This window comes from Streptomyces sp. SLBN-31 (assembly GCF_006715395.1).
Classification (GTDB): domain Bacteria; phylum Actinomycetota; class Actinomycetes; order Streptomycetales; family Streptomycetaceae; genus Streptomyces.
In genome coordinates this window covers 852,308-964,013 of sequence record NZ_VFNC01000003.1, presented here as the reverse complement: position 1 = coordinate 964,013, position 111,706 = coordinate 852,308, and the positions used below count along the sequence as shown (strand labels likewise).

General features: G+C 71.8%; 106 protein-coding genes, 1 tRNA gene and 6 pseudogenes (2 of these 113 cut by a window edge). 56 read left to right on the top strand and 57 right to left on the bottom strand.

Going from position 1 to position 111,706, the window contains the following annotated elements; genetic code table 11:
• A protein-coding gene (locus FBY22_RS42100) for a diacylglycerol kinase family protein (protein WP_142153986.1) crosses the window boundary here: on the top strand, positions 1-605 show its 3' portion. Its footprint begins 241 nt before the window's first position; only the last 605 of its 846 coding nucleotides appear in the window; the start codon falls outside the window, past its left edge; it ends in the stop codon at positions 603-605.
• An 80-nt stretch (positions 606-685) separates the two neighbouring features.
• Here the strand turns inward: FBY22_RS42100 and FBY22_RS42095 are convergent, their stop codons facing one another.
• Positions 686-1,174 (bottom strand): GbsR/MarR family transcriptional regulator, encoded by a 489-nt coding sequence (locus tag FBY22_RS42095; protein ID WP_142153984.1) that lies wholly within the window; start codon positions 1,172-1,174, stop codon positions 686-688.
• 74 nt (positions 1,175-1,248) lie between these two features.
• Between FBY22_RS42095 and FBY22_RS42090 the strand changes: the two genes are divergently transcribed.
• Genes FBY22_RS42090 through FBY22_RS42080 form a run of 3 tightly spaced genes read left to right on the top strand, consistent with a single transcriptional unit; the run spans position 1,249 to position 3,988 of the window.
• Positions 1,249-2,148 (top strand): ABC transporter ATP-binding protein, encoded by a 900-nt coding sequence (locus FBY22_RS42090; protein WP_142153982.1) that lies wholly within the window; start codon positions 1,249-1,251, stop codon positions 2,146-2,148.
• Positions 2,145-3,713: an ABC transporter permease gene (locus tag FBY22_RS42085; RefSeq protein ID WP_142153980.1), complete on the top strand. Its 1,569-nt coding sequence runs from the start codon at positions 2,145-2,147 to the stop codon at positions 3,711-3,713. Before FBY22_RS42090 ends, FBY22_RS42085 begins: the two co-directional genes overlap by 4 nt.
• Positions 3,714-3,751: 38 nt before the next feature.
• The gene (locus tag FBY22_RS42080; RefSeq protein ID WP_142153978.1) at positions 3,752-3,988 is read left to right on the top strand and encodes a hypothetical protein; all 237 of its coding nucleotides are present in this window, start codon (positions 3,752-3,754) and stop codon (positions 3,986-3,988) included.
• Positions 3,989-4,006: 18 nt separating this feature from the next.
• Here the strand turns inward: FBY22_RS42080 and FBY22_RS42075 are convergent.
• The 3 genes and pseudogenes from FBY22_RS42075 to FBY22_RS42065 all read right to left on the bottom strand — a co-directional run bounded on the left by FBY22_RS42075 (position 4,007) and on the right by FBY22_RS42065 (position 6,679).
• Positions 4,007-4,605, bottom strand: a pseudogene (locus tag FBY22_RS42075) (Uma2 family endonuclease).
• Between the two features lie 71 nt (positions 4,606-4,676).
• Positions 4,677-5,882 carry a cytochrome P450 gene (locus FBY22_RS42070; RefSeq protein WP_142153976.1) on the bottom strand — a complete coding sequence of 402 codons (1,206 nt, stop codon included), beginning with the start codon at positions 5,880-5,882 and terminating at the stop codon, positions 4,677-4,679.
• A gap of 86 nt (positions 5,883-5,968) precedes the next feature.
• Positions 5,969-6,679 carry a TetR/AcrR family transcriptional regulator gene (locus FBY22_RS42065; protein WP_142153974.1) on the bottom strand — a complete coding sequence of 237 codons (711 nt, stop codon included), beginning with the start codon at positions 6,677-6,679 and terminating at the stop codon, positions 5,969-5,971.
• Positions 6,680-6,776: 97 nt separating this feature from the next.
• On the opposite strand from FBY22_RS42065, the gene FBY22_RS42060 reads away from it, so the two are divergent.
• Positions 6,777-7,211: an SRPBCC domain-containing protein gene (locus FBY22_RS42060; protein ID WP_142153972.1), complete on the top strand. Its 435-nt coding sequence runs from the start codon at positions 6,777-6,779 to the stop codon at positions 7,209-7,211.
• Here the strand turns inward: FBY22_RS42060 and FBY22_RS42055 are convergent.
• From FBY22_RS42055 to FBY22_RS41980, 16 genes and pseudogenes are all read right to left on the bottom strand, one after another.
• A complete protein-coding gene (locus tag FBY22_RS42055; RefSeq protein WP_142153970.1) occupies positions 7,208-7,873 on the bottom strand; it encodes a response regulator transcription factor in 666 nt (221 codons plus the stop codon). The two genes, FBY22_RS42060 and FBY22_RS42055, sit on opposite strands and share 4 nt — an antisense overlap.
• Positions 7,870-9,252, bottom strand: a complete 1,383-nt coding sequence (locus tag FBY22_RS42050) for a sensor histidine kinase (RefSeq protein WP_399212873.1) — start codon at positions 9,250-9,252, stop codon at positions 7,870-7,872. Before FBY22_RS42050 ends, FBY22_RS42055 begins: the two co-directional genes overlap by 4 nt.
• Positions 9,253-9,353: 101 nt before the next feature.
• Positions 9,354-10,028: a response regulator transcription factor gene (locus tag FBY22_RS42045; protein WP_142153968.1), complete on the bottom strand. Its 675-nt coding sequence runs from the start codon at positions 10,026-10,028 to the stop codon at positions 9,354-9,356.
• Complete coding sequence (locus FBY22_RS42040; RefSeq protein WP_142153966.1) at positions 10,025-11,410, bottom strand: sensor histidine kinase; 1,386 nt, start codon at positions 11,408-11,410, stop codon at positions 10,025-10,027. The genes FBY22_RS42045 and FBY22_RS42040 overlap by 4 nt, the downstream gene beginning before the upstream one ends.
• Entirely contained in the window at positions 11,403-12,617 is a 1,215-nt protein-coding gene (locus FBY22_RS42035; protein ID WP_142153964.1) for an acyltransferase, read from the bottom strand. Before FBY22_RS42035 ends, FBY22_RS42040 begins: the two co-directional genes overlap by 8 nt.
• Positions 12,610-13,680 (bottom strand): alpha/beta hydrolase, encoded by a 1,071-nt coding sequence (locus FBY22_RS42030; protein ID WP_142153962.1) that lies wholly within the window; start codon positions 13,678-13,680, stop codon positions 12,610-12,612. Before FBY22_RS42030 ends, FBY22_RS42035 begins: the two co-directional genes overlap by 8 nt.
• 173 nt (positions 13,681-13,853) lie before the next feature.
• Positions 13,854-14,753 carry an alpha/beta hydrolase gene (locus tag FBY22_RS42025; protein WP_142153960.1) on the bottom strand — a complete coding sequence of 300 codons (900 nt, stop codon included), beginning with the start codon at positions 14,751-14,753 and terminating at the stop codon, positions 13,854-13,856.
• Between the two features lie 213 nt (positions 14,754-14,966).
• Entirely contained in the window at positions 14,967-16,154 is a 1,188-nt protein-coding gene (kynU, locus tag FBY22_RS42020) for a kynureninase (RefSeq protein ID WP_142153958.1), read from the bottom strand.
• Positions 16,147-16,986 carry a tryptophan 2,3-dioxygenase family protein gene (locus tag FBY22_RS42015; protein ID WP_142153956.1) on the bottom strand — a complete coding sequence of 280 codons (840 nt, stop codon included), beginning with the start codon at positions 16,984-16,986 and terminating at the stop codon, positions 16,147-16,149. Before FBY22_RS42015 ends, kynU begins: the two co-directional genes overlap by 8 nt.
• Positions 16,987-17,135: 149 nt before the next feature.
• Positions 17,136-17,549 (bottom strand): DUF3151 domain-containing protein, encoded by a 414-nt coding sequence (locus tag FBY22_RS42010; RefSeq protein ID WP_058924140.1) that lies wholly within the window; start codon positions 17,547-17,549, stop codon positions 17,136-17,138.
• Between the two features lie 82 nt (positions 17,550-17,631).
• Positions 17,632-19,098 carry an MFS transporter gene (locus FBY22_RS42005; protein ID WP_142153954.1) on the bottom strand — a complete coding sequence of 489 codons (1,467 nt, stop codon included), beginning with the start codon at positions 19,096-19,098 and terminating at the stop codon, positions 17,632-17,634.
• 70 nt (positions 19,099-19,168) lie between these two features.
• Positions 19,169-20,191 (bottom strand): class II fructose-bisphosphate aldolase, encoded by a 1,023-nt coding sequence (gene fbaA / locus FBY22_RS42000; RefSeq protein WP_142153952.1) that lies wholly within the window; start codon positions 20,189-20,191, stop codon positions 19,169-19,171.
• 153 nt (positions 20,192-20,344) lie between these two features.
• A complete protein-coding gene (gene pyrE / locus FBY22_RS41995; RefSeq protein ID WP_142153950.1) occupies positions 20,345-20,893 on the bottom strand; it encodes an orotate phosphoribosyltransferase in 549 nt (182 codons plus the stop codon).
• Positions 20,894-20,903: 10 nt separating this feature from the next.
• Positions 20,904-21,692: an aldose 1-epimerase gene (locus FBY22_RS41990; RefSeq protein ID WP_142153948.1), complete on the bottom strand. Its 789-nt coding sequence runs from the start codon at positions 21,690-21,692 to the stop codon at positions 20,904-20,906.
• A gap of 44 nt (positions 21,693-21,736) precedes the next feature.
• Positions 21,737-22,633: an SRPBCC domain-containing protein gene (locus tag FBY22_RS41985; protein WP_142153946.1), complete on the bottom strand. Its 897-nt coding sequence runs from the start codon at positions 22,631-22,633 to the stop codon at positions 21,737-21,739.
• Positions 22,634-22,738: 105 nt separating this feature from the next.
• A pseudogene (locus tag FBY22_RS41980) lies at positions 22,739-23,087 on the bottom strand (response regulator transcription factor); the annotation flags it as partial.
• Positions 23,088-23,123: 36 nt separating this feature from the next.
• Between FBY22_RS41980 and FBY22_RS41975 the strand changes: the two are divergent.
• Positions 23,124-23,462, top strand: coding sequence for a peptidoglycan-binding protein (locus FBY22_RS41975; protein WP_142153944.1), 339 nt, complete (start codon positions 23,124-23,126; stop codon positions 23,460-23,462).
• 92 nt (positions 23,463-23,554) lie between these two features.
• On the opposite strand, the gene FBY22_RS41970 is transcribed toward FBY22_RS41975, so the two are convergent.
• The 4 genes from FBY22_RS41970 to FBY22_RS41955 all read right to left on the bottom strand — a co-directional run bounded on the left by FBY22_RS41970 (position 23,555) and on the right by FBY22_RS41955 (position 27,593).
• Entirely contained in the window at positions 23,555-25,198 is a 1,644-nt protein-coding gene (locus FBY22_RS41970) for a polyamine aminopropyltransferase (RefSeq protein ID WP_142153942.1), read from the bottom strand.
• A gap of 63 nt (positions 25,199-25,261) precedes the next feature.
• A complete protein-coding gene (locus FBY22_RS41965) occupies positions 25,262-25,804 on the bottom strand; it encodes a DUF2617 family protein (protein WP_142153940.1) in 543 nt (180 codons plus the stop codon).
• A gap of 360 nt (positions 25,805-26,164) precedes the next feature.
• A complete protein-coding gene (locus FBY22_RS41960; RefSeq protein ID WP_142153938.1) occupies positions 26,165-26,461 on the bottom strand; it encodes a hypothetical protein in 297 nt (98 codons plus the stop codon).
• A 178-nt stretch (positions 26,462-26,639) separates the two neighbouring features.
• Positions 26,640-27,593, bottom strand: a complete 954-nt coding sequence (locus FBY22_RS41955; RefSeq protein WP_313905488.1) for a site-specific integrase — start codon at positions 27,591-27,593, stop codon at positions 26,640-26,642.
• Between the two features lie 277 nt (positions 27,594-27,870).
• Between FBY22_RS41955 and FBY22_RS41950 the strand changes: the two genes are divergently transcribed.
• From FBY22_RS41950 to FBY22_RS41925, 6 genes are all read left to right on the top strand, one after another.
• Positions 27,871-28,347, top strand: a complete 477-nt coding sequence (locus FBY22_RS41950) for a hypothetical protein (RefSeq protein WP_142153936.1) — start codon at positions 27,871-27,873, stop codon at positions 28,345-28,347.
• Positions 28,323-28,658 (top strand): hypothetical protein, encoded by a 336-nt coding sequence (locus FBY22_RS41945; RefSeq protein WP_142153934.1) that lies wholly within the window; start codon positions 28,323-28,325, stop codon positions 28,656-28,658. Before FBY22_RS41950 ends, FBY22_RS41945 begins: the two co-directional genes overlap by 25 nt.
• A gap of 686 nt (positions 28,659-29,344) precedes the next feature.
• Entirely contained in the window at positions 29,345-29,836 is a 492-nt protein-coding gene (locus FBY22_RS41940; RefSeq protein WP_142153932.1) for a nitroreductase/quinone reductase family protein, read from the top strand.
• A gap of 10 nt (positions 29,837-29,846) precedes the next feature.
• Entirely contained in the window at positions 29,847-30,080 is a 234-nt protein-coding gene (locus FBY22_RS41935) for a cold-shock protein (protein WP_142153930.1), read from the top strand.
• Between the two features lie 24 nt (positions 30,081-30,104).
• Entirely contained in the window at positions 30,105-31,292 is a 1,188-nt protein-coding gene (locus tag FBY22_RS41930) for a pyridoxal phosphate-dependent aminotransferase (protein WP_142153928.1), read from the top strand.
• 94 nt (positions 31,293-31,386) lie between these two features.
• Positions 31,387-32,580 carry a hypothetical protein gene (locus FBY22_RS41925; RefSeq protein WP_174267430.1) on the top strand — a complete coding sequence of 398 codons (1,194 nt, stop codon included), beginning with the start codon at positions 31,387-31,389 and terminating at the stop codon, positions 32,578-32,580.
• Positions 32,581-32,599: 19 nt separating this feature from the next.
• Here FBY22_RS41925 and FBY22_RS41920 read toward each other — a convergent pair whose 3' ends face one another.
• A complete protein-coding gene (locus tag FBY22_RS41920) occupies positions 32,600-33,133 on the bottom strand; it encodes a YbjN domain-containing protein (RefSeq protein ID WP_058924150.1) in 534 nt (177 codons plus the stop codon).
• 148 nt (positions 33,134-33,281) lie between these two features.
• Here FBY22_RS41920 and FBY22_RS45625 point away from each other — a divergent pair, with 148 nt between their 5' ends.
• Positions 33,282-33,404, top strand: a complete 123-nt coding sequence (locus FBY22_RS45625; RefSeq protein WP_260845388.1) for a hypothetical protein — start codon at positions 33,282-33,284, stop codon at positions 33,402-33,404.
• 55 nt (positions 33,405-33,459) lie between these two features.
• Here FBY22_RS45625 and clpB read toward each other — a convergent pair whose 3' ends face one another.
• On the bottom strand, positions 33,460-36,057 hold the full coding sequence (gene clpB, locus FBY22_RS41915; RefSeq protein WP_142153926.1) for an ATP-dependent chaperone ClpB: 2,598 nt from the start codon (positions 36,055-36,057) through the stop codon (positions 33,460-33,462).
• A gap of 104 nt (positions 36,058-36,161) precedes the next feature.
• Between clpB and FBY22_RS41910 the strand changes: the two genes are divergently transcribed.
• Complete coding sequence (locus FBY22_RS41910; protein WP_142153924.1) at positions 36,162-36,575, top strand: pyridoxamine 5'-phosphate oxidase family protein; 414 nt, start codon at positions 36,162-36,164, stop codon at positions 36,573-36,575.
• A gap of 163 nt (positions 36,576-36,738) precedes the next feature.
• Here the strand turns inward: FBY22_RS41910 and FBY22_RS41905 are convergent, their stop codons facing one another.
• Both FBY22_RS41905 and FBY22_RS41900 read right to left on the bottom strand, forming a co-directional pair.
• Positions 36,739-37,035, bottom strand: coding sequence for a (2Fe-2S)-binding protein (locus FBY22_RS41905; RefSeq protein ID WP_174267460.1), 297 nt, complete (start codon positions 37,033-37,035; stop codon positions 36,739-36,741).
• 43 nt (positions 37,036-37,078) lie between these two features.
• Positions 37,079-37,273 (bottom strand): hypothetical protein, encoded by a 195-nt coding sequence (locus FBY22_RS41900; RefSeq protein WP_142153920.1) that lies wholly within the window; start codon positions 37,271-37,273, stop codon positions 37,079-37,081.
• A gap of 104 nt (positions 37,274-37,377) precedes the next feature.
• Here FBY22_RS41900 and FBY22_RS41895 point away from each other — a divergent pair, with 104 nt between their 5' ends.
• Entirely contained in the window at positions 37,378-38,391 is a 1,014-nt protein-coding gene (locus tag FBY22_RS41895) for a helix-turn-helix transcriptional regulator (RefSeq protein ID WP_142153918.1), read from the top strand.
• 31 nt (positions 38,392-38,422) lie between these two features.
• Here the strand turns inward: FBY22_RS41895 and FBY22_RS41890 are convergent, their stop codons facing one another.
• The gene (locus FBY22_RS41890) at positions 38,423-39,463 is read right to left on the bottom strand and encodes a helix-turn-helix transcriptional regulator (RefSeq protein WP_142153916.1); all 1,041 of its coding nucleotides are present in this window, start codon (positions 39,461-39,463) and stop codon (positions 38,423-38,425) included.
• 255 nt (positions 39,464-39,718) lie between these two features.
• On the bottom strand, positions 39,719-40,837 hold the full coding sequence (locus tag FBY22_RS41885; RefSeq protein ID WP_260845387.1) for a sugar ABC transporter substrate-binding protein: 1,119 nt from the start codon (positions 40,835-40,837) through the stop codon (positions 39,719-39,721).
• A 294-nt stretch (positions 40,838-41,131) separates the two neighbouring features.
• Here FBY22_RS41885 and FBY22_RS41880 point away from each other — a divergent pair, with 294 nt between their 5' ends.
• Positions 41,132-42,775 carry a fibronectin type III domain-containing protein gene (locus FBY22_RS41880; protein WP_142153914.1) on the top strand — a complete coding sequence of 548 codons (1,644 nt, stop codon included), beginning with the start codon at positions 41,132-41,134 and terminating at the stop codon, positions 42,773-42,775.
• A gap of 67 nt (positions 42,776-42,842) precedes the next feature.
• On the opposite strand, the gene FBY22_RS41875 is transcribed toward FBY22_RS41880, so the two are convergent.
• From FBY22_RS41875 to FBY22_RS41855, 5 genes are all read right to left on the bottom strand, one after another.
• Positions 42,843-43,289, bottom strand: coding sequence for a heat shock protein transcriptional repressor HspR (locus FBY22_RS41875; protein WP_142153912.1), 447 nt, complete (start codon positions 43,287-43,289; stop codon positions 42,843-42,845).
• 5 nt (positions 43,290-43,294) lie between these two features.
• Positions 43,295-44,476, bottom strand: coding sequence for a molecular chaperone DnaJ (gene dnaJ, locus FBY22_RS41870; protein WP_142153910.1), 1,182 nt, complete (start codon positions 44,474-44,476; stop codon positions 43,295-43,297).
• A 42-nt stretch (positions 44,477-44,518) separates the two neighbouring features.
• Complete coding sequence (gene grpE / locus FBY22_RS41865; RefSeq protein WP_142153908.1) at positions 44,519-45,175, bottom strand: nucleotide exchange factor GrpE; 657 nt, start codon at positions 45,173-45,175, stop codon at positions 44,519-44,521.
• The gene (gene dnaK / locus FBY22_RS41860) at positions 45,172-47,016 is read right to left on the bottom strand and encodes a molecular chaperone DnaK (protein ID WP_142153906.1); all 1,845 of its coding nucleotides are present in this window, start codon (positions 47,014-47,016) and stop codon (positions 45,172-45,174) included. Before dnaK ends, grpE begins: the two co-directional genes overlap by 4 nt.
• 94 nt (positions 47,017-47,110) lie before the next feature.
• Entirely contained in the window at positions 47,111-48,130 is a 1,020-nt protein-coding gene (locus tag FBY22_RS41855) for an MraY family glycosyltransferase (RefSeq protein ID WP_142153904.1), read from the bottom strand.
• A 216-nt stretch (positions 48,131-48,346) separates the two neighbouring features.
• On the opposite strand from FBY22_RS41855, the gene FBY22_RS41850 reads away from it, so the two are divergent.
• The 3 genes from FBY22_RS41850 to FBY22_RS41840 all read left to right on the top strand — a co-directional run bounded on the left by FBY22_RS41850 (position 48,347) and on the right by FBY22_RS41840 (position 52,069).
• Positions 48,347-50,629 (top strand): (Fe-S)-binding protein, encoded by a 2,283-nt coding sequence (locus tag FBY22_RS41850; protein WP_142153902.1) that lies wholly within the window; start codon positions 48,347-48,349, stop codon positions 50,627-50,629.
• Between the two features lie 316 nt (positions 50,630-50,945).
• Entirely contained in the window at positions 50,946-51,608 is a 663-nt protein-coding gene (locus tag FBY22_RS41845) for a hypothetical protein (RefSeq protein ID WP_142153900.1), read from the top strand.
• Positions 51,596-52,069: a hypothetical protein gene (locus FBY22_RS41840; RefSeq protein WP_142153898.1), complete on the top strand. Its 474-nt coding sequence runs from the start codon at positions 51,596-51,598 to the stop codon at positions 52,067-52,069. Before FBY22_RS41845 ends, FBY22_RS41840 begins: the two co-directional genes overlap by 13 nt.
• Before the next feature lie 351 nt (positions 52,070-52,420).
• Here FBY22_RS41840 and FBY22_RS41835 read toward each other — a convergent pair whose 3' ends face one another.
• From FBY22_RS41835 to FBY22_RS41825, 3 genes and pseudogenes are all read right to left on the bottom strand, one after another.
• Positions 52,421-52,750 carry an antibiotic biosynthesis monooxygenase gene (locus FBY22_RS41835; RefSeq protein ID WP_142153896.1) on the bottom strand — a complete coding sequence of 110 codons (330 nt, stop codon included), beginning with the start codon at positions 52,748-52,750 and terminating at the stop codon, positions 52,421-52,423.
• 81 nt (positions 52,751-52,831) lie between these two features.
• Positions 52,832-52,951 (bottom strand): annotated as a pseudogene (locus FBY22_RS41830) (antibiotic biosynthesis monooxygenase); the annotation flags it as partial.
• A 29-nt stretch (positions 52,952-52,980) separates the two neighbouring features.
• Positions 52,981-53,409, bottom strand: a complete 429-nt coding sequence (locus FBY22_RS41825) for a VOC family protein (protein ID WP_142153894.1) — start codon at positions 53,407-53,409, stop codon at positions 52,981-52,983.
• 95 nt (positions 53,410-53,504) lie between these two features.
• Here FBY22_RS41825 and FBY22_RS41820 point away from each other — a divergent pair, with 95 nt between their 5' ends.
• The 4 genes from FBY22_RS41820 (at position 53,505) to FBY22_RS41805 (ending at position 57,881) form a co-directional block, all read left to right on the top strand.
• Positions 53,505-54,797: a VCBS repeat-containing protein gene (locus FBY22_RS41820; protein ID WP_260845386.1), complete on the top strand. Its 1,293-nt coding sequence runs from the start codon at positions 53,505-53,507 to the stop codon at positions 54,795-54,797.
• A gap of 173 nt (positions 54,798-54,970) precedes the next feature.
• Positions 54,971-56,416, top strand: coding sequence for an FG-GAP-like repeat-containing protein (locus FBY22_RS41815; RefSeq protein ID WP_142153892.1), 1,446 nt, complete (start codon positions 54,971-54,973; stop codon positions 56,414-56,416).
• Positions 56,417-56,493: 77 nt separating this feature from the next.
• Positions 56,494-57,486, top strand: a complete 993-nt coding sequence (locus tag FBY22_RS41810) for a YIP1 family protein (protein WP_142153890.1) — start codon at positions 56,494-56,496, stop codon at positions 57,484-57,486.
• A gap of 173 nt (positions 57,487-57,659) precedes the next feature.
• Positions 57,660-57,881, top strand: a complete 222-nt coding sequence (locus tag FBY22_RS41805; protein WP_142153888.1) for a hypothetical protein — start codon at positions 57,660-57,662, stop codon at positions 57,879-57,881.
• Positions 57,882-58,293: 412 nt separating this feature from the next.
• Here FBY22_RS41805 and FBY22_RS41800 read toward each other — a convergent pair.
• Positions 58,294-58,804 (bottom strand): annotated as a pseudogene (locus FBY22_RS41800) (phosphoribosyltransferase).
• A gap of 4 nt (positions 58,805-58,808) precedes the next feature.
• Positions 58,809-59,384 (bottom strand): dCTP deaminase, encoded by a 576-nt coding sequence (dcd, locus tag FBY22_RS41795; protein ID WP_142153886.1) that lies wholly within the window; start codon positions 59,382-59,384, stop codon positions 58,809-58,811.
• Positions 59,385-59,893: 509 nt separating this feature from the next.
• Here dcd and FBY22_RS41790 point away from each other — a divergent pair.
• A tRNA-Gly gene (locus FBY22_RS41790) sits at positions 59,894-59,967 on the top strand.
• Between the two features lie 105 nt (positions 59,968-60,072).
• Here FBY22_RS41790 and FBY22_RS41785 read toward each other — a convergent pair.
• Positions 60,073-62,061, bottom strand: coding sequence for an Ig-like domain repeat protein (locus FBY22_RS41785; protein WP_313905487.1), 1,989 nt, complete (start codon positions 62,059-62,061; stop codon positions 60,073-60,075).
• Positions 62,062-62,175: 114 nt separating this feature from the next.
• The gene (locus tag FBY22_RS41780) at positions 62,176-62,952 is read right to left on the bottom strand and encodes a calcium-binding protein (RefSeq protein ID WP_142153882.1); all 777 of its coding nucleotides are present in this window, start codon (positions 62,950-62,952) and stop codon (positions 62,176-62,178) included.
• Positions 62,953-63,321: 369 nt separating this feature from the next.
• On the opposite strand from FBY22_RS41780, the gene FBY22_RS41775 reads away from it, so the two are divergent.
• Positions 63,322-64,506, top strand: a complete 1,185-nt coding sequence (locus FBY22_RS41775) for a type III polyketide synthase (protein ID WP_142153880.1) — start codon at positions 63,322-63,324, stop codon at positions 64,504-64,506.
• Positions 64,507-64,711: 205 nt separating this feature from the next.
• Here FBY22_RS41775 and FBY22_RS41770 read toward each other — a convergent pair whose 3' ends face one another.
• From FBY22_RS41770 to FBY22_RS41760, 3 genes are all read right to left on the bottom strand, one after another.
• Positions 64,712-66,874 (bottom strand): SpoIIE family protein phosphatase, encoded by a 2,163-nt coding sequence (locus tag FBY22_RS41770; RefSeq protein WP_142153878.1) that lies wholly within the window; start codon positions 66,872-66,874, stop codon positions 64,712-64,714.
• 290 nt (positions 66,875-67,164) lie between these two features.
• The gene (locus FBY22_RS41765; RefSeq protein ID WP_174267429.1) at positions 67,165-67,635 is read right to left on the bottom strand and encodes a VOC family protein; all 471 of its coding nucleotides are present in this window, start codon (positions 67,633-67,635) and stop codon (positions 67,165-67,167) included.
• Positions 67,636-67,760: 125 nt separating this feature from the next.
• Complete coding sequence (locus tag FBY22_RS41760; protein ID WP_142153876.1) at positions 67,761-68,234, bottom strand: hypothetical protein; 474 nt, start codon at positions 68,232-68,234, stop codon at positions 67,761-67,763.
• Between the two features lie 364 nt (positions 68,235-68,598).
• On the opposite strand from FBY22_RS41760, the gene FBY22_RS41755 reads away from it, so the two are divergent.
• From FBY22_RS41755 to FBY22_RS41740, 4 genes are all read left to right on the top strand, one after another.
• A complete protein-coding gene (locus FBY22_RS41755) occupies positions 68,599-68,979 on the top strand; it encodes a MerR family transcriptional regulator (protein WP_142153874.1) in 381 nt (126 codons plus the stop codon).
• Positions 68,980-69,210: 231 nt separating this feature from the next.
• Complete coding sequence (locus FBY22_RS41750; RefSeq protein WP_007383480.1) at positions 69,211-69,414, top strand: cold-shock protein; 204 nt, start codon at positions 69,211-69,213, stop codon at positions 69,412-69,414.
• Positions 69,415-69,589: 175 nt separating this feature from the next.
• Positions 69,590-71,080 (top strand): DEAD/DEAH box helicase, encoded by a 1,491-nt coding sequence (locus tag FBY22_RS41745; RefSeq protein WP_142153872.1) that lies wholly within the window; start codon positions 69,590-69,592, stop codon positions 71,078-71,080.
• 65 nt (positions 71,081-71,145) lie between these two features.
• The gene (locus FBY22_RS41740; RefSeq protein ID WP_142153870.1) at positions 71,146-71,433 is read left to right on the top strand and encodes an SCO5918 family protein; all 288 of its coding nucleotides are present in this window, start codon (positions 71,146-71,148) and stop codon (positions 71,431-71,433) included.
• A gap of 186 nt (positions 71,434-71,619) precedes the next feature.
• On the opposite strand, the gene FBY22_RS41735 is transcribed toward FBY22_RS41740, so the two are convergent.
• Positions 71,620-72,399, bottom strand: a complete 780-nt coding sequence (locus tag FBY22_RS41735; protein ID WP_260845385.1) for a polysaccharide deacetylase family protein — start codon at positions 72,397-72,399, stop codon at positions 71,620-71,622.
• Positions 72,400-72,601: 202 nt separating this feature from the next.
• On the opposite strand from FBY22_RS41735, the gene FBY22_RS41730 reads away from it, so the two are divergent.
• A complete protein-coding gene (locus FBY22_RS41730) occupies positions 72,602-72,988 on the top strand; it encodes a hypothetical protein (RefSeq protein WP_142153869.1) in 387 nt (128 codons plus the stop codon).
• A gap of 121 nt (positions 72,989-73,109) precedes the next feature.
• Here the strand turns inward: FBY22_RS41730 and FBY22_RS41725 are convergent, their stop codons facing one another.
• Entirely contained in the window at positions 73,110-73,826 is a 717-nt protein-coding gene (locus FBY22_RS41725) for a DUF4232 domain-containing protein (protein ID WP_142153867.1), read from the bottom strand.
• A 214-nt stretch (positions 73,827-74,040) separates the two neighbouring features.
• On the opposite strand from FBY22_RS41725, the gene FBY22_RS41720 reads away from it, so the two are divergent.
• On the top strand, positions 74,041-75,462 hold the full coding sequence (locus FBY22_RS41720; protein WP_260845384.1) for a helix-turn-helix transcriptional regulator: 1,422 nt from the start codon (positions 74,041-74,043) through the stop codon (positions 75,460-75,462).
• Between the two features lie 73 nt (positions 75,463-75,535).
• Positions 75,536-77,221, top strand: a pseudogene (locus FBY22_RS41715) (family 78 glycoside hydrolase catalytic domain); the annotation flags it as partial.
• A gap of 8 nt (positions 77,222-77,229) precedes the next feature.
• Here the strand turns inward: FBY22_RS41715 and FBY22_RS41710 are convergent.
• The gene (locus FBY22_RS41710; protein WP_399212995.1) at positions 77,230-78,489 is read right to left on the bottom strand and encodes an MFS transporter; all 1,260 of its coding nucleotides are present in this window, start codon (positions 78,487-78,489) and stop codon (positions 77,230-77,232) included.
• Positions 78,490-79,028: 539 nt separating this feature from the next.
• On the opposite strand from FBY22_RS41710, the gene FBY22_RS41705 reads away from it, so the two are divergent.
• The 11 genes and pseudogenes from FBY22_RS41705 (at position 79,029) to FBY22_RS41650 (ending at position 90,908) form a co-directional block, all read left to right on the top strand.
• Positions 79,029-79,997 carry an NAD-dependent epimerase/dehydratase family protein gene (locus tag FBY22_RS41705; protein ID WP_142153862.1) on the top strand — a complete coding sequence of 323 codons (969 nt, stop codon included), beginning with the start codon at positions 79,029-79,031 and terminating at the stop codon, positions 79,995-79,997.
• 41 nt (positions 79,998-80,038) lie between these two features.
• Entirely contained in the window at positions 80,039-81,673 is a 1,635-nt protein-coding gene (locus FBY22_RS41700) for a carbamoyltransferase C-terminal domain-containing protein (protein ID WP_142153860.1), read from the top strand.
• Positions 81,670-82,770, top strand: coding sequence for a glycosyltransferase family 2 protein (locus FBY22_RS41695; protein ID WP_142153858.1), 1,101 nt, complete (start codon positions 81,670-81,672; stop codon positions 82,768-82,770). Before FBY22_RS41700 ends, FBY22_RS41695 begins: the two co-directional genes overlap by 4 nt.
• A gap of 124 nt (positions 82,771-82,894) precedes the next feature.
• The gene (locus FBY22_RS41690) at positions 82,895-83,437 is read left to right on the top strand and encodes an HAD-IIIA family hydrolase (RefSeq protein ID WP_142153856.1); all 543 of its coding nucleotides are present in this window, start codon (positions 82,895-82,897) and stop codon (positions 83,435-83,437) included.
• Positions 83,434-84,441, top strand: coding sequence for a glycosyltransferase family 9 protein (locus tag FBY22_RS41685; protein WP_142153854.1), 1,008 nt, complete (start codon positions 83,434-83,436; stop codon positions 84,439-84,441). The genes FBY22_RS41690 and FBY22_RS41685 overlap by 4 nt, the downstream gene beginning before the upstream one ends.
• Positions 84,438-85,400 carry a glycosyltransferase gene (locus tag FBY22_RS41680; RefSeq protein WP_142153852.1) on the top strand — a complete coding sequence of 321 codons (963 nt, stop codon included), beginning with the start codon at positions 84,438-84,440 and terminating at the stop codon, positions 85,398-85,400. Before FBY22_RS41685 ends, FBY22_RS41680 begins: the two co-directional genes overlap by 4 nt.
• Positions 85,397-86,632 (top strand): glycosyltransferase, encoded by a 1,236-nt coding sequence (locus tag FBY22_RS41675; RefSeq protein WP_142153850.1) that lies wholly within the window; start codon positions 85,397-85,399, stop codon positions 86,630-86,632. Before FBY22_RS41680 ends, FBY22_RS41675 begins: the two co-directional genes overlap by 4 nt.
• Entirely contained in the window at positions 86,629-87,252 is a 624-nt protein-coding gene (locus FBY22_RS41670; RefSeq protein WP_142153849.1) for an SIS domain-containing protein, read from the top strand. The genes FBY22_RS41675 and FBY22_RS41670 overlap by 4 nt, the downstream gene beginning before the upstream one ends.
• A 481-nt stretch (positions 87,253-87,733) precedes the next feature.
• The gene (gene rfaE2, locus FBY22_RS46155; protein ID WP_399212993.1) at positions 87,734-89,017 is read left to right on the top strand and encodes a D-glycero-beta-D-manno-heptose 1-phosphate adenylyltransferase; all 1,284 of its coding nucleotides are present in this window, start codon (positions 87,734-87,736) and stop codon (positions 89,015-89,017) included.
• Positions 89,014-90,025: pseudogene (locus FBY22_RS41655) on the top strand (glycosyltransferase family 9 protein). The gene rfaE2 and the pseudogene FBY22_RS41655 overlap by 4 nt, the downstream one beginning before the upstream one ends.
• Positions 90,003-90,908 (top strand): glycosyltransferase family 2 protein, encoded by a 906-nt coding sequence (locus tag FBY22_RS41650; protein ID WP_142153847.1) that lies wholly within the window; start codon positions 90,003-90,005, stop codon positions 90,906-90,908. The pseudogene FBY22_RS41655 and the gene FBY22_RS41650 overlap by 23 nt, the downstream one beginning before the upstream one ends.
• Before the next feature lie 33 nt (positions 90,909-90,941).
• Here FBY22_RS41650 and FBY22_RS41645 read toward each other — a convergent pair whose 3' ends face one another.
• Together FBY22_RS41645 and FBY22_RS41640 are read right to left on the bottom strand one after the other, a co-directional pair.
• A complete protein-coding gene (locus tag FBY22_RS41645; RefSeq protein WP_142153845.1) occupies positions 90,942-91,679 on the bottom strand; it encodes a GAF domain-containing protein in 738 nt (245 codons plus the stop codon).
• 51 nt (positions 91,680-91,730) lie between these two features.
• Positions 91,731-92,495, bottom strand: a complete 765-nt coding sequence (locus tag FBY22_RS41640; protein WP_142153843.1) for a GAF and ANTAR domain-containing protein — start codon at positions 92,493-92,495, stop codon at positions 91,731-91,733.
• A 184-nt stretch (positions 92,496-92,679) separates the two neighbouring features.
• On the opposite strand from FBY22_RS41640, the gene FBY22_RS41635 reads away from it, so the two are divergent.
• The 9 genes from FBY22_RS41635 (at position 92,680) to FBY22_RS41595 (ending at position 100,923) form a co-directional block, all read left to right on the top strand.
• Positions 92,680-93,066, top strand: a complete 387-nt coding sequence (locus FBY22_RS41635; protein ID WP_260845383.1) for a hypothetical protein — start codon at positions 92,680-92,682, stop codon at positions 93,064-93,066.
• Positions 93,067-93,484: 418 nt separating this feature from the next.
• The gene (locus FBY22_RS41630; protein WP_260845382.1) at positions 93,485-94,207 is read left to right on the top strand and encodes a response regulator transcription factor; all 723 of its coding nucleotides are present in this window, start codon (positions 93,485-93,487) and stop codon (positions 94,205-94,207) included.
• Positions 94,204-95,571 carry a HAMP domain-containing sensor histidine kinase gene (locus FBY22_RS41625; protein ID WP_142153841.1) on the top strand — a complete coding sequence of 456 codons (1,368 nt, stop codon included), beginning with the start codon at positions 94,204-94,206 and terminating at the stop codon, positions 95,569-95,571. The genes FBY22_RS41630 and FBY22_RS41625 overlap by 4 nt, the downstream gene beginning before the upstream one ends.
• A 102-nt stretch (positions 95,572-95,673) precedes the next feature.
• Positions 95,674-96,084 carry a hypothetical protein gene (locus tag FBY22_RS41620; protein WP_142153839.1) on the top strand — a complete coding sequence of 137 codons (411 nt, stop codon included), beginning with the start codon at positions 95,674-95,676 and terminating at the stop codon, positions 96,082-96,084.
• Entirely contained in the window at positions 96,081-97,055 is a 975-nt protein-coding gene (locus FBY22_RS41615; protein ID WP_142153837.1) for an FAD:protein FMN transferase, read from the top strand. Before FBY22_RS41620 ends, FBY22_RS41615 begins: the two co-directional genes overlap by 4 nt.
• Positions 97,052-97,741: a ferric reductase-like transmembrane domain-containing protein gene (locus tag FBY22_RS41610; RefSeq protein WP_142153835.1), complete on the top strand. Its 690-nt coding sequence runs from the start codon at positions 97,052-97,054 to the stop codon at positions 97,739-97,741. The genes FBY22_RS41615 and FBY22_RS41610 overlap by 4 nt, the downstream gene beginning before the upstream one ends.
• A gap of 133 nt (positions 97,742-97,874) precedes the next feature.
• Complete coding sequence (locus FBY22_RS41605; protein WP_142153833.1) at positions 97,875-99,191, top strand: NADH-ubiquinone oxidoreductase-F iron-sulfur binding region domain-containing protein; 1,317 nt, start codon at positions 97,875-97,877, stop codon at positions 99,189-99,191.
• Positions 99,188-99,400, top strand: a complete 213-nt coding sequence (locus FBY22_RS41600; protein ID WP_142153831.1) for a ferredoxin — start codon at positions 99,188-99,190, stop codon at positions 99,398-99,400. Before FBY22_RS41605 ends, FBY22_RS41600 begins: the two co-directional genes overlap by 4 nt.
• Before the next feature lie 170 nt (positions 99,401-99,570).
• Positions 99,571-100,923: a S8 family serine peptidase gene (locus FBY22_RS41595; protein WP_142153829.1), complete on the top strand. Its 1,353-nt coding sequence runs from the start codon at positions 99,571-99,573 to the stop codon at positions 100,921-100,923.
• Between the two features lie 53 nt (positions 100,924-100,976).
• On the opposite strand, the gene FBY22_RS41590 is transcribed toward FBY22_RS41595, so the two are convergent.
• Positions 100,977-102,053, bottom strand: coding sequence for an alpha/beta fold hydrolase (locus FBY22_RS41590; protein WP_142153827.1), 1,077 nt, complete (start codon positions 102,051-102,053; stop codon positions 100,977-100,979).
• A 160-nt stretch (positions 102,054-102,213) separates the two neighbouring features.
• On the opposite strand from FBY22_RS41590, the gene FBY22_RS41585 reads away from it, so the two are divergent.
• Together FBY22_RS41585 and FBY22_RS41580 are read left to right on the top strand one after the other, a co-directional pair.
• The gene (locus FBY22_RS41585; RefSeq protein WP_142153825.1) at positions 102,214-102,510 is read left to right on the top strand and encodes a zinc-ribbon domain-containing protein; all 297 of its coding nucleotides are present in this window, start codon (positions 102,214-102,216) and stop codon (positions 102,508-102,510) included.
• 18 nt (positions 102,511-102,528) lie between these two features.
• Entirely contained in the window at positions 102,529-103,359 is an 831-nt protein-coding gene (locus FBY22_RS41580; protein WP_142153823.1) for an SAM-dependent methyltransferase, read from the top strand.
• 53 nt (positions 103,360-103,412) lie between these two features.
• On the opposite strand, the gene FBY22_RS41575 is transcribed toward FBY22_RS41580, so the two are convergent.
• Together FBY22_RS41575 and FBY22_RS41570 are read right to left on the bottom strand one after the other, a co-directional pair.
• Positions 103,413-104,549: a sugar ABC transporter substrate-binding protein gene (locus tag FBY22_RS41575; RefSeq protein WP_142153821.1), complete on the bottom strand. Its 1,137-nt coding sequence runs from the start codon at positions 104,547-104,549 to the stop codon at positions 103,413-103,415.
• Positions 104,550-104,722: 173 nt separating this feature from the next.
• Positions 104,723-106,282, bottom strand: coding sequence for an alpha/beta hydrolase (locus FBY22_RS41570; protein ID WP_142153818.1), 1,560 nt, complete (start codon positions 106,280-106,282; stop codon positions 104,723-104,725).
• 334 nt (positions 106,283-106,616) lie between these two features.
• Between FBY22_RS41570 and FBY22_RS44060 the strand changes: the two genes are divergently transcribed.
• Positions 106,617-107,507, top strand: coding sequence for a hypothetical protein (locus FBY22_RS44060; protein ID WP_160159962.1), 891 nt, complete (start codon positions 106,617-106,619; stop codon positions 107,505-107,507).
• Positions 107,508-107,520: 13 nt separating this feature from the next.
• Here FBY22_RS44060 and FBY22_RS41555 read toward each other — a convergent pair whose 3' ends face one another.
• The 3 genes from FBY22_RS41555 to FBY22_RS41545 form a co-directional block, all read right to left on the bottom strand.
• Entirely contained in the window at positions 107,521-108,246 is a 726-nt protein-coding gene (locus FBY22_RS41555; RefSeq protein WP_142153814.1) for a DUF4328 domain-containing protein, read from the bottom strand.
• Positions 108,247-108,301: 55 nt separating this feature from the next.
• Positions 108,302-110,257 carry an Ig-like domain repeat protein gene (locus FBY22_RS41550; RefSeq protein WP_174267428.1) on the bottom strand — a complete coding sequence of 652 codons (1,956 nt, stop codon included), beginning with the start codon at positions 110,255-110,257 and terminating at the stop codon, positions 108,302-108,304.
• Between the two features lie 192 nt (positions 110,258-110,449).
• On the bottom strand, positions 110,450-110,854 hold the full coding sequence (locus FBY22_RS41545) for a luciferase family protein (RefSeq protein ID WP_142153810.1): 405 nt from the start codon (positions 110,852-110,854) through the stop codon (positions 110,450-110,452).
• A 106-nt stretch (positions 110,855-110,960) separates the two neighbouring features.
• Between FBY22_RS41545 and FBY22_RS41540 the strand changes: the two genes are divergently transcribed.
• On the top strand, positions 110,961-111,329 hold the full coding sequence (locus tag FBY22_RS41540; protein ID WP_142153808.1) for a DUF6479 family protein: 369 nt from the start codon (positions 110,961-110,963) through the stop codon (positions 111,327-111,329).
• A gap of 12 nt (positions 111,330-111,341) precedes the next feature.
• Here the strand turns inward: FBY22_RS41540 and FBY22_RS41535 are convergent, their stop codons facing one another.
• Positions 111,342-111,706: the 3' portion of a DUF6445 family protein gene (locus FBY22_RS41535; RefSeq protein WP_142153806.1), read on the bottom strand. The gene runs 322 nt beyond the window's last position; the window shows 365 of its 687 coding nt (coding positions 323-687); the start codon falls outside the window, past its right edge; the stop codon is at positions 111,342-111,344.

Here is a 111,706-nt window from a genome sequence, read left to right as displayed (position 1 = left end):
TTTTGCACCGGCAGCGGGAACTGGCCGGATGCGCGCTGTCGATGGTGCCGGTGGGGGCCGCGCTGTCGGTGGCCCGATCCCTGGGGGTGCCCACGGGCGCGGTGGCCGCGGCCCGCTCGGTCCTCGACGGGGCCGTACGGCGGATGGACCTGCTCGTGGACGACAGCGACGGGGTGGTGCTGGGCGCGCTGCGGATCCCTCCGCTGAGCGAGGCGCACACGCCTCTGGAAGAGGCCGCGGGGCGCCCGTGGCTGCGCACGGCCCAGTCCCTGGTGCGCACCCTCGTCCCGGCCCGTGAGGCCCCGGCGCCCGCGCCCCGCGCCGCCCGCCTGCGCATCGAGGTCGACGGCGAGACCCTGGTCGACCTGGACCAGCCGGTGGAGGCGGTGTCGGTCGTGCCGGGTGAGCGCGGGGTGGCCGAGGTCGAGGTACGGCCCCTGTCGGTGGGCGCGGAGGCCTCGCCGGTACGGGCCGAGGGGCGGACCATAACCGTGTCGGGGGCGGACTTCCGCTACCGGGCGGACGCGGGCGTGTGCGGGCCGGTGCGCAGGAGGACGTGGACGGTGTGGGAGGGGGCCTGGGGGCTCACGCTGCCGGGGCGGTGAGGCGAGCCGCGGGCCGGCGGCCGAACGGTACCGGCAAGGGGTGCCGGGCTCTTGCCGGACGATACCGGCCAGGTCCCCCGCTAGGACCCGAAGAGTTCCTCGCGGTGGACCCGCCAGCGTTCCATCATGGCCGCGATCTCGTCGTCGACGAACTCGAAGAAGGCGAGCGTCTCGGCCATGCGGCGGCCCGCCGGGGTGTCGGCGCCGAGGCTGCCGACACCTTCCCGCAGAGCGCCCTCCCAGCGTTTGATGACGGCTTCGCGGTTGGTCAGCGCCTCGTACCACTGGTTGCTGTGCACCCGGTAGCGCTCCCGCCGCGAGCCGGGCTCGCGCTCGCGGGACACCATGTGCTGCTGGGCCAGGTAGCGCACCCCGCCGGAGACCGCGGCCGGGCTGATCCGCAGCTGTTCGCCCAGCTCCGCCGAGGTCATCGTCCCCTCGTCGGAGGAGAGGAGCGCGGCGAAGATCCGCGCGGGCATGCGCTGCATCCCGGCCTCGACGAGCTGTGCCGCGAAGCTCTCCACGAACTTCGAGACCGCTTCCTGGTCCCGCCCCGCCGCGTCAGTCATGGCCACCACCCTAACCGGGCTTCATACGCTTCCTTATCTTCACAAATTTCTGAAAGAAGCGTACGTTCTGAACCATGACGAAGGCAATCACGGTCGCCGGGCTCCACAAGACCTTCGGCCGGACCCACGCCCTGGACGGCCTCGACCTCGACGTGGAGACCGGCGAGGTGCACGGCTTCCTCGGCCCGAACGGCGCCGGCAAGTCCACCACCATCCGCGTCCTGCTCGGCCTGCTGCGCGCCGACTCCGGCGCCGCCCAGGTGCTGGGCCGCGACCCGTGGAAGGACGCGGTGGAGGTGCACCGCCGGATCGCCTACGTCCCCGGGGACGTGACCCTGTGGCGCAACCTGTCGGGCGGCGAGGTGATCGACCTCTACGGCCGCCTCCGCGGCGGCCTGGACGCGGCCCGCCGCGCCGACCTGATCGAGCGCTTCGAGCTGGACCCCACCAAGAAGGGCCGCACCTACTCCAAGGGCAACCGCCAGAAGGTCGCCCTGGTCGCCGCCTTCGCCTCGGACGTGGACCTGCTGATCCTGGACGAGCCGACCTCGGGCCTGGACCCCCTGATGGAGGAGGTCTTCCAGCGCTGCGTGGAGGAGGAGCGGTCCAGGGGCCGGACCATCCTGTTGTCGTCGCACATCCTCAGCGAGGTCGAGGAGCTCTGCGACCGGGTGAGCATCATCCGCAAGGGCCGGACCGTGGAGAGCGGTTCGCTGGCCGACCTGCGCCATCTGACCCGGACCAGCGTCACCGCCGAACTGGCCGGCGCCCCCAACGGGTTGTCGCACCTGCCGGGCGTCCACGACCTCGACGTCCAGGGCCGGCGGGTCCGGCTGCAGGTCGACACCGACAAACTCGACGCCGTACTAAGGCAGTTGAGCGAGTCCGGCGTCCGCTCGCTGACCTCCACCCCGCCCACGCTGGAGGAGCTGTTCCTGCGCCACTACCAGGACGAAGAGGTGGCGGCGCGATGACGTCCCTCGTGGGCACCCGGATCCTGCTGCGCTTCAACCTGCGCCGCGACCGGCTGATGATCCCGGTGTGGGTGGCGGTCAACACCCTGATGGTCCTCTCCATGCCGAACACGCTGAGGACCCTCTACGGCACCCCGGCCGAACGCGCCGACCTCATCCACCAGGTCGCCACCAACGCCTCCTTCCGCGCCCTGATCGGCCCCGTCTTCGACGACTCCGTCGGCGCCCTGACGGCCTGGCGCGTCGGCGTCTACGCCGGGGTGCTCGCCGCGATCACCAGCCTGCTGGTCGTCGTACGCCACACCCGCGACGAGGAGGAGAGCGGGCGTCAGGAACTCATCTCCTCCGGCGCGGTGGGCCGGAGGGCCTCCCTGACGGCGGCCCTGCTCGCGGCGGCCGTGGCGAACGCCGTGCTGGCCCTGCTGGTCGTGGCCGGCCTGGCGGGCCAGGGAGCCGTGGGCGCGCTGGCCTTCGGGCTCGGACTGGCGGCCGTCGGCATGGTGTTCGCGACGGCCGCGGCGATCGTCGCCCAGCTGACGGAGAGCGCCCGGCTGGCGCGCGGCCTGACCGCGGGCGTGCTCGGCGCGGCCTTCGTGCTGCGCGCGGCGGGCGACTCGGCGACGAGCGACGGCTCCTCGGTGTGGACCTGGCTGTCCCCGCTGGGCTGGCTGGAGAACCTGCGCGCGTTCGCCGGCGAACGCTGGTGGGTGCTGGCGCTGTTCGCGGCGGCGATCGCACTCCAGGCGGCCGTCGCCTACGGGCTCGCGGGGCGCCGGGACATCGGCATGAGCTTCCTGCCCACCCGTCCCGGACCGTCGGTCGGCCGCCTGGGCACGGCCGGCGCACTGGCCTGGCGGCTCCAGCGGGGCAACGTCCTGGGCTGGTCGCTCGCCTTCTTCGTCGTGGGAGTCGTCTACGGCGGCCTCACGGACGGCGTGGCCGACATCGTCGGTGACAACGAGAACGCGCGGAGGATCTTCGAGCGGATGGGCGGCCAGAGCGCGCTGACCAACGCCTTCCTGGCGGCGATGGTCGGCATGATGGGCCTGGTCGCCGCGCTGTACGTCGTCGGCAGCGTGCTGCGCCTGTACGGCGAGGAGACCTCCGGCCGGGCCGAACCGGTGCTGGCGAACCCCGTGGGCCGGCTGCGCTGGGCCGCCGGCCACCTCGTCATCGCCTTCGGCGGCTCGGTCCTGCTGATGCTCGCGACCGGCCTCGGCTTCGTCGTCGGCTACGGCAAGGAGGCCGGGCCGATCCTCGGGGCCTGCCTGGTGCAGCTCCCCGCGGTGTGGGTGATCGGCGGGCTGGCGGTCCTGCTGTACGGGGTGCTGCCCCGAGCGGCGACGGCCGCCTGGGGCGTGGCGGGCGCCGTGCTGCTCATCGGCTGGGTCGGCCCCGCGCTGGACGCGCCCCAGGCGGTGCTGGACCTGTCCCCCTTCGGCCATCTGCCGAAGCTGCCCGGCGGGGAGATGCAGTGGGCGCCGGTACTGGTACTGCTGGCGCTGGCCGCGGCACTGGTCGCCATGGGCCTGACGGGACTACGACGCCGGGACCTGACGACCTGAAGCAACCCTCGGGCGGCCCGCGTGCGTCCGTCCCGAGCATGGGACAGCGTAAGGAGGCCGCCGCGGGCTGCCTGACCGCGGCCGTGGGAGCGGGCGCCGGACTCGCCCTGTGGTCGGTCGACGTCCGCGAGCGCATGTGGCGCTTCGAGGCTGCCCCCGACTTCAGCGTCCTCTACGCCGAACTGCCGCTGGCGGTCCTCGGCGGGACGGCGGTCAGTCTCGGCCTGTGGGCCCTGGTCCGAACTCTTCGGCGGGGCCGCGGAGGCGGGATGTGATCAGCTGGCGGCGGTCGCTCAGTCCAGGTAGTCCTTGAGCTCCTCGGTGTCGAGTTCGATGCCGACAGGGGCCGGCAGCGTGACCTTGCTCCCGAACTTCACGGTATGGATGTCCTGGTATCCGTCATCGGGATCCGGATCGCTGTGTACGAGGACCGACAGGTTGTCCCGGTCGATCAGCAAGTAGACGGGGATCCCCGCCTCGGCGTAGCCCCGGGGCTTTTCCACACGGTCGCGAAGATGTGTGTCCGAGTCGTACGAAGTGATCTCGAGGACCATGAGCACGCCATCGGTCTCGGCCCAGTCGCCCTGTCCCGCGAAGTGCCCCACCGGCGCGAGCACGCCGTCGGGCCGGGCCCGCCCCTTGCGGTACGTCTCGACCTTCAGGCCCTGGGCCGGGTTGAGGTCGAGGTCGGGCCGGGCCGGGCCTGCATGCAATGCCGGATCAGCCACATGATGATCGACCCGTGGTTGCCGTTCGTCACTTTCCTGACCCCGATCCGTCCGCCGATGAACTCGAGCCTGACGGTCTCGTCCTCGCGTTCGGCGAATGCCGCGATCCGCTCGAACACGTCCATCGACATCTGTGACGAGGTGCGTTCTGCCATAACCGTCATGGTGCCTCCCTCCGCAGGCAGGCACCAGCCTGACGAGTCGCTTGCGGCCCTCACCGGGGATCGCTCAGTGATCATCCCACGGCGACTGCGAGGCCCTCCAGGCCCCGGATCACGAAGTTCGGCTTCCGGCGGGGCTCCTCGGCGAGGCTCAGGGTGGGGGCCTTCTCCAGCAGGGCCGTCATGGAGGCGGCCAGTTCGATGCGGGCGAGCGGGGCGCCGATGCAGTAGTGGATGCCGGCGGAGAACGAGATGTGCGGGTTGTCCGCGCGGGTCAGATCGAGCCGCTCGGGGTTCCGGAAGACCTCCGGGTCGTGGTTGGCCGACCCGAAGAGCATCGCGATCTCGGCCCCCCTGGGGATGACGGTGCCGTCGATCTCGATGTCGTCCAGGACCCAGCGTTCGAAGAGCTGCAACGGGGTGTCGTAGCGCATGAGTTCTTCCACCGCGGCGGGGACGAGCGCGTGGTCGGCGCGCAGGGCGGCCAGTTGGGCCGGGTTGCGGAAGAGGGTGTACCAGCCGTTGACGGTGGCGTTGACGGTCGCCTCGTGCCCGGCGTTGAGCAGCAGCACGGCCGTGGAGATCATCTCCTGCTCGGTCAGCCGGTCACCCTCGTCGTGGGCGGCGATGAGCCCGGAGATGAGGTCGTCGCCGGGCTCCTTGCGCCGCTCGGCGATGAGCTCGCGCAGGTAGTCCGAGAACTCCACGGAGGCCTGTACGGCTTTCCGGGCCGTCTCCTCGGACGGGTTCAGCTCGTACATCCCGCAGATGTCCGCAGACCAGGGCCTGAGCGGGGCCCGGTCCGCCTCGGGAATGCCCAGCATCTCGGCGATGACGGCGACGGGCAGCGGCTCGGCGACGTCTGTGAGGAGATCACCGCCGCCGTTCTCGACGAGCCGGTCGACGAGCTTGCCGGCGAGGTCGCCGACATACGGCTTCAGCCGCTCGACCGTGCGCGGCGTGAACGCCTTCGACACCAGCCGCCGGATCCTGGTGTGGTCCGGCGGCTCCAGGTCGAGCATGCCGTGGTCGTTGAGCGTGTGGAACGGCTCGTGCTCGGGCGGGGGTGCGGTCCGTCCGAAGTCCTCGTGGCCGAACCGGTGCAGATACGTCCGCCCGAGCCGGCGCTCCCGCAGCAGCGCCGAGACGTCCGCGTGGTGCGGCACCAGCCACTGGTCGGTGGCCTCGAAGTAGTGCACGCGCCCAGCGGCACGCAGCTCGGCGTAGGCGGGGTAGGGGTCGGCGAGAAACGCCGCGTCCCACGGATCGAAGACAGCCATGCGGGGACGCTAACCCGACACGCCGGGCTCTGACCAGGGGTGTTCCTTCAGCTGATCGACGAGCGCAAGCATCTTCGGCGCGGGAGCTACCTCCGGCGGGCGGTCCCGAGTGAGCCCAGGCCCGTGTCGAGCAGGCGGGCCGCGCGGTGGACGTCCGCGGTCACCTCGTCGTACAGCTGCTCCGGCGTCTGCGTGCGGTCCAGGTGGCGGTGCAGCGACTGGAACTGCAGCGGCCACAGGGCCAGCAGCGCTGCCGCGGCGATGCGGGGTTCGGGGGCGTCCGGGACCGCGCCGGTGCGGTGGGCCAGGATCTCGGTCGCGACGGCGACCTGCCGGTCCGCCATGTCGTGGTGGTAGGCGCGGAGGGACGGGGTGGACCTGGTGAGCGCGGCGAAGCGCGACAAGGCCGCCTTCGCCTCAGCCGGATCCTCCTGCGCGGCCAGCCAGGAGGTGATGGCGGCCAGTTCGGCGGAGAGGATCTCCAGTACGGCCTCCACCGGCGAGAGGTCCGGGTCGGACAGAACGGCCCGCAGGGAGTCGAGGGTGCTCTCCCCCAGGTCCAGGACCAGTGACTCCTTCGTCGGGAAGTGGTTGAACACCGTCTTCTCCGACACTCCGCAGGCCTCGGCGATCTCGGCCACCCGTACCGCGTCGAAGCCCCGCTCCAGGAACATCTCGGTGGCCGTGTCCGACAGCCGCTGCCGCAGCTGCCGTTTCTTGCGCTCCCGCAGCCCCTCCCCGGCCGGCTCCTCCGCCCGGCGGCGCAACGCCGTCCAGTCCACAGTGCGCGTGCTCATGGCTGGAGCTTAGAGGCCCTGCTCCCAATATTTTTACTGCTACAGTAATTTTTTAGTTACTGTAAATTAGTGGTGAGATTCGGCCCCAGGAGCCTCCATGAGCGCCATCCACATCGTCCGTGACTACCCGCATCCGCCCTCGAAGGTCTGGCGGGCGGTCACCGATCCCGAGCTGATCCCGCAGTGGACGGCCACCGGCGCGGGCGCGCGGCCGGAGGGGTTCACCACCGTGCCGGGCACGCGGTTCCGGTTCGTCGCCCGGCCGAAACCCGGGTGGCGCGGTGTCGTGGTGTGCGAGGTGCTCGAGGTCCGGGAGCCGTCGCTGCTGCGGTACTCGTGGCAGGACGAGGGCGGCGGTGAGGTGACCGAGGTCGCCTACCGCCTCGCACCGCACGCCGGCGGCACCCGGTTCACCTACGACCACACCGGCTTCACCGGCGCCGGAGGGTTCCTCATGGCGAGGATCCTCGGCAGCGTCCGCACCAGGATGCTTTCCAAAGGCCTGCCCGCCGTACTCGACCGGCTCGACTAACCCGGCGTCACCAGCCGCGCCTCATAAGCGAACACCGCCGCCTGGGTCCGGTCCCGTAGGCCCAGTTTCACCAGGATCCGGCTGACGTGGGTCTTGATCGTGGACTCGGCGACCACCAGGCGCTCGGCGATCTCGGCGTTGGACAGGCCCTGGGCGATGAGGACCAGGACCTCGGTCTCGCGTTCGGTGAGCTCGCCGTAGGCCTGGTGGGCGGACTGCATGACGCGCGGGGTCTGGGAGAGCTTGGAGAACTCCGTGATCAGGCGTTTGGTGACCGTGGGGGCGAGGAGGGCCTCGCCGGACGCCACCACCCGGACGCCGTCGGCCAGTTGGCGGGCCGAGGCGTCCTTGAGCAGGAAGCCCGAGGCGCCGGCGCGCAGCGCCTGGTAGACGTACTCGTCGAGGTCGAAGGTGGTCAGCACCAGGACCTTCGACGTGCTGTTGGCCGCCACGATCTCCCGGGTCGCCTCGATGCCGTTCATCTCGGGCATGCGGATGTCCATCAGGACGACGTCGGGCGTCAGTTCACGGACGCGGTCGACCGCCTCGCGGCCGTTGACCGCCTCGCCGACGACCTCGATGTCCGGCATCGCGTTGAGGAGCACCGAGAAGCCTTCGCGCACCATCATCTGGTCGTCCGCGATCAGTACGCGGATCGTCATGCCTCTCCTTCCCTCACCCCGGCGACCGGCAGGAACACCGTCACCTCGTATCCGCCCTCGTCCGTGCGGCCCGCCGTCATCTCGCCGTCGAGCATGGTGACGCGTTCGCGCATGCCCGTGATGCCGTGGCCGGCACCGGGTGACGGTTTCACCGCCGACGGCTCCGGAGGTGGGCCGTTGACTATGCGCAGGCCGAGACCGCCGAGGACGTAGGACACCTCCACCTTGGCCGCGGCGCCCGGCGCGTGACGCAGGGTGTTGCTGAGCGCCTCCTGGACGATCCGGTACGCCGACAACTCGACGCCCTGCGGCAGTTCGCGTATCGCCCCGGTCGTCGTCCTGTCCACGCGCAGGCCCGTCTCGCGGACGTTGGCGAGCAGCGCGTCCAGGTCGGCGAGCGTGGGCTGCGGGGCGTCCGGCGCCTCGTAGTCCTCGGCGCGGACCACGCCCAGCACGCGGCGCAGTTCGGTCAGGGCCGCCACCGCGTTCTCCCGGATCGTGGCGAACGCCTTCTCCAGCTCCGGCGGCGGGTTCTCCACCCGGTAGGGCGCCGCCTCCGCCTGGATGGCGACGACCGACATGTGGTGCGCGACCACGTCGTGCAGCTCGCGGGCGATCGTCGTGCGCTCCTCCAGCAGGGTGCGCCGGGAGCGCTCGTGCGCGGTCACCGTCTGCTGCGCGGTCACCTCCTGACGGGCGTCGCGGCGGATGTGCCAGACGGTGACGGCGAGGAGGGCGAGGGCCGAGAAGAACACCATCGGGGCGGAGTTGGTGCCGAACGGCGAGTGTCCCCAGTCGAAGAAGTTCTCCACCACGACGCCGTACACCGCCGTCAGAACCCACATCCACGCCGCGGTGCGCGGCCGGGTCCGGGCGGCCACGATCGTGAGGACGAACAGGTGGCAGGCGAAGCTCCCGGGCAGCCACGGGAACTCGGTCTCCCAGCCGCCGCCGACCACGATGGCGAGGGGGGTCGCGGCCATCGACAGCCAGAACGCCCCGACCGGCCGCACCATGGTCAGCAGGACCGGAACCAGCGCGAGCAGGCCGAGAACGAGGTTGTTACCGGCGCCGATCATGGCGCTGTTCGAGCCGATCAGCATCGCGAGCAGCCCGAGTGCGACGACCACGGCGTGCCCCCGCCAGGCCGCGTACTCCCGCATCCTGCCCTTCATCCGCCGGGTGAGCGGGCCGTCGACACTCATCCGGGGCAGCGGACGGTAGGCGAAGGCGTCGTGGAACAGGTCCTGCCGCAGGCCTTGCAGCGCGTCCATGGCGGCCCGGAACTCGGGGCTGCGCGGCTTGTACGGCTCGTACGCGGCGTCCGACGGCTCCATCAGCCTCGTCGGCTCCGGCTGCGTCTGGGTCTTCTCGGTCACATGGAAACCGTAGGCGCAGGCCCGGTCCGGGGTCGTCCCCTGTGAGAACGGTCCTTGGGCATCCACCTGAAGTACTACGGGTACGGGGCGCGGGACAGCCGTCAGTAGCCGGACGGCCTGACCAGCCCCGACTCGTACGCGAACACCGCCGCCTGCGTCCGGTCCCTGAGGCCCAGTTTCACCAGGATGCGGCCCACATGCGTCTTCACGGTCTGCTCCGCGACGACCAGCCGTTCGGCGATCTCCGCGTTCGACAGGCCCTGCGCGATCAGCGCGAGGACCTCCGTCTCGCGCTCGGTGAGATCGCCGACGCGCACCTTCAGCGGGGCCCGCGGCCGGTCTCCCAGGCGGGAGAACTCCGCGATCAGCCGCCGGGTGATGCCGGGCGCGAGCAGCGCGTCGCCGGCCGCCACCACGCGGACCGCCTCGGCCAGCTTGTCCGCCGAGGCGTCCTTCAGCAGGAACCCCGAGGCGCCCGCCCGCAGCGCCTCGTACACGTACTCGTCGAGGTCGAACGTGGTGAGCACCAGCACCTTGATGTGCGGCAGCTCGACGGCGATCCGGCGGGTCGCCTCGATGCCGTTCAGCTCGGGCATGCGGATGTCCATCAGGACGACGTCCGGGGCGAGTTCGCCGACCTTGGCCACGGCGTCCGCGCCGTCCACCGCCTGCCCGACGACGTCGATGTCGGGCTGGGTGTTGAGCAGCACGGTGAAGCCCTGCCGGACCATCTGCTGGTCGTCGGCGATCAGTACGCGGATCGGGCTGCTCGTCATGCGGTGGGGTCCTTCACGTCGGAGGTGTCTTCGGCGGCGACGGGTCCCGCGGCCTCGGCGTGCGGGGTGACCGGGAGGAACACGGAGATCTGGTAGCCGCCGCCCGGCCGGACGCCGGCCAGGAGGTGACCGCCCAGCATCGCGGCCCGCTCCCGCATGCCGAGCAGACCGTGCCCGGCGCCCGGCGACTCGGAGACGGGGCTGCTCGAGGCCGAGTTGAGGACCTCCACCCGCAGGCCGTAGGGCACGTAGGCGATCTCGACGCTCGCCGTCGCGCCGGGGGCGTGACGCAGTACGTTGCTCAGCGCCTCCTGCACGATCCGGTACGCCGACAGCTCCACGCCGGACGGCAGCGGCCGCCGCTCGCCGACGATCCGCGTGGTCACGCTCAGCCCGGCCGCCCGGGTGTTCTCGACCAGCGCGTCGAGCCGGTCCAGGGTGGGCTGGGGGCTGTGCGGGTCGGTGCCGGCCCGGTCGAGGGCGTCGGTGTCGCCGTCCTCCGAGCGCAGCACGCCCAGCACCCGGCGCAGCTCGGTCAGCGCCTCCAGCGCGTTGTGCCGGATGCCCTCCAGGTTCTCTCGCAGCTCCGCGGGCGGATCCTGCACGAGATGCGGGGCGACCTGGGCCTGGATGGAGATGACGGACATGTGATGGGCGACCACGTCGTGCAGCTCGCGCGCGATACGGCTGCGCTCCTCCAGAAGCGTGCGCCGCGCGCGCTCCTCCGCGGCCAGCGTGGCCTGCCGGCCGAGCTCCGCCCGGGCCTCGCGACGGCCGCGCAGCGCGCTGCCGAGCGCCCACACGATCGCCGACAGGGCGACGGCGACGACCCCGGTCTCCTGGTAGTGCGGGGCACCCCACACGCCCTCGAGGACATAGGTGGCCAGGGCGGTCACAGCCAGCGCCTCGGCGGAGACACGGGTGGGCACGCGCAGGGCGAGCAGCAGCATCACGAGCGACTGCGCGACGATCCCGGCCGTGGTCCAGGGCCAGGTGAACGGCATCGCCGGCGGCGTGCTCAGCCGGCCGTGCAGCAGGACGGCGCCGATGAGGGTGGCGCCCGTGGACAGCCACCACGCCGGGATCGGCCGCCTGAGGGCGAGGACCACCGCGCCGCCCTGCGCGACCGCGAGCGGGAAGGCGGTCCCGTTGCCCAGGTGTCCGTTGTCCCGAAGCTGTGCCACTCCGCCGAGCGCGACGCCGAACGCGGCCAGGCACAGCACCGCGTGCGGCACCCGACGCAACCGCGAGAAGCGCGGCAGCGGGTCGGCCCGCAGGGTCCACAGGTCCTCACGCAGCGCCCGCAGCCGGCGCGGCACCCGCTCGCCCAGCACCCGCCGGATGCCCGGCCCCGTCCCCGTCACGCGGACCACCCTAGACACGGCGCGGCCCCGCCGTCCTCGTCCGGTCGGCCGGTCCGTGCCCGGTCCGGACCACCCGCGAGCGGCCACCCTCGGCCGGACGGCCGTGTTCGTAGCTGCGGAACGCCGTCCAGCAGACCGTCAGGGCCACGGCGAAGACCGGCAGCCAGGTCAGGCGGTATGCCACCCAGACGAGGTCGTCGGGGCGCGTGTGCAGGCCGGGCAGGCGGCCCGCGAGGAGGCCGGTGGCGGTGGTCGCCATCATGGCCGTCTGGTGCCAGAGGAAGATCGTCATGGCGGAGAGGTTCACGAGGGCGACCGCCGCCCACGCCAGGGGTCGGCGCATCGTACGGCGCAGCCGGTCGCGCAGGAGCAGGGCCAGGCCGCACTGGGTCAGGCCGAAGGTGACGGCGGCCAGCGTGGGCGGGTCGAGGTTGGACACGGACCCGCCGGGGACGCCGACCATCGAGGCCGGGTAGCCCGCCCACAGCACCAGCCCGGCCGTCGCCGCCGCCCCGCCGAGGAGCAGCACCCAGCCGGCGCGGGGACGCTCCAGCTCACCACGGGCCCAGGCCGCGCCCAGGGTGTACGGCACCAGCCAGCCGGCCGCCAGGTTCACCCAGCCAAGGCTCTGCGGGGCGCCGAGGCCGAAGCGGAGAAGGTCCACATGGAGGACGACGGCCAGCGGCCACAGGGGGTTGAGCCGGGCGACGAGCGGGGTCGCCGCCGTCAGCGCGGCGAAGACGACGAGGAACCAGAGCGGGGAGAGGGCCAGCTTCACGAGGGTGCGGACCGTGGAGTAGTCGGTGCCGGAGGAGAGAAGGGCGACGGTGACGACCGTCCACAGGGCCAGGACGGCGGCGACCGGTTTGAACAGGCGGGACAGCCGGGTCACCAGCCAGGTCCGGTACGGCACGCCCCTGGAACGGGCCGCGGTGTAGCCGCGGGTCGCCACATGGCCGCCGACCAGGAAGAACACGGCGAGGGTCTGGAAGGCCCAGGAGATCGGGGCCAGCCCGGGCATGTGCCGCAGCGGGCTGGCGGTGTGCAGGTTTCCGCCGTCCGCCACCAGGGCGGTGACCAGCCAGTGGCCCAGGACCACGCCGAGGATCGCGAAGGCGCGCAGGGCGTCCACGGCCCGGTCCCGGTCGGCGGGGGTGGCGGCGTCGGCACGGTGTGCGGCGCGCCGTATGCCTTCCCAGGTGCCGTGCGGGGTCGGCTCACGCATGGGACACCTCCCCCGTCTCGCCGAGGACGATCCGGGCGAGGTTGGCCAGGGACACCGAGCCCGGCCGGAAGTAGTCGCTGTGGCCGCCGCCGCCCGCCGCGAAGACGCGGGCGCCGAAGGCCGGGGAGACGGGATCGGTGCCGAAGCCGACGGTCGTGCCGAAGAAGTCGGTGCGCACGTGCGGGACCTCGGCGATCCAGTCGTCGCCGCCGCGGGCCGCCCAGACTCGGGCGCCCGTGTGCAGGTCCGCGGCCGTGTCGGCGCCGGTGCCGGGGCTGCCGAGGAGGACGATGTCGCTCACGCCGAGGCCGGAGAGCCGGGCGGCCGAGCGGCCGCAGACGACCGTGCCGTAGGAGTGGCAGAGCAGGGAGACGCTCGCGTCCGGGCGGGTCACGGTGTGCAGTTCGGCGAGGAAGTCGCGCAGGCGCGGGGCGGCCCGGTCGGCGCGGGCCGTGGTGAGGACGGTCGTGCTGACCGTGGCGGGGGTCGTGTAGCCGAGCCAGGCCACGACGGCCGTGCCGATGCCCTGCGGGGCCTCCCGGTGCAGGCGTTGGCGGAGGGCGACGGCGGTGGCGCGGAAGCGGGCCCAGGTGTCGAGGGAGGTGTCGGAGCCCGGGACCAGCACGGCCACCCGCGAGGCGTGCGCGAGGTCGCCGAACACCTCCGTGGCCCGGCCCTCGCCCCTGCCGTCGAAGGCGAGGAGCCGGCGGGAGGGGCCGGCCATGGCGTGGTCGGCGGCGGCACGCGTGGAGTCGCCGTGGGCGGCGGCCATCCGGGACGCCTCCGCGGCGTCGGCACGGTTGGCCGCGTACGCCGCGTCGAGGGTGGAGGGCGTGAGCGGCGCCAGGGAGGCGGGGGGCGGGGCGGGGATGTCCGGCCTGGTGGCACCGGTGAGGGGAAGGACCACGGCGGCGGCGACGAGGACGGCCAGCGCGGTACGGCGTCGGCGGTGCCTGCGGCGGCGTGGGGACCGAGGGGCGTCGTTCTCGCTCGGCCGTCCCGCCCCGGGTGTCCGCACCCTTGGTGCGGACACCGTCGCCCCGGCCCCCGTCTCCCGCCCCATGACGTGTCTCCCTTCCCCACGGCCCGGTCATCGGGCTTGTCTGGAGGGGAAGTTACGGAGACGACGGCGTCGTCCGCGTCACGCTGAAGAGCCCATGTGCGGCGTAGCTCTCAGGTATTACGGGTATGTGAGGGCAACCCCGAGAACCGGGCGAAAGGCCTGTTCAGGGCGTGTCACCAGGCCAGTTGGGCGATCTCCTCCGCCACCACCGCGCAGGCGTCCGCCGCGGGGTCGATCAGGGGGAAGTGGCCGACGTCCTCCAGGAGGGTGAGGCCCACCATCTCGCCGGACTTCGCCGCCGCGTCGGCGTAGGACTCGGCGACCGCGTGCGGGACGGTGATGTCCGTACGGCCCTGGACGAGGGCGGTCGCGATGCCGGTGGGCAGCAGCAGCGCCGGGTCGGCGTAAGGCCGGCGCTCGGCGAACTTCTCGTCGCCGCCCAGGAGTTGCCGTACCGCCCCACCGCAGACCTCCAGCTTGTCGGAGACCTCGAAGTCGGCGATCGGGGCGAGCGCGACCACACCGCGCAGGGGTGGGGGGCCGCCGGTGCGCCAGGGCGCGTCGACCGGCAGGACATGCCGGGCCGCCGCCCACAGGGCGAGGTGGCCGCCCGCCGAGTGCCCGGTGACCACCATGCGCCGCGGGTCGGCCTGCGGAAGAGCCTGGCGGGCGAGCGCGGGCAGCGCGTCCAGCGCCGCGGCCACGTCGTCGAAGGTGTCCGGCCAGCGGCCCGCGACGGGACCGCCCGCGGCGCCCTCGCCGCCCTGCCCCGGAAGCACCGCACCCCGCCGGTACTCCACGCTGGCCACGGCGAACCCGCGCCGCGCCAGGAAGTCCGCGAACGGCGAGATGTGCTTCCGGTCGTACGGTGCCCGCCAGGCACCGCCGTGCAGGACGACGACCAGCGGGACGAGCCCGGCGCCGGGGACCGTCTCGCCGCGCGGGGCGTAGAAGTCGATCACCTGGTCGGGGTGGTCGCCGTAGGCGGCGGTGGAGTCGGGGTCGACCGCCGGGTGCGAGAAGGCCGACTCCTCCTCGGCGGCGGCCCGGGCTGCTGCGGCGTCGTCCGGCATGCTCCAACCTCTCAGCGGCGTAACTGTTTTGACGGACCGGGCGGGAAAGCGTCCCAGATGGGAATGCGGCCGTTGGCGGGGACGGTATCAGGCCGGTGACGTGCGCGGACACGTGGATGTCACGCTGGGTGAGGGGAAAACGGTTCGACAGACGCACGGGGGCCGGGCGGCGTCACGCACCCCCCGGCCCACATCCCCCGAAAGCGCCGCAAGCTACCCCGCGACCGTCTCCCCCAGCACCCGGGCCGCCCGCTCGACGTCCGCGAACCCGACGTACAACGGCGTGAAGCCGAAGCGCAGGACGTCGGGGTGCCGGAAGTCCCCGACCACTCCCCGCTCGATCAGCCGCTTCATCACGTCACCCGCGTCGTCGCAGCGCAGCGCGACCTGGCTGCCGCGCTCCGCGTGGGCGGCCGGCGTCACGGACTCCACGCGGCCGGCCGGGGTGTAAGTGTCCACGCACTCCAGGAAGAAGTCCGTCAGCGCCAGGGACTTGGCCCGCACCGCCTCGACCGGCACCCCGTCCCAGACCTCCAGCGCCGCCTCCAGGGCCAGCATGGACAGGATGTCCGGCGTACCGACCCGGCCGCGCACGGCCCCCGACGCCGGTTCGTAGCCGGGCCGCATCCCGAAGGGCTCCGCGTGGGAGTTCCAGCCGGGCAGCGGCGAGTCGAAACGGTCCTGCAGATCACGGCGGACGTACAGGTACGCCGGGGAGCCCGGGCCGCCGTTGAGGTACTTGTAGGTGCAGCCGACGGCCAGGTCGACGCCGTGCTCGTCCAGGCCGACCGGCAGCGCGCCCGCGCTGTGGCACAGGTCCCAGACCGCGAGCGCGCCCGCCGCGTGGACCGCGGCGGTGAGCGAGGGCAGGTCGTAGAGCCGGCCGGTGCGGTAGTCGACGTGGTTGAGCAGGACGGCGGCGGTACGGCCGGACAGCGCCGAACCCACCTCGGCCGGGTTCACCGGGCGCAGCGTGCTGCCGGTCATCCGGGCCGCGGACTCGGCGATGTAGCCGTCCGTGGGGAAGGTGGTCGCGTCGACGAGGATCTCGTCGCGCCCCTCGCCCGCCATCCGCACGGCGGCGACGAGCGCCTTGAAGACGTTGACGCTCGTGGAGTCGCCCACCACGATCTGCCCGGCCGCCGCTCCGACCAGCGGGGCTATCCGGTCGCCGATCCGCTCCGGCGCCGTCCACCAGCCGCTCTCGTCCCAGGACCGGATGCGCAGCTCGCCCCACTGCCGTCGTACGACGTCCTCGACCCGGCCGGGGACGTTCGTCGGCAGGGCGCCGAGCGAGTTGCCGTCCAGGTAGACCACGTCGTCCAGCACGAACCGCTCACGCAGCCCGGCCAGTCCGTCGGCGGCATCCAACTCACTTGCGCGTGAGGCCAGTTCAGACATGGGAACGCGCCGTCCACAGCTCGGGGAACACGTTCTTGCGCGCGCGCTTCTCCAGCCAGGCCACGCCGGCGGAGCCGCCCGTGCCGGCCTTGGCGCCCATGGCCCTGCGGGTGGCGACGAGATGGTCGTTGCGCCAGCGCCACACCAGCTCGGCGACATCGGTCAACGCCTCGCCGAGCCGGGCGAGTTCGGCGTTCTCGTCGCCCGAGTAGACCGCGGTCCAGGCGGCCTCGACGGCGTCGTTGGCCTCGTAGCGCAGGGACACGTCGCGCCGCAGGACGGACGCCGGGATCGCGCAGCCGCGCCGTGCCATCAGCCGCAGCACCTCGTCGTAGAGGCTGGGCTCGGCGAGTGCCTTCTCCAGTTCGGCGTGGACGCGGGGCGCGCCGCGGTGCGGGACCAGCATGGACGCGGACTTGTCGCCGAGCAGGAACTCCATGCGCCGGTACATCGCCGACTGGAAGCCGGAGCCCTCGCCGAGGGCGGAGCGGTACGAGTTGAACTGGGCCGGGGTCAGCTGCCCCAGCGGCTTCCAGGAGGCGTTCAGCGCCTCCAGTTCCCGCACCGAACGCTTCAGCGCGGCGATCGCGGTCGGCACGTCGTCGGAGCGCAGCGCGTCGGCCGCGGTCTCCCACTCGTGGACGATGCAGGTGAACCACAGCTCCATGACCTGGGTCGTGACCAGGAAGACCATCTCTCCGGGGTCGTCGGAGAGGGTGTGCTGGAGGTGGGTGAGCACGTCCGCCTTGACGTAGTCCTCGTACGGCGTCGTGCCGGCGAAGTCGAGATGCGGGGTCTCGGGCTCTTGGGCCTCGTGAGCCTCGTGGGACATCGCTGTCTCCTGTGATGTTCTCCGGGTAGCGGTCCGCCCCTGCCGTTACCGACACGGGGGCCCCGGTCCCCACCCGCATTCTTTGCAATGACCCCCGGCATCGCAAGGCCCGCCTCGTCACACCGGACGGGCGGGCCCGGAGACGACGCTCAGCCCAGGGTCTGGGCAGCCGTCGGCGAGGAGTCCTTCAGGAACTGGGTGCAGCGCTCGTGCTCCTCCTGCTCGCCGATGGCTCCGGCGGCGCGGGCGAGGGCGTGCAGAGCACGCAGGAAGCCTCGGTTCGGCTCGTGCTCCCACGGGACCGGCCCGTGGCCCTTCCAGCCGCTGCGGCGCAGGGCGTCCAGGCCCCGGTGGTAGCCGGTACGGGCATAGGCGTACGACTCCACGACGCTGCCCCGCTCGAACGCCTCGTCGGCCAGCTGGGCCCAGGCCAGCGAGGAGGTGGGGTACTTGGCGGCGACGTCCGCGGGCGGGGTGCCGCCCGCCAGGAGCTCGCGGGGCTCGGGGTCGTCGGGCAGGTGGGTCGGGGGCGGGCCCCCGAGAAGGTTCTCGTGAATCGACATGTGCACCAGTGTCGCCCTTGCCGGGGCCGACCGCCCCCAGACCCCCGCCCCAGGCGATGCGAGCCCGACCCGCGCCCCCGCCCTAGCCGATCCGTTTGGCCGCCGTCTGGCCCTCCAGCGGCGGCGTGGTGATCGAGCCGTGGTGGCGGCATTCCGGACGGCGACAGTCCGGGGGCAGGGACCGTACCGTCGCGAAGGCGACCGCCGATCCGACGACCAGGACGCCCGCGCACAGCAGCATCGCCCGGTGGAAGGCGTCGTCGAAGGCGGCCGCGGAGAGGTACGCGTCCGGGCCCATCCCGGCGAGCAGCGGCAGCGCGGCCACCGCGATCAGGCCGGCCGCGCGGGCCGCCGCGTTGTTGACGCCGCTGGCCAGGCCCGCCCGCGCGGTGTCGACGGAGGCGAGGACGGTCGCGGTCAGCGGGGCGACCAGGGTGACCATGCCGGTGCCCAGCACGAGGAGGGCGGGCAGGACGTCGGCGACGTAGGACGCGCCGGGGCCGACCCGCAGCATCAGCAGCATCCCGGCCGCGCACAGCAGCGGCCCCACCGTCAGTGGGATGCGCGGTCCGATACGGTCCGCGAGGGCGCCGGAGCGGGCCGAGAACAGCAGCATCATGGCCGTGGTCGGCAGCAGCGCCGTACCGGCGGCGAGGGGGGACCAGCCCACGGCGACCTGGAGCTGGAGCGCGGTGAGGAAGAAGAAGCCGCCGAAGGCCGCGTACACGCACAGGGTGACCAGGTTGACCGCCGTGAACTGGCGGGAGGCGAAGATGTCCAGCGGCATCATCGGATCCGGGCTGTGCTTCTCGACGTACACGAAGGCCACGCCCGCCGCGAGGCCGGCGACCGCCGTGAGGACGATCACCAGGGAACCCTGACGGGCCTCGATCAGCGCGTACGTCAGCAGGCCGAGCGCCAGCGCGCCGAGGACCGCGCCCAGCACGTCGAAGCGCCCGTGGGAACGGCCGTCCCTCGACTCCGGGACGTGCCGCACGGCGATCGGCGCGCACAGCAGGGCGAGGGGGACGTTGAGCAGGAACACCCAGCGCCAGCCCGGACCGTCCACCAGCCAGCCGCCCAGGAACGGACCGACCGCCGCGCCGATCCCGCCGAAGCCGGACCACAGGCCCACCGCCCGCCCCCGGTCGTCGGGGTGGAAGGACGCCTGGATCAGGGCCAGCGAGCCGGGCGTCAGCAGTGCCCCGCCGACGCCCTGCAGGGCCCTGGCCGCGATGAGCACACCGGCGGTCGGGGCGAGCCCGCACAGCAGGGACGCGGCGGCGAACCACACCACGCCCACCACGAAGATCTTGCGGCGGCCGTAGTGGTCGCCGAGCGAACCGCCGAGCAGGATCAGCCCGGCCAGCGTCAGCATGTACGCGTTGACGGTCCACTGCAGGGCGGCGAGGTTCGCGTCGAGGTCCTGCCCGATGCGCGGCAGGGCGACGTTGACGACGGTCGAGTCCAGCATCGCCATGCTGGAGCCGAGGACGGTGGTGAGCAGGATCCACTTGCCCTGCGATGAGGCCAGCCTGACGTCGGGCATGGCCTCAGGTATACAGCGGGCCCGGCGCCGTAGCACCGGGCCGCTGGAAAACGCGCGGCGAGGGACCCGCTTACTTGATCTTGTTGCCCGCCGAGCGCAGGTTCTGCGTGGCCTCGACGACACGGGCCGCCATGGACGCCTCGGCCAGCTTGCCCCAGGTGCGCGGGTCGTAGGTCTTCTTGGAGCCGACCTCGCCGTCGACCTTCAGGACGCCGTCGTAGTTGCGGAACATGTGGTCGGCGACCGGGCGGGTGAAGGCGTACTGGGTGTCGGTGTCGAGGTTCATCTTCACCACGCCGTTGTCCAGCGCGGTGGCGATCTCCTGCTCGGTGGAGCCGGAACCGCCGTGGAAGACGAAGTCGAACGGCGACTGCTTGCCGAACTTGGCGGCGACGCCGTCGCTCAGCTCCTTCAGCAGCTCCGGACGCAGCACGACGTTGCCCGGCTTGTACACGCCGTGGACGTTGCCGAAGGACGCGGCCAGCAGGTAGCGGCCCTTCTCGCCCAGGCCCAGGGCCTCGGCGGTGCGGATCGCGTCGTCGACCGTGGTGTACAGGGAGTCGTTGATCTCGTGGGAGACGCCGTCCTCCTCGCCACCGGTCGGGGTGATCTCGACCTCGAGGATGATCTTCGCGGCCGCGGCGCGGACCAGCAGCTCCTGCGCGATGGAGAGGTTGTCGGCGAGGGTCTCCGCCGAGCCGTCCCACATGTGCGACTGGAACAGCGGGTTGCGGCCCGCCTTCACGCGCTCCTCGGAGACCGCGATCAGCGGACGTACGTACCCGTCGAGCTTGTCCTTCGGGCAGTGGTCCGTGTGCAGCGCCACGTTGACCGGGTACTTCTCGGCGACGATGTGCGCGAACTCGGCGAGGGCGACCGAACCGGTCACCATGTCCTTGCTGTACTGACCGCCCAGGAACTCGGCACCACCGGTCGAGATCTGGACGATGCCGTCGCTCTCCGCCTCCGCGAAACCGCGCAGGGCCGCGTGCAGGGTCTGGGTCGAGGTCACGTTGATCGCCGGGTAGGCGAACTTGCCTGCCTTCGCCCGGTCCAGCATCTCGTTGTAGACCTCGGGAGTTGCGATGGGCATCTGTCCGCTCCTTGTATGTGCGGGTTGGCGTTCTGCGTACTACGGCCCTGACCTAGAACCTGGGGGTGACGTCGTCGTCGGCCACATCTTCGCAGACGTGGCAGGGTGCTTTGCCCGCCGTGTCCAAGTTGTGGATAACCCCCTGTGGACAACTCAGTCCAGACCCAGCTCGTCCTTGGAGAAGGCGAACAGATAGGGCACTCCCGCACCCTCCTGGATCTTCTCGGCGGCGCCCGTCGCGCGGTCCACGATGGTCGCCACGGCGACGACCTCCGCGCCCGCTTCGCGCACCGCCTCGACGGCCGTCAGCGGCGAGCCACCGGTGGTGGAGGTGTCCTCGACGACGAGGACGCGCCGCCCCGCGATCTCCGGACCCTCCACGCGCCGCTGCAGGCCGTGCGCCTTGGCTGCCTTGCGCACGACGAAGGCGTCGAGCCGCTGCCCGCGGGCGGCGGCGGCGTGCAGCATGGCGGCCGCGACGGGGTCGGCGCCCATGGTCAGGCCGCCCACCGCGTCGAAGTCGAGGTCCGCGGTCAGGTCCAGGAGCGCCTGCCCGACCAGCGGAGCGGCCTCCCCGTCGAGGGTGATGCGGCGCAGGTCGATGTAGTAGTCGGCCTCCAGACCCGACGACAGGGTCACCTTGCCGTGCACCACGGCCTTGTCCTTGATCTGCTGCAGCAGCGCGCCACGTACTTCCGTCATGGCAGTCAGCTTAAAGGCGGCGCCAGGTCCAGGTGGTCGTCGCCTCCAGCGGCTCCAGCGGCGTGACCTGGCGGGGCAGGGTGTTCAGACCGTTGGGCGGCCCGGTCTGCGGCTCCACACAGACGGCGGCCTCCTGTTCGTCGTACACCACGACCCACTCCTCCCGGCTGGCCACCTTCAGCTCCAGCTGTCCGGGCCAGGTGAGGGTGACGTCGACGCCGCCGGGCATGCCGAAGCAGTCGTCCCACGGGCCGGGCCGCGGTTCGATCCGGTCGCCGGTGGGCAGGTGGTCGTCCCCGCGCTCCTCCTGCCAGGCGGGCGTGAAGTCGAGCCGCACGTCCTCGCCGCCCAGGTTCCGGTTGAACCACGGGTGCCAGCCGATCTGGGCCGGGAAGGAGGAGTCGTACGTCTCCACGGACATCGTCAGCGTCAGCGCGTCCGGCGTGAGGGCGATCTGCTGGGTGACGCGGCCGGAGTAGGGCCAGGGGTCGACGAGGTCGTACGTGATGACGGCCTCGTCGGCGCCCACCCGCGCCACGCTCCAGGTGCCGTCGCGGACGGTGCCGTGGATGGCGTGCGGCGGGGAGTTGAGCGGCATCTGGTGGACGGCCGCCCCGTCCCGGAACCGCCCGTCCCTGATCCGCCCGCACCAGGGGACCATCGGGAAGCACCCGAACCTCTCCCCCTGCCTGAGCAGTTGCGTACCACCGACGCGCAGCCCACCGACCCGGCCGCCGTTGCCGGGCTGCACGGTCACCTCCGCGTCGCCCGCGGTCAGCGTGATGTCTTCGTTACTCACGGGACGACCCTACTGGGGCGATCAAGACCGCTGTACACGCCTCGTCAGTGGCGCTTGCGCAGGGCCCTGCCGACCACGATCGCCGACGCCAGGGCAAGGGCCGCGGCGGGGGCCGCCCAGCGCAGCGGGGAGCCCGCGGCGATCGTCTGCGGCGCGGGGACGGGCGCGTACCGGCCGCGGGGCGGCGCGTGGTCCACCTCCTCCGCACTGCGGCCGATCATCGTACGGCGGGCATGCGCGGCCTCGGCGGCGGGCTCACCGGCATCCACCGGCTCGGCACCTTCGCGCTCCCGGGCGCCAGTCGGCTCGGGAGCACCTTCGCGCCCCCGGGCGTCGTCCCGAGCCGCGGCACTTTCGCGTCCCCGGGCGTCCGCCGGATCGGAGGCAGTCTCGCGCCCCCGTGCGTCGTCCGGGGCCGGCGCGGCAGCGTCGTCGGCGTCCGGGGTCGTGTCGAAGTCGCTGGTCGCCTTGGCCTCGAAGTCCTGCGTGACCAGGGGCTCGAGCTCCTGCGGCCCTTCGTCCGCCGCCGCGGCCAGCTGCTCCGCGAAACGGTTCAGCAGGCGGTGTACGGCGGAGGTGACCGCGTCGGCCGGCAGCTCGGTGAGCCGGCCGTCCGCGGAGGCCGTGCCGCCGAAGGTCAGCCGGGAGCCGCCCTCCGCCTCCTCGACGCGCAGCGTGAGCGCGAGCTTGACCGAGCCGGAGCCCCGGGCCTCGACGGCGTCGCCCTCGGCGGCGTAGGAACCGTCGTCGAGCCGGGTCATCCGTACGCTGCCCCGATAGGTGACGGAGTGGCTGCCCACGCGCACCTTCAGCCGCCCGGAGACGGGCTCGGCCCCGGCGTCCTGCTGGAGCCCGGGGACGGCCCGGGCGACCCTGGCGGGGTCGGCGAGGGTCTCCTCGAGCCGCTGGACCACAACCGGAACGAACACCTCATGCTCCATGACTCGCGAGCCTACCCAGGACGCCGCCGCATGCACCCTCGTTGGTCGAAAGTGACCGCGCGTCGCGGTGGTGGCGCCCGCCGGTCGCCGGGCGGGCCGGGGCGGTCACTCCCCCGGAACCACCAGGCCCCTCTCGTACGCCACGACCACCACCTGGGCCCGGCTGGTCAGGCCCAGTTTGGTCATCGTGCGGTTCAGGTGGGTCTTGACCGTCGCCTCGCTGATGAACAGGCGGTCCGCGGCCTCGGTGTTGGTCAGGCCCCGGGCGACGAGCTTGAGGACCTCCAGCTCACGGCCGGTCAGGGCGCCGAGGCCGGACGGTGGTTCGGAGGTGCGGGTCGTCCGGGTGATGGCCTCGACCAGGCGGCGGGTGTACCGCGGGGGCGAACAGGGCGTCGCCGCCGTGGACGGCGGTCACCGCGGCGAGGAGCCGTTCGGGGCCGGCGTCCTCGAGAACCATGCGCGCAGCAACGCGACGGCGCTGGTGCAGATGCTGCTGTGGGCCGACGGCGCGAAGGAGCGGAACGGCACCGCGTTCGACTGGTCCGACATCGACGGCAAGTACGGGCCCGACACCACCTACGCCGTGAAGTCCTGGCAGAAGCTGTACAACAGCAGGCTCGGCGCGGGGCTCGTGGTGGACGGCAAGGCGGGTCCGAAGACCCTCGGCGCCGCGGACGCCTCCCTGTACGCCGACGGCGGCACCGTCACCTTCCAGGGCTGGAAGCACGACGTGACGTTCAAGCGCTCGGGCGGCAAGTACTACCTGAAGGTCAACAACTCACGCGGCTGGAAGCTCGCTTCGTACAACACGCTGAACGTCGTCTGAGCGGGGGCTCGGGGGAACGGGAGAAGCGGGGGGAGCACGGCGGTCCGTCCGACGGGGGAAGGGGCGCGCCGCCGTTCACGCGTGCGTGGGGGTCAGTTCGCGTACCGCGGGTGCACGAGTGTGGACGGCGGCAGGCCGGTGAGGCGGGTGCGGGCCGCCGCGCGGGCGTCCGCCGCGAGGGACGAGCGGGTCAGGGTGCGCGGGGGTGGGGCGTGCGCGTCGAGGCCGAGGGGCGGGGTGGTGCGGGCGGCGGCCAGGACGAAGCCCCAGTCGCGGGGCGCGCGCAGGGCGCCCGCGATCCGGTCGGGGCCCGAGGCGAACCGGGCGTCGCGGTCGCCGACGCGGTAGGGGACGGTGTGCAGGCCCACGGCGCGCACGCTCGCGACGACCGTCCAGAACACGTGCGGCCGGGCGGAGAGCGGACCGGCGTGCACCGCCAACCGCCCGCGGGGGGCGAGCACGCGGCGGGCCAGGCCGTAGAACTCCTCGGAGTAGAGCTTGGTGCTCGCCGTGATGCCCGGGTCGGGCAGGTCGCAGACGACGACGTCGTACGTCGCCCGCTGTGCCGTGCGCAGCCAGTGGAAGGCGTCCGCGGTGATCACGCGCACGCGTGGGTCGTCGTAGGCGTGCCCGTTGAGCGCGGACAGCGCGGTGTCGTGGCGGGCCAGCCGGACGACTCCGGGGTCGACTTCCACGACGTCCACCCGCCGCACGCCCCGGTGGCGCAGGACCTCGCGGGCGGCCAGTCCGTCGCCGCCGCCGAGGATGAGCACGCGCGCGTGGGGGCCGTTCATCGCGGGCCGGACCAGGGCCTCGTGGTAGCGGCGTTCGTCGCGGCCGCTGACCCGCAGGCGGCCGTCGAGGAACAGATGGAGTGGGCGGCCGTGGGTGCCGCCGGTGAGGACGACCTCCTGGACGCCGGTCCGCAGCGCCACCCGTACGTCGGCGCCGTAGACCGCGTGCCGTGCGGCCCGTTCGAAGTCGTCGACCAGGGCGGCGGCGGAGGCGAGGAGGCCGAGGACGGCGAGGTTGGCGATCAGCAGCGTCCAGCGGGCGCGGCGGGTGAGGTCGCGGCGGAACAGGCCGAGGACGAGGGCGCCGCCCGCGAGCGCGTTGACGGTGCCGGTGATCAGGGCGCCGGTCAACTGGCCCAGCTGGGGCAGCAGGAGGAACGGGAAGGCGAGGCCGCCGACGAGCGCGCCGACGTAGTCCGCGGCGAACAGGTCGGCCACCGCCCCGCCCGCGTCCTGACGCCGGATGCGCTGGATCAGCTCCATCAGCAGCGGCACTTCGGCGCCGATGAGCAGACCTATGGTGAGGGAGAAGGCGACCAGCAGCCAGCGCGGGCCGTCCGCCCACAGGCCGCCCCAGTCGCCGGTCCAGGCGAAGACGGCGTACATCGCCATCGCGCTGCAGCCGCCGACCAGGGCGAGGGACGCCTCGATGGCGCCGAAGCCGGCCGCGGCGCGCCAGCGCAGCCGCTTCGCGGCCAGTGAGCCGATGCCCATGGCGAACACCATCACGGACAGCACGACCGAGGCCTGGGTGACCGAGTCGCCGATCAAGTACGAGGCGAGGGCGACGAGTTCGAGCTCGTACACCAGTCCGCAGGCCGCGCAGACGAAGACGCAGGTGAGGACCAGGAATCGGCCGGTGGCCGCACGCACGGGCAGCCGCGCGGGGACCGCCCACGGGGGTGGGGGGCTCGGCGGGGCTGGCGCGTGCGGCTCGATCACAACTGCGACGTTACGTCACAGAGACATCACGGTTCGTCACCCACACGTGTGGATCTCATGCCCTCAAACGCCGGACGCGCTGAGGTCCCCGGCCGGCACGGGCGCGCGGACGCCCACGCGCGTGCGCGTCGCCACCAGCTGCCCGTCCTGCGGGTAGGCGTGCCAGGTCCGCCACAGCACCTGACCCTCGTGGTGCTGCGCCAGCAGCGCCGTGAAGGCGTGCGGGCTGCCCGGGAAGACGCCCGCGAGGCCGTGGGGATGGTCGGAAACCAGGTCCAGCAACTCCTGGGCGCGGCCCGCGAAGGAGCCCGGGGAGAGGACCTCCACCCGCGCCGCGAACTCGTACTCCCAGTCGTCGATCCGCTTGGCGACGCCCAGCGGCAGCGGGGTGCTGCTGCCCGGGATGCACGCCACCGTCTCCGAACAGGTGCCCCGGTCCTCTTCCAGGATGACCTGGTGGGATGCCCCCAGGAGTCTCAACTGCAATCTCGTCCCGATCAGTTCGAGGTCGAGCGTCGCCAGTGCGGGAAGCGGCTCACGCCCCAGGGCCCAGGCGAGGTCGGCCGCGCGCGTGTCGGTGTACGAGGTGTTCAGGGTCGTGAGCATGGATCGGCTCCGCAAGCACGCAAAGAAAGGGTGGAGTGGGGTCCGGCACACCCGGGCGACTGTGGGGGGATCGGCCCGGTCAGCCCAGTCGGAAGGTCAGGACGTGTCCGCAGGACGTCCGAGGGGCTGCGTTGGTGATTTAGAGGGAATCATGAACAGTGGCGCCACCACAGCGTTTTTACCCAACTTCGTGGTGTTTCCATCCCTCAGAGGGCTCCACAGCTCAACTGTTCAACACGGCGTACGCAACGGCGGCCAGGGCGTGCGCCGGAGCATGCGGGCGCCCGCCGGGTGCGTGCCCCGGCGGGCGCTCCTGTGCAAGGACGCGGATACCCCTTTACGGAGTACGGCCGCCGCCCGTCAGTTGCCTCCCCCGCATCCACCACCCCCGCACGAGGACCCGCCGCCGCAGGACGACCCACCGCCGCACGACGAATGGCCGCCCCCGCAGGAGTGGTGATGCCCACCGGAGTGGTGGCCACCCGACGACGGGTCGTACGACGCAGCGCCGCCGCCCGCGTCGCCTGCCCACCAACTGCTGCCGCTGCCGCGGCTGGACCGCGTCCTGAGCGCGCTCTTCGGGCGCCTGCGCACCGCCTTCACGACGACCCTCACGAACAGGAGCACGATCGCCACCACGATGAGGCCGGTCAGCATGGCGTCACCGTCCTTCCGAGTCCCCCGAAGCGACCCCCCGTGGGCGCCTCGCTGCTGTCTGCCGGGGAGATGCCCGGCGACCTCTCGGGCCAAAGCAGAGTTGAGCAACTTCAGAGGCTTCTCTACGGCCAAAGGCCCCTGACCTGCACATAAGGGCAGTTCAGGGGCCGTTCGTGGGTCACTGGGCCGTCTGTGGGCCGTGATCTTCCTGGGAGTCGCGCTGAAACACCTTGTCGATGGCCAGGCGAGCACGCTTGCGACTGTCGGGCATCAGGTGGGCGTACACCCGCAGCGTCAGACCCGGGTCGGCATGCCCCATGTACTCGCTGACGGCCTTGATGTTCTCTCCGGCGTCCAACAGAGCGGAGGCGTAGAAGTGCCTGAGGGCGTGCATGCCGTGCTCGCGAGCCGAGTCGTACTTGCCATCATCGTCGGCCTCCGGAATGAGCCCAGCGGCGGCGAGAGCGGGCTTCCACTCCTTGCCGTTGAAGTTGCTGCGCCACACCATGCCCCCTTGCTCCGCCGTGAAGATCAGCCGGGCGGAGACCTTCGGCCCTTCCGGCACGGCCCACGGGAGCGTGATCTCGACGGGCTTGAAGGCGTCCATGTGGGCCCGGAGTGCTTCCGCCACGGAGCCGGGCAGCGGCACGTCCCGCCTCTTGCCGCCCTTGGGGAGGGCGAACACCGGGTGCCCTTCAACGTGCTTGATCTGCCGGACCACGTGTAGCGTGCGGCCGTCGGCGTCTATGGCGTCCTCAGCCAGCCCGAACACCTCGCCCTGACGCAGGCCGCATCCCGCCCCGACGTTGACCATCGCCCGGTATCGATCCGGAAGGGCCGCCCGAACGGCGAACACCTGGTCGGGCATCCATGGGATGACGGGATGCGGGTCGGTTGCGCGACAACAGCGTGTCGTCGACAGCAGCGGACAGGACCGCCTGAACGTCCGCGAAGATGGTCGGAACGTCCCGATCGGCCGGGAGCCGAGCACCGGGTAGACGTGCAGCCGCAGGCGCCGGCCGAGCTCCTTCCGCGTCATGGGGCTCGCAGTCCTGGTGTCCAACCACTTGTCGGCGTACTGCCGGAACGTGATCTGCATGGACTTGGGGTCGGTGTACTGACCGCGCGTCATGTCCGTCTCGATGGCGCTGAGCCACTTCTCAGCGAGGCGCTTCTGACGGTCAGGGAAGCTCTTCGACTTCTCGGTGCCGTCGGGGCCGATGTACCGGGCGCCGGGCTAGTGCCATGGCCACCTGGGCTCAATTCCGCCATTGGCGCCCTCCGCCACGAACTGGATATCACGGCACTTTGCCGAGGCCCCGTCCCAGCGGTAATCAGCCCTGCCTGACATGTCGGTTTGTCGCATAAATATCTGTCATTCGCTGGTGCTTGATGGTGTGATCACCGGCATGAAGAAGATCGCCGCGATAGCGACTGCCGCCCTGGCCTTAGCCGCCGTGCTCTCTGGAACCGCTCACGCAGCCCCTGCTCGGCCGCTCCCCGTGGTGCCGTACCCGTGGGACAAGCGGGTCAAGTGCCAGACGGACGACCCGGAGGGCCGGCACATCGTCACCCGCTACGGGAACTCGGAACTGGGCTGGTACCACTTCACTGGCCGTCACAACATCAAGAAGTGTTCCACCCTGTACGCCGCTCTCCATGGCCGTGTGGACCGGAACGACCACCACGGGCACCTGGAGTACGACGGCGTCGTTATCGAGACCGGTCCACGGCCGCGGCAGGTGAAGTTCACGGTGGTCGTGCAGTACACGCGGAAGACCACGGACGGCCGCTACGATGCCGGTCGAGGTCAGAAGATCGGTGTCATTACGGCGTACTGCCACAACCAACCGGGGAACAAATGTCCGGCATGGGCCAAGATGTGAATTTTCCTGAACCGGGAATCGAGCAGGCGGCCACGAGTGTTCTGCTCGATCTCGTCAGCTCCTTCGTCACCACACACGTGTCATGGAAGCCGTTGTTCATCGGCGCGGTCATCACAGGCGAGGACCGTATGCGCCTGTATTTCCGTTCACCTGAGCGGGACCGCACATACGGTGCGGACGTACTGATCACGAATACGGGGCCTGGCCTGCTCGGTGCCCTGGTTTCCCCAGCGTTCCTGGCGAACGAGCATATGCATCAGCCTTCCGACGATCCGCACTGCGACGTGATCGTGGACCTGACCGACTACTGACCCGTCGTCCGGCACCGTGACCTCCTCAGCCGCGCGACCGTCGCCCTCCGGACAGCCCCGGGCCTTGCGGGGATGCCGTTGACGCCCTTGTCTTGTCGCTAGTCGCGCTGCGCAGCAGAGATCGTGACTGGAGACCCTGAAACAGACTCTGACCTGCGACCCGACAAGCGACAAGCCGGACGACAAGCGACGCGACAAGCAGGAGCGGCAGCGGGCGGGAGTTCCCGCCCGTCCGTCGTCGCGACGGCCCGGCCTGGGCCGCTGGCAGTCCGGCGGTGCTCCTCGGAGACGGCGGGCGGGCCGATTCCCGGGCGTGCCCAGATGGCTTGCTAACCGCTAACGTGCTGGTCACCAGTGGTTTTGGTCGCTAGCGGGGTCGCTAACGTTAGCGGCGCCTGCCGCTAGCGCTAGAGGCTCTTCGGGGCCACGGGTCGGGCCGTCTGTGGGCCGCCCGACAGCGGCCAATGCCGACAGATGGCGACAGTGACGACGGCTCTCCCCCTGGTCAGGGGCGGTTCATCGGGCACTGTCGCAGGGGCCAAACCCGAACGTAAGTTGGCAGCTTCAGAGGGTTGACGGGAGGCGACGTCCGGCTGCGCCACGGGCCCGTTCGGCTCTACCGGCCCTCGACGACCGCGGCTAGCTTCGTGTGTGACCGGAGCCGGTCGGGCCCGAGGGAGGTCGCCATGTCGGTCGGGCAACGGGCGAGGACACCATGGCTGCCGCCGCGCTGGTTCATCCGGCTGGCCTGGTACACGCACCGGGGTCTGTACCGGGTCTTCGGAGGCCGGCTCGGGCTGTGGCGGCCGCGTGCCCACGGCTGGGGCGCCCTGCGGCTGACCACCACCGGCCGCCGCACGGGCCGGCAGCGCAGTGTCATCATCGGGTACTTCGAGGACGGTCCGAATCTCGTCTCGCTCGCGATGAACGGCTGGGGCGCGGGCGAGCCCGCCTGGTGGCTCAACCTGCGGGCGCACCCCGACGCGAGCGTCGATCTGGTGGACGGCCCACGGCTGGTGCACGGTCACGCCGCGGCGGGCGAGGAGCGGTCACGGCTGTGGGCCCGCTGGCGCGAGATCGACAAGAACCTGGACGCCTACGCGGCACGTCGTCCGTCCGAGACCGCGGTGGTGGTCCTGGAACCCCGGGCCGTCGATGCCGGCACCGACGGGCCGTAGGGTTCCGTCCATGGTGACGGCGACTGTGCGTGAATGGCGCGACGAGGAAGGGTGGGGCGTCCTCGACTCCCCCGAGACACCGGGCGGTTGTTGGGGCCACTACTCCGACATCCGGATGAACGGGTTCCACACGCTGTCCCCCGGGCAGCAGGTGCACCTCCGGTGGGAGGCCCCCGGCTTCAAGCAGGACGGCTACGACTACCGGGCCGTGACCATCGTGCCGCTCGCCCCGGCGCGCGGTTGAGGAACCCCGCGCCTTCGGCGCAGGATGGCCCGCATGACCTCCAGTACCCGCCCCTTCCTCAATCGTCGGCTCGCCGAGTTCGGGACGACGATCTTCGCGGAGATGTCGGCCCTCGCGCTGCGGACCGGTTCGATCAACCTGGGTCAGGGCTTTCCCGACACGGACGGCCCCGAGGAGGTCCGGGAGGCCGCCGTGCGGGCCCTGCGGGACGGCCGGGGCAACCAGTACCCGCCGGGCCCCGGCGTACCGGAACTGCGCACCGCGATCGCCGCGCACCAGCAGCGGTGGTACGGGCTGGCGTACGACCCGGACACGGAGGTCCTGGTCACGGCAGGTGCCACGGAGGCCATCGCCGCCGCCCTGCTGGCGCTGCTGGAGCCCGGCGACGAGGTGATCGCCTTCGAGCCGTACTACGACTCCTACGCGGCCTGCATCGCGATGGCGGGCGGCACGCGCGTGCCGGTCACCCTCCGGCCGCACGAGGGAAGTTTCCGCCTCGACCTCGACGAACTGCGCGCCGCCGTCACCGACCGCACCCGCCTGCTGCTCATCAACACCCCGCACAACCCCACCGGCACGGTCCTCACCCGCGCCGAGCTCGCGGCGATCGCCGAGCTGGCGGTGGAGCGGGACCTGCTCGTCGTCACCGACGAGGTCTACGAGCACCTGGTCTTCGACGCCGCCGAGCACCTTCCGCTGGCCGGCTTCCCGGGCATGCGCGACCGCACGCTCACCATCGGTTCGGCCGGCAAGACCTTCTCCTTCACCGGCTGGAAGGTGGGCTGGGTGACCGCCTCGCCGCCGCTGGTCGCGGCGGTGCGCTCGGCCAAGCAGTTCCTGACCTACGTCTCCTCCGGCCCGTTCCAGTACGCGGTCGCCGAGGCCCTGGCCCTCCCGGACTCGTACTTCACCGCCTTCCGCGAGGACATGCTGGCCAAGCGCGACCTGCTGGCGGCCGGCCTGAAGGACGCCGGCTTCGACGTCTTCCACACGGCCGGCACCTACTTCATCACCACCGACATCCGCCCCCTCGGCGTGAGCGACGGCTTCGCCTTCTGCCGGGCCCTGCCCGAGCGCGCCGGAGTCGTCGCCATCCCGAACGCGGTCTTCTACGACCACCGGGAGGCGGGGGCGCCGTTCGTGCGGTTCGCGTTCTGCAAGCGGGTGGAGGTGCTGGCGGACGCGGTGCAGCGTCTGAAGACGCTCGCCTGACGCGAGTCACGCCGACACGCCGGGCCCGGCGCATCCGTACCCGCCCGGACGCCCCCTGCTCGCGCCCGTCCGATTCGCCCTGCAAGGTGCCGGTGTGACCCACGTCAGCACCCTCACCCGCCCCTCGCTCAGCGAGCCCGCTCCCGGCACGAAGGACCGTGCGCGACACTCCGTCCTCATCGCGACGGGCACGGCCCTCGGGCTGTTCCTCGCCGCCCGGCTGCTCGGCGCGGCCGCGCTCGCGCTCGTGGCGCGGTCGGCCGGGCACGGCGCCCTCACCCTGCTCGGGCGGTCCTGGGACTCCCGGTGGTACCTGCAGATCGCGGCGCACGGCTACGGCCAGACCCTGCGTCCCCGCCCCGGCGTCGCCTACAGCGACCTGGCGTTCTTCCCGCTGTACCCGGGGCTGGTGCGGGCGGTGACAGCGGTGGTCCCGCTGAGCGGCGGCGCGGCGGGGCTGGTCGTGTCGTGGACGGCGGCGGCCGTGGCCGCCTGTGGGATCCACGCGGTCGGCGCGCGACTGCACGGGCGGGCCGTCGGCACCGCGCTGGTCCTGCTGTGGGGCCTGCTGCCGCACTCGGTCGTGCTGTCGATGGCGTACACCGAGCCGGTGCTGACCGCGCTCGCCGCGTGGTCGCTGTACGCCGTGCTGGGCGGCCGGTGGGTGTGGGCGGGCGTGCTGGCCGCGCTGGCGGGACTGGCCCGGCCCAACGGATGCGCGGTTGCGGCGGCGGTGCTCGCGGCGGCGGCCTGCGAGGTGTGGCGGCGGCGCGGAAAGGTTTCCCACAGGCTGTGGACGGGCGCGGCGCTCGCGCCGCTCGGCTGGAGCGCGTACGTGCTGTGGGTGGGGCGGCGGACGGGGAGCCCCCTCGACGGGTACTTCGAGGTGCAGCGGCGGTGGGGGTCGCGGTTCGACTTCGGCCGGGGGGCGCTGCTGTTCGTACGGCGGCTGCTGCTGCACGGGGACCGCTTCGTCTTCTCGATGACGCTGCTGATCGTCGCGGCCGGTGTGCTGCTGTTCGCCCTGCTGCTGGCCGACCGCGCCCCGCTTCCGCTCCTCGCGTACAGCGGCGTGCTGCTGCTGATCGCCGTCGGCGGCTCCGGGTTCTTCGAGTCCAAGCCCCGCTTCCTGCTGCCGGCCTTCCCCCTGCTGATCCCGCTCGCCCGGGCCCTGGTCCGTACGGCCAGAGCCCGGCCCTGGCACGCGACCGTGGTGGTCGGCGCCCTGGCCGGGCTCTCATTCGGCTACGGGGCGTATCTGGTCGTGATCGCCCACACGCCTCTGTAGAGGACGTCTCCGGGAAGACCTACTCCTCGTCGTCCCCGGACTCACCCTCGGCCTCGTTGACCTCCTGTTCGAGGCCGAGCTGCTCGACGAGCCACTTGTCGAACTCGATGGCGGCGCGCACCCAGCTGACCGTGGAGGACACGAAGTGCTCCAGGCTGACGCCGGTGCCGATCAGCATCTGTGCCTCGCCGATCAGCCGGACGGTGCCGTCGTCGTGCGTGTGGCTGTAGACCTTGGGCCACAGGGTCCGCCGGTTCCAGTCGTCGATGGACTCCAGCAGCTGCGGCTTCTCGTCGATCTTGTGGGGGCGGTCGTAGAACGTCCGCACCGAGAAGACCTGCTGGTCCGCCTCGCCGCGGAACATGAAGTACGTACGGAACTGCTCCCACGGCGCCGCGAGGTCACCCTCGTCGTCGACGACGTACTTGAGCTCCATCTGGTCGAGGAGCTGCTTCACGAGGTCCTGATCCGGGACGACGGGGCCCGCCGGTCCTTGGGGCTGCGGCTCGGGCTGGCCCCCGAAGTTCGGAATCGAGGACGGGTCGATGGTCACCGTGAATTTCCCTTCGTACGGATGCCGCCATCCTCCCCCATGCGGGGCGGGTGGTGGCAAGCCTCGGCGGTCCTGTCAGCCCTCGGCTGACACGATGCGTCTGCGGGACCGCCCGTTGCGAGTACCCCGCCGGTGCGATGATCCCTCCGTGACCGCGCCCAAAGGACTGCCCAAGGCTGTACGTGTGCTGCTGTGGACCCTGTGGCTGGGGTGCCTGGTGTTCGCCGTCTGGTTCTTCGTCACCGTGTACCTCGCCATGACCGAGGTATGACACCCGACGGGCCCGCCACCCGGTGGGGTGACGGGCCCGTACGGCCAGGGACGGGTTACAGCGTCTTGCCCGTGGCCGGCCCCACGATCAGGCCGTCGCCGAAGGCGTCCACCCGGACCGTGTCGCCGTCCTTGACCTCGCCGGCCAGGATCTCCTTGGCCAGGCGGTCGCCGATGGCGGTCTGGACGAGGCGGCGCAACGGGCGGGCGCCGTAGGCCGGGTCCAGGCCCTCCGTGGCGAGCCAGTCCAGGGCCTCGTCGGTGATCTCCAGGGTGAGGCGGCGCTCCGCCAGCCGCTTGGCCAGGCGGTCGATCTGCAGCTTGGCGATCCGCTCCAGTTCGGGCTTGGTCAGCGCGGAGAAGACGACCAGGTCGTCGAGGCGGTTGAGGAACTCCGGCTTGAAGGAGGTCCGGACCACCTCCAGGACCTGTTCCTTCTTCTCCTCCTCGCTCGTGATCGGGTCGACCAGGAAGTGGCTGCCCAGGTTGGAGGTGAGGACCAGGATGGTGTTGCGGAAGTCGACCGTGCGTCCCTGTCCGTCCGTCAGGCGGCCGTCGTCCAGCACCTGCAGCAGGACGTCGAAGACCTCGGGGTGGGCCTTCTCGACCTCGTCCAGCAGCACCACGCTGTACGGACGGCGGCGCACCGCCTCCGTCAGCTGGCCGCCCTCCTCGTAGCCGACGTAGCCGGGAGGCGCGCCGACCAGCCGGGCGACGCTGTGCTTCTCGCCGTACTCGGACATGTCGATGCGGACCATGGCCCGCTCGTCGTCGAAGAGGAAGTCGGCGAGCGCCTTGGCGAGTTCGGTCTTGCCGACGCCGGTGGGGCCGAGGAAGAGGAAGGAGCCGGTGGGGCGGTCGGGGTCGGCGATGCCCGCGCGGGTGCGGCGGACGGCGTCCGACACCGCCTGCACGGCCTCCTTCTGGCCGATCAGGCGCCTGCCCAACTCCTCCTCCATGCGCAGGAGTTTCTGGGTCTCGCCCTCCAGGAGGCGGCCGGCGGGGATGCCGGTCCAGGCGGCCACGACGTCCGCGATGTCGTCGGAGCCGACCTCCTCCTTGACCATGGTGTCCTTGGATGCCTCCTCCTCCGCCTCGGAGGCGGCCTCCAAGTCCCGTTCCAGGGTGGGGATCTCGCCGTACAGCAGCTTGCTGGCGGTGTCGAAGTCGCCGTCGCGCTGGGCCCGTTCGGCCTGGCCGCGCAGGTCGTCCAGCTTCTCCTTCAGCTCACCGACGCGGTTGAGGGACTGCTTCTCCTTCTCCCAGCGGGCGGTCAGGCCCCGCAGCTCCTCCTCCCGGTCGGCGAGGTCGCGGCGCAGCTTCTCCAGGCGCTCGCGGGAGGCCGGGTCGGTCTCCTTCTCCAGCGCCAGCTCCTCCATCTTCAGCCGGTCGACGGAGCGCTGGAGTTCGTCGATCTCGACGGGTGAGGAGTCGATCTCCATGCGCAGCCGGGAGGCCGCCTCGTCGACGAGGTCGATGGCCTTGTCGGGCAGGAAGCGGGAGGTGATGTAGCGGTCGGACAGGGTCGCGGCGGCGACCAGCGCGCTGTCGGCGATCTGGACCTTGTGGTGGGCCTCGTAACGGCCCTTGAGACCGCGCAGGATCGCGATGGTGTCCTCGACCGTGGGCTCGGCCACCAGCACCTGCTGGAAGCGGCGCTCCAGGGCCGGGTCCTTCTCGATGCGCTCGCGGTACTCGTCGAGGGTCGTCGCGCCGACCATGCGCAGCTCGCCGCGGGCCAGCATCGGCTTGAGCATGTTGCCGGCGTCCATGGCCGAGTCGCCGCCGGCGCCCGCGCCCACGACGGTGTGCAGCTCGTCGATGAAGGTGATGATCTGGCCGTCGGAGTCCTTGATCTCGGCCAGGACGGTCTTCAGCCGCTCCTCGAACTCGCCGCGGTACTTCGCGCCGGCGACCATCGCGCCGAGGTCGAGCGCGACCAGCCGCTTGTCCTTCAGCGACTCGGGCACGTCACCCTTGACGATCCGCTGCGCGAGCCCCTCGACGACGGCGGTCTTGCCCACGCCGGGCTCGCCGATGAGGACGGGGTTGTTCTTCGTACGGCGGGACAGCACCTGCACCACGCGGCGGATCTCGTGGTCCCGGCCGATGACCGGGTCGAGCTTGCCCTCGCGGGCCGCTGCGGTGAAGTCGGTGCCGAACTTCTCCAGGGCCTTGTACTGGCCCTCCGGGTCGGCGGTGGTCACCCGGCGTCCTCCCCTCGCCTTCTGAAAGGCCTCCTGAAGCTTCTTGGCGGTGGCCCCCTGCCCGGACAGTACGTCACCGGCCGCGCCGCCCTTCGCGGCGATGCCGATCAGCAGGTGCTCGGTGGAGAGGTACTCGTCGCCGAGGTCCCGGGCGCGGGCCTGCGCGTCCGCGATGACGGCGAGCAGGTCCCGGTTCGGCTGCGGAGGCGCGACCGTCGTGCCGGTCACGCTGGGCAGCGAGGCGAGCACCTTCTCCGCGCCGGCGCGCACGGCCGCCTGGTCGGCGTCCACGGCGGCGAGAAGATCGACGATGTTCTCGTTGTCCTGCCCCTGGAGCAGAGCAAGGAGCAGGTGAGCAGGGGTCAGGTCGGGATGCCCCTCGGTCACGGCCCGGTTACCGGCCGCGTTGATGGCGTCCCGGCTCCGGTTGGTCAGCTCGGCGTCCACGTTCGCGTTCTCCTCCTGGCGTCAGCCGTCATCCGCACTGACTTGAGCAACGTACACAAAGTTGAGTCTATTCCACTCAAGGTGAGACGGGCTACCTTCCAGGCATGGCCACACACGCCCAGGATCCCGGTGCCCCCGACCCCTCGTATCTCACCTTCTGGCGGGAACGGCACCTGTGCACGCTGACGACCCCACGCCCGGACGGCAGCCCGCACGTCGTGCCCGTCGGGGTCACCTACGACCCCGAGGCCCGGCTGGCGCGGGTGATCACCAACAGGACGAGCACGAAGGTGGCGAACGTCCTGGCGGCCGGCCCGGAGGGCGCGCGGGTCGCGGTGTGCCAGGTGGCGGGGCGGCGCTGGGCGACGCTGGAGGGGCTGGCCGTCGTACGGACCGAGCGGGAGCGTGTCGCGGAGGCCGAGCGGCGTTATGCGGAACGTTACGAGCGCACGCCGGCGCCGAACCCGAACCGTGTGGTGATCGAGATCCGGCTGACGGGGGCGATGGGGCGTGGCTGACGAGGCGCGACTGACGGTTTTCGGCCACTGAGGCGCGCCGGACGATTGCATCGACGGCGGGAAATGTCGCCCGGAAACTGCAGCGGCGTCACCGTGTTCAGGTCACGGTGACGCCGCTGCGGGGGGAAGCACCTGAGCGATCTGTTACGACGGGGGAATCGCGTCAGGCACTGCGGGGGGTGGCTGAGATGGTCCGTACGTTGGGGGTTTCCGGTTCCACCAGCCGATGGTCTCGTTGGTCCAGGTTGACGAAGATCATTCCGTACCGGACGGCACATCGCACGGGCTGCGGCGCCCCCCGAGGCCGCCGCAGACATCGATACGCCCGCACGTCCTCGTCCTCGTCCCGCGTCACGACGACCGGCTCACCGAAGACGGTCACCATCAACGAGTCACCGGAGTGGGGGATCGCGGTGACCAGGTCGATGAAGTGCCATCCGGATCGGTAGGCGGTGGCCATTTCTCTACGGAAGGAACGGTCGTCCGGTGGAGTGGTCACGTCGTCAGCTCCCGGCGCTGTCGTCTGTGCCGACCGTCGCCGCAGGGCCGTCGGCGAGCACGGTGGACGCGGCGACCGACGGCCAGTGGGAGTCCGCTCGGGTGTTCTCCTTCGCGTCGGAAGAACCGCCCAGCACCACAAGTCCGACAACGGCGGAAAGGGCGGCCACAAGCACCGAGCGAAGCATTCTGTTGCGCATGGTCGGCTTCGTCCTCACTTGAAAGTCTCCTCTTCCCCCGTCGGATAAGACGATGGCTCATTCAGGCACGTCATGGCCACAGGATCGATGCATCATGTTCCTGCATGTTCAGGACCCTGGGGGGTGGAGATTTCGTGGCAAATCAGACTAAGGCGGCGCATCCCCATGCGGTGACCGAGCTCTGCGAGGAAGGTGGCCGACTCTATGCGAACGCCCTGCGCACGGGGCGGGTCGCACGGGCCGACGTGGAGTCCGCTCCCTGTCTGATCGAGTTCGCCCTTCTCCACCCGGATCCGGATGATGCGGACTGGCTGCGGCCCGTGTCCCCGTCGGCCGCGCTGGCCGAACGGCTCTACCCGATCGAGCGCGACATCACAGAACGCCGGCGGCTGTCCATTCAGCTCGCCGACACTTTCGAGCCGTTCATGGCGCTGAGCGCCAAAGCCGCCGCGACCGACGACTCGATCACCGTGCTGGAGGGCGGGAAACGCATCAACGCGGCCCTCAACATGGCCACGGCCCAGTGCCGGAGCGAGATGCTGACCATCCAGCCGAGCGACGACCGCTTCTCCGAACAGAGCCTCATCCAGGGCCTGGAGAGAGACAAGCCACTAATCGAACGTGGTGTGCGCATCCGGACGCTGTACCAGCACACCGCCCGCTACAGCCCGGAAAAGCTGGCGTACGTCGCTCAGCTCGCCAACGGCAAGGTGGAGTACCGGACGATCGACGAGGTGGTGGAACGCCTCATCATCTGCGACGAGACGGTCGCCTTCATCCCCGCCAGGGACGACCAGCAGGTCGCCCTGGAACTCCGTCACCCCGGGCTGATCCGGTACCTGATGCGGCTGTTCGAGTTCATGTGGGGACGGTCCGTACCGCTGAACGCGGGCGCTCCCTACGAGACCGCCCGCGACGGCATCACCGACATCCAGCACTCGATAGCCAAGCTCCTGGTGGAGGGACACGTCGACGAGGCGATCGCCCGCCGGCTGGGCATGAACGTACGCACCTGCCGGGCCCACATAGCCAAACTGGCCACGGTCCTGGGCAGCGGCAGCCGGGCCCAACTCGGGTACCTGATAGCCCAGTCGGGGATCCTCGACCCCGACAGCTGATCCGGACGGGCAGCGCGGGCCCCGTGCGGGCTCAGCGGGCCGTCCGGGACTCCTGACCCGGAAGAGTGACCGGCGTGACGTCAGCGGGGTGACGCGGGCCGTCCAGGCCCACCTGGGCGATGCGGACGCCGAGTTGGGTGCGGCTGGCCGCGCCCAGGGTCTCGGACAGCCGCGCGATGTGGGCCCGGCAGGTACGGACGCTTATCCCCAGCCGTTCCGCGATCACCGCGTCCTGGTGGCCCTCCGCGAGGAGCGCCGCGATGGACTGCTCGCGGTGCGAGATGCCCTCGATGCCGGTGTCGGGCAGCGGGGCGGTCAGCGGGATGGCCAGCCGCCACAGGCGGTCGAAGACCGTACCCAGATAGCCGACCAGGGCCGGGTGGCGCAGTTCCAGGGCGAGGGTTCGGTCGGCGTTGGCGGGGATGAAGGCGACCGTGCGGTCGAAGAGGATCAGACGGTCGATGACCTCGTCGAGGGTGCGGGCCTCGACCGCGTCGCCCATCAGCTCCAGGTAGTTGAGCAGGCCCTGGCCGTGCCGGGCCACGTGCGTGTACAGGTCGCGCATCCGCACGCCCCGGCCGCGCAGGGCGAGCGCCCGGTGCAGGCCCTCGGTCAGCTCGTGCTCCGGCCGGATGCCCCCGGGCTGGACGGTGAGGACCTCTGTGGTGCAGGCCTTTGTCGCCTCGTCCATGGCGGCCTGGATGCGCGAGAGCCCGTCCAGGACACGGATCGCGGAGCCCTCGGCGGGGCCCGGCTGCTGGAGGGAGGGCCCGAGGCCGGCGTACCACTCGAAGGCCGCCACCGCCGAACCCACCCGCCGCTGACTGGAGCTGACCTCGTCGTACACCCCGCGCAGCAGCCGGGTCATGACCTCCTGCGGCGAGGTCGGGACCAGCCAGTCCATGTCGTCGGGGTCGGGGTGCAGCAGGGCGAGTTCCAGCAGGCAGGGCACCGGCTCGGCGTCGCGGCGCGACACCCGTCCGCGCCGTACGGCCCGGGAGTACACGCGGTCCCCGGCCTCGCAGAGTCGGTCAGCACCGTGTGGATGAGCGTCCGCCCCGTGCCCGGCCATCGTCCATCCCACCCCCCGGTTCCGCCGTCTTCCGCAGCGCAACTATGCGCGGACACACCCTGCTCCGCAACACGGCTTCGACGGCCACGGCCTAAAGAAAGCACCGGTTTGTACGGGTATTTCGGACCCTCCGTACGTCGGGTTGCAACAAGATGACGGTGGTACAGGGGACTTGTGGGGGCATCGTGGAGAACCCCGCCAGAACGTGCTTCCGACGGGGTCTCATGGCGGATATCCGACGCTGCGCGCTCCGGGCTACTTCAGCCCGACCGACGCGCAGGCGGAGGTGAACTTCGAGGTGCAGATCTGCGAGACCGTGTAGATGCCGTCGGAGATCACCGTCTGCTTGATGTTCTTCCGCGTCAGGGCGGTCACGGTGACCAGCTGGGCGGGGATGTCCTGGTTCGTGGGGCTGTCCACGGTGTCCTGGGTGAGGGCGTCGAACTGGATGTCGTGGCCCTGCACCTTGGCCACGGCCATCTGCGCGGCGGCCTCGGCCTCCTGCGGGTAGGACTTGTAGACGCTCATGTACTGGTCGCCCTCGACGATGCGCTGCACGGCCGCCAGTTCGGCGTCCTGGCCCGTGATGGGCGGCATCTTCGTCACGCCGGCCTTCTTCAGGGCGGCGATGACACCGGCCGCCATGCCGTCGTTGGCGGAGTAGACGGCCGCGATGTTGTCCTTGCCGATCTTGTCGATCGCCTGGGTCATGTTGGCCTCGGCGTTCTCCGGCTTCCAGTCCTTGGTGTCGTAGGACGCGGCGATCGTCACCTTGCCGTTGAGCTCCGACAGCGCACCCGCCTTGAACTGCTTGGCGTTGGGGTCGGTGAGCGAGCCGTTCATCATGACGACCTTGTCGGAGGTGTCGGCGTTGCCTCCGAGGGCGTCGAGCAGGGTGCGGCCCTGGACCTCGCCGACCAGTTCGTTGTCGAAGGAGACGTAGGCGTCGATGGGGCCCTCGGCGAGGCGGTCGTAGGCGATGACCGGGATGCCGGCGTCCTTGGCCTTCTTCACCTCGCCGGCGATGGCGTGCGAGTCGACGGCGTCCAGCAGGATGATGTCGACCTTGTCGTCGATCATCTTCTGCATCTGGCTCGCCTGCTTCTTGGCGTCCTGGTCGGCGTTCTGGTAGTCGACGCTGCCCTGCTTCTTGGTGAGCAGTTCGACCTGGTCCTTGATGATGGGGTAGTCGAAGTCCTCGTAGCGGGTGTTGGCCTTCTCCGGCAGCAACAGGCCGATGGTGACGTCGTTGCCCTTCGTCGGGCTCGCCGAACTGCTGTCCCCCGACGCGTTGAGCATGCCGCACCCGGCCAGCGACAGGGTCATCGTGGACGCGGCCACGGATATGGCGATACGACGCGTGGGACTGCTCACAGGCCTGCTCACTTCTGGTGCCTACGGGACACGGGCGCCTGAAGGTGCCCGGATGTCTGAAAAGCCAACGCGCAGCCGCCCCCGGGCGTCAAGCGGAACCACTTAACGAGTGCGCAACGCCACGCTCCGCTTGGCTTGTGAAGACATGAAGGAAACGCCTCCAAACACCCTTTACGGACTCTCCATGCAACGGCAGGCAATCGTCAGGCAAAGATCCGTACAACCAAGCCGATACCTCGCGAGTCGTGATCATGACGGTCCCGAACAGCCGTCCTCGACCGATCAGAGGATCGAATGAACTCAGCCAGACGTACGACGGCTTCGACGCTGGTGCTCGCGACCGCGGGCGCCCTCCTCGGCGCGTCCGTCTCCACCGCCTCCGCGGCGACCACCTGCACCTCGCCCGTCTTCAAGCGCCAGTTCTTCGGGAACACCGCCTTCTCCGGTACGGCGAAGAAGACGGACTGCGACAGCGTCATCGACCAGAGCTGGAGCGGTGCCCCCGCCACCGGCCTGCCGAAGGACAACTTCGGCGTCCGCTGGAGCGTCACCCGCGACTTCGGTTCCGGCGGCCCCTTCGCGCTCACCGCGAGCGGCCTCGACGGCATCCGCGTCTACCTCGACGGCACCCGCAGGATCGACCTCTGGAAGAACGTGTCGTCGACGGTGCAGAAGACCGTCCACGTCACCATCCCCTCCGGCAAGCACACCCTCCGGGTGGACTACGCGAACTTCACCGGCGCCGCGAAGGTCCGGTTCACCTACACCCCCCGCACCTCCGCCGCCGTCGACCAGGTCAAGCCCCTGGTGCCCGCCGGGACTTCGCTGTCGTACGACGCGGCGACCGGGAAGGCGAAGCTGACCTGGACGAAGAACAAGGAGATGGATCTCGCCGGATACCGGGTCTACCGGCGGCTGAAGGGCACGTCGTTCGGCTCCGCGCCGCTCGCGACGACCACCTCGACGTCGTACACCGACACCGCCCTGCCGATGACGGGCGACACGTACTACTACGAGGTGCGCGCCTACGACAAGGCCGCCAACACCTCGGCCGGCACCGCGGACCAGGGCGTGACCACCGTCGACCGCACCGCGCCGGGAGAGCCCACCGGCGTCACGGCGAAGGGCACCACCGCCGGGAACACCGTCGCCTGGCAGGCCTCCGGCGCGGCGGACGTCCACCACTACGAGGTGTGGGGCGCGCCCGAGGGACAGCAGGACGCCGACGGACCCGGCCTGGTGACCGGCACGTCCTTCACCGACGTACGCGCCGACACCGGCACCGCCTACGTCTACCGGGTGTACGCGGTCGACGGCGCCGGGAACGTCTCCCCCGCCTCCGCCCCGGTGACCGCCACCCGGCCCGAGCCGAGCGGCACGCCCGCCCCGGCCGGACTGACCGCCACCCTCCACGACGACCGGACCGAGCTGCGCTGGGACCTGCCCGAGGACTCCGGTCAGTACAACGTCTACCGCCGCACCGACGGCGGCTTCAGCGCCATCGGCAGCGTGCGCGGCGGCGGTTGGGACGACATCGTCGCCCCGGCCGGCGAGGCGTCCTACTACGTCGTCGCCGTGGACGGCACGGGCGCCGAGTCCGCGCCCTCCGACGTGCTCACCGTCGACCGGCTCACCCGGGCCACCCAGACCGGCCCGGCCGCGCCGAGCCTGACGCTCGTCTCGGCGGGAATCCCCGCCCGCTCCCCCGTCAAGGTCACGGCCGCGCCCGGCGCGGGCGACGAGGACCGCGTCCTGAAGGGCTACTCCTGGGAGATCGAGGGCGCCTGCGGCGCCAGCGGCACGCAGCTGTCCACCACCGGCGACATCTCCTGGACACCGCCGTACAACGGCCCCTGCACGGCCACCGTGTACGCCGTGGACGCCTACGGGCGCCAGAGCGGGCAGAGTTCGACGCTGGAGTTCTTCGTCGGCCGCTGACGCCCGCGAGAGCATGCGAAGGGGCCCGGAGGTCTGCGCCTCCGGGCCCCTTCGTCCACGCGTGTCGCTAGTCCTTCGCCTTCTTGGGCCGCCACACGACCAGCGCGCTGGTCTGCTGGACCTCCTGGTACGGCACCAGGTCGCGCCGGTAGGAGGCGTGCACGGCGGCCTCTCGCTGCTGCATCGCCGCGGCGGCCCCGTCGACGGCCGCCTGGAGTTCGACGACGCGCTGCTGGAGCGCGGCGACCTGGTTCTCCAGCTCGATGATGCGCTTGATGCCGGCCAGGTTGATGCCCTCGTCCTGCGACAACTGCTGCACCTGGCGGAGCAGTTCGATGTCGCGGGCCGAGTAGCGGCGGCCCCGCCCGGCCGTGCGGTCGGGGGAGACCAGGCCGAGGCGGTCGTACTGGCGCAGGGTCTGCGGGTGCAGACCGGAGAGCTGGGCAGCCACCGAGATGACGTAGACCGGGGTCTCCTCGGTCAGTTCATACGGGTTGCGTCGACGGCCGTCCATCTCGATCAAGCTCCCTTCGCCGCCTGGAACAGCTCCGCCCGCGGGTCCTCGCCCGCGGTCGCCTCGCGATACGCCTCGAGCGCGTCACGAGCCTTCCCCGTCACGTCCTTCGGGACACTCACCTCGACGGTGACCAGCAGGTCCCCGCGGGTGCCGTCCTTGCGGACCGCGCCCTTGCCACGGGCGCGCATCGTACGGCCGTTGGGCGTGCCCGGCGGCAGCTTCAGGGTGACGGGCGGGCCGCCCAGGGTGGGGACCCGGACCTCGCCGCCGAGCGCCGCCTCGGAGAACGTCACCGGCACGGTGACGGTGAGGTTGTCGCCCTTGCGGCCGAAGACCGGGTGCGCGGAGACGTGGACCGTGACGTACAGGTCGCCCGCCGGACCGCCCCGTTCACCCGGCGCACCCTTGCCGCGCAGCCGGATGCGCTGGCCGTCGTCCACCCCTGCCGGGATACGGACCTGCATGGTCCTGGACGACTTGGCGCGCCCGCTGCCGTGGCAGACCTCGCAGGGGTTCTCCGCGATCAGACCGCGGCCCTTGCAGTCCGGGCACGGGTCGGTCAGCGAGAAGCCGCCGCCCGAACCCCGGGCCACCTGGCCGGTGCCGACGCACGTCGGGCACACCCGCGGGTTGCCGTTGGCGTCGCCGGTGCCGGAACAGGCCTTGCACGGTGCCTGCGAGGTCATGCGCAGCGGGACCGTCGCACCCTCGATCGCCTCGGTGAAGTTGAGGCTGACCTCGGTGTCGATGTCCTGGCCGCGCCGGGGCTGCACGCGCGTGGTGCCCGAGCCGCCCCGGTTGAACAGGCCCCCGAAGACGTCACCGAGCCCGCCGCCGAAGCCGCCGGCCCCCTGACCGCCGCCCTGGGCGCCGCCTCCGAAGAGGTCGCCCAGGTCGAAGTTGAAGGAGCCGCCCGCGCCGCCCGGCCCCGGGCGGAAGCCGCCGTTGCCGAAGAGGGTGCGGGCCTCGTCGTACTCCTTGCGCTTCTTGGGGTCACCGAGGACGTCGTTCGCCTCGGAGATCTCCTTGAAGCGCTCCTCGGCCTTGACGTTGCCCTTGTTGGCGTCCGGGTGGAACTCGCGGGCGAGCTTCCGGTACGCCTTCTTGATCTCGGCCTCGGTGGCGTCCTTGGGGACGCCGAGGACCTTGTAGTAGTCCTTCTCGATGAAGTCCTTGGTGCTCATCCTCGACGCGCCCCCTTTCCGGTGTTCCGCTCGGTGTCTACGTCAGCCCTCCTCAGGGCCGTTGTCCTTCTCGTCGCCGGCCGCGGGAGCCTCCTCGGCCCCCTCGGCCTTGACCGTCTGCGCGCCCGGCTGCGGTTCGGCGACGGCCACCCGGGCGGGCCGGATGGTGCGCTCGCCGATGCGATACCCGGGCTGCAGGATCGCCACGCAGGTCGTCTCGGTCACGTCCGGCGCGTAGCTGTGCATCAGGGCCTCGTGGATCGTCGGGTCGAAGGGTTCGCCCTCCTTGCCGAACTGCTGCAGACCCATCTTCGCCGCGACGGTCTCCAGCGACTCCGCGACGGACTTGAATCCGCCGACGAGTTCGCCGTGTTCCCGGGCGCGGCCGATGTCGTCGAGCACGGGCAGGAGCTCGGTCAGGAGGTTCGCGATGGCGATCTCCTTGACGGTGATCCGGTCCCGCTCCACGCGGCGGCGGTAGTTCTGGAACTCGGCCTGGAGCCGCTGGAGGTCCGCCGTGCGCTCCTCGAGCGCCTTGCGCACCTGGTCCAGCTGGGCCGTCAGACCGGCGATCTGAGCTGCGTCCCCGGCCGGGGCCGCCCCCTCCGAGGAGGTGGCGGCCTTCGGCTCGGCGTCGTCAGAGGTGGCGCCTGAGGGGACGTCGGGCTTCTCCTCGAAGCCCGGGGTCTCCTCCGTCACGCGGCACCGTCCTTGCGCTCGTCGTCCACGATCTCGGCGTCGACGACGTCGTCGTCGGCCTTGGGCGCCTCGGCACCGGCGTCGGCGCCGCCCGCGGCCTGCGCGGACTGGGCGTCGGCGTACATGGCCTGGCCGACCTTCTGGGAGACCGCGGCGACCTTCTCGGTGGCGGTGCGGATCTCGGCGGTGTCCTCGCCCTTGAGCGCGGTCTTCAGCTCCTCGACGGCGGCCTCGACCTCGGTCTTGACCTCGCCGGGAACCTTGTCCTCGTTGTCCTTGAGGAACTTCTCCGTCTGGTAGACGAGCTGCTCGCCCTGGTTGCGGGTCTCGGCGGCCTCGCGGCGGCGGTGGTCCTCCTCCGCGTACTGCTCGGCCTCCTGGCGCATCCGGTCGACCTCGTCCTTCGGCAGCGAGGAGCCGCCGGTGACGGTCATCTTCTGCTCCTTGCCCGTGCCCAGGTCCTTGGCGGTCACGTGCATGATGCCGTTGGCGTCGATGTCGAAGGACACCTCGATCTGCGGCACGCCGCGCGGGGCCGGCGGCAGACCGGTCAGCTCGAACATCCCGAGCTTCTTGTTGTACGCCGCGATCTCGCGCTCGCCCTGGTAGACCTGGATCTGCACGGACGGCTGGTTGTCCTCGGCCGTGGTGAAGATCTCGGAGCGCTTGGTCGGGATCGTGGTGTTGCGCTCGATGAGCTTGGTCATGATGCCGCCCTTGGTCTCGATACCGAGGGACAGCGGGGTGACGTCGAGGAGCAGGACGTCCTTGACCTCGCCCTTGAGGACACCGGCCTGGAGCGAGGCGCCGATGGCGACGACCTCGTCCGGGTTCACACCCTTGTTGGCCTCCTTGCCGCCGGTCAGCTCCTTGACGAGCTCGGCGACGGCGGGCATACGGGTGGAGCCACCCACGAGGACGACGTGGTCGATCTCGTTGATGGAGATGCCGGCGTCCTTGATGACGTTGTGGAACGGCGTCTTGCAGCGCTCCAGCAGGTCCGCGGTCAGCTGCTGGAACTGGGCGCGGGTGAGCTTCTCGTCGAGGTGCAGGGGGCCCTCGGCGGAGGCGGTGATGTAGGGCAGGTTGATCGAGGTCTCGGTGGACGAGGACAGCTCGATCTTGGCCTTCTCGGCGGCCTCGCGGAGGCGCTGGAGGGCCATCTTGTCCTTGGCGAGGTCCACGCCGTGACCGGACTTGAACTGCTGCACCAGGTAGTCGACGACGCGCTGGTCCCAGTCGTCACCACCGAGGTGGTTGTCACCGTTGGTGGCCTTCACCTCGACGACGCCGTCGCCGATCTCCAGCAGCGAGACGTCGAACGTACCGCCACCGAGGTCGAAGACGAGGATCGTCTGGTCGTCCTTGTCGAGGCCGTACGCGAGCGCGGCCGCGGTCGGCTCGTTGACGATGCGCAGGACGTTCAGGCCCGCGATCTCGCCGGCCTCCTTGGTCGCCTGACGCTCGGAGTCGTTGAAGTAGGCCGGGACGGTGATGACCGCGTCCGTGACCTTCTCGCCCAGGTACGACTCGGCGTCCCGCTTCAGCTTCTGCAGGATGAAGGCGCTCATCTGCTGCGGGTTGAACTGCTTCCCATCGAGCTCGATCTTCCAGTCCGTGCCCATGTGGCGCTTCACGGAGCGGATGGTCCGGTCCACGTTGGTGACCGCCTGGCGCTTGGCCACCTCGCCGACGAGCACCTCACCGTTCTTCGCGAAGGCGACGACGGACGGCGTGGTCCTGGCGCCCTCGGCGTTGGTGATGACGGTGGGCTCGCCGCCCTCCAGAACGCTGACGACGGAGTTAGTCGTGCCCAGGTCGATGCCGACCGCACGTGCCATGGTTGATTCCTCCAGCTGACTTGAGTGGAACGGACTCAAGTGTGCATGACGGCGGCGAATGGGTCAACAGACATGAGTCGTATGGGCTCAACTCTTATCCGTTCCTTACACGCAACCTGCCGGTGACCTGCGCAGATGCCGAACCCCTAGGGGGACGATCAGGGATTCGGAGCAGTGCCAGGACGAGGATCAGGGCGCCCGCCCCCACCCACCACACCCCGGATCCGGCGATCCACCCCATGTCCACGAGCACCCCGACGAGCACCCCCGCAAACGCCCCGGTTCCCAGCAGCACGGTGATCCCCTGCGGGGTCACCCCCAACCGCCGCAGCCGCTGGGCGAGATGGTCCGGCCCGCGCCGTTGCAGCGGCCGCCCGCCGAGCCGCCGCGCCAGCACCACGAGGAGCACGTCGGCGCTGGCGACGGCGGTGAGCGGGAAGAGCACGCCCGCAGTGGAAGCGAGCCCGTAGCCGGCGCGCGTGAACACCGCGGCGGCGGCCAGCACGAACCCGGCGAACAGCGAGCCGCAGGCGCCGAGTCCCACGCGCGCGGGAGGCCAGTTGTGCATCAAAAACCCGGTCAGCGCGGCGGCCAGCACGCTCAGCAGCACGGCGAGCCCCTCCATCACCTCGGCGGCGGCGCAGACCCCCACCCCGAAGGCGGTGAGGACGCCGACGGTCCCGGCGAGCGCGTCGGCGTGGTCGAGGGCGCGGAACCCGAGGGCGACGAAGGTGATCCACCCGACGGCCAGCAGCCCCCCGCCGACACCCGTCTCCCCGTACGGCACCACGCAGGCCGCCGCCACCGCCGTACCGGCGACGAGCACCCGCAGTCTGAGCCGCCCGATGTCACCGAGGAGGCCCAGCGCGGCGACCGCGGCCCCGGCGACGAGCAGGCGTCCCACGCCGCCGCCGAGCGGCGCGACGCCCGCCCAGTCCCCGGCGCCGGCGACCAGACAGCCGGCGAGCACGACGGCCACCCCCCCGGACAGCGGCAGCGGCCGCTGTCGCCGCCGGTCGACGACCCCGAGGCGCAGGGCGGGGACCCGCAGGAGTGCGGAGAGCACGGCGGCGAGGAGCAGGGCGGTGGTGGCGGCGGCGATCCCGTAGAGCACAGGTCTAAATTAGGGGCGAATGTATCAATTTGGCGCGAATAACACGATCGGATCGTCCCGGACCTTTGAGGTGACCCTCAGCGACGCAGATCACCGCACCGCTGACTACATTGCGACGGAGAATGTGGGTAGTCTCAGACGGACTGCATAAGTTACCGCTTAGTAATGTCGAGGATTCCCTCGAGAGAACCCCTCGCAGGCCCGAGGAGCCCCCAAATGCAACTCGCCGCGATCATCGTGTCGCTGGTTCTGATCGTGGTTGGCGTGGCGCTGTTCGCCCGCGCCATCCTGCAGATCTACAACTTCATGCGGCTCGGCCAGAGCGTGCCCGCGGGTACCCGCACCGACGAACCCGGCCGGCGCACCGTCACCGTGGCCAGGGAGTTCCTCGGCCACACCCGGATGAACCGGTGGGGTGTCGTCGGTGTCGCGCACTGGTTCGTGGCGGTGGGCTTCTTCACCCTGCTGCTGACGATCGTCAACGCCATCGGCCAGCTGTTCCAGGCCGACTGGCTGCTGCCGGTCCTCGGCGACTGGACGCCGTACAACGTCTTCGTCGAGTTCATCGGCACGATGACCGTGCTCGGCATCCTGGTGCTCATCGGCATCCGCCAGCTGAGCCACCCGCGCAGGCCGGGCCGGAAGTCGCGGTTCGCGGGCTCCAACTTCGGCCAGGCGTACTTCGTCGAGGCCGTCATCCTCATCGTCGGCGTCTGCATCTTCATGCTGCACGCGCTCGAGGGCGCCCAGCACCACGTGGACTCCTACGAGGCCTCGTTCTTCATCTCCTACCCGGTGGTCCACTGGCTCGCCGGCATGGACGTCTCCACGCTGCAGAACCTCACCTACTTCTTCGCCGGCCTGAAGATCGCGACCTCCTTCATCTGGATGATCACGGTTGCCCTGAAGACCGACATGGGCGTGGCCTGGCACCGCTTCCTGGCCTTCCCCAACATCTGGTTCAAGCGCAACGCCGGCGGCGAGACCTCCCTGGGCGCCCTGCTGCCGATGACGTCCGGCGGCAAGCCGATCGACTTCACCGACCCCGGCGACGACGACGTCTTCGGTGTCTCCCAGGTCGAGCAGTTCTCCTGGAAGGGCCTGCTGGACTTCTCCACCTGCACCGAGTGCGGCCGCTGCCAGTCGCAGTGCCCCGCGTGGAACACCGGCAAGCCGCTCTCCCCGAAGCTGCTGATCATGTCCCTGCGCGACCACGCGCACGCCAAGGCCCCCTACCTGCTGGCCGGCGGCGGCAAGAGCATGGAGGGCGAGGAGAAGGCCTCCGAGGAGCAGCTGGCCGGCGTGCCCGCCGCCGCCCTCGCGGAGGCCGAGCGCCCCCTCATCGGGACCGCCGAGGACAACGGCGTCATCGACCCGGACGTCCTGTGGTCCTGCACCACCTGCGGCGCCTGCGTCGAGCAGTGCCCGGTCGACATCGAGCACATCGACCACATCGTCGACATGCGCCGCTACCAGGTGATGATCGAGTCCGCGTTCCCGTCCGAGGCGGGCACGATGCTCAAGAACCTGGAGAAGAAGGGCAACCCCTGGGGCCTGGCCAAGAAGCAGCGCCTGGAGTGGCTCAAGGAGGTCGAGTTCGAGGTCCCGGTCGTCGGCCAGGACATCGAGGACCTCACCGAGGTCGAGTACCTGTACTGGGTCGGCTGCGCCGGCGCCCTGGAGGACCGCGCCAAGAAGACCACCAAGGCCTTCGCCGAGCTGCTCCACATCGCGGGCGTCAAGTTCGCGATCATGGGCGGCGACGAGAAGTGCACCGGCGACTCCGCCCGCCGCCTGGGCAACGAGCCCCTGTTCCAGGAGCTCGGCATGGAGAACGTCATGGCGCTGAACATGGCGTTCGGCGAGGAACTCGACGACGACGGCAAGGTGGTCCCGGAGTCCGCCAAGCCCAAGTCGGCCAAGAAGATCGTCGCGACCTGCCCGCACTGCCTCAACACCATCGGCAACGAGTACCCGCAGCTCGGCGGCGACTACGAGGTCATCCACCACACCCAGCTGCTCCAGCATCTCGTCGACGAGGGCAAGCTGGTCCCGGTCACGCCGGTCGAGGGCATCATCACGTACCACGACCCCTGCTACCTGGGCCGCCACAACAAGATCTACACGCCCCCGCGCGAGATCATCGCCAACGTCCCCGGCCTCCGGAACGAGGAGATGCACCGCCACAAGGAGCGCGGCTTCTGCTGCGGCGCCGGCGGTGCGCGGATGTGGATGGAGGAGCGGATCGGCAAGCGCATCAACAACGAGCGCGTCGACGAAGCCCTCTCGCTCAACCCGGACATCGTCTCGACGGCCTGCCCGTTCTGCCTGGTCATGCTCACGGACTCCGTGAACGGCAAGAAGAACGACGGCAAGGCCAAGGAGTCCATCCAGGTCGTCGACGTCGCCCAGCTGCTCCTCGAATCCGTCAGGACGCCGGTCGACCCGGCGGGCGAGGAGGAGACGGAGAGCGCCCCGGAACCGGAGCCGGTGAAGTAACCCACCCGACCACGACGGCGCCCCCTGCCTCCCACGAGGCGGGGGGCGCCGTCGTACGACTCAGGGCCCGGACGCCGTCACACGCATCACGACGCGAGCGCCGTCGTACGCCTCACGCGCCCCTCGGCGCCGCCGCCGAATGTCTCTGCTCTTCAGGCAAGGAGACCGCCCAAGCTCAGGATCCGCTCAATTTTGCACCTGCATTACTCATTAATCCCTAATCTCCTTGATCAGCGGCCCGACCAACCGCTTCCATCCGCAAGGAACAGGGGGACAGGTGCGTCTATTCACAAGCTCAATAGTTTTCGCGAGCGCCATGGTCTTGGGGACTTCAGTCCCCGCGCTGGCTGCTGATCCTGCAGCGATACCGACGCCGACCGTCACAGCAACGGCGCAGGACGGGAACGACGACGTCGATGGCGTACTCAACACTGCACCACCTGCCAGCCCGACAGAATCGCTGAGTAACGCGCCGACGGATCCCGCGCTGGACAAAGAGCCGGATATCCCCGGTGGTACATGCCAACCGGGCCAGAAGTGCCCTGCCGCCGGCGACTGCGACGAGAGCCGTTGGTTCAAGCCAAAGTCCCTGGGCGGCAAGTACCACTGGGCCGTGGGCCCCCGCAACTCGAACTACAACGGCACCAGTGAAAAAGAAGACATGGACTTCACGGCCGAGACGTCCGGGACCGTCGGAGTCAGCTTCAGCGGCGAACTGACGACCAAGGTCAGCAACGTACTGCAGGAAGTCAACACGAAGTTCGGCGTGACACTGTCTGCTTCGATAACCGCCAAGCTGGGCAACGTGGTTCACGTGAAGGGGGTGCCTCCGCACAAGACCGTCTACGCTCAATACGGCGTGTGGCGCCGTAAGTTCACTGGCACCGCGTACTACCAGCACCACACCTGTTACGTGACGAAGAACCCAGTGACGGGCTACGGCCCCATGCACGTCGGATGGTACACATGGGACGAATAGGGATTCTTATTCCGCTGGCTCTGCTGGCCTTGACCGGTTGTGTCAACTCATCGTCGAACGAGAGCCACACGGCTGTGGACAAGACGCCAGTCCCCGTACGCTCGTCCGACTCTCCTTCCGCGACCGCAGACGACCACGCGCCACCTCAATTGACAGACGCGCAGAAGACGTTCATCAAGGCAGTAGGCAAGACCGGTTCCCGCAAGTTCCCTGCGATTCCTAGAATTCAACGGGGCACCCTGGAAATCGGAATCATCTGCTCAGGATCCGGAACCGTCGATGTGAACGTCGGATCCATCGTGGGTTACACCGTCACCTGCGGAAACAGCGACCCGGGCCAATTCAATGAAGTGGGCCTGAAGAAGATTCACGACAATGTCGTCGTATCGGTCGCGAACAAGACAGACGGGTCGTGGGGACTTGCTGTGGGATGGACCAAGCACATAGATCCGCCCAATTAGCGGAGCGAACGTTCGCTGCACGAAGGGGCCATCCCCCGAGGGACGCCCCGTCCGTGCTCCCGGTTTGACGCAGGTCGTTCAGGAGCACGGACCAGGCAGACAGTCAGGCCATTGGCACATCAGACGCCTCTGCCTCGTTCGTTACTTCTTCCCCGTTGGTTACAGGCGGTAGCACCTCACCGTAGCGGAGGGGAGAATTCGGACCCTGGGGACTTAATGACTTGGGCGGCGATCAGAAGAACAGCGGCCAATGGCGCCCCAGCACTGAACCAAGCCGCTGAGTTGACTGCTCCTTGCCGGCGCAGGAGAGTCCGAACCGAGAGACGGGCGTGGCGTTCGACGGTTTCTGGTCTATCCGTTCTTGGACCGAGCCTGCTGAACGACCTCGAAGGACCACAGAGTCGACCCCGTGGCGGCTGGCATCGGCTTCTCGCCGCCATCCTCACCGCTGCCCTGGTGCGCCGCCTTCATAGGACCCTCAAGCCAAGCCTGGAAAGACTGCTCATCACGCCACCGCGTGTAGACGAGGTAGTTGTCGGTGCCTTCGACCGGGCGGAGAAGTTCGAACCACTCGAAGCCGTCGGAGCTCTCCACGGCGTGAGCCCGGTGGGCGAACCTCTTCTCAAGCGTCTCCCGCTGCTCGGCGGGGACAGTCAGTACGTTGATCTTCACTACGCTCATGCCCCCATCCTGCCGCAAGGGTGATCAGGAGCGCGTGAGCGACTTAGTGGTACATCAGCGCACCTGTTGCGGTCGCAGCAGCTCGAACCACTCGAAGCCGTAGGAACCGTCCACGGCGTGGGCGCGCGAGGCGAACCGCTTCTCCAGGACCTCGCGCTGCTCGGCCGGCACGGTCAGTACGTTGATCTTCACTACGCTCATGGGCCCATCCTCCACCCGTCCACCGGGTCTCAGAACACCGGCTGCCCGACGGCCAGCAGGTTCCCCTCGCTGTCCCGGAACCACGCGCCAAGCTCCCCGCGGGCACCCTTGCTCGGATAGTTGCCCTCGACCTCCGCGATCCCGTCCACGGTCCGCAGCCCCGGCGCGTCCACCTCCTCGAACACCACCCCGCGCCGACGCAGCTCCGCCACGACGGCCGGCAGGTCCTCGACGCCCTCGAACGCCATCTGCGTGAACGTCCCCGGCGAGGTCCCCGTGGAGCGGAAGAGCACGAACTCCACTCCCCCGCACCGGTACAGCAGCCCGCCGGGCCGCTCGTCCACGGGCTCCAGTCCCAGCATCTCGGCGTAGAAGCGGCGTGCCCGGTCGAGGTCCCGGGCGGGCAGCCGGGTCGCCACCCGTGCCCCAGCGAGAAGGTTCCCTCCGTCTGCGCTCATCCCTCCACTGTGCCCGGGCGCGGGCGGGCTGTCGCGGTGTCCCGGACGCGTGCATGATGAGGCCGGCGTTGTCGGGTGGGCGGGCGGGGTGGGCGGTGCGCGTGCGAAGAGACGGGCCGACGGTCACGGCGGCGCTGTGCGGCTGCCTCCTGCTGCTCGCCGCCTGCGGCCCCGGCACGGACACCCCGGCCGCCGGGCACACCCCCGCACGGGTCGCGGACGCCCCCGCCAAGCTGCCCGTCCCGCACGGCACGGGCAGCAAGGTCGCCGACGACTTCAACGGCGACGGCCACCGCGACCTCGTCCTCGACGACCTGGTCAAGGCCCACAGCCACGCCGACGACGCCGGCATCGGCATCGTCTACGGCGGCGCGCGCGGACTCGCCCCGGGCGCACGGCAGTTGCTCGCCCCCGCCGCCTACGCGGCGCGTACCGGGGGTCGTCTCCCGGCCGTCTTCGACGCGGAGGCGAGCTGCGACCTGGACCGGGACGGCTTCACCGACCTCGTCGTCTCGACGGACCCGCCCTATGACGGCCGCGGCCGGCCGCCGGTCCCGCTCCAGATCCTCTTCGGCTCCCCGGCGGGCCTGACCCGCGCGGTCCACCTCACCGTCCCGGCCCGGGCCCGCGCCGGCACCGACTGGCCCGACCAGCCGGTGTGCGGCGACTTCGACGGCGACGGAGCGCACGACCTGGTGCTGCATGCGTCGGGCGGCCGACTCACCTACCTGCGAGGCCCGTTCGGCCGTAACGGCACCCCGCGCGCGTCCGCCGCCCCCCTCTCCTCCACCGGCGAGGCCCCGACGGGCCCCGCGGCCGACGTGAACCGCGACGGATACGACGACCTCGTCGTCCGTACGACGGAGGACTCCGGCGCCTCGACGATCGTCCTCGGCGGCCCGGACGGTCCCACCCGCACCGGCACGGCCCTCCCCGAGGGCCTCGACGTCGCCCTCGGCCGTTTCGGCCGGGGCAGAGCCCTGGACGCGGCGGTCGGCACCACCGCCGAAACGTCCCTGCGCTACGACCTCCCCGCCTCCGCCCGCGCCACCCTCCCCGTCTCCGGCCCCCGCCTGGCCACGGCGGACCTCGACGGTGACGGCCTGGACGAACTCATCGCCGGCGGGCGCGGATTGAAGGTGTTCCACGGCCGCGAGTCCGGCCTCTCGGCTTCGGACACGGTGACCGTGAAGGCGCCCGTCCCCGGCACGACGAGGGTCCTCACGGCGGCGGACTTCGACGGCGACGGCCGCGCCGACCTGGTGGTACGGACGTACCGGGGCGAAACGAAGGACACGGTCGAGGTCCTTCCCGGGGCCGGGAAAGGGCTGGTGGCCCAGCGGCCGGCGGTCCGCTTCTCGACGGCCGAGTTCCTGGCCGACCGCTGACACCGCCCGGTGATCGGCCGCCGTCCCGCCCGAGAATATTTACCGTACTCACGTACAACCCTTACCCGGCGGCGAAGGTCTCCTGATCGCCTGCCGCCCCGCACACCGGACGGCGGGCACGCCACCGACTGTCGATGCCCCCGGGCATCCCCGCATGCCGCAGGAGACCCCGCATGCACAAGACCCTGCGACTCGCCCTCGCGTCGGCCACCGCGGCCGCGCTGACGGGCGGGCTGCTCACCCTCACCGCAGCCCCGGCGACGGCCGCCACCGGTCTGGCCGCCGACTTCAACGGCGACGGCTACCGCGACACCGCCGTCGGCGCCCCCTGCGCCACCGTCGGCACGGTCTCGTGCGCCGGCGCGGTCGTCGTGCTCTACGGCTCGTCCTCCGGTGTCTCGGCCACCAGGAAGACCGTGATCACCCAGAACTCCACCGGCGTCCCGGGCACCGCCGAGGAGCTCGACCGCTTCGGCGGCGGCCTCGCCACCGGCGACCTGGACGCCGACGGCTACGCCGACCTGATCGTCGGCACCCCGAACGAGGGCATCGGGGACCGTGCCGGCGTCGGCAGCGCGACCGTGATCTGGGGCTCCAAGTCCGGCCTGTCCGGCGGCGCATCACTGCCCTCCCCGTCCGGCCTGAGCGAGTGGGGCGGCTACTCCGGCTCCATCGCCACCGGCGACTTCAACGGCGACGGCAAGACGGACGTGACCATCACCGGCCAGAGCCGCACCGGCCTGTACCGGGGCCCCTTCGCCCGCACCGGCCAGCCCGCGATCCTGTCCGCCGTGGACGAGGTCGGCTCCACCGATGAGGTGATCGCCGGGAACATCGACGGCGACCGGGCGGCCGAACGGGCGTACCCGTACACCCAGGAGAGCGACGAGGCCGGGATCATCGAGTACATCGACTACGACCCCGAGGGCTGGGAGAGCCACCCCGACTCCGACTACGCCACCACCGCGCTGCCCGCCGCCGACGGCCACCAGGGCGCGGTCGGCGACATCAACGGCGACGGCTACGGCGACCTGGTGCTCGGCGACCACCAGGACCCGCGCGCCGACAAGACGAGCGGCCACAAGGGCGGCCAGATCAGCGTCTGGTACGGCGGCCCGAACGGCCCCGACCCCGCGCAGACGCCGACGGTCGTCCACCAGGACACGACCGGCGTCCCCGGCTCGGGCGAGGCCGACGACCTCTTCGGCTCGGCGCTCGCCGTCGGCGACGTCAACGGCGACACGTACGCCGACGTCGCCGTGGGCGCCTTCGGCGAGGACAACGGCACCGCCAAGGACTCGGGTTCGGTGACGATCCTGTTCGGCTCGGCCACCGGTCTGAAGACCTCGAACGCCAAGTCGTACACCCAGAACACCACGGGCGTGCCCGGCACCAGCGAGACCGGCGACGCCTTCGGCGTGACGGTCCGTCTGACCGACCTCGACAAGAACGGCAAGGCCGACCTCGTCATCGGCACCGGCAACGAGAACGGCTACGGGGCGATCACCGTCCTGAAGGGCACCGCCTCCGGCCTCACCACCACCGGCGCCAAGTCGTTCACCGCCCGCGACCTCTCCCTCAAGGGCAGTGCCGACCTCGGCTGGGAGATCGCCCAGTGACACAAGGGGACTTACGGTCTCCGGGGGCTCCCGGGGCACCCGGCTCCCTAGGGGTCCCTGACCCGTCCCCTTAGGGGATGTCACAGGTCGGCCGCAAAGCCGGGCCCGAACGGCCGGGCCCGGCACGTCACTCTCCGGGACCAGGTACGTTCGAAGACGTGGCTGGATTCAGGATCGGACGCGGCGCCCGGAACAACGGCGCTCCGCAAACGCGACCGCAAAACCCCCCGCACGGACAGCAGACGCCGCAGGGACCGTCGTACGGCTACCCGCCGGCGCCGCATCCCCACCCGGGTCGGCAGCAGTACGGCAACGGCGGCGGCCAGTATCCGCAGTCGGGCGGCGCCGGCGGCTACGGCGAGCCGGAGTACTTCGGCGACGGCGGCGGCTACGCGCCCCAGGGCGGCCCGGACCCGTACGCGGCCAACAACCCGGGGCACACGCAGGCGTTCTCCGTCGGCGAGGACCCGTACAGCCAGGGCGAGACCTACCGTGCCGGTTCGGCCCAGCCGCCGTCCGGCCCGATCGGTCCCCGCCTGCACTGGAAGGACCTGCTCCGGGGAATCGTCCTCTCCCCCGCCCAGACGTTCCTGCAGATGCGGGACTACGCGATGTGGGGCCCCGCCCTCGTCGTCACCTTCCTCTACGGCCTGCTGGCCGTCTTCGGCTTCGACGGCGCCCGTTCGGACGCGATCAACGCCACCCTGTCGAACGCGGTGCCGATCGTCCTGACGACGGCCGTCGCCATGGTCCTGTCGTACTTCGTCCTGGGCGTGGTCACCCACACCCTCGCCCGCCAGCTCGGCGGCGACGGGGCCTGGCAGCCCACGGTCGGCCTCTCCATGCTGATCGCGTCCCTCACGGACGCCCCTCGCCTGGTCTTCGCCATGTTCTTCGGCGGCGACGCGACGTTCGTGCAGATGCTCGGCTGGGCGACCTGGGTCGCGGCCGGTGCGCTGCTGACCATGATGGTCAGCCGCTCCCACGACCTGCCCTGGCCGAAGGCCCTGGGCGCGTCGGCGATCCAGCTGATCGCCCTGCTGTCGATCGTGAAGCTGGGCACGTTCTAGTCGGTGAGGGCGGCCCGCGGGTCGGTGAGGGCGGCCCGTGGCCGGATTTTTTACCCGACCGCGTCTCTGCCCTCATCTCGAAACACCAGGTCAGCGGCGGGTCGCCGGCGCCTCCATCCGGATCTGTGCCGATGGCCACAGCGAACGGGACCCGGCTGGGCGCATACTGAGCCATGACAAAGCCTGCGGCACAGAAGCGCCATCTGCCCACGAGCCCGTTCAAGGCGCCGGTCGCACCGGCCCCGAAGCACTTCGCGACGGGCGATCAGGTCACTCACGACATGTACGGCCTCGGCCGGGTGATCGGCATCGAGGAAGGCATCGCGGCCCTCGTGGATTTCGGCACGGCACAGATGCGGATCCTGAGCCCGTACACCAAGATGACCAAGTTGTAGAACCGCTGTGCCCGGACGTGGCACACCAGGCTCCGTCAGGGGCCTGCAACGAAAGGCAGAACTCTCATCGACCAGACTTCGCTGTTCTCCGCCCTGGAAGGGCAGCCACGCCGTTCCACCGCCGTCTCACCGCCTCCGGCGACGGAGCCCTTCCAGGCCCCGGACTTCGGAGGGGACGAGATCTTCGAGGACGAGCCCTTCTCGTCCGGGGCGGGGGAACCCGAGCCGACCACCCGTACGGCGCCGCGCCGGCCCGCCCGGCGGTAGCCGACGGCGGCCACGAACCCGACGCCGCAGCAGCGAGAGAGCCCCCCGGCACTTCACCGAGGGGCTCTCGTGCTGCCCGTGACCGAGAAGCACGCCGTTCCTCCCCCACCTCATGACCGAAGTCGGAGCGACCTCATGACCGAAGTCAGAGCGCTTCCCTCGACGGAGTGATCGGCACGCCCGACTTACGTACCACGGGCAGGACGCTCCACGGGAAGTTGATCCACTCATCGGTGCGCTTCCACACGTACTCGCACTTCACCAGCGACTGCGGCTTCTCGTAGATGACGGCGGAGCGCACCTCGGCGACGTGGTCGAGGCAGAAGTCCCGCACCAGCTTCAACGTCTTGCCGGTGTCGGCGACGTCGTCGGTGATGAGGACCTTCTTGTCGGAGAAGTCGATGACGTTGGGGACGGGGGGCGAGCATGACCGGCATTTCCAGGGTGGTCCCCACCCCGGTATAGAACTCCACGTTCACCAGGTGGATGTTCTTGCAGTCCAGGGCGTAGGCGAGCCCACCGGCGACGAACACCCCGCCGCGCGCGATGCTGAGGACGACGTCCGGCTCGTAGCCGTCGTCGGCGATGGTCTGCGCCAGCTCCCGGACGGCCGTCCCGAACGCCTCGTAGGTCAGGTTCTCCCGCGCCCCGCTCACCCCGTCACACCTGCGTCCTGTGGAAGTTCAGGTAGGAGCGCGAGGCGGTGGGCCCGCGCTGCCCCTGGTACCGGGACCCGTACCGCTCGCTGCCGTACGGGAACTCGGCCGGCGAGGAGAGCCGGAACAGGCACAGCTGCCCGATCTTCATGCCGGGCCACAGCTTGATGGGCAGGGTGGCGAGGTTGGAGAGCTCCAGGGTCACGTGACCGGAGAACCCGGGGTCGATGAACCCGGCGGTGGAGTGGGTGACGAGCCCGAGCCGGCCGAGGGAGCTCTTGCCCTCCAGGCGGGAGGCGAGGTCGTCGGGAAGCGTGATGACCTCGTACGTCGACGCGAGCACGAACTCCCCGGGGTGCAGGATGAACGGCTCGTCGCCCTCCGGCTCCACCAGCCGCGTGAGGTCGGGCTGCTCGACGGAGGGGTCGATGTGCGGGTACCGGTGGTTCTCGAACACCCGGAAGTACCGGTCCAGCCGGACGTCGACGCTCGACGGCTGCACCATTGATTCTTCGAAGGGATCGATCCGTACCCGCCCGGCGTCGATCTCGGCCCGGATGTCCTTGTCTGAGAGAAGCACGCCCCGAGGATACGCAAGGCGCGCGAGCCGACCACAATCGTGGCAACCCGCGCGCCTGCGGTTACTGACTACTGTGCCGCTACCGCCTCTCGAGACTGACCGGTACGACGCTGCGAAGCCGCGCACAGCGTGGACATCGGAGCAACCGACCAGGGCCGAGTCGCTCGGCCTGCTGCATCGGGAACGAAGCGGTGCTGAACACGTGCCCATCGGGACAACGGACGACGGTGCGCTCCATCAAGTTCTGGAGTCCCTTCCCCAAAGAGCCTCGCCGGGCTGCTCACCGGACGACAAATGCCACATTACGGGATTAAAGGAACGACTCTCCAGGCGGCACTCCGGCCTCACCCGGACCCTCTCCCACGCCTCCACCGTACGCCCCAACTCCGGCCGCCCGCAGCCCCGTCCCTCCCCTGAAACACACTCAGACCCCGCGGCTTCAGCGCCGGGGGTCTGCCATGAGGTAAGGTGATGTTGCGTTCCGACACCGACCTCGGTCGGCGTCTTACGCGGGTGTAGTTTAATGGTAGAACATCAGCTTCCCAAGCTGAGAGCGCGAGTTCGATTCTCGTCACCCGCTCCATGCGAAACCCCCAGGTCAGAGACCCGGGGGTTTTTTGTTGTCCAGGAAGTTGTGTCCCAAGGACCGGCGCGTCATCGGACGCGCCGGGCCTGGGGGCGGGCGGCCTCAGCTGGTGAAGGTGAAGTACTTCCAGGAGCCGTGCGTGGTCGAGTTCACGGTGTCGCCCGAGGTGTTGTTGATGTAGGACGACCGCACGCGCATCGAGTAACCGGTCTGGTGCGTGCCGCCCAGTTCCACCAGCGACTTGCCGGTGGAGTCGAGCTTGAAGTACTGGGAGCCCGCCGAGCGCCAGGCGCCGTCGGAGTAGATCTGGAACTGCAGTCTCTGCGAGCGGCCGGGGTAGGCCGTCATCGTGGTCGTGAAGAGCGGATTCGTCGTCTTCCGGAAGTAGTACTTGGTGTGCCCGCTGACCGTGGCCGTCTTGTAGTAGCGGCCAAGGCTCAGCGACACCTTGACCTTCGCGCCCACCCAGCTCGTGGCCGTCTTCGGGGCGGTCCGCGCGTCGCCGGAGAAGGACGCGCTCACCGTGGTGTCGCGCTTCAGGGTCAAGGTGACCGACAGGTTGCCCTCGCTGTTGACCGTGCCGGTCTTGACCAGGTACGCGCCCTTGCCGTCGCCCGCGGTGTCCGCGTACAGCGAGAGCGTCCGGTTCTTGTACGTCGTGCCGAGGTGGGCGGTGAACGTCACGTTGCCGGCGTAGTCGTAGACGTTGCCGTTCTTGTTCACCGTCAGGGTCGTGGAGTTCCGGGAGACCTCGACCGTGTCGGAGGCGGAGGCAGTCGTGCGGTCGGCGTCTCCGGCATACGAGATCTTGTACGCGACCTTGCCGCCCGCGGGCGGGGTGTCGGTGAAGGAGAAGGTCCCGTCCGCCTTCACCGTCACGGCCGGGAGCGCCTTGCCGTTCGGGGACTCCAGGTCCGTCCGGGCGACCGCGACGGTGGTCCCCGCGGGCAGTCCGAGCGTGTTCGTGACCTTGCCGGAGACGGTCAGCGACTTGGCACGGTCGGCCGTCGCCGGGGCGTTCACCGTGATGGTGGTGACGGCCTTGCCGGGGTCGGTGACGACGCGCAGGCGGTACTTGTTGGTGAGGCCGTGTGTGACCGCGAAGAGCCGGCTGCTGTCGGGCGCGAAAGCGAGGTCGCCGTGATCGAGCAGGGTCTCTTGGGCGACTCCGTTCTGGTAGTCGGTGAAGTCGACGGTCCGCCTCGGCGTCGTGCTGCCCGGCTTGTAGACGGACACATGGGGGAGATTGAAGGAGGCGTAAGTGTCAGTGCCCCCCGCGACGAGGCCGTCCGGCGCGACATCCACCGACCGCTGTTCCCAGTAGCTGCTCGGATACCGGATGGTCTCCGACAGGTCTGAGGTCCGAAAGACCTGCTGGAAGTCGCCGGCCGTGGTGGCCACCACCAGCTCTGTGCCGTCCGGGGTGAGCGCCAGGTCCTCCGCGGTGTTGCCGATGGCCGCGTCCTGCCCGCCGAGGAACGCGGTCCGGCCGGCCGTGCCGGACGACACGTCATAGATGCCGAGGGTGAAGTAGTACTGGCGCGAGCCTGCCGCCAGGGTGTCGGGAGCGCCGGGTGCCGAATCCAGCAGGGGAGCGTCCTTCCACGTCCCGTCGGCCTCCTGCGCGAGCGACACCTGCGTCTGTCCGCCGGACAGGTCGAGAGAGCCGATGTTGCCGTGCCCGACGCTGCCGTAGCCGAACCAGAGTTTGCCGCCCGCGAGCGCCAGGTGCTGCGGTTGTGTGCCGTCACCCGTCGCGTACCGCCCGGTCTCGGTGACCGTCGCCGTGTCGATGGCCACGATCTCGTCAGCTCCCGGCACGGCGACGTAGACCGTTGCCGAGTCGGCGGAAAGCTCCAGGCCGTCCGCCTGCGGCAGCGAGGTGATCGTCCCGATGACGGTGCCGTCGTAGTCGGTGGCGACGACCTTGCCTCCCGACGGGTCACTGATGAAGACCCGCTGGTGAACGCCGTCCACGATGATGTCGCCGCTGGACGTGATGGGCAGCTCGGCGCTGCTGTCCGCGACAGCGGCGCCCGCGGCCGAACCGATCAGGGCTACAGAACTGAGAGCGACCGCGAGCGCCGTCACGGCCGAAATGCTGCGCACACGCACAGATGCAACTCCCACCAGGAGAACAGGACTGCCCACAAGACCCCTGGAGCCCCTTCAGGGTTGTACCGCCCGAATGTCTTTGCTGCGCGCCTACGACCCCGTCACATCGACGAAGTCGCCCGTTGCTTTTGCGGAGGCCGTTGTCGTGGTGCCCGGGAAGTAGTAGCGCCAATAGCCGTCGGCGGAGGCAGTGACAGTGGTCTTCAAGTTGCCGTAGCTGTTCGTGTAGACCGTTTTCACCGTGTTGTATGTACTCGTGCCCGCCTTGCGGAACTGCAGTTTGACCGGCTGGTTGGTGTAAGCCCGGTAGTCGAACGACTCCCAGTTGGCGCGAGTGAGCTTGCCCGTGACGGTGATCGTCTTGCCCTTGGCGACGGGTTCCGGGGAGGCGTTGACCGACAGCCGGGAGTATCGCTTGACCAGGACGGTCGAGTACGCGTTGACGGCGATGCCGCCGTTGCCCTTGTCGTAGGCGTCGACGGCGACGTACCACTTGCCCGCGACCGAGTTGCCGGGCAGATCCTGCGGGTCGATGGTCGCCGTGATGGCGCACTTGATCGTGGTGGCGTCGATGTCCGCGCAGGTGCGACCCGCCTGCAACGAGTACGCGTCGGGCTCGAAGAAGTCCGTCCCGTGCCACAGGACCCAGCGTGCGAAGTCCATCCCGTCAGGGTCGCTCACCGTCACGGAGCCCTTGATCGTCACCGTGTTCTGCGTGCCGATGGCGATGTCCTTACCGCCATTGACGCTGACATCCACGATGGTGGTGTTTCCGCCCCACACCTCGTCCGCCTGAGCGCCCCCGCCGGTGAGAGCGGTGAGAGCCAGTGCGCCGGACAGGGCGGCGCCAATGGCGGTTTTGCGCATGAAATCCCCAGGAGATGAGGCCTGCCGTCACCCCCTGGCAGGCGCCCCAATAGTGCCCGCAGTTTAGGGATTTCATAGCCACCCGTACATCTGTGCCCATCGGTAACTCCCGACGTGACATTCCTCGACGGCATGTCAGGTGGGGGCTGAGGGCGGCGGGGTGCTGCGGTGTGCGCCGTTTCACGCATCGCAGAGGCGCCCAAGTTGCCCATGTCACAGCGCAAATGCCCTTTTGGCGTCCATGCTCGAAACGGACACGTAGTCCCGAACTAGAGCGCAACGTCATCGATTTGATCGAATCTCGCCCAAGTGGCACATGACACAGCGTTCGTGATGTTCTCCCTCGTTCTCTGTAGAAAGGTGCCGAATATGGCCGCTTACCTGTGCCCGCCTGCCGTGATACACGGTGAACACGCTGTGCGGACAAGTCAGATCGTGGACGAAGTGCGCAATCGGCACCCGCACGCGGCGTGGGCGCCGCGGATCGACGGCATCGCGGCCAGTACGGGTATCGAAACCCGTGGCTGGATGCTGCCGTTGGAGGCCGCCGTCGCGCCCGGCAAGGGGAGTGCTCTGCCCGCTGCCGGCGTCGCGCCGGCCCGACAGGCCCTGGCCGGGAGCGGGTTCGGCGAACAGGACGTGGATCGTGTGATCGCCGCCCTGGAGTCGATACCCGCGCCGCAGACCGTGCAGGAGCGCACCGCGCCGGCCTGGGCGGCCGTGCAGTCGTACGGCGAGCGTGCGGCGCGCGGGGCCCTGCAGATCGCCGGCCTGGACGCCGCGGACGTCGACTGTCTGATCACCAGTCACTCCACCACGCCGGCGCTGCCGGGGCTGGACGTCTCCCTGGCCAACCGACTCCCGCTCCGGGCCGACGCGTTGCTGCTGCCGGCCACACAGTGGGCCTGCATAGCCGGGACCCGCTCCCTGGCACTGGCGGCGGATCTGGTGGCCGCGGACCCCGACCGGGTGGTCCTGGTCGTGATAGGGGAGGCACTGAGCACGACGTACCAGCCCGCTGACGACACGCTGGAGTCCCTGATCGTCCGGCTGCTGTTCGCGGACACCGCGGTCGCCGCGGTGGTCACCGGTCGCCCGAGGCCCGAGTCGGTGCTGCGACTTGACGCCGCCTGGCACCACACCCTGCCCGGCACCCAGGACCTGCACCGCCTGGAGACACGGGAGGACGGCACCCACTTCGTGATGGACCGGCGCGGGCCGCGCGCCGTGCAGGAGACGGTCACCGCGATGTGGGAGTGGCTGCGCCTGCGTTACCAGGACGACCCCGACTCCTGGCACCCCGACGTACTGCTCGCGCACCCTGGCGGGACGCGGGTGCTGGAGTACATGGAGCAGACGATGCCCGACGGATGGCCGTCCGGGCTGCTGGACTTCAGCCGGGACAGCTACACCACCGGCAACCGCGGGGGCGCCGCCGTGTTCGACATCATGCGGAGGGCGTACGACGCCGGGCAGAAGCAGGGCAGCCGTGCCGTCCTGTACGCGGCTGCCCCGGGCCTCACGGCCACCGCCCTGGAGGGGGAGTGGCTGTAACCCGTACCGCCGTGGCACCGGCCGGGCGGGCTCACGCACCGCCCGGCCGAAACCCCGTCGCCGCTCGACCGAAGCCCGTCACCGCCCCGCCGAACCCCGTCACCGCTCGACCGAAGCCCGTCACCGCCCCGCCGAAACCCCGTCGCCGCTCGACCGAAGCCCGTCACCGCCCCGCCGAACCCCGTCACCGCTCGACCGAAGCCCGTCACCGCTCGACCGACGCCCAGACCACCTTGCCGGTGTCCGTCCACCGCACGCCCCACCGGGTGGTGAGGCCATGCACGACGTGCAAGCCACGGCCGCCGTCGTCGAGGAGCCCGCTCGGGCCCAGCCGCGGCCTGCCGTTGCCGGTGTCGCCCACCTCGCACAGCAGGCCGCGGCCGGTCCTGATCAGCCGTACCGTGATGGGTCCGCCGGCGAAGCGGACCGCGTTGGCGACCAGTTCGTCGACGACCAGCAGCACGCTGTCCCGGGTGTCGTCCCTGGTGCCCCACCGCCTCAGCAGCTCGGAGGTCAGCGCGCGGGCGCGGGCGGCCGCGACGCCGCGAGCGGGCAGCCGCCAGGTCGCGGTGTCCCCCTTGCGGTAACCGATCATGCGCGCGAGCAGCAGGGTCACGTCGTCGCGCCGGCGCGGTGGCGCCAGCGCCGAGACCACGCGCCGCGCGGCCTGTTGCAGACCGTCCCAGGGGTGCACCGAGGACACGGCGTCCGTCAGCCTGTCGATGCCCTCGTCGATCGACAGGGCGGGATCCTCCACCAGGCCGTCGGTGTAGAGGGCGAGCAGCGAGCCCGGCGGTGCGGAGAACGCGTGCACGTCGTACGGCTCCCGTAGCGCGAACTCGGCGCCGAGCCCCGGGTGGGGGCGTATCGCGACCGGGCCGGCGGGTCCGCCCGGGGCTACCAGGATGGGCGGGAGATGGCCGGCGCTGGCCAGCTCCACGTGGTGGCTGACCGGGTCGTACACGGCGATGCAGCACGTCGACCCGAGGGCGCTGTAACCGGCCGCCAGCCCGGACTCCGCGTCGTCCAGCAGCGACACCGTGTCGTCCAGGTGCTCCAGCACCTCGTCGGGCGCCAGCCCCGCGGACAGCAGCGCCCGGGCCTCCATGCTCAGCTGCCCCATGGTCGCCGCGGCCCCCAGGCCGTGCCCGACCACGTCCCCGACCACCAGCGCGGTACGGCCGTCCGGCAGGGGGAAGCTGTTCACCCAGTCGCCGCCGACGCCCGCACTGTCGGGGGTGGCGGGCTGGTAGACGCTGGCCGTCTCGATGGTGTCGCCGGCGGACCTCGGCAGCAGTCGGCGCTGCAACGCCAGCACCTGCGTGTGCTCGCGCTGGTGCTGACGGGCCAGGTCGACGTGGTGAGAGGTCCTGGCCACCAGCTCCTGCAGGTCGAACAGCTCGCTGTCCGCGAAGGGGCGGTCCGCCCGCCGCCAGACCTCGGCCACCCCCAGGACGACGGGCGGATCGCCGTCCAGGACCAGCGGGATGCACGCCACCCCCGCCGCCTGGTCGCCGGGCACCAGGGCGCGTACCAGCCGTGGACTGCCGAGGACCCGCTCGATCGCCTCCCGGTCGGGAATGACGATGGCCTGCGCGAAGTCGTCACGCCGGATCGCCTGTGACAGCAGGCGGCTCGCGTCGCCGGGAAGGTCCTCGCCCGGCGTGATGTAGCCGTCGGGCCACGCCCGGTCCGGCACCAGGGCCGCCCGCCGCAGCCGGATGCGCCCCTGCGGCTGTTCGGTGACCACCTCGCCCGTCCATACGGCGAAGTCGAGGTCGATGGCGGTGACGTCTCCCCAGGCCAGCAGGGACTCCGCCAGCGACTGCGCGGTCTCGCCGATGTCCAGCGAGGTGCCGATCGCGGTCTCGGCGGCGTACAGGTGCAGCCTCCTGGCCATGGCGATCAGCGAGACGGTCAGGCCCTCCTGAGGCGCGGCGGCGGCCAGGATGCTCATCGACACCACCAGCTCCGACCCGTCGGAGCGCCGCAGGCGCTGAACCCGGGCGACGTGCGGCTCACCGGTCTCGAGGACCTGCCGCAACCGCCGCGTGACCGTCGGTACGTCCCAGGGGGGCAGGAGGTCGACGAAAGGGTTTCCGATCACGGCCTCCACCCCGGCGAAGACGGGGGCGTCCAGATTGCAGCGGGTGATTCTCAGGTCCCGGTCCAGATTGACCGCGCCGAGAATTTGCTCCTGCCGGGCGGTGGGCGGATCGGCGGGGACCTGTCGGGCGGCGGCGTTGTCGTCCTGCGGCTCGGCGGAACCGGCGGCCGCTGCCGCCCCGCCGGCCGGCATGTACTGCCCCAAAGCGCTGCTGACCATGTCGAACGGGGATGCAGAAGAGGGGGGTGGGGTGGAGTCCATGCGGCTCTCTCAGCTCGCTCGCCAGCCCCGGCACCACGCCGGAGCCGTACCAGAATCCGGGCGACAGGGTCCCGCGATTCCTGACCGCAAACCTCATTCAATAACACCCGGGGCCGCTTCGCCTACACCTGCGGATCGCACGGCGAGCACGGACAGTGGCCGGATGAACTGTTCTCGGCGAGGAGAGATGTGTGTCGGGTTCGGTCTTCGGCTTCGGTTTTCGGGTGCGGTTTCCGGGCCTCGGTCCCCTGGTCGGTCCGCGGGCGCCGAGGCCCGGAAGAAACCCGGGGTCAGGGGCGGGCGGCGGTGTCCTGTGCGGCGGCCTCGTACGCCTCGGGGCCCTGTGCGGCGGCCGCCGGGTCCATCCACATGACCTGCCAGCCGTGGCCGTCGAGGTCGAAGAAGCTGCGGGAGTACATGAAGCCGAGGTCCTCGGCGCCGTCCGCCTCGGTGGCGCCCGCCGCGAGCGCCGCGGCGCCGACCTTGTCGACCTCCTCGCGGGAGGACACGCTGAAGGAGTACAGCGCCAGCGCGTGCGTGGTGGGGTCGGCCATCGGCAGTTTCGAGAACTGCGCGAACTTCTCCCGGGTGAGCAGCATGACGAAGGCGTGCTCGCCGACCAGCATGCAGGCGGACGTCTCGTCGCTGAACGCCGGGTTGAAGGTGAACCCGAGCCCGGCGAAGAACTCCTTGCTGCGCGGGAGGTCGGTGACGGGGAGGCTCACGAACAGCATGCGGCCGGGGTGTACGGGGTTGGTCATGGCGGGTCTCCAGTCGGTGGCTCGATGGCGTGCGTCCTGGTAGACAGCGGGGGCCGGCGGAACTCATCGGTCGTGGCCGCGGTGCTCTTCCCCGGCGTCGGGCGACCCGCGGGGGCGGTCTCGGGTCAGCGGCTCCGGCGCGGGCCGCCGAGCGGCCTCGGGGCGCGGGGCAGCCCGCGGATCGTCAGGAACACGCACAGGGCCGCGAGGGGGAGCTCCGCGGCGGCCGCCATTGCCAGAGCCGCCATGAGGTCGGTGCCCGACGTCGCCGTGGTCGTGTCGAACCAGGCGTCGGCGAGCAGGAGCGCGGCGGTCGCGGAGGCCGCGAGGACGCGCCGGGGGTCGCGCCACAGGACCAGCAGGCCCGTGGCCACGAGGCCGACGGCTTCCAGGCCGTCCAGTCCGACCCAGGTCAGGGACTCCCGGGCGGTGTCGACGAGGACGCCCGCGGCGAGTACGACCAGCCAGGGCACGAGGGCCAGACCGCAGGCGATGAGGCCGTGGCCGATGCGGGACCGGGTGCGCTCGTCCATGACCGGGTCCGTGACGGACGCGCCGGCGGACGCGCCGGTGCGGGGCGGAAGGTCGAGGACGCTCATACGGCGGTCTCCTGGTTCGTCGGCAGCGGCGGCTCGGGCGGTGGCGGCCTCCTCACGGTCTGTTCTCGGGTCGCCCGCGATCAGTCGTACGAAACCCGGATCCCGGGGAGGGGTGGAGCGAGGTCGGCCGGGGCGGGCGACGACGTCATCGTCCCTCCGCGATCTGAGCGACCTCTGTGAGCCCCATGAGAAAGGGCTTCAGCCACCGGAGGCTCCCCGCGCGGTACCGTCAACCGAGAAAGTCTGTTGCGGCGGGGCCATGTCTTCGCGGTGGGCGGCGTTAGGGTTGTCCATCGGGTGTGCGGTGTCGGATCTTCGGCCGTGGTCACCCGGTCCCCCGCCGCGTTCCCGAAGACAAGGTGCTATGCCCGCTGACAACACCCCTGCCGCCGGGAACCTCGACGACGACGACTACCCCGCCTACACCATGGGGCGGGCCGCCGACGTGCTCGGGACCACTCCCGCCTTCCTCCGGGCCGTCGGCGAGGCCGAACTGATCACTCCGCTGCGGTCGGAGGGCGGCCACCGCCGGTACTCACGGCGGCAGTTGCGGATCGCCGCCCGCGCCCGTGAGCTCGTGGACCAAGGCACCCCCATCGAGGCCGCGTGCCGCATCGTCTCCCTCGAGGACCAGCTCGACGACACCCGCCGTCTGAACCGGGACATGCGCCGGCAGCTGGACGAGGGCGACGGGCCCGACGAGCACTACGCCGACGAGCACTACGAGGCCGACCCGGATACCTAGTCCGGCCGCTGCAGAATTACGCGGTATGACGGAGTGAGGCTTTCGGAGTGATCAGGAAATCGATGGGGGCTTCCGCCGGACCTGTGTTAGCGTGATAGCAGTTGCAGTTTTGGTTGCCAGAGAATTTTTTCTTTGCAGAGCTTTCCGGATCCTTCCGGAGGGGTGATCATCGCGGCGACTCGGACTCCGTAAAGTGCGGTTTCCGGCACTGCCCCTCAAGGGAGATTCAATATGGCATCTGGCACCGTGAAGTGGTTCAACGCGGAAAAGGGCTTCGGCTTCATCGAGCAGGACGGCGGCGGCGCTGACGTGTTCGCCCACTACTCGAACATCGCCACCAGCGGCTTCCGCGAGCTTCAGGAAGGCCAGAAGGTTACCTTCGACGTCACGCAGGGCCAGAAGGGCCCGCAGGCCGAGAACATCGTTCCCGCCTGACGCTGACGCGACCGCGTGACTGGGGCCCGCACCTTGGGGTGCGGGCCCCCGGTCATGCTCTCCGCATTTCCCGGGCGTATTCAGGCCCATTTCTTCGGCTCATTCTTGCGAATCCTCGTGCGGCTCCCGCTGCGGCTGGAATTCCTCGATACGCCGCATCGAGGAGGGTTCCTCCATGGACCGCACCCGCCGTAACGGCCGCGCCTCCGGCCGTTTCCGAGCCCAGGAGAAGGGCCGCCAGAGTCATCGTCCGGACACCGGGCGGACCGGTGGCCGACGGGCACACGTCACACCGCGTCCGCAGGAGTTCACTCTTCCGGCGACCCTGACCGAGCCGCTGCCGCCGGTCGCGACGTTCGCCGAGCTGGACATGCCCGCCCGCCTCCTGAGCGCGCTCGACGCGGAGGGCGTGAGCGTGCCCTTCCCGATCCAGGCGGCCACCCTGCCCAACGCGCTGGCCGGACGGGACGTACTGGGCCGCGGGCGCACCGGCTCCGGCAAGACGCTCGCCTTCGGCCTTCCCGTGCTGGCCCGGCTCGCCGGTCAGCGGGCCCTGCCCAGGCAGCCGCTCGCCCTCGTCCTCGTCCCCACCAGGGAACTGGCCGGACAGGTCACCGACGCGCTCACCCCCTACGCCCGCGCCCTGCGGCTGCGGCTCGCCACCGTCGTGGGAGGCGTGTCGATCGGCCGCCAGGCGAGTGTGCTGGGCGGCGGCGCCGAGGTCGTCGTGGCGACGCCGGGCCGGCTGAAGGACCTCATCGAACGGGGCGACTGCCGGCTGGACCAGGTCGGCGTCACGGTCCTGGACGAGGCCGACCAGATGGCCGACATGGGCTTCCTGCCGCAGGTGACCGCACTGCTCGACCAGGTCGGCCCCGGGGGCCAGCGGTTGCTGTTCTCCGCCACCCTGGACCGCAACATCGACCTCCTGGTACGGCGCTACCTGCACGACCCCGTCGTGCACTCCGTCGACCCGTCCGCGGGTGCCGTCGCCACCATGGAGCACCACCTGCTGCACGTGCACGACGACGACAAGCGCACCACCGCGACCGAGATCGCCGCCCGCGAGGGGCGGGTGATCATGTTCCTGGATACCAAGCACGCCGCCGACCGGCTGGCCAAGCACCTGCTGTCCGTGGGCGTGCGCGCCTCGGCCCTGCACGGCGGCAAGTCGCAGCCGCAGCGCAACCGGACGCTCGCCCAGTTCAAGGAGGGCCACGTCACGGTCCTGGTGGCGACGAACGTCGCGGCCCGCGGCATCCACGTCGACGACCTCGACCTGGTCGTGAACTTCGACCCTCCGGGCGACCACAAGGACTACCTGCACCGGGGCGGGCGTACGGCCCGGGCCGGTGAGTCCGGCACGGTCGTCACCCTCGTCCTGCCGCACCAGCGGCGCGCGATGGACCGTCTGATGACCGACGCCGGCATCACCCCGAGCACCACCCGGGTCCGGCCCGGCGAGGCCGAACTGCAGCGCATCACCGGCGCCCGGACGCCCTCCGGGGTGCCGGTCACCGTCACCGCACCCCCGCCGGCCGGCCGCAGTGAGGGAACCGGCGCCGGTTCCGGCGGTCGCCGCCGCAGGGGACGGCCCGGCGGCCGGGGCGGGGCCGTACGGACGGCTACCCGAAGCCGCGGGTCCGCGCCGCGCGGCAAGTCGTAGCCCGGGTCCGGTCCCCGGGCACGCCCCGGAAACCGGCGTTTCTCCCCAACTCCATGGAGGCATCCATGCGTTGTGTCATCGCCCGCTTCCCCTTCGACCTCACCAAGAACGAGGTCGAGCAGTCGATGAGCGGCATCGAGCCCGAGCCCGTCACCGGGGTGACCGTCACCATCGGCGACCGCGTCTTCCCCGTGATGCAGGTGGGGGAAGTGATCACCAGGCAGAGCCGTCGCGACTTCACGTCGGGCGAGATGCGCCGGGCCCTGACCCGTCTCGGCTTCACCTGCCACGACGCCGCGCCGAGCGCTCCGGCCAAGACCCCGCGTCCGGACGGGGACGTCCTGGGCTGGTGACGGCGCGGGCAGGTGACGGCGCGGGCAGGTGATGCGCGCCGTGCCGTGTGGGCGCCGCAGGATGTGGCACCCGTCAAACGGGCGGGCCGTACATCTGGACCGGGTCCCGCCGGGGCGGTTCGGCAAGGAGCCGCGGACGGCGGGACCGTACGGCCCGTACCGTGCGGTCGTCCGGAGCGACCGGGCTCAGGGCCGGTAGACCATGCCCGGCCGGGGCTTGGCGGGGGCGAGCAGCTGCGAGACCGTGACGATGGTGTAGCCGCGCTGCTTGAGTGCCCTGAGGATGCCGGGGACAGCCGGCACGGTGCCCTTGTGCAGGTCGTGCAGCAGGATGATGCCGTCGCGATGGGTCTGTTCGAGCACCCGCTTGGTGATCAGGGCCGAGTCGGTGGTCTCGTAGTCCTTGGCCGTGACGCTCCACAGCACCTGGGCCAGGCCCAGCTCCCGGCAGATCTTGGCCACGTCACGGTCGGTGCGACCCTGCGGCGGGCGCATCAGGACGGGCTTGGTGCCCGTGATCCTCTCGATGGCGTCCTGGGTGGTGCTCAGTTCGTGCCGGGCGTCGGCCGTGTCGATCTGCGTCAGGACCTTGTGGTTCCAGGTGTGGTTGCCGATCTCGTCGCCCTCGTCCTTGATGCGGCGGACGATCTGCGGGTACTTCGCGATGTGCCCCTTGCCCTGCAGGAAGAACGTCGCGTGCAGGTGCTCCCGCTTCAGGATGTCCAGAAGCCCGGGGGTGGTGGGGCTGGGGCCGCCGTCGAAGGTGAGGGCCACGCACTTGGCCTTGCGGCAGTCGACGGCCCCGGACACCGAGCCCGACGCCTTGCTCCGGGCGGCGCGCGGCGAGGTGTGGTCGTAGGTGGTGACCGTCAGGGCCACGATCACCACGACGGTCAGGGCGACGGTCGCGGCCGTGGCGAGGGCGATGAAGAGGCGTGACGGTCTTATTCGAGCGTATTTCGACACAGCAGAGCTCCCCCTGGAAAAGACTCGTACGAAGTTGACCGTCGTTGACCGTCACCGTTGGTTACTGACGGGTTTTCTGCTCATCGGGTTCATCCGCGCGCGAAAAATGGCCGGACGACGACGCCTCGCGGGTGTACCGGGGCGGTGACAACTCCGGTGCCGCCGCGCGCCGGCACAGGTTGTCCGGCTAGGCTCCCGAGGCATGAAGCACCCTGACGACCTGCTCCGCGCGATCGCCGCGATGGTGGAGTCGCAGCACAACAGTCAGATGTCCCTGACCGTGGTGACGCCGGGAGCCGTCATCACCGGACGGCTCGCTCCGGAAGCCCTGTGGAAGGAACGCGTGGCCGAGGTCCTACGGGACTCCGAGCACCTGGGGCGGTTCGCCGCCGCGTTCACCCCGCCCAAGGACGACGGTGACCGCCCGCCGGACGACGATGACAGCGGCGACCCCACCCACCTCCACTTCCATGTCGCCCGCATCCTCCAGGGCAGTTACGGCATCCCCGACACGGGCGGCATGTACCGCGTCGCGCTGGAGGACGTGAGCGCCTGGACCATCGGGGACATCGGCTACTCGGACCGGTGAACCACCGGCCTCCTGCCACCGTGGTAGGACCGGGACCGTAGTCGCCTGGCTTGCGTGGAGGAAACGACGAACGGCCCCCGTCCTTCCGGCACTTCGCTCGGGGAGGACGGGAGCCGTCGCGTCACCAGGTCAGGGCGTCGTCCATGGTCGACTGCCAGTACGAGACGCGGATCGAGTCGTCGACGTAGACGCCCTTGGCGGGCAGCGACGGCCGGGCGGCGGTCGCGCCGTCGTTGAAGTAGACCTCCAGCGACTTGGCCGTGTAGCCGTTGGAGCCGCTGCCGTCCGCGGAGGAGAGCCGGACGCTCGCGTAGCCCGACTCGCCGGGGGCCAGCATGACCACCGCCTGCGGCTTGGAGGCCTCGAAGACCGGCGGGACGGCCTGGGCCTCACCGAGGCGGGGCGCCGGGTAGCCGATCAGGTTGCAGTTCTTCGAGCCGGTGTTGGTGACGGTCAGGAGCAGGTGGTTCAGCGGGCGGGAGACCACCGTGGCGGTCGTCCGGGTGGTGGAGGTGGAGCAACGGGTGCGGGTGGGGCCGGGATCCGCGGCACCCGAGCCGCCCGCCGAGCCCTTGGCGCCGGTGGAGCCGGAGGAGTTCTTCCCGGTCGACGAGTTCTTCGCGGCGGTGGAGTTCCCGGAGGACGAGGAGCCCTTGGAACTGGAACCCGGTGCGGACGTGTGCGTGGCCGTCGCCGACGCGGTCGCGGACCCCGCGGACGCACCTTCGTCGTGGACGCCCTCCCCGTCCTGGCACGCCGTCAGTGTCAGTGCGGCGGCCGCCAGCGCGGCGGCGGTGAGCATACGGGCGCGGCCGGTGCGGCGAGTACGTGCGGACATGTGATCCCCCATGTGTTGTACGGGTGTTGGCACAGGCCGCTCGACCGGGTGCCGGGAGCGGCGTGCTTGGATGGCCCAAGGTTGCGCGGCGATCCGTCCCGGCCGCCAGGACTGCCGGGACATCCGGGACGCTGGAACGCTCGCAACGGCTCTGACCTGGGGGAATGACCTCCCCCTGGAACGCGGGTCCGGAACGTGGGGAGAGGGAGGAACGGTGGTGGGGGACGAGTTCTCGGAGCTGCTGGGGCGGTTGAAGGAGCGGTCCGGGCTCAGTTACGGCGTGCTCGGAAAGCGGCTGCACACGAGTGCGTCCACGCTTCACCGGTACGTCAACGGGGATGCCGTACCGACGGATTACGCGCCCGTGGAACGGTTCGCGCGGGCGTGCCGGGCGACGCCCGGGGAACTGGTGGAGCTGCACCGGCAGTGGATCCTCGCGGACGCCCGGCGCCGCGAGCAGCGGGCCTCCGCGCCGGCGGCCGAGACGACGGAGACCGGCACGGGCGCCGAGGGCGGGGGCGGGACCGAGACCGCGAGCGGCACCGACGCCCCGGAAGCCGGCGCGGACGGCAATCCCGGCGCCAACGGCGACTCCAGCACGGACGACGGCCCCGGCAGGGGCGGCAACTCCGGCGCGGACGGCGACTTCGAGCCGGAGGGCGACTCCGGCGCGGACGGCGGCTCCGACCGGCTCGGCGGGGGCGTGCCCCCGGCCGAGGAGTCCGTCGTGCGGCGGCGGCGTCACGTCGTGTTCGCCGGGGCCGCCGTGGTCGCCGCCGTCGTGTCGGCGGCGCTCGTCGTAAGTCTGGTGCCCGGCAAGGGGGATGACGACCGGGGTGAGCAGCGGTCCGTGGGCGCGGCCGCCTCCGCATCCGGCGGCGGGCGTCCCAGCGCCTCCCCGTCGGCCGGGAGCGGATCGCCCTCGCCGTCGGCCTCGCGCGGCGGGAAGCCCACGGCCTCCGTGTCCGCGACCCGAAGCGGTGGCGTGGGGGCGGCCCCGGAGGCCGGGGCGCAGGACGGGGCCACCGCGCCCACCGTCGCCGTCAACCCGTACAAGTGGGAAGACCAGTGCAGCCAGCACTACCTGGTGAACCGGCAGCCCGAGCAGGTGCCGCCGCCGCCCAGCGAGCCGGACGCGCGCGGGTGGGTCGGCGCGCTCGGTGGGGTGCCCGGCGGGGAGCAGATGCTCGCGCTGACCGTGCAGGGCACCGGGAAGGCCACGGTCGTACTGGAAGCGCTGCACGTCCGGGTGGTGGACAAGAGCGCGCCGCTCGCGTGGAACGACTTCACGATGGGCGTCGGATGCGGCGGCGGAGTGCGGACGGCGGCATTCGGGGTGGACCTCGACGCCGGGCGGCCCGCGCTGTCCCCCAAGAACGGTCAGCGCGACTTCCCGTACAAGGTGAGCGAGTCCGATCCCGAGGTGTTTTACGTCTTCGCGGACGCGCGGGCGCACAACGTGAGCTGGTACCTGGAGCTGGACTGGTCCAGCGGTGACCGGCAGGGCACGGTACGCGTCGACGACCGCGGCAGGCCGTTCCGGACGAGCGGGAACGTCGGCCGGCCCGCGTACACCTATCCGCTCGGTTCCTCGGAGTGGGGGCGGGACGAGGTGGACCCGGACATTCCCGGCTGACCCCCCGCCCGCGCGGAACCGGGGCGGCCACGCCCACTCGATTGAAACCGTTCAATAGGGAGACGTCGGGCCCGGCCTGATCGTCGCGCAGGTGGACGGCCCGGTGCGCGTGGAGCGGGAACTGACGCCGAAGGGGGTGACCCAACCGAAGCCGGGCGTCTTCGTCTTCGACCTCGGGCAGAACATGGTCGGCTCGGTACGGCTGCGGGTGACGGGCGCCGCGGGGACGACTGTCCGGCTCAGACACGCCGAGGTGCTCAACCCGGACGGGACCCTCTACACCGCGAACCTGCGCAGCGCGGCGGCGACCGACACCTACACCTGCAAGGGGCGCGGGGAGGAGGTCTACGAGCCGCGCTTCACCTTCCACGGGTTCCGTTACGTCGAGGTCACCGGATTCCCCGGCACCCCTTCCGCGCGGGCCGTCACCGGACGCGTGATGCACACGGACGCCCCCTTCACCCTCGACTTCGAGACCGACGTTCCGATGCTCAACCAGCTGCACCGCAACATCACCTGGGGGCAGCGCGGCAACTTCCTGTCCGTGCCCACCGACACCCCGGCGCGGGACGAGCGGCTGGGCTGGACCGGCGACATCAACGTCTTCGCGCCGACGGCCGCCTACACGATGGAGTCGGCCCGCTTCCTGTCCAAGTGGCTCGTCGACCTGCGGGACTCGCGGACCGCGGCGGGCTCGTTCACGGACGTGGCGCCGATGGTCGGCACCGTCGGCAACGGCACCGCCGGCTGGGGCGACGCCGGGGTCACCGTCCCCTGGGCGCTCTACCGGGCCTACGGCGACCGGCGGGTCCTCGAGGACGCGTGGCCGTCGGTGCGGACCTGGCTGGACTGGCTGGAACAGCACAGCGACCGGCTGCTGCGTCCGGCCGAGGGGTACGGCGACTGGCTCAACGTCGACGACGAGACGCCCAAGGACGTCATCGCCACCGCGTACTTCGCGCACAGCGCCGACCTCGCGGCCCGGATGGCCGAGGCGCTCGGCGAGGACCCCGCTCCCTACAGCGGCCTGTTCGGGCGGATCCGTACGGCCTTCCAGGACGCCTACGTCTTTGCCGACGGCAGGGTGAAGGGCGACACGCAGACGGCGTACGTCCTCGCGCTGTCGATGGACCTGCTGCCAAAGGCGGTGCGCAAGGCGGCGGCCGACCGGCTCGTCGCGCTGATCGAGGCCCGGGACTGGCACCTGTCGACGGGGTTCCTCGGCACGCCGCGTCTGCTGCCCGTCCTGACCGACACCGGGCACACCGACGTCGCCCACCGTCTGCTGGCGCAGCGGTCCTTCCCCAGCTGGGGCCACCAGATCGACAAGGGCGCCACGACGATGTGGGAACGCTGGGACTCCGTCCGGCCCGACGGCACCTTCCAGGACCCGGCGATGAACTCCTTCAACCACTACGCCTACGGCTCGGTCGGCGAGTGGATGTACGCGAACATCGCCGGTATCGCGGCGGGCCGGCCCGGCTACCGCGAGATCGTCGTGCGGCCCCGCCCCGGCGGTGGCGTCACCTCCGCCCGCGCCCGGTTCGACTCGGTCCACGGCCCCGTCGCCACGCGCTGGCGGCAGCGGGACGGGCACTTCACCCTCACCTGCGAGGTGCCGCCCAACACGACCGCCGAGGTGTGGATCCCGGCGGCCTCCGCACGAGCGGTGACGCGAGCGGCGGGGAGGTTCCTGCGCCAGGAGGAGGGCAGCGCGGTCTACCGGGTCGGCTCCGGCACGCACCACTTCGCCGTCTGAGGGGTGGTTCAGGCGGCCGTGCCGAGGTCCGCCCGTGCCGTGAGGTCGCCGTCCTTCGTCGGCAGGGACACGGGGGACGGCGTGCGCCGGGTGTGCAGGGCGAGGGCCGCCGCGATGGCGACCGCGGTGATCAGGCCGCCCGTGACCAGGGCACCGCGGGCGCCGGACAGCTCCATCAGCAGGCCGAGCGCGGGCGGCCCGCCGAGACTCCACACCGTGCCGATGCTGTTCCACACCCCGAGCACGCGTCCCCGCAGGTGAGCGGGCGGGTCCGTCTGCAGTACGGCGGTCCCGGCGGTGTCGGAGACGGACTCCACGACCGCCATCGGCAGGACCAGTACCAGCAGCACCGCCAGTGACGGGGACAGGCCGGCCGCCACCTGCAGCAGGGCGCCCGCCGCGGCCAGCGCGCCCACGAACCGGACGGAGGGCCGGCGCAGCCGGGCGCCCATGACCGCGCCGAGGATGCCGCCGACGGCGAGGACCGTGGAGACCGTGCCGAAGGAGCCGGCGCCGCCCGCGAGCGGCCCGGTGACGAGCACGGCGAGGGTGAGGCCGTAGTTGCGGCCGAAGACCGAGCTGATGCCGGTGATCGCGGCGAGCGCGACCAGGCGGGGGCGGCGGGCGAAGAAGAGCAGGCCCTGGCGGACGGTGAGGTCGGTGGCGGTGCCGTCGGGCGCGGGCGTTCCGCGTGCGGGCCGGGGGGCCTGGGGGACGGCGCCCGGTGCCGGGCGCAGGAACGGAATGACCGTGGCCACGAACAGGAACGACAGTCCGTTGGCGGCGTACGCGGCGGACGTGCCGAGGAAGCCGACGGTCACGCCGGCCAGGCCGGTGCCCATGAGCCGGCCCGCGCTGTGCACCAGCGCGCCGATGCCGATGGCCGAGGGGACGTCCTCCACGGGCACGAGGTCGTTGCCCAGCAGGGCGCAGGCGGGCCCGTCGACGGTGGCGATCACGCCGGTGACGGCGGCCAGCACCATCAGGGAGGTCATGTCGAGGCGGCCCAGCGCCACGAGGACGGCCATGGTGAAGGCGACCGCGCCGAGCAGCGCCTGGCTGACGGCGGCGGTCAGCCTGCGGGGCCAGCGGTCCACGGCGGTGCCGCCCAGCAGGCTCATGAACAGGGCGGGAGCCGCCTGGACGGACATCGACAGGCCGGTCGCCGCGGCGGAGCCGGTGATCTGCAGCACGAGCAGGTTCTGCACGGTGAGCTGCATCCACGTACCGGCGTTGGAGACGAGGTTCGCCGCGGACCACCAGCGCATGCCGGGGTGCCGCAGCGAGCGCCAGGGCGAGCGGGAGGGGAGGGGGGCCGTTTCCGGCGCGGGTGGGTGAAGGGCAGGGGTGGTGGACACAGTGCGGTTCCCGGCAACCAAGGTTCGGAGGGGGACTGGGGAACAGGGGTTCACCGGCTGCACTGCGCGGAGGTTCCACCGAGTCGTTCACGGCGCCGACCATCGTGACAGACGGTTCCCCCGGGTCGGCGAGCCGGGAAGGGGTGGGGTTGCTCACAGCCGGGTGGGAAAGCAGGGGCGAGTGAGAACCAACGTGTGAAAGCAACTGGCTCGGGAACCCCGGTGAGTGCGGCGTCCGGAAAAAGGCGACCCAGCAGGGCGGTCTCCCGCCCGACCTCCGGAGAACATCGATCAATTCACTTTCGTGAATATCGCGGCGAAGGCCATTCAAGCCCGCCACAGCCCTTCTTCTGGGCATACGACCTCTCCATACAGGCAATTTGTCACGCGCCACGAATGCGCTCTGGGTCACACCCTCATGCCATCTGTGTGCGAGCGAAGGAAACCCTATGCCTGCTGTCCCGACAGACGCATGGCGCCGGGCCCTGGTGACCGGCGGCGCCGGATTCCTCGGCAGTCACCTGTGCGAACGCCTGCTGGATTCGGACGTCGAAGTCGACTGCGCCGACAACCTGTGCTCGGGCTCACGTGGGAACATCGAGCACCTGGAGGGCCGCCGCGGCTTCCGGTTCCTCGAGTGCGACGTCTCGGACCCCCGCACACCGGACCGGCTGCCGGGCCCGTACGACCTCGTCCTGCACTTCGCGTGTCCCGCCTCCCCCGCCGACTACCTGCGCCTGCCCCTGGAGACGCTCGACGTCGGCAGCCTCGGCACCCGCAACGTACTGGCCCTGGCGGAGCGCGACGCGGCCCGCTTCCTGCTCGCCTCGACGTCCGAGGTGTACGGCGACCCACTGAGCCATCCCCAGCGCGAGGACTACTGGGGCAACGTCAACCCGGTGGGCCCGCGCAGCGTGTACGACGAGTCCAAGCGCTTCGCCGAGGCCCTGGTCACCGCCCATGTACGGGCGCGGGACGCCGACGCGGGCATCGTGCGGCTGTTCAACACCTACGGCCCGCGCATGCGCGCGCACGACGGCCGCGCCGTCCCTACCTTCGTCAGCCAGGCGCTGGCCGGCGAGCCGCTGACGGTGGCGGGCGACGGCCGGCAGACCCGGTCCCTGTGCTACGTCGACGACACGGTCGACGGCATCCTGCTGGTCGCGGCGAGCCACTCGGTGCGGCCCGTGAACATCGGCGGCAGCGACGAGGTGACCGTCGGCGAGATCGCCCGCCGCGTCATCGAGCTGACCGGCTCGTCCTCGCCGATCGTCCACGTCGACCGCCCCACCGACGACCCGCAGCGCCGCCGCCCGGACACGGGCCTGGCCCGACAGCTGCTGGGCTGGTCGCCGCGGGTGCCCTGGGAGGAGGGCGTGAAGCAGACCATCGCCTACTTCGCCACGGCCGGCCCGTAGGCACGTCAGCACCCTTCCCGAACGCCGCACGGAGGCATCGCATGCGTGTCCTGGGGATCAACGCCCTCTTCCACGACCCCGCCGCCGCCCTCGTCATGGACGGCCGGATCGTCGCAGCGGCGGAGGAGGAACGCTTCAGCCGGCGCAAGCACGGCAAGCGGCCCGTCCCCTTCTCCGCCTGGGAACTGCCCGAGCTGTCCGCCCGCTGGTGCCTGGAACAGGCCGGTCTGAGCCCGTCCGACCTGGACGCCGTCGCCTACTCCTACGACCCCGAACTCGCCCGCCCGGCAGATCGGCTGGGCCTGGACGACCCCTGGGACCACCTGCGCCAGGAGTACGCCCGCAACGCGCCCGGCTTCCTCGCCGAGGCCCTGCCCGGACTCGACCCGGACAAGGTCCGCTTCGTCGCCCACCACGTGGCGCACGCGGCATCCGCCGGGCAGGCCGCCCCGTACGCCGACAGCGCCGTGCTGGTGCTGGACGGCCGCGGCGAGTGCGGCTCCCACCTCGCCGGCCGCTACGCCAACCGGGAGCTCACCGTGCTCGGCTCGCAGTCCCTGCCCGACTCGATGGGCCTGTTCTACGAGGACCTCACCCAGCACCTGGGCTTCCTGCGCAGCAGCGACGAGTTCAAGGTGATGGCGCTCGCCTCCTACGGCCGGCCCCGCTTCCTCGACCGGCTGCGCGAGTACGTCGGTCTCGACGACGACGGCGGCTTCCGGGCCCGCCCGGTCCCCTGGGCCTCGCTGGTCCCGCCGCGGACCAAGGGCGGCGGCTGGAGCCAGGACCACGCCGATCTCGCCGCGAGCGCGCAGGTCTGTCTGGAGGAGGTCCTGCTGGGGCTGGCCCGGTGGCTGCACGACCGTACCGGCGAGGAGGTGCTGACCCTCGCGGGCGGTGTGGCGCTCAACTGCGTCGCCAACACCCGGCTGTACCGGGAGACACCCTTCGAACGGATCTGGGTGCAGCCCGCCGCCGGAGACGCCGGCACCGCGCTCGGTGCCGCCCTGCACGTCGCCCACCAGAAGGAGGACGTGGCGCCCATGCCGACCGCGGCCCTCGGCCGGGGCTGGAGCGACGACGAGCTGCGGGCCTGGCTGGAACGCGCCGCCGTGCCCTACGAGGAGCCGGACGACATCGCCGAGACCGTCGCCGCCGAGCTCGCCGCCGACGGCATCGTGGCCTGGTTCCAGGGCCGCAGCGAGTACGGGCCCCGCGCGCTCGGCCACCGCTCGCTGCTGGCCCACCCCGGGCGGGCGGGGAACCTGGAGCGGCTGAACGCCGTGAAGGGCCGAGAGGAGTTCCGGCCCGTCGCCCCGATGGTGCTCACGGACCGGGCCGCGGAGATCTTCGACGGGCCGCTGCCCAGCCCCTACATGCTGTTCGTGCACGACGTGGCCGCCGAGTGGCGGGACCGCATCCCGGCGGTCGTGCACGTGGACGGCACCGCCCGCATCCAGACCGTGGACCGAGAGCAGGAGCCCCTGGTCGCCCGCATGATCGACGGGTTCGAGCGGCGTACCGGACTGCCCGTCGTGGTGAACACCAGCCTCAACACCGCCGGCCGGCCCATGGTCGACGATCCCCGGGACGCCCTGGAGTGCTTCGGCTCCGCGCCCGTGGACCTGCTCGCCCTCGGACCGTTCGCGATCCGGCGGAAGGGGATGTTCGCATGACGGCCGTCCCCGCCTACTCCGTCGTCGTCCCGACGATCGGGCGCCCCTGCCTCGCCGACTGTTTGCGCACCCTCGCCGCGGCCGCGGACCACCCGCCGCAGGAGGTCGTCGTCGTCGACGACCGCCCCGAACCCGACGAGCCGCTGCCCCTGGCGGCGGCCGGAACGCTGCGGCTGCGGACCCTGCGCACGAAGGGCCGCGGTCCGGCCGCCGCCCGCAACGCCGGCTGGCACACGGTCGGCACCCCCTGGACCGTCTTCCTCGACGACGACGTCCAGGTCCCGCCCGACTGGTCCCGCCGGCTCGCCGACGACCTCGCCGCCGCGAGCGCCTCCACGGGCGGCGTCCAGGGACGACTGCACGTCCCCCTGCCCGAGGACCGCCGGCCCACCGACTGGGAACGCGGCACGGCCGGGCTCGAACAGGCCGCCTGGGCGACCGCAGACATGGCCTACCGCACGGCTGTCCTGGCCGAGGTCCACGGCTTCGACGAGCGGTTCCGGCGGGCCTTCCGGGAGGACGCCGACCTGGCCCTGCGAGTGCGGGAGGCCGGCTGGTCGCTGTGCCGGGGACGGCGTACGACACACCACCCCGTGCGACCGGCCGATCCCTGGGCGTCGGTGCGGGCGCAGCGCGGCAACGCCGACGACGCCCTGATGACCCGCCTGCACGGCCCCGACTGGTGGACGCGCGCCGAGGCCCCCCGGGGACGGCTGCCCCGGCACGCGGTCGTGACGACCCTCGCGGCGGCCGCCCCTGTCCTCGCGCTGACCGGCCGGCGCCGGGCCGCCACGGTCGCGGGGGCGCTGTGGGCGCTGGGCACGGCCGAGTTCGCGCTGGCCCGCATCCGCCCCGGCCCGCGCACACCGCGCGAGATCACGACCATGGCCGCCACCAGCGTGCTCATCCCGCCCCTCGCCGTCCGCCACTGGCTGACGGGCCTGCTCCGCCACCGCGGGGTTCCGCCGACGGGCCGTTCGAGGCCACGGCCGCTCGGCGCCCGCCCGCGCATTCCTCGCCGACCACGACGCGCCCAGCACGCCGCGGCCCCACGGCTCGGCCGCCGCCGGCCTCCGCCCCCGAGGAGCACGCCATGACCCCGCGCGCGCTCGCCGCCCGCCGGCACCCGCGTCTACGGGCAACGCACCCGAGGACGACCCGCCGCCCCGCGACCGCCACGCGGCACGCCCGCCCCTGCCCATCCACCCCGAGGAGCACGCCATGACCCCGCGCGCGCTCGCCGCCCTGCTCTTCGATCGGGACGGCACTCTCATCGAGGACGTCCCCTACAACGGGGACCCCGGTCTCGTGCGGCCGGTGGCCGGGGCGCGGCGGGCGGTGGGGCTGTTGCGGGCCGCCGGTGTGCCGACCGGTGTGATCAGCAACCAGTCGGGGGTCGGGCGCGGGCTGCTCACGGACGCCGAGGTGCGTCGCGTCAACGAGCGTGCGGACGAACTGCTCGGGGGCCTGGACACCTGGGTGTACTGCCCGCACGCGCCCGAGGCCGGCTGCGGCTGCCGCAAGCCCCGGCCGGGGCTGGTCGTGGAGGCGGCGCGGCGGCTGGGCGTGGACCCGTCCGGCTGCGTGGTGATCGGCGACATCGCGGCCGACGTCGCAGCGGCCCGGGCCGCGGGCGCCCGGGGTGTGCTCGTGCCCAACGCGGCCACGCTGCCCGCCGAGGTCGCCCAGGCCGCCGACACGCCCCCCGACCTGCTCACCGCGGTGCGCCGGCTGCTCGACGGGACGCGGGGTGAGGGGTCGTGAAGGCGCTGGTGGTACGCCTCGACAGCTTCGGCGACGTCCTGCTCGCCGGGCCCGCCGTGCGCGCCGTGGCGGCGCACGCCTCCCACGTCACCCTGCTGTGCGGTCCACAGGGCGAGCCCGCCGCGCGTCTGCTGCCGTGCGTCGACGACGTGCTCGTGTGGCAGGCCCCGTGGGAGGGCTTCGAGGCACCCGCCGTGGAGGACGCGGACGTCGAGGGCCTGCTGCGACGGCTGCGGCAGGCCGCGTTCGACACCGCGCTCGTGCTCACCTCGTTCCACCAGAGCCCCCTGCCCACGGCCCTGCTGCTGCGCCTGGCCGGCGTCGGGCGCGTCGGCGCCGACAGCGTCGACCACCCCGGCCGCCTCCTCGACGTACGCCACCGGCGGCTGCCCGGCCGGCACGAGACCGAGGCCGCCCTGGACACCGCCGCCGCCATGGGCTTCGTGCCGCCGCCCGGCGACGACGGCCGGCTGCGCGTGCTGCCTGTGCCCGACACCGTGGCACTGACCGGCAACGGCCCCTACGTCGTCGTCCACCCCGGCGCCAGCGCGCAGGCCCGCGCCTGGAGCCCCGGCCGCTGCGCCGAGGCCGTCGAGTCGCTCGCCGACGCCGGTCACCGCGTCGTCGTCACCGGCGGCACCGACGAGACGGACCTGACCCGGACGGTCTGCGGCGACCCGGCCGTGGACCTGGGCGGCCGGACCGACCCGCGCACCCTCGCGGGCGTCCTGCGCGCCGCCGACGCCGTGGTGTGCGGCAACACCGGCCCCGCGCACCTGGCGGCGGCCGTCGGCACCCCGGTGGTGTCGCTGTTCGCGCCCGTGGTCCCGCCGGAGCGCTGGGCGCCGTACGGAGTGCCCTTCGTGCTCCTCGGCGACCAGAACGCGCCGTGCGCCGGCACCAGGGCCCGGCACTGTCCCGTACCAGGCCATCCGTGCCTCGCCGAGGTGACGGGCCAGGACGTGGTGGCCGCGGTGCACAAACTGCTGGGAGAGACGGCATGAACATCCTCGTCTGGCACGTCCACGGCTCCTGGCTGACCTCGTTCGTCCAGGGCCCGTACACCTTTCTCGTCCCGGTCACCCCCCACCGCGGACCCGACGGCCTCGGCCGCGCCCGCACCTGGCAATGGCCGCCTTCCGTGCGGGAGTTGAGCCCCGCCGAGCTGCGCGAGGCCGACATCGACCTGATGGTGCTGCAGCGACCGCGCGAGCTGGAGCTGGCCGAGCGCTGGACCGGCCGCCGCCCCGGCGTCGACGTACCCGCCGTGTACGTCGAGCACAACAGCCCGCACGAGACGGCACCTGGCACCCGGCACCCGCTGGCCGGCCGCACCGACATCACCCTCGTGCACGTCACCCACTTCAACCGCCTGATGTGGGACAACGGCCGCGCCCCCACGACGGTCATCGAGCACGGGATCATCGACCCCGGCCCGCTGTGGACCGGCGAGGAGGAGCGCGCCGCGGTCGTCGTCAACGAACCCGTGCGCCGCGGCCGTACGACCGGAACCGACCTGCTGCCGGAGTTCGCGCGCGCCGTGCCGCTGGACGTGTTCGGCATGCGCACCGAAGGGCTCGCCGAGCACCTCGGGGTGGAGGCCGGCCGGCTGCGCAGCCGCGACCTGCCGCAGAGCGCCCTGCACCCGGCGATGGCCCGCTGCCGCGTCTACCTCCACCCGATCCGGTGGACGTCGCTCGGGCTGTCCCTGCTGGAGGCGATGTTCCTGGGGATGCCGGTCGTCGCGCTGGACACCACCGAGGTGCGCGAGGCCGTCCCGGAGGGAGCCGGAGTGGTCTCCAACCGGCTCGACGTCCTGCGGGACGCCCTGCGCGGATTCCTCGCGGATCCCGCGGACGCCCGGCTGACGGGGGAGGCCGCCAGGGCCGCGGCACAGGCCCGCTACGCAGAGCCGCGGTTCCGGGACGACTGGGAACGCCTGATCAAGGAGGTCACCCGATGAGCACCAGCCACCCCACGGCCGGCCGTGTCGCCATGGTCTCCGAGCACGCCAGTCCGCTGGCCGCGCTCGGCGGACCCGACGCGGGCGGACAGAACGTGTACGTGGCCCAACTGGCGGGGCGACTGGTCCGGCGGGGGCACGAGGTCACCGTCTACACACGCCGTGACGACCCCCGGCTGCCGGAGCGGGTCACCACGCCCGAGGGGTTCCAGGTCGTCCATGTGCCCGCCGGACCGGCCGCGCCGATACCGAAGGACGAACTCCCGCCGTACATGCCGGAGTTCGGGGACTTCCTGGCGCGGCAGTGGGCGACCCGGCCGCCCGACGTGGTGCACGCCCACTTCTGGATGTCCGGCTGGGCGGCCCTTTCCGGGGCGTACGGGCTCGACGTGCCCGTCGTGCAGACCTTCCACGCGCTGGGCACCGTGAAGCGGCGCTACCAGGGCGCCGCCGACACCAGCCCGCGCGACCGTGTCGCCATCGAGACCGTCATCGGCCGCGAGTGCGACCGCATCATCGCGACCTGCGAGGACGAGGTGGCCGAGCTGGAGGCCATGGGGCTGTCCCGCGACCGGATCTCCGTCGTGCCCTGCGGGGTCGACCCCGAACAATTCGCGCCGGTCGCCGGGGCCCGCCGGCCGGCCTCCGCGCCGCGCCGGCTGCTCGCCGTGGGCCGGCTCGTTCCCCGCAAGGGCTTCGACCGGGCCATCCGCGCCCTGGCCGACGTCCCCGACGCCGAACTCCTCATCGCCGGTGGGCCCGAGGCGGCCCTGCTCCTCGCCGAACCCGAGGCGGAACGGCTGCGGGCGCTGGCCGAGGAGTGCGGGGTGGCCGACCGGATGACCCTGCTGGGCGGGGTGAGCCGGGAGCGGATGCCCGGGCTGATCTCCAGCGCCGACCTGGTGCTGTCGCTGCCGCGCTACGAGCCGTTCGGCATCGTGCCGGTCGAGGCCATGGCGTGCGGCGCGCCGGTCCTCGCCACCGCCGTGGGCGGGCAGCTCGACACCGTCGTGGACGGCGTCACCGGCCGCCTGGTCCCCGCCGACGACGACCACGACCTCGGCGCGACCGTCCGCGGCCTGCTGGCCGACCCGCGACTGCTCGCCCGCTACGGCGCCCAGGGGCGGCGGCGCGTCCTGGCCCGCTACACCTGGGACCGCGTGGCCGAGGGCGTCATGCGCGCCTACAGCGCCGTGTCCTCCGTCCCCTCGCTCTCGGGAGCCCTGCGATGAAACTCGCCACCGACGTCACGCACTGCGACGACCTGATGAAGGCCCTCGACGGATTCCGCGGCTACGGCGGATCCGTACTCGGACGCTGGGGCGCGGCCCTCGCCTCCCGGCTCGGCGCGGGCAGCCGACTGCTCGTCGCCGGCAACGGCGGCAGCGCGGCGCAGGCCCAGCACCTCACGGCCGAGCTGGTCGGCCGGTACCGGGACGACCGGCCGGCCTTCTCCGCCCTCGCGCTGCACGTCGACACCTCCGCCACGACCGCCATCGCCAACGACTACGGCGTCCAGGAGATCTTCGCCCGGCAGGTCGCCGCGCACGGCCGCGCCGGCGACGTCCTGGCGCTGCTGTCCACCAGCGGCGCCAGCGCCAACCTGCTCGTCGCCGCCGACACCGCCCACCGGCTCGGCATGACGGTCTGGGCCCTGACCGGACCGGCCCCCAACCCCCTGGCGGGCACGGCCGACGAGGCACTGTGCGTCGAGGCCGCGACCTCCGCGACCGTGCAGGAACTGCACCTGGTCGCCGTCCACATGCTGTGCGAGTCCTTCGACGAGGCGGTGGAGCGGCGCGCGGCGGCCGACCGCCGGAACTGGTCGCTGTTCACGCAGGAGGGCACGTGAGCGGGCCGGCGGCGCTGCTGGTGGTCGGGGACGCCCTGCTCGACCACGACATCCGCGGCCACGTCGCACGGCTGGCCCCCGACGCGCCCGTCCCCGTCGTCAGCGGGCCCCGGCGCACCACCCGGCCCGGCGGCGCCGCGCTCGCCGCGTGCCTCGCCGCGGCCGACGGCCGCCCGGTCACCCTCGTCACCGCACTCGGCGACGACGAGGGCAGCGCCGCCCTGCGCGAGCTGCTGTCGGGCCGCGTCCACCTGATCGAACTCCCCCTCACCGGCGCCCTGGCCACCAAGACCCGCATCCTCGCCGACGACCGCCCCCTGCTGCGCCTGGACGACGGCGAGGGCCGGGCCCGGGCCGCCACCGAGGAGGCCCACCGCGCGCTCGCCGAGGCCACGGCCGTCCTCGTCTCGGACTACGGCCGCGGTACCGCCGACGTCCTGCGCGAGCCCCTGGCCCACGCGGCGGCGCGGGTACCGGTCGTCTGGGACCCGCATCCCCTGGGCGGCCCACCGGTACCGGGCACCGCCCGGTCACACCATCCTCGGCGGAAGCCCACGCGCTGGCGGGACAGGTGGGCGCGGAGACGCCGCCGGCGACCGACGCGGGGACGCGTCACGCCGGTGAGGGCGGAGGTCCGGAGCGGGCCGACGCCGGGACCCGTCGCGATGGGGACGGCACGGGAGCGGGGCGGACGGACGCGGGAGCGAGGCGGGCCAGCGCAGTAGCGGCGCGGGCCGACGCGGGGACGCGTCACGCCGGTGAGGGCGGAGGTCCGGAGCGGGCCGACGCCGGGACCCGTCGCGATGGGGACGGCACGGGAGCGGGGCGGGCCGATGCCGGTGGGGGACAGGATGGGGCCGGCGCGGGAACGCGTCGTGCCGGTGACGGCGCGGGCACGGGGGCGTGTGGGTCGGCGTCGTCTGGTTCGTCCGTGGGGGTGGGGGCCGGTGGGGAGTTGCATGCCGCGGCGCGGGATGCCGCTCGGCTCGTGCGGGGGTGGCGGGTGGGAGCCGTTGCCGTGACGCTCGGGGGGCGGGGGGCGCTCCTCTCGCACGGGGAGACGCCGCTGCTGGTGCCTTCGCCGGTGTCCGCCGAGGGGGACGCCTGTGGTGCCGGGGACCGGTTCGCGGCCGCGGCCGCCGGGCTGCTGGCCGACGGCGAGCTGGTCGAGACGGCTGTGCGGGGCGCCGTACACGCGGCCACCCGGTACGTCGCCGAGGGCGGCGTACGGTCCGTCGTCGTGGACGCCGTGCCCAACGAGCCCCGACAGGACGAGCCGACGGACGACGCGCTGCAGGCCGCCGCCCGGGTGCGGGCCGCGGGCGGGACCGTCGTCGCCGCCGGCGGCTGCTTCGACCTCCTGCACGCCGGCCATGTGGCGCTGCTCCAGGCCGCCCGGCGCACCGGGGACTGCCTGGTGGTGTGCGTCAACTCCGACGCGTCGGTGCGCCGGCGCAAGGGGGACGGCCGCCCGCTGGTCCCGGAGGCCGACCGGATCCGCGTCCTGCGCGCGCTGGAGTGCGTGGACGCCGTCGCGGTCTTCGACGAGGACACCCCGGAACGGCTCCTCGCCGAACTGCGCCCGCACATCTGGGCCAAGGGCGGCGACTACGCCAGGACCCGGCTGCCGGAGGCGTCCCTGGTGGAGAGCTGGGGCGGCCAGGTCGTGCTGTTCCCCTACCTCGACGGCCGCTCCACCACGGGCATCGCCGAGCGGGCGGCCTCCGGCCCCCAGCCGGCCGGCCGGGGACGGGGGTCACGGTGACCGCTCCGCAACACCGGCGCCGCGTCCTGGTGCTGCGCGCCCTGGGCCTGGGCGACCTGTTGACCGGCGTGCCCGCCCTGCGCGGCCTGCGGCGGGCGTTCCCCGGCGACGACATCGTGCTCGCGCTGCCGCCCGCCCTCGAACAGGCGGCGCTGGCCACGGGCGCCGTCGACACGGTCCTGCCCGCCGAGGCACCCGGCCGGGGCGTGCCGTCGCTGGGCCACTGGCCGGGGCCGCCGCCGGACCTCGCCGTCGACCTGCACGGCAACGGCCCCGCCAGCCGCGACGCGCTCGCCGCCCTCCGCCCCGGCCGTCTGCTGGCCTTCGCCGCCGACCCCGAACCCGGCCTCGGCCGGCCTCCTGTGTGGCGGCCGGACGAACACGAACGGAACCGGTGGTGCCGTTTCCTGGGGGGCTACGGCATCGCCGCGGACCCCGACGACGTACGGCTGCCCGCGCCCGCCACGCCGTCCCCGGCGCCGGGTGCCGTCGTCGTCCACCCGGGGGCGGAGGCCGCCGCCCGCCGCTGGCCGGCGGAGCGGTACGCCGTCGTCGTACGCCACTTGAGAGCCGCCGGCCATCGCGTCGTCCTCACCGGCTCACCGGCCGAGGGCGCCCTGGTCCGGCACATCGGCGAGCATGCGGGCCTGCCGCCGGGCGACCTGCTGTGCGGCGGCCTGTCGTTCGGCGAACTCTCGGCGCTCCTCGCCCACGCCTCCCTCGTCGTCAGCGGCGACACCGGCCCCGCCCACCTGGCGGTGGCCCACGGCACCCCGTCGGTGACCCTGTTCGGCCCGGCTGTGGGGACCGCCGCCCCTCGCCCGCCACGTCGCCCTGTGGAAACCCGGCCCACCGGGCGACCCGCACGGCGCACACCCCGACCCCCGCCTGCTGCGCATCGAACCCGCCGAGGTCACCACCACCGCACTCTCCCTGCTCCGACCCGCGGCGGCAACAACCCCTCCCCAGAGGGGAGTTGACGTCCATGGCACAGCGGCCCACCGCTGACACGCCCTCAGGCCCCGACGGACGCGTCACGGTCGCCGTGATCACTCGTGACCGGCCCGGGAGCGTGCTGCGCACCCTGCAGGCCCTGGACGCCCTGCCGGAGCGGCCCGCCGTGATCGTCGTGGACAACGGCTCCGGTGACGCGGCCCGCGCCGCGCTGCGCCGCCGACCGGCAGGTGTCCGGCTGTTCGGGGCCCACGAGAACACCGGCGCGCTGGGCCGCAACCTCGCCGTGCGGCACGCGGACACGCCCTATGTCGCCTTCAGCGACGACGACTCCTTGTGGACCCCCGGCGCCCTGCGCCGGGCCGCCGACCTGTTCGACACCCACCCGCGGCTCGGTCTGCTGGCCGCCCGCACGCTGGTCGGAACCGACGGCGCCGAGGACCCGATCAACGCCGTCCTGGGGGCCTCGCCCCTGCCCGAGGAACCCGACCTCCCGGGCCGGCCGGTACTGGGGTTCCTGGGCTGCGCCTGCGTGGTGCGCCGGGAGGCGTTCCTCGCGGTGGGCGGCTATCACCCGGTGCTCTTCTTCGGCGGGGAGGAGACCCTGCTCGCCTACGACCTCGCGGCCGACGGCTGGGGAGTGACGTACGAACCCTCGCTGACGGCCTGTCACCACCCCGACCCCACCCACCGCGAGGGCCGCGGCCACCTGGAGCGGCGCAACGAGGTGCTGACCCTGCTACTGCGCCGGCCGCTGAGCGTCGCGCTGCGGGCGGGCCTGCGCCTGACGGCCGCCGCCCTCACCGGCGACCCGGCCGCCCGCCGAGCCCTGCGCGGCGTGCTGGACCGGCTGCCCGCCGCGCTCGCCCACCGCAGGCGTCTTCCGTCGCCCGTGGAACGCGCGGCCCGGCTGGTGGAGGCGCGGAGCCGTTCCTGACCGCGGCGCCCGGGCGCCGGCTCGCCGCCGCGATCAGCCGCTGGTCCGCGACGCCAGCACCTCGGCCGGGTCCAGGGCGCGGGTGACCAGGGCGTAGGCGGTCTCGGTGAGGCGGACGTGCCGTCTGCCGACGTAGACGTCGAGCAGCCGGGCGGCCTCGCCGACGGTGGACCCCGCGCACTCCGCGATCATGCCCCGGGCGATGTCCAGCGTGGCCTTCGCCGCGATGACGCTCTGCACGCGGGTGACGACGTCGTCGGCGCGGTCCGGCTCGGTGGACCAGTGCATCAGGCCCAGCGACGCGGAGTCCGCGAGGGCCTGCGCCAGATGGACGTCGTCCGCCGGCAGGGGGCCCGTTCGCCGGCGCAGCAGGGTGAGGCCGCCCAGGGAGCGCTCGTGCAGCCGCATGGGGATCGCCTGCAGGGACCGGTAGCCGGCCGTGGTCATGGCCGTGACCAGGGCGGGCCAGCGTTCGTGCTCGGCGCCGATGTCGGGGACGCTCGTCGGTCGGCCGCTGCGGTAGCAGTCCATGCAGGGGCCCTGCCCGCTCTGCACCTGCAGCAGCTCCATGAACTCGGCGTCCTCGTCGGTCGCCGCCATCGTCTTCAGACCGCCCCGGGCGTCCGCGATCATCACCGCCACCGCGTCCACGTCGAACAGGTCCCGGCAGGTGTGCACCAGCCGGCGGAACAGACTCAAGGGGTCGAATTCGGCCGCAAAGGTGTCCGACAGGGCGACGAAGGCCTGAGCCAGCTCTCGCTCGCGGTTCATGCTCGCCTCCCCGGCTTCGTGGTCGCGCGCTGTGGCCGATACCCGGTGTCCTCAGTCATCGCAGAGGTCCATGGTCCGGTCCACGATGGCACGGGCGACTTCGGTCGCGGTGCGCCCCTGGGCGAAGGCCCGGGCGCGCAGCCGCAGCAGCGCCTCCTCGGCGCTCACTCCCAGCCGCACCATGATCATTCCTGTGGCATGGTGCACCTCCTCGCGGTCCGCCTCCGCACCTGCCAGCCACGTTACGACTCCTTCGGGGGCCGGAGAAGCGTGATCGAGCGCGATCACGGCGAGACTCAGCGCGTCGGCCACCAGCAGCGCGGTGCGCAGGTGGGTTCCGCTCAGTGAGCCCGAGGCCCGCCGGTAAAGGTCGAGGGTGCCCAGGGCGTGTCCGGCGCCGGCCAGGGGCAGCGAGAAGACCGACTGCGCGCCCGCCTTGATCGCCTGGACGGAGAACAGCGGCCAGCGGCGGGTGTCGGGCGGGCGGTTGAGGTCCGGGGCGAAGACGGGCGCCCGCAGCCGGACGGCCTCCGTGCTGGGGCCCTCGCCGAGGGTGTACTGGATGTCGGCCAGCCGGGTGGCGACGTCGTCGCTGGCGCAGAGCACTATGCCCGTGCCGTCGCTGTTCCCGGCCACGTTCACCGACAGTCCGGTCGCCGGCGGGAGCAGTCGGCAGCAGGCACGGCACAGCGCCTCAGGCACCTCGGGCGGCCGCAGACCGTCCACCGCGGCGATGAGCTCGTGGGCGATGCGGGCACGCTCGACCTCCGTCTCCCGTTCGGCGTCACCGTCGCCCAGCACATCGCCGTCCGGCATGCCCCTCACCTCCCCGCGGCCCCGCCGCGCACCGGTCTCGCCCGATCTTGGCACACACGGGCGGCGACCAAGCGGGTACGGCGATGTGCGCCAAGGACCCGACCAGCCGCTCTCCCACTCCTCGCCCTTCTCCTCCTCGGCGGCGTCCTCGTCGCCCTCGGCCTGCGAAGGGACCGGTCCGCTGATGCCGGCCTCCCTGTCCTCGTACGGCCGCCGGGTACCCGACCCGCGCGTTCTCAGCGGTGCTGGTGGAGGTATTCGAGCGCGTCGAGGACGACGGTGCGCCGGTACCAGGGGCCTGCTGTCGACGGTCCGGGAGAAGACGGCCGAGGCACTCGGCCGGCGCCCAGAGGCGGGCCTGCTCCTCCTGCACGACCTGCGTCGTCTCCACCTTGCCGCCGCGGGCAACTCCCTCGACTGGGAGATGCTCGCCCAGGCCGCGCAGGCGACCGGCGCCGACGACCTCCTCGCCCTCGCCACCGCCTGCCACCCGCAGACCCTGCGCCAGATGCGCTGGACCAACACCCTGATCAAGACCCACTCCCCCCAGCTCCTCGCGTCCGCTCCCTGAGCCGGGGCACTGCCGACGCCCGGCCGTCGATGCGGGCGGGGCGCTCACTGCCGACGCCCGGCCGTCGATCCGGGCAGGCGGCTGCTCGCCTCGGCTCCCCGAGCCGGGGCATTGCCGGCGCGCTGCTCGCCTCGGCTCCCCGAGCCGGGGCACTGCCGGCGCCGCGCTGCTCGCCTCGGATCGGTGGGCCGGGGCACTGCCGACGCCCGGCCGTCGATGCGGGCGGGGCGCTGCTCGCCTCGGCTCCGTGTACCGGGGTCGTCGTGGGGTGGGCGGGTGCCGCTCGCGTCGGCTCGCTGAGCCGGAGCGGCTCCGGGCCGGGTGTCCGCAGGGACGTACGGCCCCTTCCGCCGGTGCGGGCGGGCGCGCAGGCTGGGATGCTGGCAGGCGGGGCACCTCAGCGCGCCGGGAGGCGGTCTTGGGCACGAACGGGCAGGCCGCCGGCGCCTTCGAGGAGACCCGGGTGCTGGTCGTCGAGGACGACCGCGGCATCGCCGACTCCCTGGTGCGCGGCCTGAGGCAGGCCGGCTACGTGGTGGAGGGCGTGCGGACCGGGCGGGCGGCCCTGGCGGCGCCCTCCCCCGACGTCGTCCTGCTCGACCTGGGGCTGCCGGACATCGACGGTGTCGAGGTGTGCCGGCGGCTGCGGGCCCGTTCGGACGCCGCAATCATCGCGGTCACCGCCCGCGGCGAGGAGGCGGACCGGGTGGTGGCCCTGGACGAGGGGGCCGACGACTACCTGGTCAAACCGTTCGGGCTGGCCGAGCTGATGGCCCGGATGCGGGCGGTGCTGCGCCGCCGCCGCCCGAGCGGCCCGGAGATCCTGCGGCACGGCCCGCTCGCCGTCGACCTGCGCACCCGGCAGGTGTCGGTGGAGGGACGGCCCGTGGCGCTGACACCGAAGGAGTTCGGGATCCTGGAGTGCCTGAGCGCCGATCCGGGGCGGACGGTGAGCCGGCAGGAGATCCTGGAGCGGGCCTGGGACGCCCACTGGTACGGCCCCACCAAGGTGCTGGACGTGCACGTCGCGGCCCTGCGGCGCAAGCTCGGTGTGCCGGGGCTGATCGAGACGGTGTACGGGCACGGGTTCCGGCTCGGGGCCGTCGGGGACGCCGAAGGGGCCGGGGAGCCGCCGCCGTGAGCCGGCGCATCGCCCTGACCTTCCTCGTCCTGACCACCGTGCTGCTGATCCTGGCGGTGGTGCCGCTCGGAGTGCTGATGACCGCCCGGGAACGGGTGTCCTTCCGCGACGACCAGCAGGCGGCGACCCGGGTGATCGCCGCGGCGGCCGAGGAGCACCTCTCCGACCACCGGTCGGCCGCGGCCATGGACAAGGAGCTCCACGCGGCGGCCGAGGCGGGCGACTGCGCCGCCGTCTACGACGGCTCGGGGCACTTGGTCGCCAGTACGCCCTGCAAGGCCGCGCAGGGCGAGGAGGCCGAGGAGCTGGTGGGGCGGGTGCTCGCCGGGCACGAGCCGGAACCGCCGCAGAACGAGGGACGGCTGCTGGCCGCCGAGCCGGCCGGGGACGTGCGCCGGCCCGCCGGGGCCGTGGTCCTGGCCCGTTCCGCCGCGCCGCTGGACGCCCGTATCGCCGCGATCTGGGGCTGGTCCGCCGGGATCGGCGCGCTCGGGCTCGCCGCGTGCGTGCTGCTGTCCGTGCGGCTCGCCCGCTGGGTGAGCCGTCCGCTGTCCACACTGGACGCGGCCGCCCACCGGCTGGGCGAGGGGAACCTGGGCGAACGGGCCGTCGTGGACGGCGGACCGCCGGAGGTACGGCGGCTGGCCACCACCTTCAACACGATGGCGGGGCGTACGGAGGCGCTGGTGCACGGGCACCGGGCCGTGATCGCCGATGTCTCGCACCAGCTGCGCACCCCGCTCGCCGCGCTGCGGCTGCGGCTGGACGTGCTGGCCGCCGGGGCGCGGGGCGAGACCGCGGCGGAACTGGCTGCCGCGCAGGTGGAGATCGCCCGGCTTTCCCGGCTGGTCGACGGGCTGCTCGCGGTGGCGCGCGCCGAGCAGACCACGCCCCGGCCCGCCGCCGTACCGGTCGCCGAGGTGGTGGAGGAACGGGTGGCCGCCTGGGCGCCGGTGGCCGAGGAGCGGGGGGTGGGGCTGACGGCGGCGGCCGGGCCGGCTCCGGCCGCCGCGCTGGGCTGCGGGCATCTGGAGCAGGTCCTCGACAACCTGATCGCCAACGCCCTGGACGCCGTGGACGACGGCGGCCGGGTGACCGTCGCGCGGCGCGTGGTGGCGGGGCGGTCGGCCGAGCTCCGGGTGGTCGACGACGGGCCGGGGATGGACGCGGAGGCCAAGGAGGTGGCGTTCCACCGGTTCGGCAATCCCGAGGCCCGGGGCAGCGGGCTGGGCCTCGCCATCGTGCACCGGCTCGTCACGGTGAACGGGGGGACGGTACGGCTGGAGGACACCCCGGGGGGCGGGCTGACCGTCGTACTGGAACTGCCGCTGTGGACGCGGGAGTCGGCGGGTCCGAGATCTTAACCGGTTCTGAAGGAGAGGTGAGCGGATTCCAGGGGTGCGCCCGCGGAGCCTGGAGGTGCACGCAGCCGAAAGCGGGCCGCCGATCCTCCAGGAGCCGCTGCCATGTCGTACCCGCCCCCCGACTACGACCCGTCGGCCGTGCCGTCCGCCGGCGCGGCGCGCGCCCGCGATCGCGGACTGACGCGGATCCGCGGCCTGACCGGCTGGATCGCCGCCGCGGCTGTCGCCGGTACGGCCGCCCTGGGCGCCGTGTACACCCACGTCCTGCCCGGCGGCTCGGCCTCCCCGGCCCCCGCCGGCCCGGCCGCCCACAACCCGGCCGCCCCCTCCTCCTCGGCCACCACCCACCGCACGGGCGGGGACGACGACGGCGGCGGGCACGACGACGACGGCGGCGGTGGCGACGAGGAGGGCGACGACGACGGAGGAGCCCGCCGGCCGGCCCTCCAGTCCCCCGCGCAGCCCCCCACCCCCACCCAGCGGCAACCCCAGACCACGACGGGCGCGTCATGACACCCCCGACCGCGACCCCGCCCACGGGCGAGCCTGCCGAAGTCGCGTTCCCCGCTCTCGGTACCACCGCCGTGCTGCTCGTGGGTGATCCGCGGGCGGTGGGCGTCGCCGAGGAGGTTCTGCGGGACGAGTTGAGGGCGATCGACGTGACGTGCAGTCGGTTTCGGGCCGATTCCGAGCTCAGCAGGGTGAACCTGGCCGCAGGCTCCCCGGTGCGGGTCGGCCCGCGGTTCGCCGAGGCGCTCCAGGCCGCGCTCAGGGCGGCCGAACTCACCGACGGCGCGGTCGACCCGACCGTCGGGCGGGCGGTGATCGCGCTCGGCTACGACCGTACGTTCGCCTCCGTACGGCCCGAGGACGCCCGCCCCCTGCCGGTGTTCCGGCCCGCCCCCGGCTGGCACCGGATCGCGTGGGACCCGGGCACCTCGGTGCTGCGCCTGCCCCCGCACACCTCCCTCGACCTGGGCGCGACCGCCAAGGCGCTGGCCGCCGACCGGGCCGCCCGCCGGGCCGCGGCCGCCGCCGGCTGCGGGGTGGTGGTCAACCTGGGCGGCGATCTCGCGGTGGCCGGCCCGGCACCCGAGGGCGGCTGGCGGATCGCGCTCGCCGACGACCACTCCCACCCCGAGTCCGGCAACGGCCCCGTGGTCACCGTGACGGCCGGCGCACTGGCGACCTCCGGCGTCCGGGTGCGCACCTGGCGCCGCGGCGGCCGCACCGTGCACCACATCGTCGACCCGGCCACCGGCGAACCCGCCGCCCCCGTCTGGCGCACCGTCACCGTCGCCGCCGCGACCTGCGTGGACGCCAACGCGGCGAGCACGGCGGCGATCGTACGGGGCCACGCGGCCGCCGACTGGCTGCGCGGCACCGGCCTGCCGGCCCGGCTGGTCGCGGTGGACGGACGGGTCCTGCGACTGGGCGGCTGGCCGCCCGACGACTTCGACGCCCCCGACGGAGGCCCCCGATGACCACCCTCGCCCTGGTCGGCAGCCCGCTCTGGTACGCCGGCCGCGCCGGAGGCACCCTGGCGCTGCTGCTGCTCACCGCCACCGTGGTGCTCGGCATCGCCGCAGGCGGCCGGGCCGCGCCCCGCACGATCGGCCGCTTCGAGATCGGCCTGCTGCACCGCAACCTGTCCGTCCTGACCCTGGTGTTCCTCGTGCTGCACGTGGTCACCGCGGTCCTCGACCCGTTCGTGCGCCTGGGATGGGCGGTGACGGTGCTGCCGTTCGCCGCCTCCTACCGGCCGCTGTGGCTCGGGCTCGGCACGGTCGCGTTCGATCTGCTGCTGGCGGTGCTGGTGACCAGCGCGCTGCGGCTGCGGATCGGGGCCCGGCGCTGGAAGGCGGTGCACTGGCTGGCCTACGCGGCCTGGCCGTTCGCCCTCTTCCACGGCGCCGGCACGGGCACGGACACCCGCCTCTCCCTCCAACTGTGGCTGTACGCCGGGTGCCTGTTCTCCGTGGTCGGTGCCGTGTGGTGGCGGCTGGCGAAGGCCGGTCCGGGACGGGCCGCCGGCCGGCTGGCCGCCGCGCTCGGCGCGGGCACCGTACCCGTGGTACTCACCGCGTTCCTGGCCACCGGCCCGCTGCAGCCCGGCTGGGCCCAGCGCGCCGCCCTCACCACAGCCCTGCACCTCGGAGGTGGCCAGTGAACGCCCCCGCACACCAAGCCACCTGGGACGCGACCGAAACCCGGCCGCTGCCCACCCGGACCGCCGAACCACCACAACCCCGCCGGACCCGGACCGCCGCCCTCACCACAGCCCCGCACCTCGGAGGCAACCGGTGAACGCCCCCGCACACCAAGCCACCTGGGACGCGACGGAGACCCGGCTGCTGTCCGGTTGGTATGCCACCGGGCGTTCGGCCGATCTGACCGATCACCTGCGGCGCCACGGTTCGCCGCCGGTCGCCGCGGCTCGGGGCAACCACCGTTCCAGGCCGCTGATCCGGGCTCTGGAGGCGGCCGGGCTCACCGGGCGTGGGGGCGCCGGGTTCCCGACGGCCGGGAAGCTGCGCGCGGTCGCGGAGGGACGCGGGCGGCCCGTGGTCGTCGTCAACGCCATGGAGAGCGAACCGGCCAGCCACAAGGACCGGTTCCTGCTCGCCGTGGCCCCGCACCTCGTCCTCGACGGTGCCGTCCTGGCCGCCGAGGCGGTCGGCGCCGACACCGTGCACCTGTGCGTGCCGCGCGGCGGTTCGGCGCAGTACTGGCAGCTGCGCAGGGCCGTCGACGAGCGCCGGGCCGCCTGCCTCGACGAGGTCGACCTGCGCCCGCACGCCCTGCCGCACGCCTACGTCTCCAGTGAGTCGACGTCGCTGGTGCGCTGGCTCAACGGCGGAGAGGCCCGCCCGCTGGGCGCCCCGCCGCGCAGTCACGAACGCGGCGTCGGACGCCGCCCGACCCTCGTCCACAACGCCGAGACCCTCGCCCACCTCGCGCTGGTCGCCCGCTACGGCCCCGGCTGGTTCCGGCGGGCCGGCACGCGGGACGAGCCCGGCACCACGCTCGTCACCGTCTCCGGCGCGGTCGCCGCGCCGGGTGTCCTGGAGGTCGCGCTCGGCACGCCGCTCGCCACGGTCCTGGACCGGGCCGGCGGAGGCGTGGAGCCGCTGCGGGCGGTGCTGTTGGGCGGTTTCGCCGGCACCTGGCTGCCGGCCGAGCACCTGGGCACACCGCTCACCCGGTACGACCTGGGCCGGCTGGGTGCCGCGCCCGGCGCGGGCGTGCTCGTCGCGCTGCCCCGTTCCGCCTGCGGGCTCACCGAGACGGCCCGCATCCTCGCCTACCTGGCCGCGCACAGCGCCGGGCAGTGCGGCCCCTGCCGCTTCGGACTGCCCGCGGTCGCCGACGACTTCGCCGCCCTGGCCGCCGGGCGGGCCGACGCGTTCCTGCTGTCGCGGCTGCGCCGGCGCACCGGTCTGCTGCCGGACCGCGGGGCCTGCCGCCACCCCGACGGCGCGGCCCGTCTGGCCGCCTCCGCCCTGGAGTGCTTCGTGGACGACGTCGACCACCACCTCACCCACGGCACCTGCCCCGCCGCCCGCCGCCCGCCCCGGCTGCCCGTCCCCGCGGCCACACCCCCGGAGACCTGGCGATGACCCGCACCCGCACCCTGCGCGTCGACCGCGCCGCCTGCACCGGCCAGGGCCTGTGTGCCGAACTCCTGCCGGAACTCGTCGATCTGGACGAGTGGGGCTACCCCGTCCTCAAGGCGACGGAGATTCCTTCCCGTCTGCACGCCCACGCCCGCCGTGCCGTCGCCGCGTGCCCCGTCCTGGCCCTGCACGCGGACCGGGACGGCAGGTGAACGGCACATCTGTGTCCTCTCCGGCCATCGCCCGGTAAAGGGTTCGGCATCGTCCGTTCAACGGCCTTGAACTGTGCATGACCCATTCGATGGGATGCGCGAAGACCATTCGCGATCACCTCATATGACCGCGATCACTTTTCGTGAGACCTCGAATCGCAGGGGGATTCATGCACATAGCCCGCACCGGGCTGGGCGTCGCCGCGGCCACGGCCGTCGCCGCCCTCGCGGTCACCGCTCCGGGGACCGCCGCACCCACCGCCGTACCGCACACCCTGGCGGTACCGGCCGTCGCCGGACACACCCTGGTCCATGGCGTGAGCAGCCCGCTGACCAGCGAGCAGTGCCAGACCAAGTGGCACATCAACTGCTACACCCCGCTGCAGTACCGCACCGCGTACGACCTCAACGCCCTGTACCGGAAGGGCGTCACGGGCAAGGGCCGCACGATCGTCATCGTCGACTCCTACGGCTCGCCGACCGTCCAGCACGACCTGGACGTCTACAGCAAGCAGTTCGGGCTGCCGAGCACCAAGGTGAAGGTGGTCAAGTGGGGCCACGTGCCCGCCTTCGACCCCAAGAACTCCGACATGACGGGCTGGGCCGGCGAGACCACCCTGGACGTCGAGATGGCGCACGCGGTGGCGCCCGCCGCCAAGATCGTGGTCGTCGAGACGGCCGTGTCCGAGACCGAGGGCACCACCGGTCTGCCGGAGATGATGGACGCCGAGAAGTACATGATCGACCACGGGGTCGGCGACGTCATCAGCCAGAGCTTCGGCGCCACGGAGAACACCTTCCCCGGCTTCGACAAGGGCGACTTCTCCAGCATCAAGAAGCTGCGGTACGCGTTCCAGGACGCGAACCGCAAGCACGTCACCGTGCTGGCGGCCTCCGGTGACGGCGGCGCGACGGACCTGAAGCTGGACGGCACGACGTACTACGACAAGCGCGTCAACTCCTGGCCGTCCTCCGACCCGTTGGTGACCTCCGTCGGCGGCACGCAGCTGCACCTGAACGACAAGGGCGAGCGCCTGAAGCCGGACAGCGTCTACAACGACTACGGCTCCGGCGGCGGCGGCCAGTCCCACGTCTTCACCCGCCCGTCCTTCCAGAACGGCGTGAAGAGCAAGGTCGGCACCCGTCGCGGCACTCCGGACGTCTCGATGTCCGCCGCGGTCAACGGCGGTGCCTGGATCTACTCCAGCTACGACCCGACCGCCGTGGGCTGGGACGTCAGCGGCGGCACCAGCGAGGCGACCCCGCTCTTCGCGGGCATCGTCGCGCTCGCCGACCAGGCGGCCGGCCACCGGGTGGGCAACATCCAGCAGGCGCTGTACGGCCTGTACGCCCACCACGCCAAGGCCAACGGCATCGTCGACGTCAACGACGGCACGAACAACAGCTACGAGGGCGTGACCGGCTACAAGGCCGTCAACGGCTACGACCTCGCCACCGGCGTCGGCACCGTGGACGCCCTGAAGTTCGTCCCGGCCCTCGCCAAGGCAAGCCGCCACGGCTGACGCCGACCACGACACACGAACGGCCCGGGCCTCCACCCGGGCCGTTCCCGTGGCTACTGGTTCACCGTCAACCGACCTTGTCCGAGGCGGTCGGCGTCGGTGACCGCCCGGGCGAAGGCGGTGGGCGCCTCCTGCGGGACGTTGTGGCCGACGCCGCTCAGGGTCCGGTGCTCGTAGGCGCCCGTGAACCTGTCCCGGTAGGCGGAGCCCCCGCCCGGAGCGGTGAAGGGGTCGCGTTCGGGGTCGAGGGTGATGGTGGGCACGCCGATCGCCGGCCGCCCGGCGAGGCGCTGCTCGAGTGCGTCGTAGCGGCGCTCGCCGTCGGCGAGACCGAGGCGCCAGCGGTAGTTGTGGACGACGACGGCCGCGTAGTCGGGGTTGTCGAAGGCCGCCGCGGTGCGCTCGAAGGTGGCGTCGTCGAAGTCCCAGGTGGGGGAGACGGTGTCCCAGACGAACCGGGTCAGGTCGTGGCGCAGGTCCGGATCCTCCATGGCCCTGCGGCCCCGCTCGGTGGCGAAGTAGTACTGGTACCACCAGTTGTGTTCGGCCCGCGGCGCGATCGGCGACTGCTGGGCCTCGCGGTCCGTGACGAGGTACCCGCTCACCGACACCAGGGCCGTGCAGCGCTCGGGCCACAGGGCGGCGACGATGTCGGCGGTGCGCGAGCCCCAGTCGAAGCCGGCCAGCACGGCCCGCTCGATCTTCAGCGCGTCCATCAGGGCGATGGCGTCGAGGGCGATCGCCGACTGCTGGGCGTTGCGGAAGGTCCGTGCGGACAGGAAGCGGGTGGTGCCGTGGCCGCGGAGATGGGGGACGATCACGCGGTAGCCCTGCTCGGCCAGGAGCGGGGCGACGTCGACGTAACTGTGGATGTCGTACGGCCATCCGTGCAGGCAGACGACCGCGGGGCCGTGGGCCGGGCCCAGCTCGGCGTAGCCGACGTCCAGCAGGCCCGCCCTGATCCGCTTCAGCCGCGGGAAGCCGGTGTGGACGCCCGCGGCCGGGTCGCGCGGAGCCGTTTCGCGCGGGGCCGCGGCCGCGGGCTGTGCGCCCGGCAGCCCGGTCAGCGAGACGGTGGCCGCGCCGGTCGTGAGCCCCAGGACCCTGCCGAAACCACGCCTGTCGATCATGCGAACCCCTCCGGACGGCCGTGTCGCCGACTTGCTGGACGACCGACTGTCGCACGAGCTGCGTCACCGGTCAAGGCGGTGACGCGATCGAGGCAGCCCGGAACGGTCCGGAGCGGCCGTAGCCTGTGCCGACAGGCTTCGTTCCGGAAGGATGCTCCCCATGATCATTTTTGGCACCAAGGGGTACCTCTACCAGCTCGCCATCCTCACCCTCATATGCGGCCAGTGCGGCAACCCCTCCGCTCACACGCTGCGCAGGCGCGTCACGAAGTTCACGCTGTTCTTCGTCCCGCTGTTCCCGATCTCGACCAAGTACGCGACCCAGTGCACCTTCTGCGGCGCCGAGCAGCGGGTGACCAAGGAGCAGGCGGACCAGCTGCAGGCGCAGGCCGCCGCCGGGCAGGGCGGGCCGGCGTACGGGCAGCCGCAGCAGCAGCCGAACCCCTACCAGCAGTGAAGGACGGTGTCAGCGAAGATGAGCTCTCCGTACGGCGGTGACGGCGCCGGCGGCACCCAGCCGTTCGTGATCGACACGAGCAGACCCCACCCGGCCCGGATGTACGACTACTTCCTCGGCGGCAAGGACAACTACGAGGTCGACCAGGAGGCGGCCGAGCGGTTCATCCAGGCGGCCCCCGAGGTGCGGGCGGCCGTCCGGGCGAACCGGCGGTTCATGGAGCGCGCCGTCCGGTACGTCGTCGCCGAGGGCGGCGTCCGGCAGATCCTCGACATCGGCACCGGCCTGCCGACCGAGCCGAACGTGCACCAGATCGCGCGCGCCGTCGCCCCGGGCACGCGGGTGGCCTACGTCGACAACGACCCGATCGTCAGCGCCCATTCACGCACGCTGCTGGACGACGACGACACCGACACCTCCGTCGTGCTGGCCGATCTGCGCGACCCCCGCGCCGTCCTCGGCCACCCGGACGTGCGCAGGGTCCTCGACTTCGACCGGCCGGTGGCGCTGCTGCTGCTGGCCGTCATGCACTTCCTGACCGAGGACGACGACCCGGACGCCGTCGTCGCCACCCTCCTCGACGCCCTGCCGGCCGGCTCCCACCTCGTGCTGTCCCACGCGACCGTCGACATCCACGAGGACGGCCGCGCGGACGCGGTGAAGGTCTACAACAACGCCACCGCCACCATGAACCCGCGCAGCCACGCCCGGGTCCTGGACTTCTTCGACGGCCTCACCCTGGTCGACCCCGGCCTGGTGCTGGTCCCCGACTGGCGCCCGCAGGAGCCACCGGAGGCCGGCGCCCCGCCGATCGGCATCTACGGCGGGGTGGCCCGCAAGGACGGCTGAGGGACGGCCCGACCGCGGCCTCGGACGGCCTGCTCCGCACCCGGGAGCAGGCCCTACTTCAGCCCGATGGCCGCACAGTCCGCCGCGTACTTGGACGTGCAGATGTCCTTCACGGTGTAGACGCCGTCCTTGATCACCGTGTCCTTGATGTTGTCCCTGGTGAGGGCGACCACCGGCACGAGCATCGCCGGGATGTCCTTCTTCGTCGGACTGTCGACCGAGTCCTGGGTCAGCGCGTCGAAGGCGATGCTGCGGTCCTGCACCTTGGCCACCGCCATCTCCGCGGCGTTCGTCGCCTCCAGCAGGAAGGACTTGTAGACGGTCATGCTCTGCTCGCCGGCGACGATCCGCTGCACCGCGTCCAGGTTGGCGTCCTGCCCGGTGACCGGCGGCAGCTTGGTGGCCCCCGCCTCCTTCAGGGCGTCGATGGCGGCCCCCGCCATGCCGTCGTTGGCCGAGTAGACGGCGGCGATGTTGCTCAGTCCGACGGACTGGACGGCCTTGCGCATGTCGGCCTTGGCCGTGGCGGGCAGCCATTCGTCGACGTCGTAGGACTTGGCTATGACCACCCGCCCCTTCAGCTCGCTGAGCGCCCCGGCCTTGAACAGGGCCGTGTTGGGGTCCGCGGGCGAACCGTTGATCATCACGATCTTGCCCGTGCCGGCCTTGGCGCCCAGCGCCTCGATGATCGACCGCCCCTGCACCTCGCCGACGAGCTCGTTGTCGTGCGAGATGTAGGCGTCGATCGGCCCCTGCGCGAGCCGGTCGTAGGCGATCACCGGGATACCGGCGTCCTTGGCCTTCCGCACGCCCGTGGCGATGGACTTGGAGTCGACCGCGTCCACCACGATCACGTCTACCTTCCGGTCGACCAGGTCCGCGAACTGCCTGCTCTGCTTGGCCGCGCTCGCCTCGGCGTTCTCGTAGACGACCTCGCCCTTGCCGCTGGTGAGGGAGTCGACGCGCTGCTTGAACAGGGGGTAGTCGAACTTCTCGAACCGTGCGGTCTCCTTGTCCGGCAGCAGCAGTCCGACCTTGATGTCCTTGCGCCGGTTCGGAGCGGCGGAGCCGTCACCGCCACCCACGGCGTCGATCGCACCGCACGCGGTGAGCGAGAGGGCCGAGGTGACGGCGACGAGCGGCAGGGCGAGACGAGCCGCGGTGGATCTGCTGGGGGTTGGAGCGTTCACTTACGGGTGCCTTCCGGGCGAGCGGGCGAAGTGCAAAAGGGCCATCGGGTAGCTGAGTAGCCAAACGGTGCCCGCGAGTCACGTCAAGACATCCGGTTGTCTTTTCGACAGCTCTACGGAATCTCCCCAACCGGCCGGTAATTCGGGTGGTTGTGGCGGAGGAGTGGCCGACCCTACCTCGGCGGTGCCTGACAGGTGACATCCCGCTCCGGCAGCCGGCCGGTGGCGAGGTAGCGGTCGACCGCCGCGTCGGCACAGGCGCTGCCGTAGACCCCGAACACCGCGTGCTGGTCGGCGCCGCGCAGGGTGACCAGGCGCGAGGAGGGCCACATGCGGCGCACCGCCTCGGCGCCCGCGTAGGTGGTGCGCGGGTCCCCGGTGGCGTTGACCAGCAGGGCGGGCAGGTCGGGCCGGATCGTCGTGGGCTTCTCGCGGGGCGCATCCCAATAGGCGCAGGGGTTGATGCCGTTGGCGACGGGACCGAACAACGGGTCCCGGGTGCGGGCGCGTTGCACGTCGCGCCAGTAGACCTCCGGGTCGCGCGGGGCTGGCACGTCGCCGCACAGGATCGACGTCTGGACACTGCCGTACGCCGACTCGGCCCCGGTCAGCTCGAACGCGAGCGCGTCGGCCAGCCACGGGGACGGGGTGGCGACCCGCCGGCCGTCCGCCGCGCGCAGCAGGTCCCGTACGCCCCGGGCGAGGTCGGCGTACGCGGAGGCGTTGTCCTGCGAGAGGCCGTTGAGGACGAGGACGGGCACCACGTGCTCGTCGAGCCGGTGGGCACCGATCCGCAGCGGGGTGCGGGCGGCGGACGCCTGTACGCGGTCCACGGCGGCCAGCACCCGGCCCCGGGTGCGGCCCAGCCCGTACGTGGCGTCGCGGGCGGCCGCCCAGGACGCCCAGCCCTCCAGCGCGTGCCGGTTGGCCGCCTCCACGCCGCGCAGCAGCCGGGGACCGTACCGGTCCGGGGAGATCACCCCGTCCAGCACGACCCGGTCGGTGCGCCCGGGGAACATCGAGGTGTACACCTGGCCGAGGTAGGTGCCGTAGGAGTAGCCCAGGTAGGAGATCCGCCGCTCGCCGAGCACGGCCCGTACGACGTCCATGTCGCGGGCGGTGTTCCGGGTGGTGGCGTGCGGCAGCAGGTCTCCGGCCCAACTCCGGCAGCGCCGGGCCAGTTCCGCCGAGAACGCGGCCGCGCGCTCGAAGCCGGCCCGGTCCACGCCCGCCGAGCGGAACGCCGATCCGGTCGGCCAGTGGCAGTCCAGCGGAGTGCTGCGGCCGACGAACCGCGGATCCACGCCCACGATGTCGTACCGGGCGCCGACGTCCTTCATCGCCTGCCGCACCCAGGGCGGGTCGCCGATCGTCTGCCCGCCGGGGCCGCCGCCGTTGAGCAGCAGCGCGCCGACGCGGTGGGCGCCGTCGGTGGCGCGGATCCGGGAGATCGCGACGGTGACCGTACGGCCGTGGGGCCTGCCGTAGTCCAGCGGAACCGTCACATCGGCACACCGTGCACCCGCCTGTTCCAGCTCCTTGCCCGTCGCGTCGTCGGGGCCGCGCAGGCAGCTCTTCCAGGTGAGGTGCTGGCGGTGGTAGCGGACGAGGGGGTCGGCCGCGGCCGCGGCCGGTGGGGCGGCGGCGGGCAGGAGGGTGGCGGCGACGGCGGCCAACAGGGCCGCGACGCACGCGCGCTGGATCGGCAGGAAGGCGCTGAGGGGGGTGGCCATGCCTCACCACGCTAGGCACGCGCCCTGCCGCGTTCACTCCGGCCGGCACCCGATTCACCGGTGGTGTCAGCGCCACCGCGGCGCGGGGCCCAGCCCCACCGCCGCCCGCCGACGCCACGGTGAGTGATCAAGGCCACAGGCCCGCACCACGCCCTGGAGAGCCGGTCCTGACCTGGCCGTTCACCCGCCGGGTGGGGAGTGTGAAGAGAACCCGCGCAGGAGCACCACACAGAGCCCACACAGTCTTTCGAAACCATCGTTACCGTTGCGACCCGCTCGATCCCCCATGCGAAAAGTCGAACAGCGACACGCCGAACCGTCAGGATGACAGCGGATGGACTACTGCTCCTCGTGCCGCCGGCACCTCAACGGCGCCCTGGTGTGCCCTGGTTGTGGCGCCTACGCCCCGGACATCGCGCCGCTGACCGACGGTGGCCGTGCCGTCGCCGCCCCCGCCGCCACGGCGGCCTGGCCGCAGCCGGTGCGGGAGCACACCGCTTCCGCCCCCTCGTACGACGAGCCGGAGCACGCCGGCGGTGACACCGACGTCGAGGACCCCGCGCCCACGCAGGAGGGCAGGGCGGCGCGACGCCGGCAGCGGGAGCGGTGGAAGAAGAACCAGCGTCGGGCCGTCGTGGCGACCGCCGTCGCACTCGTCGGCGGCGGACTGACCGTCTCCGCCATGAACCGCGGCGGCTCCGCCCAGCAGACCCAGGCCTCGCAGACGCCGGACGTGACCAGCATGGGCGTCGCGGAGACCCCGGACCAGGGCGACGGCGTCCTGCCGCCGGCCGGCACGGGCAAGCACCGCAAGCCCGACACCACGGCCTCGGGGTCGTCCACGAACGGCGGTGTCACGCAGGAGCGTTCCGCCACAGCGGCCCACACCGACTCGGCGCGTACGCAGCCCTACACCGTGTCAGGCACGCCCTCGACGAAGACCCCGGCCGGCTCCACGCAGCAGACCTCCACGGCGGCCGGCGGCGGCTCGGGCACGACGTCGGGCCAGTCGTCGACCTCCTCGACGGCCGACGGGGGCACGACGTCGAACTCGTCCTCCTCGACGTCGTCCTCGTCGTCCTCTTCCTCGTCCTCGACGTCCACTTCGGGAAGCTCGGACACCTCGGGGACCTCTCAGTCCACGGGCACCTCCGGCTCGGACACCTCGACGGCGTCGACGTCCCCGTCCGGCATCTGTCTGCTCGGCCTGGTGTGTGTGAGCTGAGCGGCCCACCCGCTCAAGCCGCCTTGCCACCCGCGGAGTCGGGGCCGGCCGGCGACCCGCCGTACCCCGACCCACCGTCCATGTACCGCAGTTGCACGGCGGTGACGGCGCGGACGACGAGGATGCCGGCCACCGCCGCGCCGACGACGGCGGCGTCGGCTGCGAGCAGCAACCACACGTCCGTGTAGGCACGGGCGATGACCTGGTCCGTGTCGTCGGCGTACATCAGGCCCACGCCGCCGAACATGCCGAGCAGCCACAGCGCCCACCACACGTTCAGCGAGCGCGGCAGCCGTTCGCCCGGGGCGCTGTCCTGGTGGGCGCCGGCGACGATGCGGCGCGGGATCCACAGGTTGGCGAGGGGGATCACCCAGCCCGCGTAGAGCCAGAAGCCGGAGTAGCGCGGCCGCCTGCCGGAAAGTTCGCGCGCGTTGTCGCGCACGTTGTCCAGCCAGAAGACGAAGAGGATCGCGCAGAGCGCCGCGGTGATCCCGCCCGCGCTGCTGATCAGGTGGTACGCGTTCTCCAGCGAGGTCAGCGGGCGGTGTTCGCCGCCGCCCTGGTCCGGCGGACCCGAGGCCGGCTCCCCGGCCACGGCCAGCCGGATCTCCCAGACCGCCCGCAGCGCCCAGGCGGCACCGGCCAGGCCGAGCGCGGCGACGCTCAGCCGGGCCGGGGTGCGGACCGGGCGCAGTGCGGGAGGGGAGGCGGGGGATGGTGTCGCTATGTGGTCGTTCACCGGGGCATCTTCGCCGACCCCGGCTCACGACCGCCAGCAGGACACTCCGCGGGCGCTAGTTGGAGAAGTAGATGTACTTCCACCCGGTGTAGGTGGAGCTGTTGACGGTGTCGCCCGACGAGCCGTTGATGTACGCGGCCCGCACCCGGGCCTTGATGCCGGACTCGCCCGCGGCGCCCAGGTTCACGACCGACTTGCCGTTCGTGCCGAGTTGGAAGTACTGGGGGCTGGCGTCGACCGGGTACCACTGGCCGGCGTAGTAGACCTCCAGCTCCAGGCGCTGCTCGCGACCCGGGTAGTAGGTCATGCTCGTGGTGACGACCGGCGACGTGTTCTTGTGGAACCAGTAGTACGTGCGCGAGCCGATCCTGGCCTTCTTGTAGTGCTTGGTGACCGCCGTGGAGACGTTCACCTTCGCGTAGGCCGTGACCTTGACGGTCCTCGGCTTGTAGCGGGCGTCGCCCTTGAAGACGGCCGTGACGTCGGTGTCCCGGGTCATGTCGACGGTGCCGGAGAGGTTGCCGTGGGAGTCGACCCGGCCGGACCTGACGAGCTTGTTGGGCTTGTCGCCGCCGAAGGGGTTGGCCCAGATCTCGACCGTGCGGTTCTTGTACGTCGTACCGAGGTGGGCCGTGAACTTCACGTCCTTGCCGTACGCGTACAGCTTGCCGTTGTTGTTCAGCGTCAGCGCGGGCGTGCCGCGGGAGACGTCGACCGCGTCGGAGCCGGAGGCGGCGGCGTGGGTCGCGTCGCCCGCGAAGGACACCTTGTAGGTGACCTTGCCGCCGGCCGGCGGGGTGTCGGTGAAGGAGAAGCTGCCGTCGGCCTTCGTCGCGACGGCGGCCAGCATCTTGCCGCTCGGCGAGTCCAGGTCGGTGCGGGTTACCTTCAGGCTCGTGCCCGCCGGGAGGGCCGTCATCGACGTCAGCCTGCCGGTGACGGTGAGCTTCTTGGCCCGGTCCGCCTTGGTGGGGGCCGACACCTTCAAGGTGGGCAGCTCCTTGGTGGGGTCGGTCAGCGCCCGCAGGGTGTACACGCCGCCGTCGTTCTCGGAGACGGCGAAGAGCCTGCTGCTGTCCGGCGCCCAGGCCAGGGCCGCGTCCACCAGGGTGTCGGAGCCGCTGCTGCTGCCGGTGTTGGGGAAGTCGTACTCGCGCACCGGCTTGGTGCCGCCGGGCCGGAAGACGTGCACGTCGGGGTCGTACCAGGAGAAGGAGCCGCCGGCGACGGAGCCGTCGGGGGCGACGGAGACCGCGTTCGGGTAGGCGTTGCCCGGGTAGTCCGTCACCTTGCTCAGATCGGTGGTCGAGTACGCCGGGAAGCCGTAGCCGCTGCCCCAGGAGGTCAGGACCTGCTTGCCGTCGGGCGTGATGTCGACCTGCTTGCCGCCGGAGTCGAGGCCGCCCTTGACCCGCAGCTTGGCACCGTCCGCCGAGACGTCGTAGACGGCCAGCGTGCTGCCGTCGCCGGCCGCCAGGACGTCCGGTGCGGACGGGTCGGCGCCCAGGTGCACCTGGCCCGACAGATCGCCCGGCGCCTGGTCGAGGTGGACCGCCGACTCGCCGCCGGCCGGGTCGACGAACCCGAGGTCGGAGTCGTAGGAGAACCAGATCCTGCCGTCGACGACCTCCAGGTCGCGCGGCGCGGCCGTGCCCAGCGAGTAGCTCAGGGCCGGGGTCACCGTCTGCGTGTCCACGGTGACGATCCGGTTCTCGCCCTTGACCGCCGCGTACAGTGTGCCGGAGTCGGCCGACAGCGCCAGACCGGTCACCCCGGGCTCGCTGCCCAGTGTCGCCCGGACGGTGCCGGAATAGTCGGCGACGAGGATCTTCCCGCCGACCGGGTCGGAGATGTACACCACCTTGTGGACTCCGTCGACGACCATGTCGCCGACGGACTTCACCGGCAGGATCTTTGCGGAGTCGGCCGCGGCCGGTCCCGCCGCGCCGACGGCGAGCGCCGCCGAGCCGAAGAGGACCGCGAGTGCCGTCGCGGTCGAGATGCTGCGCATGCGCACAGTACTGATACCCCCACGAGAGAACCCGGTGTGGCACCGGGTGGTCGAAAGCGCCGCGCGGCGCCCGGGCACGACCGCTCGACGGCGGTGGCGCACGGGGCGCGGCTGCTGTCAGCAGCGTATGTCATGCCTGTGACAGTCGTGGAGGGAGTTTCGGGTGATGGGGAGGTTTCGTGCGGGTGACGCTCAGTCCTCGCCGCCCTCGTCGCGCTGCAGCACGGTCACCCGGCGGAAGTTGCACACGGTCCCCGGCAGGCGGTCGGCGCCCGGCGTTTCGCCCTGCCGGTCGTGGGCCTTGAGGGCGACGCTGACCAGGCCGAGCAGCAGGTCCACGTCGGCGTCGCAGTCGAGGTGGACGGTGACCCAGCGCGAACCGGGCACCAGACGGATCGCGGACGACTCCGCGAAGTCGTAGTGCAGCCGCTGGATCGCGGGAGCCGTGAGGTGGAGGTCCACGTCCCGTCCGGAGTGGAAGTGCACGATCTCGTCCCGCGCCGAACGCAACGCCCGGCCCGTTCCGCAGCCGGCCTCGCACGGGGTGAGGTCGGGCCATGCCGCGAGTCGGTCCATGGCCTTCTGAGCCGGTGTCATGTGCCCATGGTGAGGCGCTCACCGCGGCGACACCAGGCATTGCGGCAACCGTAACCCTCAAGAGACGTGGCCTCGCCAAACGCGTCGTTTGGGTGATAATCGGTACATGAGTACCGCGACGTTCGAAATGGCGGCCACGTCGGGTGACGTACTCAACGTGATCGCCGCCTTCGTCGGTGGCCTGGTCATCGCCGGTGCCCTGATCTGGGCCTTCTGGTTCGGCATGCGGGTGAGCGACCGTGAGCTCCCGCGGCCCCTGCCGGGCGAGCAGCCCCACCTTCCCGACGGCGGAGCCGTCCACGAGATGAGCGAGGTCCGCGAACCGGACGAGGTCCCGCACTCGGAGGACGGCGAGCGCATGATGCCGTACGAGCTGCACCACGCGGGAACGCGGACCGGAAAGGATCAGCACCGCCGGCGCTGGATGCCCGGCTCCAGCGGCTCCTTCGGCAGCGGGGGCCTGGGACACAGGTAGCGTCCCGGCGGCTCACGCCATCCAGAAGAAGACCGCCGTCATCCGCTTCTCCTCCAGCGTCCTGCCGGTGTAACCGGTCGCGCTGTGCACGAGGTTGGCGCTGTAGAGGAGCAGCCGGTTGTACTTGTGCGGGACGCGTACGTCCTCCTCGAAGTGGTCGGCGGGCACGTACCGCGTGCCGAGGGCCTCGACGAGGTTGTTGTGCGGGGCCTGGACGATGTTGCCGCCGAGCCGCCCGCCGGGCAGGGACTGACGATAAAAGGCGGTGCCGCAGTCCTTGCCGACGCCCGGGTTGAGGTAGAGCACGGCCGCGTACCGGCACAGCGCCCGGGAGTCGGTGTGCGGACGCGGCTCGCTCTCGCCCTCGCCGACGACCT

Coding starts and splice junctions, on each gene's coding strand:
- FBY22_RS41930 (WP_142153928.1), top strand. CDS start 30,105: ATGGCCCGCATGACCTCCAGTACCCGCCCCTTCCTCAATCGTCGGCTC.
- FBY22_RS41645 (WP_142153845.1), bottom strand. CDS start 91,679: ATGAACCGCGAGCGAGAGCTGGCTCAGGCCTTCGTCGCCCTGTCGGAC.
- FBY22_RS42010 (WP_058924140.1), bottom strand. CDS start 17,549: ATGTCGATTCACGAGAACCTTCTCGGGGGCCCGCCCCCGACCCACCTG.
- FBY22_RS42025 (WP_142153960.1), bottom strand. CDS start 14,753: ATGCCGGACGACGCCGCAGCAGCCCGGGCCGCCGCCGAGGAGGAGTCG.
- FBY22_RS41570 (WP_142153818.1), bottom strand. CDS start 106,282: ATGGCCACCCCCCTCAGCGCCTTCCTGCCGATCCAGCGCGCGTGCGTC.
- fbaA (WP_142153952.1), bottom strand. CDS start 20,191: ATGCCCATCGCAACTCCCGAGGTCTACAACGAGATGCTGGACCGGGCG.
- FBY22_RS41945 (WP_142153934.1), top strand. CDS start 28,323: ATGTCCGGCATGGGCCAAGATGTGAATTTTCCTGAACCGGGAATCGAG.
- FBY22_RS42085 (WP_142153980.1), top strand. CDS start 2,145: ATGACGTCCCTCGTGGGCACCCGGATCCTGCTGCGCTTCAACCTGCGC.
- FBY22_RS41975 (WP_142153944.1), top strand. CDS start 23,124: ATGCTGCTGTGGGCCGACGGCGCGAAGGAGCGGAACGGCACCGCGTTC.
- FBY22_RS41960 (WP_142153938.1), bottom strand. CDS start 26,461: ATGCTGACCGGCCTCATCGTGGTGGCGATCGTGCTCCTGTTCGTGAGG.
- FBY22_RS41750 (WP_007383480.1), top strand. CDS start 69,211: ATGGCATCTGGCACCGTGAAGTGGTTCAACGCGGAAAAGGGCTTCGGC.
- FBY22_RS41550 (WP_174267428.1), bottom strand. CDS start 110,257: ATGCGCAGCATCTCGACCGCGACGGCACTCGCGGTCCTCTTCGGCTCG.
- FBY22_RS41730 (WP_142153869.1), top strand. CDS start 72,602: ATGAAGCACCCTGACGACCTGCTCCGCGCGATCGCCGCGATGGTGGAG.
- FBY22_RS44060 (WP_160159962.1), top strand. CDS start 106,617: ATGGACTACTGCTCCTCGTGCCGCCGGCACCTCAACGGCGCCCTGGTG.
- FBY22_RS41810 (WP_142153890.1), top strand. CDS start 56,494: ATGTCACAGGTCGGCCGCAAAGCCGGGCCCGAACGGCCGGGCCCGGCA.
- FBY22_RS41965 (WP_142153940.1), bottom strand. CDS start 25,804: ATGCTCACGACCCTGAACACCTCGTACACCGACACGCGCGCGGCCGAC.
- FBY22_RS41540 (WP_142153808.1), top strand. CDS start 110,961: ATGAGTACCGCGACGTTCGAAATGGCGGCCACGTCGGGTGACGTACTC.
- FBY22_RS41955 (WP_313905488.1), bottom strand. CDS start 27,593: ATGACGCGCGGTCAGTACACCGACCCCAAGTCCATGCAGATCACGTTC.
- pyrE (WP_142153950.1), bottom strand. CDS start 20,893: ATGACGGAAGTACGTGGCGCGCTGCTGCAGCAGATCAAGGACAAGGCC.
- FBY22_RS42055 (WP_142153970.1), bottom strand. CDS start 7,873: ATGACGATCCGCGTACTGATCGCGGACGACCAGATGATGGTGCGCGAA.
- FBY22_RS41775 (WP_142153880.1), top strand. CDS start 63,322: ATGGCCGCTTACCTGTGCCCGCCTGCCGTGATACACGGTGAACACGCT.
- FBY22_RS41670 (WP_142153849.1), top strand. CDS start 86,629: ATGAAACTCGCCACCGACGTCACGCACTGCGACGACCTGATGAAGGCC.
- FBY22_RS41745 (WP_142153872.1), top strand. CDS start 69,590: ATGGACCGCACCCGCCGTAACGGCCGCGCCTCCGGCCGTTTCCGAGCC.
- FBY22_RS42015 (WP_142153956.1), bottom strand. CDS start 16,986: ATGTCCCACGAGGCTCACGAGGCCCAAGAGCCCGAGACCCCGCATCTC.
- FBY22_RS41905 (WP_174267460.1), bottom strand. CDS start 37,035: ATGGCCACCGCCTACCGATCCGGATGGCACTTCATCGACCTGGTCACC.
- dnaJ (WP_142153910.1), bottom strand. CDS start 44,476: ATGAGCACCAAGGACTTCATCGAGAAGGACTACTACAAGGTCCTCGGC.
- FBY22_RS41620 (WP_142153839.1), top strand. CDS start 95,674: ATGTCGTACCCGCCCCCCGACTACGACCCGTCGGCCGTGCCGTCCGCC.
- FBY22_RS42095 (WP_142153984.1), bottom strand. CDS start 1,174: ATGACTGACGCGGCGGGGCGGGACCAGGAAGCGGTCTCGAAGTTCGTG.
- FBY22_RS42030 (WP_142153962.1), bottom strand. CDS start 13,680: ATGGGGCGGGAGACGGGGGCCGGGGCGACGGTGTCCGCACCAAGGGTG.
- FBY22_RS41770 (WP_142153878.1), bottom strand. CDS start 66,874: ATGGACTCCACCCCACCCCCCTCTTCTGCATCCCCGTTCGACATGGTC.
- FBY22_RS41545 (WP_142153810.1), bottom strand. CDS start 110,854: ATGACACCGGCTCAGAAGGCCATGGACCGACTCGCGGCATGGCCCGAC.
- FBY22_RS41725 (WP_142153867.1), bottom strand. CDS start 73,826: ATGTCCGCACGTACTCGCCGCACCGGCCGCGCCCGTATGCTCACCGCC.
- FBY22_RS41985 (WP_142153946.1), bottom strand. CDS start 22,633: ATGGAGCATGAGGTGTTCGTTCCGGTTGTGGTCCAGCGGCTCGAGGAG.
- FBY22_RS41780 (WP_142153882.1), bottom strand. CDS start 62,952: ATGCGCAAAACCGCCATTGGCGCCGCCCTGTCCGGCGCACTGGCTCTC.
- FBY22_RS41900 (WP_142153920.1), bottom strand. CDS start 37,273: ATGCGCAACAGAATGCTTCGCTCGGTGCTTGTGGCCGCCCTTTCCGCC.
- FBY22_RS41840 (WP_142153898.1), top strand. CDS start 51,596: ATGGGACGAATAGGGATTCTTATTCCGCTGGCTCTGCTGGCCTTGACC.
- FBY22_RS41710 (WP_399212995.1), bottom strand. CDS start 78,489: ATGCGCTGGTGGTCCGCGGCGAACCTCGTCTCCAACGCCGGTACGTGG.
- FBY22_RS41635 (WP_260845383.1), top strand. CDS start 92,680: ATGCCGGCCTCCCTGTCCTCGTACGGCCGCCGGGTACCCGACCCGCGC.
- FBY22_RS42065 (WP_142153974.1), bottom strand. CDS start 6,679: ATGAGCACGCGCACTGTGGACTGGACGGCGTTGCGCCGCCGGGCGGAG.
- FBY22_RS41940 (WP_142153932.1), top strand. CDS start 29,345: ATGTCGGTCGGGCAACGGGCGAGGACACCATGGCTGCCGCCGCGCTGG.
- FBY22_RS41640 (WP_142153843.1), bottom strand. CDS start 92,495: ATGCCGGACGGCGATGTGCTGGGCGACGGTGACGCCGAACGGGAGACG.
- FBY22_RS41935 (WP_142153930.1), top strand. CDS start 29,847: ATGGTGACGGCGACTGTGCGTGAATGGCGCGACGAGGAAGGGTGGGGC.
- FBY22_RS41740 (WP_142153870.1), top strand. CDS start 71,146: ATGCGTTGTGTCATCGCCCGCTTCCCCTTCGACCTCACCAAGAACGAG.
- FBY22_RS41680 (WP_142153852.1), top strand. CDS start 84,438: ATGAACATCCTCGTCTGGCACGTCCACGGCTCCTGGCTGACCTCGTTC.
- FBY22_RS41675 (WP_142153850.1), top strand. CDS start 85,397: ATGAGCACCAGCCACCCCACGGCCGGCCGTGTCGCCATGGTCTCCGAG.
- FBY22_RS42045 (WP_142153968.1), bottom strand. CDS start 10,028: ATGACGAGCAGCCCGATCCGCGTACTGATCGCCGACGACCAGCAGATG.
- FBY22_RS41615 (WP_142153837.1), top strand. CDS start 96,081: ATGACACCCCCGACCGCGACCCCGCCCACGGGCGAGCCTGCCGAAGTC.
- FBY22_RS41825 (WP_142153894.1), bottom strand. CDS start 53,409: ATGAGCGCAGACGGAGGGAACCTTCTCGCTGGGGCACGGGTGGCGACC.
- dnaK (WP_142153906.1), bottom strand. CDS start 47,016: ATGGCACGTGCGGTCGGCATCGACCTGGGCACGACTAACTCCGTCGTC.
- FBY22_RS41835 (WP_142153896.1), bottom strand. CDS start 52,750: ATGAGCGTAGTGAAGATCAACGTACTGACTGTCCCCGCCGAGCAGCGG.
- FBY22_RS41590 (WP_142153827.1), bottom strand. CDS start 102,053: ATGATCGACAGGCGTGGTTTCGGCAGGGTCCTGGGGCTCACGACCGGC.
- FBY22_RS41850 (WP_142153902.1), top strand. CDS start 48,347: ATGCAACTCGCCGCGATCATCGTGTCGCTGGTTCTGATCGTGGTTGGC.
- FBY22_RS42080 (WP_142153978.1), top strand. CDS start 3,752: ATGGGACAGCGTAAGGAGGCCGCCGCGGGCTGCCTGACCGCGGCCGTG.
- FBY22_RS41765 (WP_174267429.1), bottom strand. CDS start 67,635: ATGACCAACCCCGTACACCCCGGCCGCATGCTGTTCGTGAGCCTCCCC.
- FBY22_RS41690 (WP_142153856.1), top strand. CDS start 82,895: ATGACCCCGCGCGCGCTCGCCGCCCTGCTCTTCGATCGGGACGGCACT.
- FBY22_RS41580 (WP_142153823.1), top strand. CDS start 102,529: ATGAGCTCTCCGTACGGCGGTGACGGCGCCGGCGGCACCCAGCCGTTC.
- FBY22_RS42070 (WP_142153976.1), bottom strand. CDS start 5,882: ATGGCTGTCTTCGATCCGTGGGACGCGGCGTTTCTCGCCGACCCCTAC.
- FBY22_RS41910 (WP_142153924.1), top strand. CDS start 36,162: ATGGCCACACACGCCCAGGATCCCGGTGCCCCCGACCCCTCGTATCTC.
- FBY22_RS41875 (WP_142153912.1), bottom strand. CDS start 43,289: ATGGACGGCCGTCGACGCAACCCGTATGAACTGACCGAGGAGACCCCG.
- FBY22_RS41705 (WP_142153862.1), top strand. CDS start 79,029: ATGCCTGCTGTCCCGACAGACGCATGGCGCCGGGCCCTGGTGACCGGC.
- FBY22_RS41895 (WP_142153918.1), top strand. CDS start 37,378: ATGTTCAGGACCCTGGGGGGTGGAGATTTCGTGGCAAATCAGACTAAG.
- FBY22_RS41815 (WP_142153892.1), top strand. CDS start 54,971: ATGCACAAGACCCTGCGACTCGCCCTCGCGTCGGCCACCGCGGCCGCG.
- FBY22_RS41595 (WP_142153829.1), top strand. CDS start 99,571: ATGCACATAGCCCGCACCGGGCTGGGCGTCGCCGCGGCCACGGCCGTC.
- FBY22_RS41585 (WP_142153825.1), top strand. CDS start 102,214: ATGATCATTTTTGGCACCAAGGGGTACCTCTACCAGCTCGCCATCCTC.
- FBY22_RS42005 (WP_142153954.1), bottom strand. CDS start 19,098: ATGCCCGACGTCAGGCTGGCCTCATCGCAGGGCAAGTGGATCCTGCTC.
- FBY22_RS41890 (WP_142153916.1), bottom strand. CDS start 39,463: ATGGCCGGGCACGGGGCGGACGCTCATCCACACGGTGCTGACCGACTC.
- FBY22_RS41650 (WP_142153847.1), top strand. CDS start 90,003: ATGGCACAGCGGCCCACCGCTGACACGCCCTCAGGCCCCGACGGACGC.
- FBY22_RS41695 (WP_142153858.1), top strand. CDS start 81,670: ATGACGGCCGTCCCCGCCTACTCCGTCGTCGTCCCGACGATCGGGCGC.
- FBY22_RS41760 (WP_142153876.1), bottom strand. CDS start 68,234: ATGAGCGTCCTCGACCTTCCGCCCCGCACCGGCGCGTCCGCCGGCGCG.
- FBY22_RS41700 (WP_142153860.1), top strand. CDS start 80,039: ATGCGTGTCCTGGGGATCAACGCCCTCTTCCACGACCCCGCCGCCGCC.
- FBY22_RS41950 (WP_142153936.1), top strand. CDS start 27,871: ATGAAGAAGATCGCCGCGATAGCGACTGCCGCCCTGGCCTTAGCCGCC.
- FBY22_RS41610 (WP_142153835.1), top strand. CDS start 97,052: ATGACCACCCTCGCCCTGGTCGGCAGCCCGCTCTGGTACGCCGGCCGC.
- FBY22_RS41755 (WP_142153874.1), top strand. CDS start 68,599: ATGCCCGCTGACAACACCCCTGCCGCCGGGAACCTCGACGACGACGAC.
- FBY22_RS41880 (WP_142153914.1), top strand. CDS start 41,132: ATGAACTCAGCCAGACGTACGACGGCTTCGACGCTGGTGCTCGCGACC.
- FBY22_RS41600 (WP_142153831.1), top strand. CDS start 99,188: ATGACCCGCACCCGCACCCTGCGCGTCGACCGCGCCGCCTGCACCGGC.
- FBY22_RS42035 (WP_142153964.1), bottom strand. CDS start 12,617: ATGCGTGAGCCGACCCCGCACGGCACCTGGGAAGGCATACGGCGCGCC.
- kynU (WP_142153958.1), bottom strand. CDS start 16,154: ATGTCTGAACTGGCCTCACGCGCAAGTGAGTTGGATGCCGCCGACGGA.
- FBY22_RS41805 (WP_142153888.1), top strand. CDS start 57,660: ATGACAAAGCCTGCGGCACAGAAGCGCCATCTGCCCACGAGCCCGTTC.
- FBY22_RS42060 (WP_142153972.1), top strand. CDS start 6,777: ATGAGCGCCATCCACATCGTCCGTGACTACCCGCATCCGCCCTCGAAG.
- FBY22_RS41845 (WP_142153900.1), top strand. CDS start 50,946: ATGGTCTTGGGGACTTCAGTCCCCGCGCTGGCTGCTGATCCTGCAGCG.
- FBY22_RS42090 (WP_142153982.1), top strand. CDS start 1,249: ATGACGAAGGCAATCACGGTCGCCGGGCTCCACAAGACCTTCGGCCGG.